The organism is Bradyrhizobium canariense, from assembly GCF_018130465.1.
In the GTDB taxonomy this organism is placed as follows: Bacteria; Pseudomonadota; Alphaproteobacteria; order Rhizobiales; family Xanthobacteraceae; genus Bradyrhizobium; species Bradyrhizobium canariense_C.
In genome coordinates this window covers 113066-207196 of sequence record NZ_JAFCKJ010000013.1, presented here as the reverse complement: position 1 = coordinate 207196, position 94131 = coordinate 113066, and the positions used below count along the sequence as shown (strand labels likewise).

Here is a 94131-nt window from a genome sequence, read left to right as displayed (position 1 = left end):
AGCGACAGCAGATATTCGGCGAGATAGGCGCCGTCCTGTCCCGTAATGCCGGTGATGAGAGCGATCCGCTCAGCCATGGGCCTGCGCCTGGTTCCCGGGAAAGAGATTCGAAGGACGGGATAACCACCGTTCGCGTCCGCTGACAAGGTCGGCGGCAACCAAAAGCGCAACAACCGGCGTTCCCGGGCGGCACGCAGGTGCCGCCGATCGCGGGGTCAGACGCCGTGATACTTTCGATACCATTCGACGAAGCGGGCGAGGCCATCAGCGATTGACGTCGAAGGCGAGAAACCGACGTCGCGCTGGAGCGCGGAAATGTCGGCGCGCGTCTCCAGGACGTCGCCGGCCTGCATCGGCAAGAGCTGGCGGATCGCCGGCTTGCCGATGATCTTCTCGAGCGTATCGACGAACTCGATCAAATTGACCGAGCGGTTATTGCCGATGTTGTAGACGCGATACGGCGCATAGCTCGACGAGTTTTCCGGTCGCTCCGCGTTCCACGCGGGATTCGGCATCGCGGGCCGATCGAGGGTGCGGATCACGCCCTCGACGATGTCGTCGACATAGGTGAAATCGCGCCACATATCGCCGTTGTTGAATATCTTGATCGGCTCGTTCGCGAAGATCGCACGCGTGAAGAGCCAGGCGGCCATATCGGGCCGGCCCCACGGACCATAGACGGTGAAGAAGCGAAGACCGGTCACCGGCAGCTTGTGAACATGCGCGAACGTGTGCGCCATCAGCTCGTTGGCCTTCTTGCTCGCGGCATAGAGGCTGACGGGATGGTTGACCGAATGCTCGGTCGAATACGGCAAGGTGCGGTTGGCGCCGTACACGGAGCTCGACGAGGCGTAGACGAGATGCGCCAGGCCGTGGCGCCGGCCGGCCTCGAGCACGGTGACAAAGCCGTCACAATTGGCGCGGATGCTGGTGATGGGATCGTCGATCGACGCGCGCACGCCGGGCTGCGCCGCAAGGTGCACCACACGATCGGGCGAAACCTCGTCGAACACACGCGTCACCGCGGCGAAGTCTGCGAGATCGATCTCGTAGAATTTGAACCCTGGACGGCGCTCGAGCGTTGCGAGGCGCGCACGCTTCAGCGCCGGATCGTAATATGGCGTGAGGGCATCGATGCCAACGACCTGTTCGCCACGCGCCAACAGCCGTTCACAAACGTGCATTCCGATAAAACCGGCAGCACCGGTGACGATCACTGGCCGTAAAGTTGTCATCTCGTTCATACCGCGAAGCAATGCCAGACCAAGACATGAGAGACAAGGTTTGGACGATCACGACAATCATCAAACCGAGCGCATCCATGTAAGCGCATCGAAATGTGTAGGAAACATGATGGTGTCATGCATCCTCGCATGCTATCCGCCCACGAGGACGTTCGAACGATAGCGCCACATGTGCTACACGTGATAGATCGTATATTCGGCGCGAATGCTTAGTCCTGAGGCAACAGTCGCGTAAGACACCCGCAGAATCCGCAAAGAAAAAGTTCGGCCTTGAAACTCTCCATCAACGGCAGGTTCCTGTCACAGTCGCTAACGGGCGTGCAACGCTACGCCGCCGAAATCGTCAAGGCGATGGACGGCTTGCTCGCGAGCGGAGAGGCTCCGCGGCAACTGCTGGATGCAGAGTGGCAAATCCTGGCGCCCCCAAATGCGCAAACGCTCGCCGGTCTTCGCCGCATCGACGTCAAGCAGGTCGGATCGTTGCAGGGGCACGCGTGGGACCAGGTCGACCTGGCCCGCGCGGCTGCCGGCACGCGCCTGGTCAGCCTCGCCAATTCCGGCCCCGTCCTCCACCGCGATCATTTGGTCGTGATCCATGACGCGCAGGTCTTCCGGCGGCCGGACTTCTTCAGCTGGCGTTACCTCGCCTTGCATCGGACGCTCGGCCATTTGCTGGCACGCACAGCAACGATCGCAACGGTTTCCGCGTTTTCGCGCAACGAACTTGCCGAGGCACTGTCGCTGGATCCGGCGTCGATCCCCGTTATCCCGAACAGCGCAGAACATTTCGCCACCGTCGCGCCCGATTTCTCGATCATCGACACCCTGCATCTTGCGCCTCACCAGTTCTTCCTCTTCGTCGGTTCGATGACGAAGAACAAGAATGTTGATACCGCCATTCGCGCCGCCGAGCGGCTTGGCCGCGCCGATTTTCCGCTGGTTGTGGTTGGCGGCGACAACAGCAAGGTGTTTGGAGGCGCAGCCACCGCATCGAAGGCTGGCGTCATCATCGCCGGGCGGCTGAGGGACGAGGAGATCGCGGCGCTGTTCTCCCGGGCCGCGGCGTTCGTGTTTCCGAGCCTCTACGAAGGGTTCGGAATACCGCCCCTCGAGGCGATGTACTTCGCCTGCCCGGTTATCGCGACGTCCGCCGATGCGGTGCGCGAGACCTGCGACGACGCCGCCGCCTATTTCGATCCGCTCAACGCAGACGAGTTGTCGGCGCGGATGCGCGAAAGAATTGAACTTGGCCGGATTTCGCCCGCGGAACAAGAGAAGCAGCGAAAGCGCCTTATGACCTATTCCTGGGCCAAGTCCGCCGCAGCGATGCTCGAATTCCTCGCCAAACCCGCATCCGGCCACCCGAAACAATGACGCGGCCCAAATATTGCTGCGTAGAGGCATTAGACGTGCGTCCGCGATATCTGGCGTCTGCAAGACAAGGAAGGAATGACCGTTGTCCAGCGGCCTGAAAGTTCTGCACATCGCCGAAACGGTCAGAGGCGGCATCGCGACCTACCTCAACGAGCTGCATCCGCATCAGAACGCGAGCTTCGGCCGCGGAAACGTCAACTATGTCGTTCCGTCCGACCATCGTGGCGATCTGGTGAACATCGAGGATGACGCCATCACCACGTTTCCGCGCGACGGTCGCAACGCGGTCGGCCTGTTTCGCATGCTGTCTGCAACCATGCGTGCGGTCAGGCAGCTTCGGCCGGACATCATCCATCTTCACTCGTCGTTCGCAGGCCTCGTGGTGCGTCCGGTCCTCTGGCTGACCTATCGGCGTTCGCGCATCGTCTATTGCCCGCACGGATGGGCCTTCGGCCGCGAGACCGGCCGTCTCAGCCGCGAGGTCACGAAGTTCACCGAACTCGTGCTGTCGAAACTCACCCACCGCATCGTCTGCATCTCGGAAAGCGAGCGGGCCGATGCCCTGCAGGTTGGAATCGCGGCGAATCGCCTGGTTCTTGTGCACAACGGGATTTCCAAGCAGCGTCCCGCGCTCGACAAGGGGGCAGCGCCGTGGCGGTCGGACAAGATCAAGGTCCTCTTCATCGGACGCCTCGATCGTCAAAAGGGGTACGATCTCCTGATCGAGGCGGCGCGCGCGCTCGGAGACAAGCTCGACGTGCGCCTCATCGGCGCGTCGGTCGTCAGCAAATTCCGCAGAAGCGACTTGCCGGCCAATGTCTCGTTTCTGGGCTGGATGAACCGCAACCAGATCGAGGCCGAGCTCGACCAAGCCGACATGATCGCGATTCCGTCGCGCTGGGAGGCGTTTGGCCTGGTCGCCATCGAGGCGATGCGGGCGGCCAAGCCGATCATCGCGTTCCGCGTCGGCGCCCTGCCGGAAATCGTCGAAGACAGTGCGACGGGCGTGCTGTGCGACGAGGTCTCGGCCGAACAGCTGATGGAAGGTTTTCAGCGCGCAACCCGGCTGGACCTGCCTGCGGTCGGCCGGGCCGGATACGAGCGCTTCACCCGCCTCTACGACATCGAGCAGACCCACCGCACCCTGAGCCAGGTCTATGCCGACGTCCTGCACGTGCGGACAAGCGAGTCCGGACAGCAGGCGGAGCTGCGATCCGATTTCCCGAACAATCTGCGATCGTAAGCGATCGGCCGATCAAGCCATCCGGTGCGCATCGTCCTGCGTGAGCTCACCGTCGGTCACGCGGTTGTCCGAGAATGACCACGCGACTGCAAACATGACGACCATCGCGCAGGTGAGAAAGCCCGCGGCGAACAGCAGTGATCCGGTGTGCAACATCGTCTTCGCCTTCCCCTTTGGTTGACCGACCACTAGCCGGATCAGGATTAGGAAGACCTTACGGACGCCAGCGTGACGCCAGCTTCCAAATCTAAGCGTTAATGGAGGTGGAATCCCATCGCAGAAATATCGCTCCGATGAACCGGAGTGACCTCCGCTCGGACGTCTTCCCCGCCGCAGCGACGACGAAAACACAACGCAGGGTAATTCAAGCTCGAATCCAATACTTGAAGTATACGACGACGTCATCCAGCGACGATGTCGTCGCATGTGCAGCTCCATCGCCGCAGGCTGCTCACAAGTGCGACGGCAGCCTCAATCGTGACATCGATCTGACACGTGTATGTTCAGTTTGCGAACTGCTTATTAAAGAGGACGCTCAGCACAAATTTTAAACAGCGATTTGCACGTGCATCACGGTTCACAAGTTGCAATAAGGTCACAGCCATAAGTGCTTTACCATAAAGTCGAAGACGCAGCAGTGACTCCGCAGCACGGGATTTGTACGGTGATTCCGATTTTAGGTGAGTATGAGGGATAGTGGTGGCTAGAACCGAACGTTTGAATTTTGATTTCGGGATTAGCCGAATCCTGGCTGTCGCTGCGATCAGCATGTCGCTGGCGGGTTGCGCGGGCTTTATTCCGCTGGATGCTCCGGACGCCGTTGCCACGCAGACGAATGCTGCGCTCGTCACCGAACCGACCGCGCCGCTTGCCTATGCGCTGATGCCGGTCAATCCGGCGATCCTTCAGGCGACCAACGCGTTCACGGATTCCTCCGGAATGGTGTTCTCCCGCCTCCCCGGCGGCAATTATCGCGACGTCACGATCGGCATCGGTGACATCGTCACCGTGACCGTCTACGAAGCGCAGGCAGGCGGCCTGTTCATTCCGCGCGAAGCGGGCGTGAGGCCGGGCAATTTCGTCGACATTCCGCGCCAGCAGGTCGACCAGTCCGGCAACATCAACATTCCCTACGCCGGGTCGATCAAGGTCGCCGGACTGACACCGCGCGCAGTTTCGAACATCATTCGCGAGCGTCTCAAGGACCGCGCCATCGACCCGCAGGCGGTCGTGAGCGTGGCCGAGCAGCGCGGCAACCAGATCAGCGTGCTGGGCGAAGTCAACTCGCCGCAGCGCTTTCCGGTCGATCCGGGCGGCATTCGTCTGATGGGCGCCATCGCGCGCGCCGGCGGCCCGAAATTTCCCTCCTACGAGAGCACGATCACGATCAAGCGCGAGGGCCGCACCTACAACGAGTCGATGTCGACGGTGGTGCACAAACCCAGCGAAGACGTTCTGTTGGCGCCGGGCGATGTCGTCTTCCTGACCCGCATTCCGCGCGTCTACATGGTCTTCGGTTCGACGCCGTCTCCGGGTTCGATCGGCGGCACCAACAACCGCCGCTTCTCGTTCGAGAACGATAACATGTCGCTGGCCGAAGCCATCGCCAAGGCCGGCGGCCTCGACGGCAATCGCGCGGACTCGAAGTCGATCTACATCTATCGTTTCGAGCCCAAGCCGCTGCTGGAGCGTATCGGCGTCGACGTGTCCCAGTTCCCAACCAAGTCGGTGCCCGCGGTCTACAAGTTCGACATGAGCAAGCCCGACGGCTGGTTCCAGGCCGATACGTTCAGGATGCGCGATCATGACGTGATCTCGGTGGCGGAATCGCCGTCGACCGAATTCGTCAAGCTCATGAACCCGCTGAACGCGGCGAGCGTGAACGCGGACAACATCAGCTCCGTGGTCGTGAACGCGAAGTGACCTGAACCAAGGATCTGCGACCAAGGATCTGCCGCCCACTCATATGTGGCGGCAGTCCGCCCAATTCGAACCATAAGGGGGAGGTAGTTCGTTCAGCCAATCGTTGGCGAATGGGGAGCTGCAGCGTGACCGAGCCTAACAGACGTGATCTGCGCAGTTTGCGATGGCAGCTCGCCACATTGACCCTGACGATCGGCTTGGCGTTATCTCCAGCCAACGCGCAGAATGCGCAGCCGCTTGGACAGCGGCTTCTGCTCGGTGTGGGCACGCATCAAGGCCTCGGCGGCTCGACCGGAGGTCGCGGCTATGTGCCCGCCATCGCCGTGAAGCAGATGAAGGATTTGGGCCTCACCTCGTTTCGCGACGATCTGCCATGGTCGGACTTCGAGCTGCCGGGCCGGCAGCTCGGGTTCAATCCGCTGCTCGGCCGCCTCGACGCACAGATCAAGTCCGACGTCGGTACCCCCGTCATCATCCTGGCTTTCGGCCATCATCTCGTCCCGAATTCGAATCCGCCGACGACCGACGATGCGCGCCAGCGCTTCGTCAGCTACGCCAGCGCCGCCGCGCAATCGCTGGCGACCCGGCGGCCCGTTTTCGAACTGTGGAACGAGTACAATCTCGAAGCGCGCAAAAATCCCGATTTCAGCGTCGAGAACTACGTCGCGCTCGCGCGGGTGGTGCAGCCGGCCGTGAAGCGCGCGGCCCCATCGTCTCCCTTCGTCGTCGGCGTCCTTGGCGACGACCCGGGCTGGAAGTGGACGGACGCGCTGTTGCAGACCGATCTGCTCAAGATCGCGGATGGCATATCGATTCACATCTACAATCACTGTATGAACCCGGCCAGACGAACTGCGGCCGAAGCGATCGAGCGACTCGAGGCCTTTCATCAGCGCGTCGCACAGGCCACCAACAATCCCAACTATCCGATCTATCTCACCGAGACAGGTTGGCCGAACGGCGATGCCAAATGCAGCGTGAGCGAACAACTGGCGGCCGACAACATGGCGCAAATGATCCTGTGGTCGTCGACGGCCGGCCCCTGGCTGAAGGGAGTGTGGGTCTACGAGCTCAAGGACAGCGGGACCAAACCCGCCGAACTCGAGCACAATTTCGGCGTCTACCATTACGACAATTCGCCGAAGCCCGCTGTATGCTCCATCCGGGAGAGCTGGGCGTTCATTCGCACCAGCCTGAAAGCCGAGAAGACCAGGCCCGCTCCCGGCGTCGTCCTCGTCCGAAGTCAGGAGGGGTCGGAAACGAAGGCGGCGTTATGGTCGGAGAATCCGACCAAGCGTTTTGAAATCCGTTTGAAAGGCGCAGAATCGAATGCCGAGGTCAGCCATCTATGTCAGCAAGGAGCCGGTCCCGCTCCCGGCGCCTGGACGGAGTTATCGACCACTCCGCTGCTCGTCACCGCGAGGGGACAGGCCGCGCTCGATTTCGATATCCGGCCGGTCAACTGACGCTCTTATGGCAACCGCAGGCACCCAGATCCGGGGCGATTCTTGAGAATTCTCATCGTCAACACGCTGTATCCGCCGGAAATCATCGGCGGCGCCGAAGTATCCGTGTCGCTGCTCGCGGAGGCGCTGGCTCAGCGGGGCCACCAGGTGTCGGTCGTCTGTCTTCAGAACGAGCAGGCGCAGTCGGTCGACGAGCGCAACGGCGTGCGCGTCTACCGCGTGCCGCTGGACAACGATTACTGGCCGTTTGGCCGCGACGCAAAGCCCTCCTCGATCCAGCGCCTGAAGTGGCACTTGCAGGACACCTGGAATCGCAAGGCCGCCGCGCGCGTTGCCGAGATTCTCGACATCGAAAAGCCCGATGTCGTCCACTCTAATAACCTAACGGGTTTTTCCGTCTCGCTGTGGTCGGAAGCCAAACGTCGCAACATAAGAATTGTGCACACCTTGCGTGACTATTCGTTGATCTGCAAACGGTCGACGCTGTTTCGGACGGGCTCGACATGCATGCGGCGCTGCACGGCCTGCGCCACGATGACTGCGCCATATCGCCGCGCTTCGCGCATGGTCGACGCGGTGACCTCCAACAGCCAGTTCGTGCTGGATCGCCACCTCGCGCCCGGCTATTTCACGGATATCCCCGGCCGCGTCATCTTCAATATCGCCGACACGACCAACCTGGCCACGACCCCGGGGCCTGCGAGCGAGGACCTCATCTTCGGCTTCATCGGGCGCCTGGAGCCCGAGAAAGGCATCGACGTCGTCCTCAAGGCCACGGAGCTGCTTCCCGATGCCGGCTGGCAGCTCAAGATCGCCGGCAGGGGCCTGGAAGCCTATGTGCGAGACATCAAGGCGGCCTGCCGAAATGATCGCGTGCAATGGCTCGGGTTCACCAAGTCCGCGGACTTCTACGCCGGCGTCGATGTCTGCCTGATCAGCTCGGTCTGGCCGGAGCCGCTGCCGCGGACGCTGATCGAGGGGATCGGAGCCGGCAAGGCCACAATTTGCTCCACAGCCGGTGGAATACCGGAGATATCGGAGTTTTCTAATCTTGTAGGGAAATATGAGCCGCACGACCATCGGCGGCTCGCCGAACTGATGCAGGAGGCCATTCGCCACACCGCTCGATGGAAGAAGACGTCACCTGCCCGACCGGATTTTGCGGAGAAATTTACCCCCGAGACGATCACAGGGCAGTACCTGGAGATGTACGCCGGCAAGCCTGGGACATCTTCACGAGAATAAAGGGCGAAAAGCTGCAAGCACTGATGCCACAATGGATACTGAGACACATTATTAATGAAGGTCCTCGTCACCTCATCGCTCTATCCGACGCCCGGGGCCCCGAAGGTCGTCGGCGGCGCCGAGATATTCGTCCGGCGACTGGTCGAGAGTCTGGTCGAACGCGGCGATAAGATCGAGGTGGTACGTGCCGCCTCGCTGCCGGACCAGAAGGCCGAGCGACACAACGGCGTCGACGTCTATTCCGCGCCGAGCCGAAACATTTATCTGCCGTTTACCGAACAGCGGAGCGCGCCCGCACGCGGCGTCTGGCACGCCATCGAGGACTGGCAGCGAACGGTTGACGTGGTGGGCGCGCGCATCGATGCCTTCAAGCCGGACCTGCTGCATTCCAACAACCTGTCGGGTCTGACGACGGCGGTCTGGAAGGCGGCGTTCGACCGGGGCGTTCCGATCGCCCACACGCTGCACGACTATTATCTGACCTGCCCCAGATGCTCGCGCTTCTCCGACGGCCGGGCATGCAAGCACACCTGTTTCAGCTGCAAGCTGTTGACCATCAACCGCCGCCGCGCGACCAGACAGCTGAGCGCCGTCGTCGGCGTGAGCCAGCGGATACTCGACATCCACACCGAGCTCGGACTGTTCGCCGACATCCAGACGCGGACGGTCATTCGGCATGCATCGGCGCTCCAGCCGGTTGCGCCCTCGCCCCTTCCTCCCTCGAACATTTTGAGGCTGGGCTTCATCGGACGACTGACCGAGGAAAAAGGCATCTACAACCTCGCAAGGGCGGTGGGGATGTTGCCACCCAGCTCGGTCAGCCTCGTCATCGCCGGACACGCCGGCGACGAGATGAAGCGCGAGCTCCGGGAACTGGCACCGCGCGCGACGATCGAGTTCCTCGGCTTTATCGCACCGGAAAAATTCTACGAGCAGATCGACATCGTCGTCATTCCACCGATCTGGGAGGAGCCAGGTCCCATCGTCGTCGCCGACGCGGGAGCCGCCGGCAAACCCTTTCTCGGGACGCGATTTGGCGGCATTCCGGAAGCCGTCGCACGGGGCGCGATGGGGTGGCTCACGGAACCGGATCCGCAGTCGCTTGCGGACAGCATCCGACAACTCTTGTCGAAGCCGGACGAAATCGTGGCGATGGTTAAGCAAATGTCACTGCAGACGAGCCCGTACACCTTCGCAAGTGTCGTCGACGAGTACCGTCATCTGTTCGAAGGACTGGTCGCGAGCCGTCAATCGGCATGACAATGGATTGACGGCCCGGTATCGGCCGTCATTTTCGTCCGATTGTGGGGCGCTGGTTTGCAACCCGCTAAGAAATTCGCGCAATCCCCGTGGAACTCCGGGACATTGCCCACGCAACGTGCAGCTTGCACAACAAACGTTGCGGCAAACAGCGTCGCGCCTCGCTGGTGACATCGTTCACGCACACGGCTGACATCGACAGCGGTTAATCACGCGCTCAAGCGAGTCGACGAATGCATCGCGAGCAGAGTCCGCGATGTGTCGACTTTTAGCTGAATAAAAAACCTGAAACACAAACGTCGAGGGTTACTGCTCGACGCAATTGAACTCACATGCAGAGCAGCAGATGGCCACGTCTTCAGTTGATCAGACCCTTCACTCGGCAAGTTCCTTCACGGGATCCATCGGCGTCAACACGCACGTCGCGTATTCGTGGGGGAACTACAACAACCTTGCCCTCATGGAGGATGATCTCAAATATCTCGGCGTGACCAAGCTGCGCGATGCGCTGGCGACTTCCCCCGGCAGCAGTCCGGTCATGAGCGGACTCGCGGCAGACGGGTACCAGTTCGACCTGATCGTCTCATCGAACCTGCCGGTGACCGGTTCCAGCGGCCTCGCAAACTATCTCTCGCAACTGGACAGTTTCGTGAAGGCTCATCCCGGCAGTCTGATCGCCGTGGAAGGCCTGAACGAAGCCAACACCCAGCCGTTCTCCTACAACGGAAGCTCCGACGTCTCCGCGGCTGCGCAATTTCAGATAGCGCTCTACACCGCCATCAAGGGCGACGCGACGCTGTCGGGTGTCTCGGTCTATAATCTTTCGCTCGGCTATACCGACACCAACGACTACGCCAAGCTCGGGAACCTGACCGCCTACTCCGATTACGCGAACTCCCACGCCTACGCCGCGACCACCACGACCCCGGCCACTGCCGTGGCGACGCACGTCGCCGACGCGGAATCAGTCGTCTCAGGCAAGCCGACCGTCATCACCGAGACCGGCTACAGCACGCTGAGCAGCTGGCAGTACCTCGGCGTCGACCAGGCCGTGCAGGCCAAGTCGATCCTCAATACGCTGGTGGACGCCTTCAAGGACGGCGTGTCGACCACTTATCTCTACGAGCTGCTCGATCATGGCACGGACGCCGGCTCCCAGATGGGCCTGTTCAACGCCGACGGCACCCCGAAACTCGCCGCGACCGCGATCCACAATTTGACGACCATCCTTGCGGATGACGGCACCGGCAGCAGCACCCCGACGTCGCAGCTCGGCTACAATCTCACCGGCCTCCCGGCGTCCGGCAACAGCATGGTGCTCACCAAGAGCAACGGCGCCTACGACCTCGTGGTATGGGCCGAACCGAAGATCTGGGACGACGCCACCGACAGCGAGGTCGCGGTTGCCACCACCCAGGTCACCGTGAATCTCGGCGGCGTCCATCATTCCGTCGTCGTCTACGATCCGATGAGCGGCACCTCGCCGATCGCGAGCTACACCGACGTCAGCCAGATCGTTCTCCCGCTCAGCGACCATCCGCTGATCATCGAGATCGATGCCCCGGCCCGAGCCGCGACACCTCCCGACAGTATGGTCAATGTCAGCGATACGGCAGCGGACATCGTCGCGCAGCTGTCGGATCTCAACGATTCGACGACGCTGAAGACGATCACGCTGACGGATACGCATGTCCTTCCCGTCGCGTCCGAGACGACGATGAACTACATCATCTCGCACTACGGCAAGGCGCTCGCGGCGATCCAGGGCGGCTATTCGTTCTCGGTGACGACCTCGAGCACGGCGTGGAGCCTGACCAAGGTCTTCAATGCCTCCGGCAGCCTGCTCTCGACCACCACCTCGAACTTCAGCAATGGCCTCATTTCGAGCAAGGTCACGGTCAACTCCGACGGATCGACCGACAGCTTCAGCTACACGGCCGGCGTTGCCACGAGAGAAGTCATCGTCAAGACCGACGGATCCAAGGAAACCAAGACCTTCGGCGCGGGCGGCGTGGTCAGCGATACCCTCGCGAAAACGGACGGTTCGTCCTCGACGACCCTCTACTCTGCCGGCGTCAAGACCAAGCTGTATGTCAACAACGCCGACGGGTCGCACGACACGACCACGTACAACGTCAAGGGCGCCTCTTACGTCACCGAAACCCAGCACAGCACGGCCAGTGGCGTCGTGACGTCGGTCACCCGCTATCATTCCGACGGCACCCTGGACTTCAGCCAGACCATCGCCGCCGACGGCAGCAGCAAGGTCACGACGCTGTATGACGCCGCGGGCCACAAGACGACCGTCATCAAGTGGACCCCGACGTCCGTCACCACCGACAAGTACAACACCTCGGGAACGCTGCTCCAGGAGATCGTGCAGAACAGCGCCATCGGCACGACCACGACGACCAACTACAACGGCGCCCTGCTCGCGTCGGTCTACATCGCCAATGCCGACGGCTCCAAGGAGTCGAAGCTGTATAACTCCAGCGGCGTTCTCACCAGCGACACAATCATCAAAGTCGACGGCTCCTCCTCGAACACCGTCTACTCATCCGGCGTGAAGACGAAATTGTACGTCACCAATGCCGACGGTTCCCACGACACGACCACCTACAACATCAAGGGCGCGTCCTACGTCACCGAGACACAGCACAGCACGGCGACGGGCGCCGTGACATCGGTCGCGCGATATCACACGGACGGCACGTTCGACTACAGCCAGGTGATCAATTCCGACGGAAGCAAGCTCACGACGCTCTACGATGCGACCGGTCACAAGACGACGACCATCAAGTGGTCGACTGCAGCGACCGTCACGGACAAATTCGACAGCTCGGGCAAGCTGCTGCAGGAGATCGTCCAGAACAGCAATGGTTCCGTGACCACGACCAACTACAACGGAGCGCTGCTGGCGTCCGTCTACATCCTCAATGCCGACGGCTCGAAAGAGACCAAGCTTTACGACTCGGCAGGTTCGCTTGCCAGCGACACGCTCATCAACACCAACGGCTCCTCGTCGAGCACCGTTTACACGTCGGGTGTAAAGTCGAAACTGTACGTCACCAATGCCGACGGCTCCCACGACACCACCACCTACAACATCAAGGGCGCGACCTACGTCACCGAGACCCAGCACAGCACGGCGGCAGGCGCGGTCACGTCGCTCACGCGATATCATACTGACGGCACGCTGGACTATTCCCAGGTGATCAATACCGACGGCAGCAAGCTGACGACCCTCTACGACGCGACCGGCCACAAGACGACGACCATCAAGTGGTCGACTGCCGCCACCGTCACGGACAAGTTCGACAGTTCGGGCAAGCTGTTGCAGGAGATCGTGCAGAACAGCGACGGCGCCGTGACCACGACCAACTACAACGGTACGCTGCTGGCCTCCGTCTCCATCCTCAACGCCGACGGATCGAAGGAGTCGAAACTGTACGATTCGGCTGGGCGGCTGGCCAGCGATGTGACCGTCGCGACCGACGGCTCTTCGTCCAACCTCGTCTACACCGCCGGCGTCAAGACGGCCCTGTACGTCACCAACGTGGACGGAAGCCACGACACGACGACCTACAACATCGCCGGCAAGAGCTATGTCTCGGAGTTCCAGCACGCCACCGCCAGCGGAGCCGTGACGGAAGTCATCCGCTACCACGCGGACGGATCGCTGGATTATCAGCAGAACATCGGCAGCGACGGCACCAAGGTCACCGACGTCTATGACAGCACCGGCCACAAGCTGAACGAGGTGCAGCTCCACACCGACGGGGCGAGCCTCACGCTGAACTACAACACGTCCGGTGCAACCACGCAGGCGATCCAGAAGGACGCCAACGGGGACACCACGACGACCAACTATTCCGGTGGCAACGCCACGTCCGTCTACGAGGTCCATACCGACGGCTGGAAGGAAACCAAGCTGTTCGACACCGGCGGAAACCTCACGAACGACACCGTCTACAACACGGACGGCTCCACCTCCTCGACCGTCTATTCGTCCGGCGTCAAGACGGCGAGCTACGTCACCAATGCCGACGGCACTCACGACAACTCCTTCTTCAACATCACGGGAAAGAGCTACGTCACCGAATATCAGCACACCGACGCGGCCGGCACCGTGCTTTCGGACACCCGTCTCCATGCCGACGGCTCGTTCGACTTCAAGCAGGTCATCAACAGCGACGGCAGCAAGGTAACGGACAACTACGACAGCGCCGGCACGAAGACACAGGAGACGATCAAGTACACCGACGGCAGCTCGGACGTGTTCATCTTCTCCGTGTCCGGCAAGCCCGGCGCGATTGAACACGACAGTCGCGACACCAGCGGAACGCTGGTCAAGATCGACATGCAGAACGCCGACGGGACTCACAATGTCACGGCAGTGACCGCCGGCCAGACGCTCCAGGGATCTGCGAACAACGACCAGTTCCAGATATCACCCGGATCGACCACGGTCGTCTTCGATCACGGCAATGACAAGATCATCGGCTTCCACGCCGGAACGGCGGCCAATCACGACGTCGTCGAGATCTCGAAGGCCCTGGTCGCAGACTACGCCCATCTCCAGGTGACGCAGAGCGGCTCGAACGCCGTGATCCAGATCTCCGCGACCGACCAGATCGTCCTTCAGGGGATCAACGTCGCCAATCTCGACCACGGCAACTTCCTGTTCGTGTAGCCGACCGAGCTCACGGACTGTCAGACGAGCAGAACGGGCTGCAACGCAGCCCGTTTTTCGTGCAACCGGATCATCGGCACGCCGTCTGCAAAAGGGTGGGAACGGCCGTCATTGCAAAATCGTTGCGTCCCCCTGTTGCGCATGTTCTAAGGTGGCTGGCCTGCCCGAGAGGCCGATATTCAGCGCTGCCCGTGTCGTGTCAGACCGCATCCGGGCATACCGGAAAAGGCCGGAAGCCACCAAGCCATGCTTCGTCTCCTTGCTCTCGGCAGCTATTTCTATCAAAGCCTGGTCGCGATCCTCCTCATTCTGGCGCTCAGCCATCTGCTTGAGCCGGCGTCTTACACGACATATTCCCTGACGGTTGCCGTGAGCCAGCTCGCCTCGGTGGTCGCCTTCGAATGGCTGCAGCTTTCAGGTCAGCGTTTCCTCTCATCCAGCCAGGGAGACGAGACGCCGCGACTGCAATCATCCCTGTTCAGTGCGCTCGCACTCAGCATCGCCACCCTGATCGCGGCCGCAGCGCTTGCCGCACTGTCCGGCCGGGTTCCGATGTCCCTGATCGGAATAGCGCTCGCCGTCACGATCGTGCAGGGGACCGTCGACCTCCATTACATGATGATCCGGGTCGCGGGCAGATTGTCCTCGGCATCGATCTTGATGATCTGCCGCGCCACCCTTCTTCTTGTGGGCGCGACCGTCGGCGCCAAGCTCCAAGGCACGGCGGAAGCGGCGCTTGTCGGCATGCTCGCCGGCCACGGCCTTGGCCTGGCTCTCGGCTCGCTGATCGACCGCACCTTGCTCAACTGGTCTCCCCGACTCACCCGGAAGTCGGACCTGTCCGCCTTTGCCCGCTACGGGATGCTGGCGTCAGGTGCGTCGGTGGTCCACCTGTCCGCCCCGATCCTCATCCGCTTCATGATCGTCGGTCGTTTCGGAATCACCTCGAGCGCGAGCGCCGGCTTCTCGATGGCGATCGACCTCCTCCAGAGGCCGTTCTCCGTGCTGCTCTCGGCCATTCACACCATCAGCTACCCCGATGTCGTGCTGCGTTACGACACCGGGACCAGGAAGGACGCGCAGCGAGCTGCGGCCGAGCTGTTCGAACTCGCGTTCTGCTCCACCGCGCTGATGTTGGGCGGATTGATCGCATTCATTCCGGACGCTGCAAGGCTCTTCGTTCCGCCGGCCCTGATCGCGAGCTTCCTCGCCGCGACGCCAAGCGTGGCGATCTTCTATTTCCTGCATACGCACCTTCAGGCCACATTGGCGCTTGTCCCGCACCTTCAGAAAGCGGCCCTGCGCCTCATTCTGATCGCCGCCGGTCAACTGGCCCTCATCTCCACTTTCGTCTTTGCCAGCAGTCTCGCAAGCGCGGCGCCGACAACCGCGCTTGCCAGCGCCGCGCTGGCCACCGCACTGGTGATTCTGGCAGCTTGCGGGCCGACGATCCGATTTGGCGCCTACCCGCGCCCGGGTCTCGTGCTGTTGACGGCGATCGGCTCGGCCGTCGTCGGTGGGCTTGCCGCATTGCCTTCCGAACCGCTGGCCTGGCTCCTCGGCAAGATCCTGGTGGCGGCGGCGGTCACATTGGCCATCGTGTGGTTCGGCGATTTCCTGCGTCACGACGAGGCCTGATAGCGATCGACCTGCCGGCTGCCCTTGCAGTGTCGATTGTGTGACAGCACGACGTCATCCATCGCCCGTAATCGCATTCATCCCACAAAAACGGCGACTTCTTCGCGGTGGTGCGCGGCCGGCAATCTTTGACTAGCTCTGGAAACGATGATTTTATGGCCCGCGATCCGCAGCGATCTGCTAGTTCTCGCGGTGGCTCATCTTGCCAGAGCCGATCACCATTGATGGAACTGCGAAGCAACGGATCCGACGTTGCTCAATACGAAGAGAGGCTGGTGTGATGCCCGGGGATATTTCGGTTGTTATTCCGTTCTATAACAACGCCGACAAACTGCAAACGACTCTGACCGCCGTTGCCAACCAGACGTTGCAGCCCCGCGAGATCATCATCGTCGACGACGGTTCCTCCGATGAAGCAAAGGACGAACTCGGGAAGCTGAAGGAAACTTTCGGCTTCACCCTGATCACCCAACCCAATCGCGGCCCGGCAGCGGCTCGCAATACCGCAATGGAGTCGGCCAACTGCTCATATGTTGCGCTGCTCGACGCAGACGATATCTGGCATCCAAGCAAACTGGAGCGCCAGCATGCGCTCATGTCTGAACCCGGCGGCAACGCGCGGGCCCTGGTCGTCTGCAATTCCAGAACGGTCGACGAGGACGGCGGCCTGATCTACGAGAACAGATTTGCGCAGTATTCCGGCGAGAAGAAGCAATTCGCAGTCGCCGTTCTCAACAACCGCATCCATTCGATCACCTCGACGCTGTTTTTCCGGCGCGACGCGGCCAGCCGCTTCAACTTCATGAACGAACACTTGCGGTATCGCGAGGATCACGCCTTCATTGTTCATCTGCTCGGTCAGGGTGACGTCGGATTTGTCGATGAATTTGATTCTTCTCGCGTCATTCATCGCGCAAGCTACTCACACTCCGAAGCGAGCGGATATATCCTGAACCAGGAACACTGGGACAACGCGTTCTTCGCCGATGTTGCCCAGCATTTCACTGCATCTGAAATGAAGATCGCACGCGCCATCGCGGCTGAACACAATGCGCGGAACGACGTGATCCTGGGCCGGCACGCGCGAGCCATGCGAACGATGGTGCAGTCGATGGCGAAGAGCGGCCGGTTTGCGAGGCCAACACTCATCATTGCGGCCGCAATGATCGGCACCATTGCGCCGGCGGCGTTCGACAAGTGGGACCGCGCGCTGGCAGCCCGACGCAAGGCCACGGCCAACAGCTAGTCATACGAACGACGCCCCGGGCCGGCGTGGCCGCATGCGGCCCGTCAGGCGGGCTGCGCTGCAGCTGCTTCGCTGGATTTCCGCCCGATGAGCGATTTCCGCATGGTCGTAAAGTGCAGGCCGATGATCTTTCTCCAGCCGAGATAGACGAGCAGGACGACGGCGGCATAAGTCGCGGTCGCCTTGAGCCAGCTCATGAACGTGCCCGGGTCAGCCCCGAACATCGACCAGACAACCGCAACGCCGAGGCAACTCGCGACAGTCGGCGGCAGGAACGCATTGACCAAGGACATCCCAGAAGCATCTATCTTGTAGAATACGACGACCAACGACAGCGCGGCCATCGCCAGGCCCGTAACGGCATAGCCAATCGCAAACACATGCAGCCCGTAAGGCAGCATGAAAACGAACGTTCCAAAGAAGACGAGACTGTTGATGACGCTCAGGCGAAAATTCAAGCTACCCTCGCCGCGCGCGAGAATGACGGAGCCGCTGTAGGCGGCGATCGACTGCACTGCTCCGATCGGCGCGAGCACCTTCATCAGCCAGATGGCTTCGTGCCACTTGGGATCGAGCAGATGATCCACCAGAAATCCGGTGCCGAAGACGAAGTAGAACATGCCGGGAAACGTCACCAGCGCCGTCATCGCCATGGTCGCCATGGTGAGCGATGACTTGCTCTCCGGCACCAGGCCGGCCTGCGGACCCAACGCCGACATCAGCACGTTGCTGGCCGGCCACGCCAGGACGACAAGCGGCATGATCATGAACTGGTTCGCGAAACCATAGAGACCCACGCTCGCCGCCCCCAGATAGATGCCGATCAGGATCGGGCCGGCGGTCCGCGCCAGAAAGTTAAGGGCATTGGTCAGCAGCACCCAGCCGCCAAAGGCCATCAACGGCTTCAGTCGAGACCATTCGAAATTGAACGTCATCTGCTTTCGCACGATCACGGTGAAGGCGATGGCCCTCACCAGATGCATGGCGATCTGATAAAGCACCAGCGCCATCACACCGACCCCGCACAGGAGCGCGACTAGATAGGTGAGGAATCCGATTGCGACCGCCGAGCCCTCGATCGCGGCAATCCTCTGGTAGTCGAGATGTCGCTCGAGCAAAGCGCGGGGCGCCACCGCAGCGACGGCAAACACGATCGAGAGCGCCAGGCCCGCCAGCACCGATGTCAGCCCCTCGAGATTGGAAACGCTCGACAGCGCAGGCGCGCCGAGGCAAATCGAAATGGCCAGCAACGCGCCGAACAGCGTGATCAGCGTCGCCGCCGCGCCCACCTGCCTGCGATCGAGATCCGGATGACGCACGATCGCGCTGGAGAGCCCGAGGTCGGTCAATAGCGCGATGAACAGGATGAACGACATCGAGAACGCGACCAGCCCGTAGTCGTGGGGCGTGATGAACCGGGCCGAGATGATGTTGATCGCAACCTGGGTTGAGGCCCGGCTGATGTTCACCACCGACATGAAGGATACGCTGCGGATCATCATGCTTGGACAACCTCGAATTCTTTGCTCGCCCGCCGGAATCGTGAAGCAGGACATGGTGATGCCGCGTTCGCAGGCAACAGGAGACAGATGCGGTCAGGCACGTTGCTGCAGCTCTTCGGCGCGAAGGGTCGGCGTTCCCCGCAGCATCCGGTCGAGCCTGCGGCGCAGCCCCACCTCGATCAATCTGTAACTCAATGCCGACGCGACCAAGGCGACCGGCAGGCCAATCGCGACGAATCCGGCCCATAGCAGCCATGGATTTGCGCCGCCCGCGACGAACTTGGCACCGAGCGCCTGAAGCGGATAGAGCGCGAACGGATGTACCAGATAGAGGCTGTAGCTGATCTTCCCGAGATATTGCAGCGAAGGCGCCTCCAGCAGCGTCACAACGCCGGACCCCGGACTGAGAACCATCGCGAACAGCAACAGGCCCGGAAGCAGCGCCGGCAGCGCATGCAGATACTCCAGGGAGCCGTACATCGCGATCACACAGAGCGTGCCAGCGAGCAAGCCGCGCCATCCAGCGACCATGAGTCGGAAGTTCACACGGCTCAGGAGCATGCCTACTCCGAAGAACGCCGCGTTCGGGCGATAGGCGACCGCCGCGACGGCGACGCCGACCAGTACCCAGGTTGCGAGCCAATGGCCGCGCCTGCGCGACACGAAGATCGCGGCGAACCAGATGTAGAAGGCCCATTCATAGCTCAAGGTCCAGGCATTCTGCTGTCCCAGCGGCAGGCCGAGCACATCGGGCAGAAACAACAGATTGGCGACGAACAATTCGATATAGGTGACGACGTCGATCCCCTTGAAGAATTTGTATCCGACGATCGGTCCGATCGTGAACAACGCGACATGCAGCACTCCGAACACCGGCAGGATGCGCATGCAGCGGTCATAGAAGAAGGCCGACACGTCGCCGTGGCGCACGAGGCTTGCCGGAATCAGATATCCGCTGATCATGAAGAACAGCTCGACACCATGGCCGCCCGTGTTGGCAATCGCGTGAAACCAGGGCGGCAGTTGCGGCAGAAATCCCGCCAGCAACGGCATGACGTACATGTGCACGAGCAGCACGCTCATTGCCGCGACACCCCGCAGCCCCTGGATCGCCGGCAAGAACGATGCCGGCGCAGCACTGCTGGATTTCGTCTGAGTGTCCACTTCGCTATTCCGCGGCCGGTAACGGCGCTTCGGTCATGGCCGCGCGGCGCGGCGCCGATCGATAACGGCGACCGAACGAGATGGTCGGCTTCTCGACGAGGACATAGGAAATCCAGCTCACCACGATGGACGCCGCTACCACGCCGACGACGAACACCAGCCACTGAGCCGGGCCACCGCCTGTCCCGACGAAATAGAGCGCGAGACTCATCACATAGGCATGCATCAGATAGATCGAGTAGCTGATCACGCCCACGAAGGCGAGCGCCCGCCAGGGCCTGCCCTCCCCGAACACGGCGAATGCCAGGAACACCAGCGCGGCCGCCACGTAGGAAAGCCCGATCGAATAGCCGTGGAAGAAGTTCTCGTGATAGTCGCCGCCATACAGCTTGAACGCGATGTTGATGGCGAAAGCGCAATAGAGCGTGACGCAGACGACCAGATACCAGGGCGACAGCCGGCGCTCCATCAGCACGTCGCGCGCGACCTTGCCCGTGAACATCGCCGTCAGATTCAACGCCAGCTCCAGCAGCCGCCAGAACAGCCAATAATGAACCAGCGCGGGACCGAGGATTCCCACGAGCGACACGGCGACGACGATACACACGGCCGTCAGCCTGCGATTGAGGAAGCCGGCGACGAACAGGGCGACGCAGGCGATGTAGAAGATCAGTTCGACGGCCAGCGACCAGTAGGCGATCCGGATGTTGGGCACCCCGACGAACATCTGGAACATCGTCAGATTGGCGGAGATCTGCCAGATCGGAAAAACCTTGTTCTCGATGATCGGCGTGAGGATCACCGCGATCAGGATCGACAGCCAATAGCTCGGATAAAGCCGAAAGAAGCGGCTGACTGCAAAGTCCTTCACCGGCGCGGAGCTCTTCGGAAAGCTGTAGGGAATGACGAAACCGCTGACAAAGAAGAACAGCACGACCCCGAAGCGGCCGAAGTTGAAATAGTGGCCGGAAATGTCGTGAAGCGGCCCGTAGAATGCGTCGGTGGTTCCGCTCAGAATAATCTGCTCGAGAAGATGCTGGAGGACCACGGCCAGCACCGCGATGCCGCGCAGAGCGTCCACAAATGCCAAGCGGTTATGCATTACTCTGCTCTCCAATCGATGTGTGGTCCCAGGGCATTGTGTCGATCGCCCCGATCATTCTGCGGTGAGCGGCTGCTGCGCGGGCGCCAGCCGCGGGCCTCCCTGCATGGCCCGGGAGGCGCGCTTCGAGAACACCTCGCTGAATCCGAACGAGATCATCAACAGACCGGTCGCGGGGCCATAACACAGCACCGTGATGGTAAACAGGTTCATCACGAATATCGTGGACAGCTTGTAGACGTCGGTGATCAGGAACGACGCGCGGATCACGACCGCCATGAACAGCACGAACGGCAAGCCGAACATCAGGTAGGTCCCGATGTAGAAATTGTCGACCGGCACCCAATACGACGCCAGCGGCGAGAACAGCTGCTGCGGGTAGTTGAAGCAGCCGACGCCGCAGCCGGTGAGAACTCCGACCGGCATCAGCTGCTGCAGATAGACGAATGGCAGCTGCCAGCTGTTGTTGATGCGGTCCTGCAGGCTGAAGAACGTGGAGGTCTTGGTCAGGCCGGTTCCCGACACGAAGAGCATCAACGCGATCGGCACCAGGATGGCGAGATAGGAGGACAACGATATCGCACGCAGTACGGGAAGGCGCCGGGCCTCCGGAAGCCAGCGAACCACCAGCAGGCAGCCAAGATAGAGCGCGAGAACGACCATGGTCGTCTTGCTGGTCGTGAGGCGTATCGCGTAGATCGAGGGGATGCCGAAGATCAGGCACCAAAACACGCTCTTGCGGATCGAGGTCAGCACGAACGTGATCAGGATGAAGTAGGCAGCCATCGTATTGTCGGCGGCAAAGCCCGAAATCCTTTGCTCTGCGAACGACCACCAGAGCCGGCCCGCCTCGCGGGTGGCGCCAAAGGATTCGTATTTGAAGCCCACCCAGGGGAACGTCCAGTGGGCGGCGACGAGCACGCCGGCAAGCGAGATATAGAACGTGGTCGCGATGACCCAGAGCAGCTTCTTGTGGTTTCCGAGATAGGCATCGCAGAAGCAAAAGCCTGCAAATACCGGGATCATCATCTTGAACGACGACAGCAGCGCATTGAAGGTGCCCAGGAAGAAATACCCCAGGATCAACGACAGGATGATCTGCACGAAGACGAGGAGAGCAACGACGTTGCGATTCTGCATGATGCAGCGCGTGACGAAGATGCCGACGCAAAGCACAGCGACGGCATCGGGGGTGAACCAAAGAGCCGAGACGTGAAAGATGCTGGTGTAGTACCTCATCGCGCCGCCGAAGGCGTCCCGGATGAAGTACAGCGCGAGCGCGACCGCCTCGATGTTGAGGGCCATCGGCGTGAGATTGTTTTCCTGTTGCGACGTCACCTTCGGCAGGTCTCCTAGCTCAAGCGGCGCGAAGTGCGGACGGTCTGAGCCGTCGAAAACGACGTCTCACGCTGCAACAGGCGACGAACGAATTTCCCGCCCGGGATCTCGACCAGCCGATAGGTGAAATCCGAAAGCAGGATGACGGCGGCAATGATGACGCCGTAGGTCAGCGTTGCCGCGAGCCCGGGGCTGATCGAATCAATCGCCACGATCGGCCGCGGCCCGACGATCCGTACCGCATATTCCGCCAGAAGAATGACGAACGCGTGCACCATGTAGATCGAGTACGATCGGGCGCCGAGCCAGACCAACGGCTTGCTCTCGAGCAGACGCGGCAGCAACGGCGCGCCCGGGTAAGCCATCAAGGTCGCAAGCAGGCTTGCGAAGACGAAGGGCGCGGCAAAGCTGGCCGCCGGGTAGTCGCTGACGAGCACGACAAGGCCGAAGCTCGCGACGAGCGAGCCGGCCTGAAGACCGAATTGATAGACGGGCGCCTTTATCTTCGACAGCGGCGTCACGACCCGGACCACCAGAACGCCGAGAAAGAAGCTCATGACGCAACGAAGAATGCCGAAATCGTACTGAAGGCCGAGATCCTTCTTTTGCAGCACGAAGACGATGACGAGCCAGTTTGCCACCACCAGAATGGCCGCGACCGCGTAGAGAAACGGCCGCGAGTTCAGGCGCTGCGCGAACAGCAGCAGCAGAGCGAACAGGATATAGGTGTAGAACTCCACGCTGATGCTCCAGCTCGGGCCGTTCCAGCTGAGGTAATCGACGAACCCGAGCGAATGAAGCAGGAAGACGTTCAGGACGAACGTGTAGGCGTTGTTGACCTCGAATTGCGGGGACGTGACTGCAAGCAGGCCCGCGGCCACCAGGCCAACCCTTGCAAACCGAAACACCAGGATTGCGAACAACATCACGATATGAAGCGGATAGATCCGCGCCAGGCGACGGACCATGAAATCGCGAAACGAGAATTTGCCGAAATCCGCATCGGTGTAGCTGATCGAGATCACGATTCCGCTCAACACGAAAAACAAATCGACGAACAGCCACGCATTGTGAAAGAAGGCGAAGTCGAACCACGCCTTGTTCGAAAAGGCGGCAAGGAAAACCTTCATCAGAATGACATGATGGATCGCGACTGAGAGCGCTGCGATTCCTCGAATACTGTCCAACGGAAGATAGTGAGGCTTGTGCTTATGCGTCGACTCCATCACTACCCCGTTGCTTAATTTGCTGCGTTGCAATATTCTTACTTTTGGGCTCAGTTTTCAATGAAAATCTGGGTTTGAGCATGCGCGATTTGTTGAACGGAAATGCAAGGGCCAGGATTAACGTTGATGCGAATGGGACCACAATCGGCACCAGTTCCGCACCAAAGACTGTTGATCGAAAACCAGCTGGCATGAGTTCTGAATGGCAAATCCAACACGATGCGAGGTCGATTCTGATCTGATGAGATTTCCATTGTCCTCGACCAACAACGAACGGTAGACCTCCGTATGATCGATCAGCCGCAAAATTGGGAGAATTCCTAGTGGCCTATTCTTCCATGACGATTGGGAACACGAGCTCCATCAAGCGTTGGAGCCACAATTCGCGATTTACCAAGGCATTGGGCGTGATGCCGCCGGCGCAAAACGATCGCATCCTCGATTTCGGAACGGGAGATGGACATCTCGTCGGCTTGATCAAGGAACGATGTGCCTCGGCCACCATCTGCGGGTTCGATCCGCATCTTGATGCAATGGCAAATGAGGTGAAACAACGTTTTCCCGATGTCCGATTTGTGCGCGAGCGCGATAGCATCGTGGGCGGCCCCTTCGACAAGGTTTATTGCCTTGAGACGCTCGAGCACTTTGTCGGCCCTCCTCTGATGGATATCGTCACCTTTCTCACGCAGCAGACGGCGCCAAACGGTCGCATCCTCGTCTCGGTGCCGATCGAGATCGGCCTCTCGTCGTTGATGAAGAACCTCTTCCGCATGGCTGCCGGCCAGCGCCATCGCGGCACCACCTGGAAGATCGTCTGGGATTCCTTCGTCGGCAATACGGCCGCAATCGCGCGGCCGCCAAGCGAGACGGGCTGGATCTCCTCTCACCTCGGATTCGATTTCCGGATCATTCCGGTCTTGTTCGCAAAATGCGGTTTCGAAGTGGAATCGATGGGCTATTCGCCGATTCCTCTGCCAACCCACGTGATCAACAGCCAGGTGTTCTTCCGCTTCGCGCGAAAGGCTTGAGCCGGTCACACGGCGGCCGCCGCCGCACCGACCCGCAGGCGTCGAAATCAGCGCTTCCTGAGGGCAGCGATTGATGCTTAATGCGCCACGTTGCGCGGACCAGAGTCCGCCAACGGGGTTGATTGCTGCTTGCGGGGGAGTGCCAGCTGAACACCGTGTCCAGGCTCATGGCGCTTGCAGTCGTCGTGCTGGCGCCCCTGCCACTCGGGTCCACCGGCCAGATCTGGATCTGCATCTGGTGTGCGCTGATGGCCGCCAGCCTCGTGACGGCCAATCTCGACGGCGTCGGCCGCGAGGATGTGCGGCTGTTGATGCCGTTGCTGGCCACGCTCGCAATAGTTGCGGCAGTGACCGTCGTTCAAGAATGGCGCGACCCGCCATTCGCACTCGGGAATCCGGTCTGGCAGACCCCATCAAAATGGCTCGAATTACAGGTGCCCGGCCGGGTTTCGACGACCGTCAGCGGCCCGTGGCTGGCGATCGGCTATCCGCTTCTGCTTGCGATGGTATTCATTCGCGCGTTCGCCTTCTCAACCGACGCGAGCAGTGCCCGCCGGCTCCTGCTGATTCTCGCCTGGGCCGGCTGCGCCTACGCAATCTATGGCATCCTCGCTGAAATCAGCGATCCCAACGGCCTCCTGTCGAGACGCAAGGAAGCCTATCTCGGCTACGCGACGGGGACTTTCGTCAACCGAAACACGGCCGCGATCTTCTGGGGCAGCAGCGCCGTGCTGTTTCTGGTCCCCTTGCTGCGCTTCGCACACCGCCGCGATCGTCCTGATGCGCCAGCCTCGCCCCGCCTCTCGGACCGAATCACATTTTATTCATCTGCACCGGCAGCGCTCGGCATCGGGTTTGCGATCTGCCTGATTGCGACAGCGATGACGGGCTCTCGCGCGGGCCTGCTGCTGTCGATTTGTGCATTCCTGCTCGCCTGCGCGCTTTATGTTGCGCCATTGCCGCTCGGCAAGCTGCGGAGATGGGGCCTTGCTGCGGGGACAGCGGCCGTGGCGCTATTGATCCTCCAGCTTGTCGGCGGCGCCGTTGCCGGTCGAATTGGCACTTACGGCCTGATTGATGAACAGCGGTTCAATGCCTACGAACGAAGCATTGCCATCATCCGCGGTTATCCGCTGCTCGGCATTGGCTGGGGCAATTTCGAGGCAACATTCCCCGCCTATCGGACCGCGGAGCTCGGCAGCCTTGGAATATGGGATCGCGCCCACTCGACCCCGCTCGAACTGGCCGCGGAGCTCGGCCTGCCCGCCGCCGGTCTCATCGTGGCGTGCAGCCTCTGGTATATTTACCTTTTGTTAAGAAGCAGCTTGCGGCGAAAGCGCGACCGCTACATACCCATTATTGGCATTAGCGTGGCGGTGCTCGGGCTGGTCCATAGCTGCATCGACTTTTCGCTGCAGATTCCGGGCTTCGGGATCTTTTTCGCTGCCATAGTTGGATGTGGGCTTGCGCAAGCGATTCCGTCCGAACTGCGGAAAGAACGTGGCAAGTTTGAATAAAATGAACTATAAGAACTGAAAAAGTCCGGTGGTGATTATGCAATTTCGAAAAGTCTTTTCCGTCGTCGTCGGCATTGCGGCATTGTCCGGCACAGTTGCGCCCTCATTCGCGGCCACTGGCAACAACGCAGCGTGCGGAGCGAACGCAAACCTGGTCTCGGCGGAAAGCGCCAACTCATTCCTCTCGAATCCCGCAGGATTGCTCGACCAGTTCAAGCAAGGCCAGGGCAGCTTGGCCTCGCAGGTTCGCGACTTTCTGACCTCACGGCCGGAAACCGTCGAAGGCATCGTGTCGCTGGCAAAGGCCAGCAACGAGGAACAGAGCCGCGCCATCGGTGCAGGTCTCGGAACGGCCGCTTCAGTTTGCGTGCTGTCGCAACCGGACGTGGCACAGCGCATTCAGGAAGCCGTGCTGAAGACCGACAATGCAGCCCTGATTCAGTCCTTCACCAGCATCACCGGCGACATCCCGACGGAAGCGACCAGCGGTGCGGATCCCACTGGCGAGACGTCCACCGGCGGTGGCGGCGGGACCAATGCGGCCGCGGCGGAACGGGGCGGCGCCGCAACGACGACCACTCCCGTCGTGCTCAACACAAGCGGACCCAGCGCTCAAGCGCAGACGCAGACCCTGTTCACCGCAGCGGCTACAACGACCACCTCGCTGACGTCCGTGAGCCCGTCGCGATAAGCTCCTGGTTGAAGAAATTTAACCAATGCAATGCTCCTGGAACCAGTCCCGCAAAGCCGATAAAATTGTAATTGTCGGCAAAACCGGAACCTAATGGGTTCGTTGTATCCCTAGCGTCAAGAACAATGGCGAAAAACGGGGATAACCATGAGCTGGATTTTCAAATCTTTCCTTGCGGCGGGGATCGCTTGCGCTGGCGCCGCTGCCAAAGCCGACACGATCGTCGATGCTCCGGCCGCGGCCGTGGCGGGCTCCTTCATCGGCGAGTATGACAACGCGCTTGCACCGCTGCAGGCTGTAAAATTCTGCATGAATTACGGCGCAGAGTGCGAGCCGGATGCTGTTGCGGACCAGCAGACGCTGCCATCGGGCGAGCGCGCGAAGGACATGCTTCGCGAGGTCAATCGCGCGGTCAATGATGCTATCACGCCGACGAAAAAGCCGACCAGCCCGCTGCTCGCGCACTGGACCGTGTCACCCGACGCCGGCGACTGCAACGACTATGCCGTGACCAAGAGGCATCGCCTGATCGAGATGGGCTGGCCGAAGTCGGCACTGCGACTTGCGGTTGTCCTCACCGCCAGCGGACAGGGCCATTTGGTTCTCGTCGTGCGGTTGAGCGAGGGCGACGTGGTGCTCGACAACCTTTCCTCGTCCGTCCGCTCCTGGAACACGGCCGGCTATCAGTGGATTTCGATGCAGTCCGCCAGCAATCCGCGCTTCTGGGTTGCTGTCGGTGAGCACGGCCAACATCTGCGCGCGAGCCGCCTCGCCTCGCTGCGGACCCCCTCCTGAAACATAAATACTGCAACAACGCTTGATCGGTCCCGATTCTCATCGGGGCCGATCAACGCGTTCGAGCACCGGCTGCAACCTGAACAAGGCATCTGGCGATGCATGCACGCTGAAAGGCGCTGCGAACGTTCGAAATCCTGTCATCTGCACGCGCTATGGCATGGCACCGGTTTTGGTGCCCTGCTAAGAGGCGCAACGCGAACCGGCGTCCCCCCGTAAGGGATTGCAACAAAATCGAAAAATGACTTGGCAGGACGCTTCGTTTCCCGCTAATTTTGCATCGCACAAAAATTTGACATACTTTATGCGCAACAAACGGTTCTTATAAGACTTCCAGCGTAGTCGGCGACCGTAAGCGAGATGGAAGACAATTTGCCCCAGTCGATGATTGAAGCTGGCCGCCGATCCATCATCGTGATGGGCGTGGCCGTCGCAATGCTGTGTGCGCTGGCCGATGTCGCCGGTGCGCAATGCGTCGATCGTTCGGAGCGGGCGGCCCAGATCGCGCTCGACGCCTTCGTGGCGGAGCCCAGCTCCCTCCTGGTCCAGCTGCGCAGCGAGAAAGACAAACTATCGGGCCGGCTTCAGGGCTACCTGGTCAGCGACATTTCCGTGCTCAAGGCGGTTCAAAATCTGACCCGCGCCGCGACCCAGGCTGACCGCGCCTCGATCGGGATCGCGCTTCACCGTGCTGAAATCCGCTGCCGCTCGAGCAAGCCTGCGTTTGCACAGAAAATCAGCGATTTCGTCGCCAAGCTGCACGACAGCTCGGTGCTTGCGGGATATTCCTCCGAGCCCGACGACGCATCGCCACTCCCTCCGCCGACGACAGCCAACCTGCCCGCCAAGTCCGGGGCTGGCCTGCTGTCAGGCGAATTCAAGACTGAGATTGCCGATCCTTTCGCCGCCATGCCGCTTCCCGAATAGCCATCGAGCGCCCTGACAGATGTTTCAACCTCGCGACCAATTCCAGCCCCGCCCCAAATACGCCATCGAGCTCGGCGGAGCGACTCTCAGCGCCGACCGGGTGTTCGACATCGTGCGCCGCCAATGGCCGTTGATCGCTTCGATCGTGGGAGCCGCGCTGGCACTCGTCATCCTCTATCTGCTGGCGGCGACGCCGATGTACACCGCGAACGCCCGCATCCTGATGGATACGAGGCAGACCCAGGTGCTCGACAAGGACAGCGGCATGGCGAATGCCCTGATCGATACCGGCTTTGTCGACAGCCAGGTGGAGATCATTCAGTCCGACGATCTCATCCTTTCCATCGTTCGCCGTCTGAAGCTCGCGGATGACCCCGAGTACAACGGCTCCGAGCCGGGAGTGCCCGCACTGGTCATCGGCAAGCTTCTCTCGTTGCTCGGATCGGATGGTCCGGCGTCGAAAGACAAGATCGAGCGTAACGCGGTCGAAACCATTCAGAGAAACCTCAAGGTCGAGCGGGTTCTGACCACCTACGTCCTTTCGGTTTCGTTCCGGTCGATGAAGCCGGACAAGGCCGCCGTCATCGCCAATGCGATCTCGGACGCCTATATCGTCGGGGCGCTCGAGGCGAAGTACCAGTCGACCAAGCGCGCCGGCGAATGGCTGCAGCAGCGCAGCGCAGAACTGCGCGAACAGGCGACTGCAAGCGACCGCGCGGTGCAGACGTTCAAGGCCCAGAACAATATCGTTGGAACCAGCCGCGGCCTGATGAGCGAGCAGCAGTTGACTGACGTCAACACGCAGCTCGTGACCGCCCGCGCCGCGACCGCTGAGGCCAAGGCTCGCCTCGACCGGATCGAGGCGCTGCTCGACAAGGATCTGGTCCAGCCGACGGTGACGGACGCCCTCAACAACACCGTGATCACGCGCCTGCGAGCGCAGTATCTCGACCTTGCGGCCCAATATGCCGATTGGTCGACCCGCTATGGCAAGACTCACCAGGCTGCGGTCAATCTGGCAAATCGCATGGAAGAGCTGCGCAAGGCGATCGCGGACGAAGTGCGCCGGATCGCGGACGCCTATCGCAGCGAGTACGAGATCGCCAAGAGCCGCGAGACGTCGCTGGACGAAAACCTCAAGAGCCTCGTCTCCCAGGCCGGCAGCACCAGCCAGGCGCAGGTCAAGCTGCGCGACCTCGAGAGCGCCGCCGATACCTATCGCAATCTCTACAACAACTTCCTCGAGAAGCTCCAGAACGCCACGCAGAACCAGAGCTTCCCGATCAGCGAGGCGCGCATGATCGGCACCGCCGTCAAGCCCGACAAGAAGAGCTCGCCCAAGACGTTGCTGGCGTTGATTGGCGGCCTGTTCGGCGGATTGTGCTTCGGCTTCGGCGCAGCCTTCGCCAAGGAACTGCTCAGCGACGTGCTGAGGTCACCGAACGATGTCGAAGACCTGCTCGGCGTGAAGTGCCTTGGCGTTCTTCCGGACATTCGCGCCGCGGGCCAGCTTGTGAAGGCTGCGGACGGCTCTGCGGCGGACGCAGCGATCTCAAGCTATGTCGTCGACCATCCGTTCTCGCGATTTGCCGAGACGCTGCGGAATATCAAGGTCTCGATCGACGTCGCGCGGCTACAACGTGACGTCAAGGTGATCGGCATCCTGTCGTCCCTTCCGAAGGAAGGAAAGACGACGGTCGCGGCCAATTTCGGTCACCTGACCGCGCTGACCGGGCACCGCACGCTGCTCATCGACGGCGACCTCCATACAAGGTCGCTCACGCGAGAGCTCGCCCCCCACGCCAAGAGCGGCCTGGTCGAAGCCCTGAAGGATCCTCGCTCGTTCGGTTACCATATCCAGCGCAGCAAGGAGAGCGGCTTGGACTTCCTGCCCTCCTTCGTCGCGTCACGAATGGTGAACTCTGCGGACGTCATCGCATCCAAGTCGATGGCGGACCTGCTTGCAGTGGTGCGCGAGGAGTACGAATACATCATCATCGACCTGGCGCCGGTGATGCCCGTCGCGGACGCCAAGGCCGTCAGCCACCTCGTCGACGCGATGGTCTATGTGATCGAGTGGGGCCGCACCAGCCGCAACGCGCTGCAGGAGTCGATGGCTAGCTCCGAGGGTATCCAGAAGAAGCTGCTGGGCGCCGTTCTCAACCGGGCCAATCCGAAGATGCTGAAGCGGATCGAAGCCTATAAGGGCTCGCATTACGGCAGCTACTATGTCGAAGGAGCCTAGCGCGCCGGTTGCGCGCCAGCGGTCGGAGCGGGGTTATCGCCGGCTTCTGCTCGGCACGAACGCCGCTCTTGCGGCCTGCGCAATGGCATGGGTCGCATACGTTGCGCCCAATCTGACATCTCCCGCTATTCCACAGATCGCCGGCCGGATTTCGCGCGGTGAGCAATACGATCTGGATCGGCTCAGGCAAATCGTGGCGGAGAACCTGCCGGCTGCACGGCTGCAATGCGGCGCCAAGACGATGCGGGAGCTTCTGTTGCTGCAGCTTGCCATCGCCGACGAGTCGATGCGCAGCGACAGCCTGAAGCAAGCTGACGCCGATACCGAGGCGGTTGCTTCCTCGAGCCGTGCGCTGCTGCTCTGCGCGCCCTCCGAAGGGCTTGGCTGGCTTGGCAGCTACTGGTCGGCAATACGTCGGGAGGGCTTCGGGCCGCGGGCGACGGCTCTTCTCGGCCTCTCCTACGCGTTCGCACCTCACGAAGCCTGGCTCCAGCTCATTCGTGCACCGCAGGCTCTTCGCGTCTACGGCGCGCTATCGCCGGAGCTGAAGAACAATGCGATCCAGGACTTCACCGACATCTTTGGAGCGCGGCTGTTCCCGAGCGCGGCCGCCGTCTATCAGGCAGCAGCGACGAGCGCCCGTGCTGATCTTCTCGACCGTACATGTAACGCGCCGGAAACCGACCGGGAGCTATTTCGGCGTTACGTCACGGACAAGGGCCTACAACTCCGACATCGCTGCTACCCGTCGGACGACCGACCTGCATACTTGCGGGACTAGCGTTTTCGAGCGAAGTGGAGACCGGTTCGCGGGAAGAAAACGCGTCAAGATATAAGCTGGACTTCGGTTCCGATTCAATCAGACCCGATATTGCTCCAGCAAGATCCCTGCGCCTTGCACGGAAAAATCCGGCGCGCTCCTGCCAATGAGCAGCGCGCGCCGGAGGACAATTGACGACGAGCGGCTTAGTAGGCTTCCTGATGGATCAGCGCCAGCGCGGTCTTCAGGATGATCCTGACGTCGAGCCAGATGCTCCAATTGCTGACGTACCAGACGTCGTACTCAACCCGCTTTTCCATCAGGTCGATGGTCGGCGTCTCGCCGCGGAAGCCGTTGACCTGGGCCCAACCGGTCAGGCCGGGCTTCATATGATGCCGGTAGACGTAATTGCTGATGAGCTGATCATAGTAATTGTCGTGCGCGAGCGCATGCGGGCGCGGTCCGACCAGCGACATCTCGCCGCGAAGGACGTTCCAGAGCTGCGGCAGCTCGTCGATGCTGGTCCGCCGCAACACGCGACCGACCCGCGTTACCCGCACGTCGCTCTTCGTCGCCTGCGTGACGACATGACCGTTTTCCGCCACCGTCATGGAGCGGAATTTCCAGATCTGGAATTGCTTGCCGTTGAACCCGCGACGGGACTGCCTGAAGATCACGCTGCCCTTCGAATCGAGCTTGATCATGATCGCGGCCGTCACCAGCAGCGGCGCCAGCAACAGCAGGGCGAACGAGGCGAGGCCGATATCGAGACAGCGCTTTTGCGCCTGTTCGAAGACGCTGAGCGGCGCACGCTGGATCTCGATCGCGACCGTGCCGCTGACCGGCTGGAACGGACGCGAGACCAGGTCGGCGATCGGGAAATCCGGCAGAAGGCGGATCGGCTGAGGGACCACGCGCAGATGCTGGCTCAGTTTCTGGAGAAGAGGCATTTCGTCCCAGTCAACGACCAGGAGATATTCTTCCACATCCGCAGTCCGCGCCTGACGGACGATATCGCGAATCTCGCGATCCCAGCCGGCGCCCTCTTCGGAAGGCTCGAGCACGAAATGCCGCACGACGTTGAAGCCGTGCTTGCGCAGATCCTTGAAGCGGCTCGATGTGAAATCGAGGGGCTTGAGGCTGAGCAGGACCACTTTCCGGTCGACCAGGCGCCCCTTGGCATAGCTCGACGTGAACGCCAGACGCCACAGCACGCGGAGACCGCCCAAGGCAACGCCACCGGTCGCAGCAAACAACAGGGTGGTTCCGCGCGATAGATCCGCGGACGATTTAAGCAGAAAAGCCTCGACCGCGAGAATGGTCAGCGAGATCAACCAGACCGCCAGAGCCTTGCGCAGCTGCCAGATCGTGCTCAAGAGGCGATGATGATCGTAGACACCCTGGAAGTACGCGATGGTCACGAACACCGCGCCGACGACGAGACCTGCTCCGACGGACGAATCCTGTTCGGTCACGAGAACGCGATAGAGACCGCTCGCCACGAAATAGCTAAGCAGCACCGCAACGAAGTCACCGGCGATCAAGGCTACCTGCAGGGGCCTCTGGAGGGCACCGCGTCGGTTCGATATACCCGAATAATAGTTTTCCGAACCGTAAGTTGCTACAGCCATCCGAACCTCGCTGCCTCGTCACGCATCGCAATGGAGAATTGCGAGTAAATCGATCCGATTTTTTTCTACGTGCGTCCGAAGTATATCTTAACTAAACAAAGCGACATTGCGGCAGTGCAACGAAAAAATCAAATCGATTTTCGTGCAACGCAGCGCCGCGACAATGGAATGCTCAAAGTCCTGTCACACACGTGACAATTATGCGGGCATGTCGCCGCGTTTGTTATCAAATCGCGGCATATTCGCGCAGAATTGCGCGCGCATTTGAACGGCTGTTCAACCATTCCGCTTAAGCGGGTATTAGGCCGCCGCCATTAACACTCGTGACCAATTCAAGGAGTTGTGTCGTGAGTACCGTTGCCGTTTTCAGCCTGTTGATCGGATCGTTGCTGGGAGGCCGATTCCGAGTCTTCATCCTGCCGCCCGCCATCGTTCTTGGTGGGGCCATCCTCGGTGCGGGCTCGGCCTGGCAGGGATATGATTCGGCTCACACCGTTGTTACGATTCTCGTCTTTGCGGTGGTGCTCCAGCTTGGTTATGTCTGCGGCGCGGCTCTGCTCCGCGTGCGGGCGGCCGCCTATCGCAGCAAGGCCGCCGCGCCGTCGTTCGACGGCCAAAGCTTCGGCTAATTCGGCGGGAGAGCGGCGGGATCGACGATTCGCGAGAACCCGCGGATGATCGATCAGGCGTACGAATGAGCATTCACGAGCAGAGGTAGAGAAAAAAGCGACCCGTGGCGGCCCGATTTCGTCGATAATGTATTGACATCTCGGGCGAAGGTCTCTGAAGAGTTGGACCCCATGCCCACGACCGCGCCTCCAAATTCGCCCCGGCCGAAGCTACCGAACGGCGTGCGCATCTATGCGATCAGCGACATCCACGGCTGCGCGCATCTGCTCGAACAGATGTTCGCCGTCATCGATGCGGACATGGCGAACAGCCGCCCTTATCGCGCGATCGAGGTGTTCCTCGGCGACTATATCGATCGCGGTCCGGACTCCCGCCACACCCTCGATCTCCTGATCAGGCGCAGCCGCCACCGCAACACCGTCTTTCTCAAGGGCAATCACGAGGCCTATGTCACCTCGGTGCTGGAGGACCCCTCGCGCGCCCCTGAATGGTTTCAGATCGGCGGACTCCAGACCTTGATGTCATATGGCGTGTCGGCCGCGCCGGGCCTCAGCAAGGACGAGCAGTCCGATCTCGTGCGCGAGCTCACATCCGCGATGCCGCCGGAGCACGTCACTTTCCTGCGTCAGTTGCGACCGACATTCACATGCGGCGACTTCTTCTTCGTCCATGCGGGGGTGCGTCCTGGAATTCCGCTCTCCGAACAACGCGAGGCGGACCTGCTGTGGATCAGGGACGAATTCCTCCAGAGCAAGCGGCGCTTCGGCAAATACGTCGTGCACGGTCACACGCCGGTGCGGCAGGCCGAGCTGCTCGAGAACCGCGCCAACATCGATACAGGGGCCTATGCCACGGGAAATCTGACGCTGCTGTCCATCCAGGGCAACAGCATGCTCGCGATCTAGCCGCAACGGCTCGCCGTGGCGCTATGCGCTGCGCCGACCTTAATTGGTGGAGCTTGCCGGAGGCCGGTACTCCGGAAAGCGGCTCAGCATCGCCGCCTTCAGGAACCTGAAATGAGCGATCGAGGCGCCGAGCTCCTTGAGCCGTCGCTGACCGTTCAAGATCTCCTTGTCGAACAGATCCTGGTGGTGATTGTCGAGCGCCTCACGCTCGAGATATTCGTCATCGCCATTGCCGAAGGTCACGGCGGCCCGCGCCAGCACGTCTTCCACCCGGCGGTTCAGGCCCGACTGTTCCCGCTCCGCCGCGTGCAGGGCGTCCTCGATCGCGATCATGATCGCTTCGATGCGCGAGTGATCGGTCTCGGCGTCACGCTCGGGCGAGCGCGCGCGGAACGTCTGCTCCCCCCCGAAACGGTCTTTCAGGAAGTTATGGGTGCGGGCCCGCAGGAAGAGTTGAAACATGCGTGCATTTTCCGGTTCGAGGCGCCAGACCAGAAAATGGGTCCGGGATAGTTAATAAAGGTTGAATCCTCCCCGGGTCTCCGCCCGGCTTTGCGCCATCCAGGCCTTCCAGGCGCCCTCGTGCTTCTCGTAGAGCTCGAGCCGGCGCCGCTCGCCGGCATCCGGCCACAAATCACGGCCGTGGGAGGCGGCGTGCACGCCTCCTTGGCCGGGCGCCTGCCCGCTGTCGAGCCGCTCGAACTCGAACGTCTCCTCGGGCGTCAGGCCGATCAGGACCCGCCGGCCTCCCGCATCGACGAAATATCGCCGGGGTGCGTTGTTCGTCGTCGGGCCAGTCATGGTCGGGCCAGTCATCGTCGAGCCAGTCATGGCGTCCCCCGCGATCTCATCATGATCCACGCACCTCCGCCGCGGCGCCCGCTGCAAGATGATTGTAAATCCTCAGTATGCACGCCACGCCTTTGCGACAGTCTCATCTTCGAGTTGTGTCGAGATCATGATGAGCGCCGCTGATTTTCTCGCCATGCCAGCGATTTTTTGGGCAGCATCGTGCATGCTAAGCGACCGGCCGCGCGCTTCAACCGAAAAACCAGAGGAACAATCTCACCAGCAACAGCGTGATGAAATACACCCAGCCCGCCATCGCGATCAGCGCAACGCTGAAAAACGCGCCCTCAAATGCCCGCTCTCTGATCTTGGAGAGAGGAAGTGCCGCTAGCGCTCTCTGAAGCATCTCGGTCTTCTGATTTGTTCGTGGTTGTTTGCGCGCGACCATAGCCGAACGAATTCGACGATCTCGTGACGAGCCGTCTGAGAGAAGCGCAATGCTGCTCATCGAGATCGTTATCGCATGCATGCGTCACGATTGGATCGATTCTCGATGCAAGCCATTGCGATCAACGCCATGCGATGATTCAATCCATCGTTGATTCCGCGACGAGCCGTCACGACGACGATTCCCGGTCGCGCGCAAGTGATCACGGCGAGATGATGTCTCCCGTTTGGCACGACGTCCGCCACCCGTGGGACCGGTTCGCCCCCACCGCGCCATCCATTGTCAAGTCGATGTGACCGGCACGGGCTTCGCGTACATATGAAGGGCATGGTCCTGGCCGGGCGAACCGGTTCCCGGCTCGACGCCGCCACCGCCATGGTTCTCGAAGCAGATCCCTTCTGTCTTCGATGAGCCGACGATCCATCGGCCGCTGTTCGCGGTATCGGGTATCCTCATCATCACGGCGCCACAGGACCGGCCGCCGCTCGGCGACCGCTCTCCGATCGGCGCGCACATCAGCAAAACTCCGTGGTTATACGGAACGTCAGCCGGCGAATTCATCGCGGTAAGGTTGAGCGGTTAGCTTAACCGGCGTTGTTTGTTGCGAACGCCGCGGGATCGCATATCCATCTTCGCACCGGGCTCCCCAGACCCGGCCCCACCCAGGCACAGCCGTCGAGCGCACGTGGGTCCGCTTGGCGGCTTTGTCGTTGTGTCGACGAGAGGATGATTTCAGTTATGGCGCGCAGGCCCTGGTCGTTCAAGGAAGACCGCCGGCTGATGGAGTTGGCCAAGTCTTCGACTTCGCTGGAAGAAGCAGCGAAACTTCTCGGGCGCTCGCCCGATGCGGTCAAGCGCATGGCCCTGCGCCTCGGCCTGTCGCTGAAGTCCAAGAGCTCCAAGAAGAGCTAGCCTCCTTCGCGCCGGCCGTGCGCGACGCATGATGGACGGGCGCGGCTGCCTCATCGACCGAGGAACGAAAGACGCCGATCGACGCAGCCCGAACGCCTTCAGCGCTCTCGATCTCTCGGCTTCTCGATGTTAAGCTATCCGGCGACCAAGATTGAATGTCGCCCCTTTCCGGCGGAAGATCGTCACGCGATTGGCTTCGATACCGCTCGGTCGTTATTGGAGGAATGCATCATGTTGTCCCGCGCACTCGCCGTAGCTTTGCTCCTGGCTCTGCCTTCAGTGGCGTCGGCGCAAGTCCCCGTGCGGTTCGGATTTCCGAATGGCGCGCCATGGTGCGCATTTGGTTTCGATTGCAGATTCCTGAATTACCGGGAATGCGCGGACTGGATCTATGATCCCGCGCGAAACTGCCTCAAGAATCCGTACTTCGCGGCCCACTACCCGACCAATGTCGACCAGGGCTGGTCCTACAATCGGCGTTGAACGTCGGTCCCTGCGGACGCTTCAGGTCGCCCGCGAACCTCGGTTCATGTCCTCGAAAGATTTTGAACCTTAACGATGTTCTTGGCTTTCGAGAGCGGCGAACCGGCCGAACGGCTATGCTGGCGGCATGCGCCGCAACCATCTCATCGCAGCCGCGGCAATCTGCCTCGTGCTGATCATCTATGCCACGCTCGCCAAGCTCGCGGGCAGGCCGGCGCTCGTGGGCCATGCGGAAGCCTATTGGGTCGTGGTGATCGAGCGCTTCAGCGCCTACGGCCTCTTGGGCTTCCTTCTGTCTTTCCTGCTGCCGGGACGGCTCAAACTGGCTTGCGCCTTCGTGGTCGCCGTCGCAATCGGGCTCGAGATATTGCAGGCGGTGACGCCGGATCGCGATCCCCGTTTGATCGACGTGTTGCAAAAGGCGGCAGGCGGCACCGTCGGCGTCCTTCTGGCTCAATCCATTCTGGCTTTTCTACCGAGACCGCCGTCCTGAAGCGCGATGGGATTCGAATGAATCGTCATCGCGCTTGAGCTTTTTGCTTCGAAAAAACTGTCGATTGCTGCCGGATCGGCGGGCTTACGCCACTCCGCGCCCGACGCTTGCCGGATCGGCTGCGACAACTCCCGACATCTGCCGATGCGCATCGCGCAACGCGGCGATCGCATCGTCGAGGTCGAAATCGGCTTCACGAATGGTCTCGAAAAACCGGGCCATCAATGCGGCGTTCAGCTTGACGCGGGTGTTCCCGTCGCGGCTCTTGCGGCGATCGAGCGACAGATGCAGCGCCTGCATCCTGGCCTCGGCGGCACTACAGCCGCTGAGTGTCCCTAGTTCGTCGTATGTCATCCAGATCTGAGGCATGTCCCTGTCCGTCTTTTTGTTGTGGGCCTCAACCTAGATTTCAGCTCTAAAAGCAGAGTTGACGCAGTGCGATCGCACCATGTTTTCGCGACAACAGCGTCAACGTAAAACTAAGACGCGGGCGCCTTAAGAGAGGGTCGCTTTGGGCGGCGTGAACGGATGGTGCGGCCGGGAACGGCTGTCGAGGCCCTTGGGCAATTTGCCATTGAGTTTCACGACCGCGCATCGGGCGTCGCTGGCCGGCGCATCTTCCTGGCTGTAGATCAGCGTCGCCTCGAACGTCACATCGGGTGCTTCCCTGGCCGTTCCCGAGCAGGTCGCCATCGCGCCGCTGCACACGCCCGCGAGCTTGAGCTCGACCTCGTCAGGGCCGAACACGGTCGGCGGTCCCTCGGCATGTCGCCGCGTGGTCAGAACCGCCGTGAAGCGTTGCTCGTCGATTCGATAAGAGCCGCCATACGTGAAGAAGCTGTCGCTGCCGGAGATTCGCCCCTCCGCCAGATGCACGACGCCCGTGCCCTGACCGCGCGGGGTCCTGAACCATGCAGCGTATTTGCCGTCTCTCAGCATGAAAACATCCGCCGTGAAATTCAAACGTATTTGCAACCAACTCTGGGGCGCGACAATGACCGACGCGGCAAGCATTCCGCCACGGTTAACGCCTTGCAAAACCAACCGGTCAAATTGCTGCCGACGCGCGATGCGATGCCGACAGCGAGTTAAAATAATTCTATGCCGTCATCGGCGGTCTCGACCGCCTCGACCCGGCGCGCGGCGGCGATCGACGCCAGCCCCAGCGCTTGAAGGAATTCCCGGTGGACGGCCCGCTCGCGCTCCATGGTGTAGTGCGCGAACAGATCGTCGAGCATCGCTTCGTCCTCTGCATGGGGCTTCGGCCGCAGTGCGCCCGCGCTCGCAGTCTCGAGGCGCGCGGCGACCGCGGGCAATGCCGCGGAGCTGTCGCCGAGCGTGGTCATCAGGCCTTGCGCCGAATTCATCAGACGCTCGAACTCCGCGCCCTCGTCGACGAGCCGGCTCATCAGCTTGCCGAGCCGTTCGTTGCCGGCCTCGACCTCGCGCAGCGCCTGGAGGATCTGCGGCTCGAGGTTGGTGAGCTGCGTGGGATCGCCCTGCACGCGGAGCTCCTTCAACTCCCTGGCCGACCGCTCGATGCCGTCGAGCACGGGCCGCAGGCGCCCTGCGCCCGCCGAGACCTGGTCGGCGGTCGCCTTGAGCTCGTTGGCGATGACGACGAAGGCACTGCCGCGGCTGCCGAGATGGCTTGCCTTGAGGCCGGCGTTCATTCCGATCAGCGTGATGTCGACGCTCGCCTCGGCGAGGCCGGCGATCGCGTGGCGAAATTTTGCCAGCGTGTCCTCGACGATCGCGAGCGCCTCGTCGACCGAGCGGCCGGCACCCTCGCAGGTCGCGATCAGGGTCGAGGCGTGCGCCAGCGTCTGCTTGATGCGCGCCAGGAACGACGACGAGCCACCATCCTCACCGCCGAACAGCGTGCGGCCGTGGCCGACGACGCTTCCCGCATCGTGCAGGATGGCCGTCAGCGCGCGAACGATCTGGCCGATGTCGCCGCCGAACTCGCGCTGGGCGTCCCTGAGCAGGGCCGCCTGCAACAGGCAGATCGCGCGCGCGCCGTCGTCGCTCGCAACCGGTTCGGGAACGAGGTTCGGGGCGGAGCCCGACACCAGGCCGAGGCCGTGAGAGACGTGCTCGAGACGCTGGCGTGTGCTGTCTCCCGCCTGCAGGGAAATGATGGCGCTGCCGACCGCCTCGGCGATCTTTTTGGTGCTGCTGCTGGCAAGAACGGCGAGCTGGCTGCTGTTGCGGCGCTGGTCGCGCAATCCCGAATAGGCTGCTCCGAGCTCGGCGCTCTCCGACACCAGTTGGTTCCCGTAACGGCTCTCGAACTCCTTCTGCCGGCCGGAGGCGGTGGCGACCGCTTCCGACAGGCGCTGCTGATCCCGCGCGCAGCCCTCGATCGAACGCTGCACCGCCTTGCCGAGATCGTAGGCCTCCTGCGTGAAGGCCAGAAAACCCTCCCGGTCGCCGTCGAGCGAAGCCGCCTCGATCCGCGCGCTGCGCGCGATGATGGTGATCATCTGGATGTGCTTGAACAGCGGCTTGAGCAGCGAAGACGCCTGCGCGGTGCTCGTGCCGATCGTCGCAAGCAGGGCGCTCTCGGCCGGGAGTGCCTGCGCAAGCTCGCTGAGCCGTGCGGCGATCTCCTGTAGCGCCGTCGCCGCCCCCTCGATCTCGGCGCCCGCGAGCTCCTCGGAGAGCGTCGCGAGGCCCTGGTTCAGCTCCTTGAAGATGAGGTGGCCGCGCCCAAGCTCGTGGCCGACCCGCGCAAAGACCTCCTCGATCCGCGACGAGACGTCATCGATCGCGGCGGTCGCCTCGGCGAGCGTATTGGCAGGAATGGCAGACATTGCGATCAACCTGTCAGCGCCGTATGCCCGGCCTGGTACCAGAGCATGATCTCGCGCGGGATATGATGCAGCGAGACGACCTTTTCGACACCGCCATGGGCAATGGCTTCCTTGGGCATGCCGAACACCACGCAGCTCTCCTCATCCTGCGCCCGTGTCGAGGCGCCGAGCTTGCGCATCTCCAGCATTCCGCGTGCGCCGTCGTCGCCCATGCCGGTCATGATCACACCAAGCGCGTTGGCGCCCGCATGCTGGGCCGCCGAGCGGAACAGCACGTCCACGGACGGGCGATGCCGCGACACCGGCGGGCCGTCCTTGATGGCGATCTGGTAGCGCAGGCCGATGCGCTGGAGCAGCATGTGACGGGCGCCCGGCGCGATATAGGCGCAGCCTGGCAGCACCGGCTCGCCGTCCTCGGCCTCCTTGACCCGGATCTGGCAGACGCTGTCGAGACGCCTGGCAAAGGCCGCGGTGAAGCCTGCCGGCATGTGCTGGACGATAACGATGGGCGGACAGTGCGGCGGTAGCATTTCGAGAACGTCGTTGAGCGCTTCGGTTCCGCCGGTCGAAGCACCGATGCACACGATGCGTTCGGTCGTCGGCCGGACCTTGCCCTGCACCGGGGGTGGAATGATGGCGTCCGCGGTGAGCTTCTTCTCGATCGTCCGCCGCTCCGAACGAGGGCGCACCCGCGCACGCGCTGCCGACTTCACGGCCTCGCGCAGCCGCGTGGAGCATTCGAGCAAAGCCTGCCGCGTGTCGATCTTCGGCTTCGGCACGATGTCGACGGCGCCCGCCTCGAACGCCTCGAACATCACGTCCGAGCCCTCCTCGGTCAGCGAGGAGCAGATGATCACGGGGATCGGACGCTGCGCCATGATCTTGCGCAGGAACGTCATGCCGTCCATGCGCGGCATTTCCAGGTCGAGGATCATGACATCGGGAATTTCGTTCTGGAGACGTCGCGCCGCCGCAAACGGATCCGACGCCGCTCCCATGACCTCGATGTCGGGATCGTCATTGAGGATCGTCTGCAGGATTTGGCGCACCGACGCCGAATCGTCCACGATCAGTACGCGAACTTTCTCCCTCGGCATTTTGGTTGCGCTCCGGCTAGACCTTGAAAATCGTCGGCTGAACTTGCTTCAGACCCGGCACTGCACTGTGAATCATCGATTCCGAATGCCCGACCAGCAGATAGCCGCCGGGCCGCAAATGGCTGCACAATTGCTCGATCACCTTGCGCTGCGTCTCGCGCTCGAAATAAATCAGGACGTTGCGGCAGAAGATGATGTCGACGTCGCGATCGACGGGATAGGACGCATCCATGAGGTTCATCCGCATGAAATGCACCATGCTCCGCAGTTCCGGCACCACCCGCACCTCGCCGCGCGACTTGTCCCGCGACGACAAGAAATACCGTTTCACGAAGGGTTCCGGCACCGGGGCTAGCACGTCGCGGGTGTAGATCGCGGCCTTGGCGAGGCGCAACACCGCGGTCGAGATGTCGGTCCCGAGGATACGGTACTGAAACCGCGAGCCGTTCCGCGTCATGTCGTCCAGCACCATGGCGGTGGTGTAGGCTTCCATGCCGGTGGAGCTCGCCGAGCTCCAGACCTTCAGGTTCGCGTTCTTCCGTCCATGCGATTTGAGCAAGGCTGGGATCGCGACCTCCCGCATAAAGGTGAAGTGCTGGGGCTCCCGGAAGAAGTCGGTCTTGTTGGTCGTCACCACGTCGATGAGATGGGTAAGCTCGGTGTCGAAATGATCCGCCTCGAACAGGTTATCAACATACTCGTTGAGATCGGAAAAGTTCAGCGCACGGACGCGTTTGTGCAGCCGCCCCTCCAGCATCAGCCGCTTGCCCTGCGGCAGCTTGATGCCGACCTGGCCCTCGATCAATTCGGCGATGGTCCGGAAGTGGCGGTCCGACAGATGGACGGCCGTATCCTGCACGGCGGGCATCATCGTTGCCTGCCCTCATCCGGGGTGGCCGCCTGCACTGAATGTCGGGCCGTACGGGCCATCTTGAATCCCACGCGTTTACACAATCAGTGGCGGCAGCTCGGCCCACCGGTAAGGATGGGCCGATCTCTTGACGGGTCTCAGCGCTGGAAATCGGCGTCCCGATCGTCCTCGCCGTCGTTCATGTCGAAGGCGAAGCCGCCGCCACCGGCCACCTTCATGGCGCGCGCCGGCTTGGCCTGCGGCTTCTTGGCCGGACGCTCGACGGCCGCCATCGTGACCGCCTTGGCGCGCAGCTGGTTGACGGCCCGGTCGATTGGCGCGGGCGCGTGACCCTTTCCGCCATGCTCGATGCGGAAGTAAGCGATGGTGGACTGAAGCTGCTCGGCCTGCGAGGCCAGCTCCTCGGAGGTCGAGGACACCTGCTCGGACGCGCTGGCGTTCTGCTGGCCGACCTTGTCGAGCTGCTGGATCGCCTGGTTGATCTGGGCTGAGCCAACGTCCTGCTCGCGGCAGGCCGCGGTGATTTCCTCGACGAGCTCGGCGGTCTTCTTGATGTCCGGAACGAGCTTGGCGAGCATATTGCCGGCTTCCTGCGCGACCTTGACGGTTTCGGTCGACAATGTGCCGATCTCGGCCGCCGCAGCCTGGCTGCGCTCGGCAAGCTTGCGCACTTCGGAGGCCACCACCGCAAAGCCCTTGCCGTGCTCGCCGGCGCGCGCAGCCTCGACCGCCGCATTGAGCGCGAGCAGGTCGGTCTGGCGTGCAATCTCCTGCACGATCGTGATCTTCTCGGCGATGGTCTGCATCGCATTGACGGCGCGCCCCACCGCGGCGCCGCTGGCCTCGGCGTCCTTGGCCGACTGCGCGGCGATTTTCTCGGTCTGGTTGGCGTTGTCGGCGTTCTGCTTCACGTTCGAAGCCATCTCCTCCATCGAGGAGGAAGCCTCTTCCGCTGACGAAGCCTGCTCGGTGGCGCCCTGCGACAACTGCTCGGCGCTGGCGGAGAGCTCCTGGCTGCCCGCGGAGACGTTCTGCGCCGCGGTCAAGGCCTCCGACACGATCTGACGGAGCTTTTCCACCATGCGCTCGAGTGCAAGGCCCAGCGTATCCTTCTCCGACAGCGGCTTGGCTTCGACCGTGAGATTGCCATGTGCGATCTCGTTGGCCACAGCCGCAGTCTGGTTCAGATTTACAGTCATCGCATTCAGCGACTTGATGAGATCCCCGATCTCGTCATTGCTAAAGGACTCGATCTTCTGGCTGAGATCGCCGATTGCCACCGCGTCCGCGAGGCTTACCGCATTGGAAAGCGACCGGCTGATGTTCAGCGCCATCCAGACGGCGGCACCTATAGCAATGACCAGCGATGCGAGGATCAGCGAGAGCAGAATGATGATGGCGCGGCCACCGTCGATTCTTGCCTGCTCGCTCTCGTCAGCCATCTGTTTCTTGACATAGGTGATGTAATCGCTCGCCGCGTTGAGTGCCGGCGTGGAGGCCTTCAGGCCCTCGGTCATGGACCGCTCGGTCGCCTTGGCCCTATCGTGCTTCGCCAACGCGAGCGTTTGATCCTGGACGTTGTTCGCATTTGCGTACGCGTTGGCGAACGTCTCGATCAGTTTCCTGCCGGTCTCGCTCGCACTGGCGTAGACCTCGTCCTTCACCTTCAAGGCGCGCTCGCGAAGCTGGGCGATCTGGCCGATAAACTTGTCCTGATCGGCATCGGCCGCCAGGATGGTGTTCTTTTCCGCTCGCACCTGAAGCAATACGGCTTCCTGAAGCTCGCCGACTTTCGCCAGCCGACCGGCCCTGGCCGACAGGTGCTCGGCGGTCGCGACCATGTCGTTCAACTTCATATAGGCGACGCCGCCGGCGACCATGGAGAGCAGGATGACGACGCCGAAGGCGCTGGCAAGCTTGGCTTTGACGGTGAATCTCATGTCGGTCTCGTTGGTTCGAATTGGGGTGCTACGCTTGGCCACGCTTCACTCTTGCAAACTCAGGCGGCGCGGGAGGCATCCGCGCTGCTGTCTTCCAGAATCTCATCGTTCGCCATCAACTTGGCGAGATCGAAGATGACGACAAATTTCTCGCCCTTGCGGCCGATGCCGGCTGCATAGTTTGACTGCCATTTGCCGCCGACCTCGGGGATTGGTTCGATCGCCTGCTCGTCGATGTCGGTGACCTCGAACACGCAGTCGGCGACGAAGCCGACGCCGACCAGACGATCCTTCATCGGCACGTCGAGGATGATGATGCGGGTCGCCTCGGTAGCCGCCACGCTCGGCAGGCCGAGCTTGGTTCGGAGATCGACGATCGGATAGCCGCTGCCGCGCACGTCGATCATGCCGAGCAGGAAATTCGGCGCATGCGGCAGGCGCGAGATCGGCCGCATGTCGAGGATTTCGCGGACGTTACGGATGCTGATGCCGAACGTTTCGCCGGCGAGCCCGAGCGTCAGATATTGCGAGGTTGCGGCCATGATTCAGTCCAGGGATCCCGGGTTTACGAATGAGCACGGTCCGGCACGAGCCGGACCGGTCGATCAGCGTTGGAAATCGGCGTCGCGGTCATCCTCGCCGTCATGCATATCGAAGGCGAAGCCGCCACCGCCAGCGACTTTCATCGCACGCGCCGGCTTGCGGACGGGCCCGGACTTCTTCGAGCCACGATCGGCCGCCGCCATGGTTGCGGCCTTGGCACGCAGCTGGCCAACTGCGCGGTCGATCGGCGCGGGTGCGGCTCTTTCATTGCGGGCGGCATGCTCGATCCGGAAGAAGGAGATCGTCGACTGAAGCTGCTCGGCCTGCGAGGCGAGCTCTTCCGATGTGGACGAGACCTGCTCCGAGGCGCTGGCGTTCTGCTGGCCCACCTTGTCGAGCTGTTGGATGGCCTGGTTGATCTGGGCCGAGCCGACGTCCTGCTCCCGGCAGGCCGCGGTGATCTCCTGAACCAGCTCGGCAGTCTTCTTGATGTCGGGGACGAGCTTCGACAGCATGCCGCCGGCTTCCTGGGCAACCTTCACGCTCTCCGTCGACAGCGTACCGATCTCCGCGGCCGCAGCCTGGCTGCGCTCGGCCAGCTTGCGCACTTCGGAGGCAACCACCGCAAAGCCCTTGCCGTGCTCGCCGGCGCGTGCGGCCTCGACCGCCGCGTTGAGGGCCAGCAGATCCGTCTGCCGCGCGATTTCCTGCACGATGGTGATCTTCTCGGCGATGGTCTGCATCGCGTTGACGGCGCGGCCCACCGCGACGCCGCTGGCTTCGGCATCCTTGGCCGACTGCGTGGCGATCTTCTCGGTCTGGTTGGCGTTGTCTGCGTTCTGCTTCACGTTCGAGGCCATCTCCTCCATCGAGGAAGAGGCTTCCTCGGCAGACGAAGCCTGCTCGGTCGCGCCCTGCGAGAGCTGCTCGGCGCTGGCGGAGAGCTCCTGGCTGCCGGCGGAGACGTTGTTTGCCGCGGTGAGGGCTTCCTCGACAACCTGCCGAAGCTTTTCGACCATCATGTTGAGCGATTTGACGAGATCGCCGATCTCGTCATTGCTGGAGACGTTGATCGTCTGGCTGAGGTCGCCGCCCGCCACCGCGCCGGCAAGGCCGACCGCACGATTGAGGCCACGGGCAATGCTGATGGAAATCCAGATCGCGGCGATCAGGCCGATGGCGAGCGATGCCAGCACGGCCGAGACCAGCAGGATATGGGCGCGGTTGCCGTCTTCGTGCGCCTGGGCCGACTGGTCGGCCATGTTCTTCTTGACGTTGGTGACATAGGCATTGGCGGCTTCCATCGCTTCGCCGACCGCCTTGCGAACCTCGGTCATCGAGCGCTCGGCGGCCTTCGCCTTGTCGCTCCGCGCGGTCTTGAGCGCGTCATCCTGGACTGCGTTCATCCGCGCATAAGCGGCGCCAAAATTCTCGATGAGCTTCTTGCCCTCGGGAGAGGCAACCGCGTGGATCTCTTCCTTCAGCTTCAGAAGCGTCTCGCGCTGCTTGGCGATGTCGCCGAGGAAGCGTTCGGCTTCACTTTCCGACGCGAGAATGAGGTTTTTCTCGGCGCGGACCTGGAACAGGATTCCCTTCTCGATTTCCGCCGCACGTTCCATCCGGCCGGCGCGCGAGACAAGGCTATCCGCAGTGTCGATCATCTCGCTCAGCTTCACATAAGCCAGGCCGCCCGCCGCCATCGAGAGCAACAGGACCACACCGAACGCGCTGGCAAGCTTTGCCTTGACCGTAAATCTCATTTCCAGCCCCTACCCAGTCTCGCCCCGAGACTTCATTTCAATTCAGAATGCGTTCCATGTTGGGAACGATGACGAACTCTTCACGCCATTTCGCAATGAAGCGGATGAACTCCGGCTTCCAGTGCATGCCGACGCGCGGCGTCTGCTGCACGTCGGTCTGCGATATTTCGGTGACCTCGTAGACCTTGTCGGCGGTCAGGCCGACCAGCACGGGCTCGCCGTCGAGCTCGAGCTCGATGACGACGATGCGCGTGTCGGCCGAATCGTCGAGCTGCGGCATGCCGAAGCGGATCCGCAAATCCGCGAGCGGAATGACGTTGCCGCGCACGTTGATGACGCTGGGAACGAAGGAACGTGCGCCTGCCACTTTGGTGACCGGCACGGGATCGATGATCTCGCGCACGAGGCCCGCGTCGAGCGCGAACTTCTCCTCACCGAGGCCGATCATCACGACCTGCATTGCGCCGGTCTGATGCTCGCCGGTCTGCATCTCGTTCATCACGCCGCCTCGCTGATGTGCTGCTTCTCGATCTTCGACTGCGCCAGCGCGACGAGCTGCGCGACGTCGAGGATCAGCGCCGCGGTGCCGTCGCCCAGAATGGTCGCACCGGAGAAGATCGTGACGTCCGAATGCAGCTTGGAGAGCGACTTGATCACGGTCTGGTGGTTGCCGATGATCTGGTCGACGACGAGTCCGACGCGGCTTTCGCCCGTCGAGATGATGATCGTCTTCTGATGGCGGTCGGGCGCCCCCGACGCGGTCATGATCTCGCGCAAGCGCAGGAACGGCACGAGGTTGCCGCGAACGTTGAGGAAGTTGCGGCCGCGGGAGCGCTCGTCATCGGCCGTCAGCTCGACGCATTCCTCCACCGCCGACAGCGGGATGATGTAGCGGCCTTCGCCGACGCGAATCAGCAGACCTTCGATGATCGCGAGCGTCAGCGGCAGGCGCAGCGTCACCGTGGTGCCCTGGCCCGGCCTGGTCGACAAATCGATCGTGCCGCGCATGTTCTCGATGGTGCGCTTGACCACGTCCATGCCGACGCCGCGGCCGGACAGCGCCGAGATGGTCTGCGCAGTCGAGAAGCCCGGGTGGAACAGGAACTGGTGAATTTCGTGATCGGTAAGCACCGCGCCGGCGGCGATCAGCCCCTGCTCCTCCGCTTTCGCACGGATGCGGGCGGTGTTGAGACCGCCGCCATTATCCTTCACGGTGACCAGCACCTGCGCGCCGGAATGAACCGCGGCGAGCTCGATCCGGCCCTGCTCGGTCTTGCCGTTGGCGGAGCGGGTAGCGGTATCCTCGATGCCGTGATCGATGGCGTTGCGGATCAAATGCACCAAGGGATCGGCGAGGCACTCGATCATGGTCTTGTCGAGCTCGGTATCCTCACCCGTGGTGACGAATTCGACCGGTTTTGACAGATCGCGCGACAGGTCATGGATCAGGCGGCGGAAGCGGCCGAACAGCGAGCCGATCGGCACCATGCGCGCGCCAATCGTGGTGTCGCGCAACGAGGAAGCGAGGCGCTCGATTTCCTCGGCGATCATCTTGATCGAGAGGTCGGAGCCGGAAGCGGCCAGCTGGGTCAGCCGCGCCTGGGCGATGACGAGTTCGCCAACCCGGTCCATCAGCTCGTCGAGACGCTCGGCCTGGACGCGAACGGTGGCGATGCCGCGATCGTCGCGCTTGGACTCAGGCTTCGGCTCCGGATTCGATTCAGATTTGGGTTCCGCCTTTGCGGCGGGCGGCGCGGCGACGGGCGCAGCAGCCTCGACCACCAGCGCACGCATTTCGGCCATCGGGACCGGCTCCTCGTCGAGCAGCTGGAATAGCGGCATCGGCGGAGGCGCTTCGATCTGCTCCAGCGGCGAAAGCGTCAGTTTCATCTCGTCCTGGACGAACATGAAGACGTCGTCGATCGCGTCCTTGTCGCAGGCCGCGTGCAGCTTGACGTCCCACTTCAGATAGCAGTCGTCCGGCTCGAGCTCGTCGAGGAACGGGATGCCGTCGGTAACGGGCACGACGAAGCAGGGGCCGAGCTTGCAGAGGTCTTCCAGCAGGTCGAGCGGGTTGGAGCCGTTGCGCAGGACGTGGGATTCGAATTCCAGATAGAGATGCCAGCCGGCCTGATTGCTCTCGCCGGGGGCCAGCGGCGGCGCCTCGGCGATCTCGGCGACCGGTGCAACAGGCTGGTCGGACGACACGAAGCGCCTGAGGTCGTCGAGGATGGCATCGCCGATGACGTCGTCGGTCGACTGGGGATCCTCGATCAGCGCGCGGATGTAGTCCTTGGCGGCGAGCGCGACCGAGATCAGCTCCTGCGTCGGCTTGATCTCGCCCTTGCGGACGCGGTCGAAGGCGGTCTCGAATTCGTGGGTGAAAGAGGCAACCTTGTCGAAGCCGAACATGGCGCCCGAGCCCTTGATCGTATGCAAGGCACGGAAGGCGGAATCGACCAGTTCACGGTCGTCGGGACGCAGGCCGAGATCGAGCAGAGCCCCTTCAAGAACTTCGAAGAGCTCGCTGGCTTCCTGACGAAAGATCTCGGTCGGGTCGATCGCGCTCATGCACGCACCAGCTTGCCGACGACGGCGAGCAGTTGCTCGGGCTTGAAGGGCTTGGTGATCCAGCCGGTGGCGCCGGCGCTCTTGGCTTCCTGCTTCACCGTGTCGTTGGATTCGGTGGTCAGGAACACGATGGGCATGCCGACCGCGCTCGGAAGCTTGCGGAGCGCCCGGATCAGCTCCAACCCGTTCATCACGGGCATATTGAGGTCGGTGATGACGAGGTCGAGCTTGCCGGCCTGGGCCTTGGCGAGCCCCTGCGCGCCGTCGCCGGCCTCGATCACGTTGTGACCGGCCGGCTCGAGCACGACCTTGATCATTTGCCGAATGCTGGGGGAATCGTCGACGGTCAGAATCGTGGCCATTAGACGCCATCTTTCTTTTGCGGGAAGTGCTGATCGATCATCGCCTCGCTGGCAAAGCCGGCGCGGCGAAGGGTGTTGCGCAGGGATTGAGAGAATGATGTGAGCACCACCGGGCGGCCCTGGGCCTCGCCCGTCCTGGCGGTCGACAGCAAAAGCTGGATCGAGGTCACGTCGGCCTTGTCGACGCTCGAACAGTCGATCTCGAGCCGCTCCTGGCGGCCGAACGCCTCGCGAATGAGCTCATAGACATTGCGAATGGCCGCGATGCTGCAATCGGCGGGCAATCGCAACGACCACTTCGGCTCCGTGGGATTGAGCGCCATCGCTGCCCGCCTTTGCTTGATTCCGATATTGTTTTTGACGTGAATCGAGTGAGCAAACCCCTAACGCAGTCCTCCGTACAACTACGGGTCACATTGCCGAGGACTTCGCGTAATTGCATGCGAACGGGCATAGCGTGCTGAAAGCTCATGCGATGAGCGCATATCCGTGGCACTGCATTCCGCGCGTGCGCATTTGCTCGGCGTTAAATTTCATCGGGTTATGGCTTGGCTTCGTGCCTTTGCCAGCGAAGAGAGCCCCGGCCGCCGATGCTGACCCAAGCGCTCCTGGTTGATGACAGCCGCTCCGTCCTCAACTTCCTGAAACGTCACATCGAGGCCGAAGGTCTGGTCGAGGCCACCACCTTCCTCGATCCCGTGGATGCGCTGGCCTGCGCACGCGAGCGCGTCTTCGACCTCGTGCTGGTCGACTACGAGATGCCGCATATGGACGGCATCAGCTTCATCCGCACCTTCCGCACCCTGCCCGGCTGCAGCGACATCCCGATCGCGATGATCACTTCGCGACAGACCGATGACGTCAAGATGGAAGCGCTGCAGGCCGGTGCAACCGATTTCCTGCCCAAGCAGCCGCAGAGCGTCGAAATGACGGTGCGCCTGCGGAATTTGATTCAGCTTGGTGCAGCCGTGCGCAAGCTCAACGATCGTGCGGCGCATCTGGCCAGCGAAGTCGCGGCAGCGACACGAAAGCTCGGCGAGCGCGAGGAGGAGATCATCCTGCGGCTCGCGCTTGCGGTCGAGTACCGCGACAACGACACCGGCGAGCACACGTTGCGGGTCGCCCGCTACAGCCGCGTCATCGCCGAGCAGCTCGGCCTGCCAGCCCGGCTCTGCCGCGACATTTATCTCGCCGCGCCGCTGCACGACGTCGGCAAGGTCGCCATTCCCGACAACATCCTGCTCAAGCCCGGCAAGCTGACCGACCAGGAGATGGCGGTGATCCGCACTCACGCGACGATCGGCGAGAAAATCCTGGCCGACTCCAGCTGCGAGCTGATCCAGCTCGGCGCGCAAATTGCCGCAGGACATCACGAGCGCTGGGACGGCGCGGGCTATCCGAACGGCCTCAGGGGGGACGAGATTCCCGTCGCCGCGCGCGTGGTCGCGGTCGCCGACGTCTTCGACGCCCTGACGACGCGACGGCCGTATAAAGAGCCGATGCCGCTGGACGTGGCGCGCAACTATCTGGTCGACAACCAGGGCCGGCAGTTCGACCCGGCCTGTGTCGAGGCCTTCCTGTCGCGCTGGGAGGCAGTGGTGGAGATCGCCGCCGGTCAGCAGACGACGCCATATCAGAAGACCGAGGCCACGCCCGCTCCCATGGCAGAGGCTGCCGCGGAGAGCCGTCCGGTCGAGGACCGTTTGCCTGAGGCGGTCCCGGCCGCCTGACATTATCCATCCGGCCAACAACTTGCGTCGGCTCTGTTTTCTCCGATCGCCGGTTTGAACCTCTTCCTGATAAGGTGCACCAATATCTAAGAGTGATTTTGGTCACACTTGACTGGACGCTGCGCTGCTAAGCATCAAACCAGGACGGGGACCGGTAATACGTCGGTCGAATAGGATGATTCCCATGAGAAGCCTGATCGGCGCCGTTGTCGGCGTGTTCTGTCTTGCGGTCCCCGCCTTGGCGGAGACCCCCGCCGCCATCGTCGAGGACGTGCAAGGCAAGGTCGACGGCATCGCGTTCATGGACTACGTGGCGCCGGGCAAGATCATCAAGCTCGGGCCAAAGGCGAGCATTACGCTTAGCTATCTCAAATCCTGCCAGCGCGAGATCATCAGCGAAGGCGTCGTCCTGGTCGGCGCCGAGCAGAGCACCGTGCAGCTCGGCGAGGTCAAGCGGGAAAAGGTGCCCTGCGATACCAATGCGGCCAAACTGTCGGAGCGCGAGGCGAACCAGAGTGCCGCAACGACCTTCCGCACCATGCGCTCGGACGCCAAGGGCGCGCCAGCCAAGCTGCCGACGCTCTACGGCGTCGCGCCACTGGTGCAGGCCAAGAGCGGCAGCACCCTGGTGATCGAACGCACCGATGGCAAGGAACCCACGATCAGCATCCCGCTGAAGAATGACATCATGATCGGCGGAAAATTCTACGACTTTGCCAAGGCCGGGAAGTCGCTGACCCCGGGCGGCAGCTATCTCGCCATTCTCGGCGCAAAGCGCTACGCCTTCCAGGTCGATGCCGGCGCCACGTCATCGCCGACGCCGATCGTCGGCCGCCTGCTGCGGCTCGAATAGGCGGCCTGCGTCGAGGCGATGCGGCGGATCGGCAGGCGGGACCTCGTTGCGGCGATCCTGATCGCGCTCGTTACGGGCGCGGTCTTCACGTCCCCGCCGCTTGGCACGCTGCAAGGTCTCTCGCTCGACCTCCTCACGGCGCTGCGCGGCAAGATCGTCGGCGACCGCCAGGATCCCGCGACATCGCCGGTCGTCGTCGTTGCCATCGACGGTGAGACCTACGACACGCCGCCGTTCAAGGGCTCGCCGACGCAGACCTGGACGCGCGAGATCGGCCGCGTGCTCGGGAGCATCACCGACGGCGGTGCCAAGGTGATCGGATTCGACGTGATCTTTCCAAGCTCGATCGAGCAATCGGAAATCCCGTTTGGCGACGCGCCGCTCGGCGCCCGCATGAAGGGATTTGACCGGGATTACCTGATCGCGCTGCGGCAACTCTCCGACACCGGCAAGCTGGTGCTCGGCGAGATCCTGAGCAACGAACACCAGGAGAGGCCCGATCGCGCGCAGCAACTGGCGGTGAGAAACAATATCCGCGCCCTGAACGTCCATACCGACACCGACGACGTGATCCGGCGGATGCCGCTGAGCTTTTCCATCGACGGCAAGCCGGTCCCCACGATGGCGGTCGAGCTCGCCGCGCGCGCGCTCGGCGGAAAGCCCGGGATTGCACCGTCCGGTGCGACCGAATTGTCCGGTTATGCAATTCCGAGCGCGGTGCCGAATACACTTACGCTCAATTTTCGAGGGCTGGGCCGCGACATTCCGACTTTCTCCTTCGCCGATCTGCGAGCCTGCGTCGAAAAAGGCGACCGCGATTTCTTCCGCCGCGCCTTCGAGGGCAAGGTCGTGCTGCTCGGCACCGCCCTGAATTTCGAGGACCGCAAGCTCACCTCGATGCGACTGTCCGGCGGACATGACGGAACGCCGGGGCCACGATGCGCCCAGCCCGCCCCGGCAAGCACCGCGCAAAAGGCCCGCAGCGACATCGCCGGTGTCTTCGTGCATGCCACCGTCGTCCGCAACCTGATCGAGCGCGATGCCGTGACCGAGATCGGCTTTCCGCTGCGGACCATTCTCACGATCGCCTTCGCAGGGATCATCGCCTGCGCGGCCTGCATGCTCGCACCAGGTGGCGCCGTGATCGCATGGATCGCTCTCACCGCCGCCTATGCGGCCGTGACCGTCGGTGCGTTCGTTCACGCACTGGCGCTGCCGCTGACGGAGCCGGCACTCGCAAGTCTTGCCGCGCTCGCGATGATGATCGGCTACCGTTTCGTGCTGGCCGATCGTGACGAGCGTTTCCTGCGCAAGAGCTTTGCGTTCTATCTCGCCCCCGAAGTGATCGACACCATGGTTGCCTCCGGCAAGATGCCGGCGCTCGGCGGCGAAATGCGCAACGTCACCATGTTCTTCTCCGACCTGAGCGGCTTCTCCTCCATCGCCGAGACGATGACGCCGGGCGAACTGGTGACGCTGATGAACGAATATCTGTCGGCCATGACCGACATCATCGAGAGCCATGGCGGCTATGTCGACAAATATATCGGCGATTCCATCGTCGCCATGTTCGGTGCGCCCGCCGACGATCCCGCGCATGCGCGCCACGCCGTCCATGCCGCGCTGAAATGTCACGAAAAGCTGGCGGAGCTCAACGCCGGCAGCGCCGCCTTCGCCGGCCGCGGCCTGTCGCACCGCATCGGGCTCAACAGCGGCGAGGCCGTGGTCGGCAATATCGGCTCCCGCCGCCGCTTCAACTACACCGTGATGAGCGACACCGTGAACGTCGCCTCACGGCTCGAAGGCGCCAACAAATACTATGGCACCGCAATCATGGCCTCGGAGTCGACGATGGCCCAGACCGGCGACAGCTTCGCCTGGCGTGAACTCGATGCGATCCGGGTGCTGGGGCGTGGCGAGGCGATCAGGGTGTTCGAGCCGCTCGCGGACATAGACGCGGAGAGCGCCGGGCAGAAAGAGGTGGCCGCGGCTTACGCGGAAGGGCTGGCCTGCTGGCGGGCACGGGAGTTCGCGAAGGCGGCTGACGCGTTCGAGGGCGTAGCGAAGACTGATCCACCATCGTCCAAGTTCGCGAACCGCGCGAGAGCGCTCACCGAAAATCCTCCCCTGCCAGACTGGACGCCGGTCAATACGCTGGAAGGGAAATAACGGTCTTCACTCAGCACGACGGCTTCCCTCACCCTCGTGGGAGAGGGGGCTTCCGCGCTCGCATCCTTAAAACGGCAGCCCCACATAATTCTCCGCGAGCAGGCGCTGCGCCGTCTCGGACGAGAGCAGGTACTCCAGTTCAGTCTGCTGGAGCCGGTCCTCGTATTCGAGCCGGTCGGGGAAGCGATGCAGCAGCATCGTCATCCACCACGAGAAGCGTTGCGCCTTCCAGATCCGCGCCAGCGCCTTGGCGGAATAGCCCTGGAGCCCGGAATCATCGTCGTTCTGATAGTGCGCGAGCATGGCGTGGTAGAGATAATAGATGTCGGAGGCGGCGCTGTTCAGCCCGCGCGCGCCGGTCGGCGGCACGATGTGGGCGGCATCGCCGGCGAGAAACAGGCGGCCGTAGCTCATCGGCTCGGCGACGAAGCTGCGCAACGGCGCGATGCTCTTTTCGATGGACGGTCCCATGATCAGGCGGCCGCCGACCTCGTCCGGCAAACGGCGCTTCAGCTCGGCCCAGAACGCGTCGTCGCTCCAGTCCTCCACCTTGTCGGTGAGCGGCACCTGGACGTAGTAGCGGCTCAGGACTTGCGACCGCAAGGAACACAGCGCAAAGCCGCGCTCGTGCTTCGCATAGATCAGCTCCGGCGACACCGGTTTCGTACGCGACAGCACGCCGAGCCAGCCGAACGGATAGATCTTCTCATATTCCCGCAGCACATCCTTCGGGATCGACTTGCGGCTGACGCCGTGAAAGCCGTCGGCGCCGACGATATAGTCGCAATCGACCCGGACGGTCTCGCCATTCGAACGATAGGTCACGTAAGGCCGGTCCGAGGTCAGGTCATGCGGCGTCACGTCCTCGGCATTGTGCACGACGTTGCCGCCGAGGCGGTCACGCGCCTCGTAGAGATCGCGCGTCAGCTCGGTCTGGCCGTAGACCAGCACCGAATTGCCGCCGGAGTGCTTGTAGAGGTCGATCTGGGAGAGCACCCCGTCATGGGCGATCTCGAATCCCTTGTGGATCTCGCCCTCGCGGTCCATCCGCTCGCCGCACTGTGCCTCGCGCATCAGCCTGGCGAAGCCGTGCTCGAGCACGCCGGCACGGATGCGGGCAAGCACGTGGTCGCGGCTGTATTTCTCCAGCACGACCGTGTCGATGCCCTTCAGGTGCAGGAGTTGGGACAACAGCAGCCCGGACGGCCCGCCGCCGATGATACAGACCTGAACTTTCATTTTCGCGTCCTCCTCGGCACTTTTTTGCAGATTCAGCGCCGCTGACCGATGGAGGGTTTCGTCTTTGTCTTGTACTATTCGAACATGAGAAGCGCAGCCCCCGCCCCGGCCATCCGGGTCTACAATTTGTTCGGCGAGTCCGGCGACCTGCCCGATGTCGTGCATTGCGAGACGATTGCATCGCGCTCGGTGCTGCACGACTGGACGTTGGCCGTGCACCGCCATGCCCGGCTGCACCAGGTGCTGCTGATCGAGCGCGGCGGCGGCGAAGCGACGCTCGACGGGCGCGTGGTGCAGCTGAAGCCGATGCAAATCGTCAACGTGCCTGTCGGCCACGTCCACGGCTTCCGTTTCGTGCCTGATACTCAGGGCTGGGTGCTGACCATCGCCGCGGAAATATTGGACGAAGCGCTGCTCGCCTCCGAAGGACTGCGCGGTGCCTTGTCGCGCTCCGCCGTAATACGCGGTACGCCGCAGATCCGCACCACCATGAAGCAGATCTTTGCCGAACACGCCGCGCGCGATTTCGGCCGAGCGCATGTGCTGCGTGCACTGTCGGCGGCCATGATCGGGCTGGTGGCCCGCGCGCTCACCGGCGAGAGCGGTGGCAACGGCACGGCTGAAAGCGGACTATTCCGCCGCTTCGAGGCGCTGCTGGAACAGCATCATCTGGAACGCTGGAGCGTTGCGGACTTTGCGGGCGCGCTGTCGATCACGCCGACCCATCTCAACCGGGTGACGCGGGCAGCAACCGGCGACACCGCCTCGCACCTGATCCTCAACCGGCTGATCCGCGAAGCGCGGCGCAACCTCGTCTACACCAATTTACCGGTCTCGACGATCGCCTATGCGCTCGGCTTCGAGGACCCCGCCTATTTCAGCCGGGTCTACGCCGCCGCGACGGGCGTGTCACCGCGCGCCTTTCGCGCGCAGCTCCATGGTGAGGAAAGCTGACGCATCGGACCAAAGATCGTGCGCACCTGTGGTCGGAGGCCACGCTGCGAGCCGCCATCGCCTCTGCTGCCGGCACGGATACTTACCTTCGTATATCAGCTCCTATCCTTTGGGTAGAAGCCCTTAACCTCAGTACAATTGAGAGGGGAAAGCGCGCGCGTTAGCGTGGCTGCATTCGGCGCCCTGGCGCTTATGGCATGGAACCTCCCTGACCTTGGCGCGAGACGGCCCCCCTGTCCGGTCGTCTGCGCCGCTTTTTCAGCAAGGTGTTTCGGGCCGGCATACGGCGCCCCCCGGCGGCGAACCCGGCCGGCTTTCGTGCGGAACTGGAGATTTGTGCATAATGTCTTCGATCGAGAAGATCGCACTCTTTATCGATGGCTCCAATCTCCACGCCACCTCCAAGGCACTCGGTTTCGACATCGATTACAGGCGTCTGCTCGGCGAATTCCGAAGCCGAGGTACGCTCTTGCGGGCCTTCTACTACACGACCATCGTCGAGGATCAGGAGTATTCGTCGATCCGTCCCTTGATCGATTGGCTCGACTACAATGGATACACGGTCGTCACCAAGCCCAGCAAGGAGTTCATCGACGCCACCAACGGCCGCCGCAAGGTGAAGGGCAGAATGGATGTCGACCTCGCCGTCAGCGCGATGGAGATCGCCATGCATGTCGATCAGATCGTGTTGTTCTCGGGCGACGGGGATTTTCGTTCGCTGGTGGAAGCCGTGCAACGCCGCGGTGTCCGCGTCACGGTTGTCTCCACACTCTCCACCCAGCCTCCCATGGTCGCCGACGACCTCCGCCGGCAGGCGGATGTGTTCATTGACCTGGCCGCACTGAAACCAAAAGTGGGGCGCGATCCGGCCGACCGGCCGGGATCGCGCGAGACGCGTCAGTTGCCGCAGTTCGTCTCGCGCGGAGCGATCAATCGCGGCGACCAGGTGGAGTGATCCTGCGGGACGGCCGCCGTCCCTCACACGTCGAAGAACACCGTCTCGTCCGGCCCCTGCAAATTGATCGTGAAGGCGTACACGGCCTTGCCGGCACGTTCGCTGCGCTTTGCGATCAGCGTCGAGCGCCGGACCGGCTGTTCGATCAGGTTGAGCACGGGGTCGGCGGCATTGGCGGCCTCTTCGTCCGAGAAATAGAGACGCGTGTTGAGACCGATGTTGATACCGCGCGCGACGATCCAGACATTGATGTGCGGCGCGCCCTTGCGGCCCGTCTTGTCGATGATCGCGCCCGGCTTGATGGTCTCGAAGGTAACGAGACCACTCTCGAAGTCGGAGCCGGCGCGGCCCCAGCCGCGAAACTCCTCGTCCAGCACGCCGGTCGACCGATCCGCCGGATGGTTGTAGCGGCCGGCCGCGTTGGCCTGCCAGATCTCCAGCAGCACGTCGCGCAGCGGCGTGCCGCTGCCGTCGATCACCTTGCCCTCCAGCGTGATGCGTTCGCCGCGCGTGTTCGGCGTCACCAGCACGTTGGAAAAGTTCTTCTCGAAAATGTCGAAGCCGGCCATGGCCGGGATCAACCCGATATGGACGTAGGGCCCGGCCGTCTGCGAGGCGGTTTCCTTGAGGTAGTTGAGCGGCTGCGGCATGGACTCAGTTCCCTGCGGTGCGATTTTCAAAGTAAGTGGAGCGCTGGCCGCGCAAGACGATGTCGAAGCGGTAGGCGAGCGAGTCGAACGGAGCCGATGCGTTGAGGTCGAGCGGCGCGACGAGGCGCTCCAGCGCATCCTGGTCCGGGATCGTCGTCAGGATCGGGCAGACTGGGATCAGGGGATCGCCCTCAAAGTACATCTGGGTGATCAGACGTTGCGCGAAGCCCGAGCCGAACACCGAGAAGTGGATGTGAGCGGGACGCCAGCTGTTGACGTAGTTGCGCCAGGGATAGGGCCCCGGTTTCACCGTGCGGAAATAATAATAGCCGGTGTCGTCGGTCAGCGCGCGGCCGCAACCGCCGAAATTCGGATCGATCGGCGCCAGATACGTGTCCTTCTTGTGCCGGTAGCGGCCGCCGGCATTGGCTTGCCAGAACTCGACCAGCGTGTTCGGCACGCCGCGGCCGGTCTCGTCCAGCACGCGGCCGTGGACGATGATACGCTCGCCGACGGGATCGCCGTCCTTGGCGTAGTTGCGGATCAAATCATTGTCGAGCGGGCCGAGGTCGTTGTGGCCGAACACCGGCCCCGAGATCTCCGAGACCGAATTCTCCAGCGAGAGCAACGCCTGGCGCGGCGAGCGCAGCACGGAGGACTTATAGCCGGGCGCATGCGCTGGCGGGTGAATCGCGCGGTCGCGCTGGAAGAAGCCACCGTCGCCGAGCGGCGGCGTAAAGGGCTCGGGCCGGTTGAGGCGGGGATCCCGCAAGGCTGGCGCCTGGGCATTCATCGGCGTTGTCTCTCCCTCTGGCACGCCCGGTTCCGGCGCGCGATTTATCGAGGGATCATGGGCCGATCTATTCTCAAGATAAATAGATCGATTATAATGAATTACATGAAAGAAATCGATCATTTGGCCCTCGACGGCCACGCCCTCGAACTGTTCCTGGCCGTGCTGGAGGAAGGCTCGGTGACGGCGGCGGCAACGCGGCTCGGCCTGACGCAATCGGCGGTCAGTCACGGCCTCAACAAGCTGCGGCGGATCGCCGGCGATCCGCTATTCGCCAAATCCGGCCGCGGCATCGTCGCCACCGCCCATGCGCAGGCATTGGCCGCGAAAGCGCGCGCGCTGATCGACGAGATGCGCAGCTTCGCCGGCGGCGTCAGCTTCGAGCCGGCACAGGCCCAGCTGTCACTGACGATTGCCGCCAACGACTTCCAGCGCGACCTGCTGCTGCCGCGGTTCTTCGGCCACGTCGCCGAACAGGTGAAGAGCCTGAACTTGCGCGTGATCCCCTCGCAATCGCCCTCGCCTGCGATGCTGCGCGAGAACCGCTGCGATCTCCTGATCACGCCGCTGCCGCCGTCCGGCGTCGACATCGTGCAGAAGCGGCTGCTCAGCGACCATTACGTCTGCTACTTCGATCCCAGGACGCGCAGTGCTCCGTCTGGCCGCAGCGCCTATCTCGCTGCGCGCCATATCACCGTGGTCTATACCGACAATGAACGGCTCGACTTCGACCGCCGGCTGGCCGCAAACGGATTTCATCGCGACATCGCGATCTCCGTACCGAGCTTCTCCGGCGTGCCGTCCTTCCTGCGTGGCTCGCAGATGCTGGCGAGCATGCCGAGCCTGCTGGCGCCCGGCGTGATGCACGGCTTCGCGCATGTGCGGATTCCGCTGGCATCGCGCACGCGAACCCTGGCCGAGCTGCCGATGTTCATGGTCTGGCACCAGCGCTACCAGAAAGACCCGGCCCATCGCTGGATCCGGAACCAGCTCGAGACCGTGGCCACGACGACCGCAGGCGGCTGAACAAGAATTCAGCATCAGCTGCGGCCCATCGGCCACACCGCATTCCGGAAATGATCCATCGCGTGCGATCGCCGGCCGAGTTCAACCGTACGGTTGATGCATGGCCGGTAACTCCACGTCACCGTCGCGCAACTGGTGCGGGACGAGGTGCATATCATGAAGATGGTTCTTGCGGTCATGTTCGGAGCGGCAGTGGCAGCCAGCAGCGCCGCTGCCGGGGAACTCGAAGACGTCAATGCACGCCTCGAATTGCTTGAAAGACAGAACGCCGCGATCCGCAAGGAAAACGCCGCATTGCGCGAAAGCCAACGGCTGCTTGGAGAGAATACGCGGCTGAAATCGCAAGGCGCACGCGCAGCGGTCGAGCCTGCCAGGATCGGAGCCCGATCGCACCAGGAAAACTCCGCATTCCCAGCCGTGTCAGCGATCTCGCAGCAGACCAGAAATCCGTTGCAGGCCTATGCCGCCGACTTCCCGGTCAAGGCGCCACCGCTCGCCGGTCCAGCGCTGTTCAGGGCCTGGATCGAAGGCGGCGCAATCTTCAGCGGCGGGGATCCGATCTCCAGCTTCTACGGCCTCACCGGCCAGTTCGACCTGACACCCAAGGTCGGATGGGAATCGGCCATCGGCTTCGACTATCGATTCGCGGGCTCTCCCTGGCACGTCAGCGGCCAGTTCCGTTATGGCGAGGGCGGCAAGACCAACGGTCTGGACTCGGCCACGGAAACCATCGCCTTTGGCGGTGCCAGCTCGACAGCAACGAGCACCTATGGCGCGGCCTACAAGGAAACGCACTGGCTCGCCGATCTCGCTGTCGGACGCGACATCGCCGGCAGCGGGCCAAGCGTACTTCAGTTGAAGGGCGGCGTTCGCATTGCCGAATTCGTCACCCGGAGTTCGAACTCGAACGTTGCGGTCCTCACACTCAGCGGCCTCGCTCCAATCGTGGTGCCCGGATTTCCGACGGTCACCGGCTACTCCGGCACGATCTCGAATTTGTACGATACGCGCGCGAGCTTTCTTGGCGCGGGGCCCCTCATCGGCGTCGAAGGCTCGGTTCCATTCGCCGGCAAATGGTCGTTCGACTATGCAGGCGACGTCGCCTTGCTGCTCGGCCGGCAACAGTCGGTCAGCAGCGCGAGGAGCCAGTCTTCGGTCACGCCGTCATATCTCTCCGGCGTCTTCCCAGTCACGGACACGCTCAATGCGGGCAGCGATCGGCTGTTTGCCGGCGTGCTGAGCGCCGACATCCAGGTCGGCGTGTCCTATTGGCTGACGCAGAATTTGAAGCTCGGCGCGGGCTATCGGCTCGATGCGTTCATCAACGTGTTCAACGAGGCCGGCTTGTCCAGATACAATCTGACGCCGGACCGCTACACGCACGGCCCGCGCGTCACGCTCACCGGGCAATTCGACGCAATGTAGCGGGCACGAGATCGCACGATCCTCCGGAGACTTTTCATGCGGCCGAGCGTGTGCCTTCTGACTGCCTACGACTCCGTTCAGCAGCCGCTCGCCGCCCTCACCGTTCCCCGCATGCAGGCATTCGCCGAGGCGCATGGCTATGAAAAGCGCGTCATTCATGGAGACGATTGGAAACGTCCGCGCGGATGGCTGAAGATCGAAGTGATCCGGGCCGCGCTTGAAGACAATTTCGACTTCGTGCTCTGGATGGACGTCGATGCCATCGTGCTTCGCAACGACGTCGACGTCAGGACGGCGGCAGTCAACGACGCTCATCTGCATATGGCCTGGCACGGTCCGGATACATCCGAGATCCTGGCCGCGGATTTCGTTCCGCATTACAATTCGGGCGTCATGCTGATCCGTGTGCACGACTGGTCACGCGAATTTTTCAGGCAGCTCTGGGAGGCCGACGAATTCCCGCATCCCTGGTTCGAGCAGGCCACCATACTCCAACTTCTCGGTTACGATGAATGCGTGGGGCTCGGACCCGATCGTCCCGACGAGCCGAACCGATCCGGTATCGCGCGTCTCGACACTGCCTGGAATTCGATTCCCGGCCTCGCCACCGTGCCCGACCCGATCGTTCACCACTATGCCGGGATCAGCAATCCATCGACACGGCTCAGGATGGTCGAGGCGGATGCCATGACCGCGCCGTTGCGGGAAAGGCTGGACGCGCCCTTGCGCCAGGCGTTCGCCCGACAGTTCAGCCTGTGGCGGGAGGACGCGGCGATGCGCGACTGGGTCACGGCGGAGCGAGATTCGGCCCTGGCGGAGCTCCAGTCGGTTGCGGCCGAGCGGCACGGATTTTTGGCGGAGAGGGACGATGCGCGGGTACAACTGGCGGCGGTCCGAAACTCCACCTCCTGGAAGCTGACGGCACCGCTGCGCTGGACCAGGGAATTATTTCACCGCGGCTGACCTGCCTGGCCCGGGGGCGCAGCCTCGCCGGGTGCGGCGCGGTGGCCAGCCCTTCGCCAAACCCACTGGTTGCGCCACGGCTGCCGCGCTAGAATTCGGCCATGACAGTGACCGATATTGCGAGCCGGACCTACAATCACAGCTGGCGGCTGGATCCCATCATCCGCAGCCTGCTTGATACCGACTTCTACAAGCTATTGATGTTGCAGATGATTCGGGAGGACTACCCGAATCAACAGGTGACGTTCTCGGTCATCAACCGGTCGCGCCATGTGCGGCTCGCCGAAATCATCGACGAGGGCGAGCTGCGCGCCCAGCTCGACCACGCCCGCACCATCCGCTTCACCAAGAAAGAGCTGATCTGGCTTGCCGGTAACACCTTCTACGGCAAGACCCACATGTTCTCGGCGGACTTCATCCGCTGGCTCGCCGAATTCCGGCTGCCCGAATACGAGCTGCGCAAGGTCGAAGGCCAGTACGAGCTGCACTTCCACGGGCCGTGGAGCCATACCACGATGTGGGAGATTCCTGCGCTCGCCATCCTCAACGAATTGCGCTCGCGCGCGGCGATGAAGGGCCGCGGCCGCTTCGAGCTCGACGTGCTCTATGCCCGCGCCAAGGCCAAGCTGTGGACCAAGGTGGAGCGGTTGCGCAAGCTGGAGAACCTCCGGCTATCCGATTTCGGCACCCGTCGCCGCCATGGTTTCCTCTGGCAGCGCTGGTGCGTGGAGGCCGTGAAGGAAGGCCTCGGCCCGTCCTTCATCGGCACCTCCAACGTGCTGCTCGCGATGGACAATGATCTCGAAGCCATCGGCACCAACGCCCATGAACTGCCGATGGTCGCGGCCGCGCTCGCCAAGGACGACGAGGAATTGCGCTGGGCGCCCTATCGCATCCTCGACCAGTGGCGCCAGACCTATGGCGGCAACCTCCTGATCGCGCTGCCCGACGCTTTCGGCACCAAGGCCTTCCTGCGCGATGCGCCGGAATGGGTCGCCGACTGGACCGGCTTCCGTCCCGACAGCGCGCCGCCGATCCAGGCCGGCGAGGAGATCATGAGATGGTGGGAGTCAAAGGGCCGCAATCCCAGGGACAAGCTGCTCGTGTTCTCCGACGCCATGGACGTCGGCTCGATCGAGGAGACCTATCATCATTTCGGCGGCCGCGTGCGGCTCTCGTTCGGCTGGGGCACCAACCTCACCAATGATTTCGTCGGCTGTCCGCCCGATGCTTCGATCAATCTCGATCCGATCTCGATCGTCTGCAAGGTGTCGTCGGTCGATGGCCGCCCGGCGGTCAAGCTCTCGGACAACCCCGAGAAGGCGACCGGCATGCCCTCGGAGATCGAGCGTTACCTGCGCGTGTTCGGCGACGCCGGTCGGGTGCGCAAGCCGGTGCTGGTCTAGAGCATTTTGTCTTCACGCGAACCGGCGTCCACTTCGCTCGAAAATCGCTCTAGGACCAAGCCAATTCTTCTCGATCGAGTAAACCGCGCAAGACGAATGCGAGACATCGGCTCGCCGATGCCGCGTCAGTTCCGGTTCGGCGGCATTTGCAGCGATCTGCAAGCATCCGCTTCACAGCACCTTCACCCTGCGACGCAGTCTTCCGGCATTTTCAACTCGAGTTAAGCACCCTTGGCGCGTGATCCGCGTTATGAGCGGATCGCTCCGCTGGGGTCGTTGAGCGACTTGGGGAACGCAAAGTGTTTCGCAGAACAGCGCCGTCGACGAAGGGACGCAGTTTCCTTCACGTCATCAAGCTCGTCTCGCCTTTCGTCACGGTCGTCCTGCTGCAGGCTGCGATCGCCGGATTCAGCCTGGAGGTGATGTCCTCGGTCCGCGCCTATGTCGCGGGCGAAGCGCTGTGGTCGCGATCACAGAAGAACGCCGTCTATTTCCTCAATCTCTATCTGCATTCGGGCGACGCCAGCCAGTTTGCGCAATACCAGACCTCGCTGGCCGTTCCCATCGGCGACGAGTTCGCGCGCTGGGCGCTTGAGCGCGATCCGGTCGACGTCGAGGCCGCCCGCATCGGCTTCCTGCAAGGCGGCAACCATCCCGATGACGTGCCGGGATTGATCTGGCTGTTCCGATACTTCAATCGCGTCAGCTTCCTCCAGGAGGCCATCCGCGAGTGGACCGCCACCGACCCCATGCTGCTGGAGCTGAGCGTGTTCGGCGAGGTCATCCGGTCAGAGCTGGAGAACGGGCCCGTTCAGGACAGCAAGCGCCTGCAATTATTGTCGTCGCGGCTGTCGGAGCTCAACACTGAGTTCACTGTGCACGCCAACCGGTTCTCCACCGTCCTCGGCGAAGGCTCGCGCGCCATCAAGTTGACGCTGACTTGCGTCAATATCGTTACAGCCGTGACGCTGATCCTGCTCCTGATCTGGCGCACGCGGCGATTGGTGCTGCAACGACAGGCGTTCGAGGATGCCCTGCATGCCGAGAAGGAGCGCCTGGCCTGGCAGGCGTCGCACGATTGGCTGACGGGCCTATCCAACCGTCGCGCGTTCGAGGCGCGCCTGCAAAGCGAGCTGGATGGCACCGCGGCGGGTTCGCTGGGCCTGATCCTGCTCGATCTCGACCAGTTCAAGGACGTCAACGATAGTTGCGGCCACCTCGCCGGCGACCGCCTGCTCTGCCAGATCTCGCACCTCCTGCAACAGGACCGGCGGCCGCATGACCTGGTGGCGCGGCTCGGCGGTGACGAATTCGGCTTCATCCTGCCGCAGTGCCCGCTCTCGAACGCCGTCGACATCGCCGAACGATTGCGGCGATCACTCGAATTGTTCAGTTTCGCCTGGGACGATCGCTGCTTTGCGGTGACCGCCAGCATCGGCGTTGCCTGCATCACAGACCGCAACACCACGCTCGAGGACGCGATGCGGCGTACGGATGCAGCCTGCTATCGCGCCAAGGACAAGGGCCGCAACCGGGTTCAGGTCGACAGCGCGAGAGAGGATGTCGTCGTTGTTGCGGCCCGGCCGCGAGAGGCTGCGCGCGCCTGACGCTGCGCGCCCCTGTCACCGCAAAGGCAGAATCCCGAGACCGGCGAGATGTGCGTCGAGGAACTGATCGACCTGCTGGCGCAGCAACTGCGGCGGCACGGCCACCATGCGCTCTTCGAGGCCGAGCGAGATGATCCCGTGCACGGCGGAAAACAGGGTGCGTGACAGCAGCGCGATCTGCACGTCGTCTGCATTCGGAAGCAGGCGCACCAGGGGTGGATGCATCAGCGCGAAGGCGTCCATCACCATCTGCAGGATGTCATCGGGGTAAGGGCGGTCGTCCTCCATCCGATGCTCGAACAGCGAGCGCAGCAGATTCGCATTCTCGGCGAAGAATTCGAGATAGGTCGCGGCAAGCCCGTAGAGCTGACGAACGGGATCCTCGGCCGGAACCTGGCCCAACCGCATTGTCAGCGCCTGAACGGTCTCCCGATTCACGGTCAGGATCACCCCGTCGAAGTCGCCGAACTCGTTATAGACGCTGCCAACCGAGCAGCCGGCGGCGTCCGCGACGTCTCGAACTTTCAATGATTTCAGGCCTTTAGTCGCAATAATGCTGCGGGCGATCTCCACGATTTGCAGCCGCCGGCGAGATTTTTTTCGGTCTCGCAGCGATTCGTCTTGAACATTGTTCATTTTCAGGATACTCATTTGAACAATGTTCAAGTTAACCCGGAGACCTGCAAAATGCAAACCCTCGCTGTTGATATCGCTTCCACCTTCGTCGACGACGCCACCGCTCTCGTGACCGGACTTGGCCGCGCCCTCCTGCGCTTCGCGATGCGGCCGATCGATCGCATCGCAAATGCCTGCGACATTGCGGGCGTCCTGACTGAGCGCCGCGCGACCTTCCGGATGTGGCGGGCCAACCGCGACCGTGCCCGTCATGAGGGCCGCCGCTTCAGCCTGCTCGGCCGCTTCTCGCCCTTTCGCCGCCTCGCCCACCTCACCTGAGGCGAGCGCAGCCGCCACGTCGGTGGTCGCCTCGAATGCAATATCAGGTTGCAATGAAGGACTTACCATGTCCCGCCATTCGAGGCCCATGCCGCGACCTTCGACGATGCGGTTCAGCATTTCCTCACCGCCCGGCGCGATATCCCGGTCAACGCGGCCTCCCTGCCGAAGTTTGACAGGGCCGCGAGCAAACCATTTGCGAACCAAACGACACCAAGCGGAGACCAACAGGATCGGAAGGTAAAGGCGCAGAGCGGGCCGGTCGTCGTCACCCGCAATTGCCCGTCGCATATCGTCTGGTCCCGACGTCCAACCGACAATGTATCAACCTCAGGCAGCCTTTCCAAAACAGGACTAGTCATGATCAGGGATTTGATGTCGTCACGCCGCTTCGCGCCGCTGTTCTGGGCGCAATTCTTCTCGGCGCTGAACGACAACGTGCTCAAGAACGCGCTCGTCATCATCCTGCTTTACAGTGCCGCGACCGGCCACGGAGATGCGCTGGTGACGGTCGCAGGCGCCGTCTTCATCTTCCCCTATTTCATCCTGTCCGGCCTCGGCGGCCAGCTCGCCGACAAGTACGTCAAATCCGTCGTCGCGAGGCGGCTCAAATTCGCCGAGATCTTCGCCGCGGGCTTTGCCGCGGCCGGCTTCTTCCTGCACTCGGTGCCGCTGCTGTTCGCAGCGCTCGCACTGTTCGGCGTCATCGCCGCGCTGTTCGGTCCCGTGAAATACGCGATGCTGCCGGACCAGCTCGAGCTCGGCGAGCTCGCGACCGGCAACGCGCTGGTCGAAGGCGCGACCTTCATGGCCATCCTGCTCGGCACCGTCGCCGGCGGCCAGTTCGTGGCCGGCTCCGCGCATATGGGCTGGGTCGCATCGGCCGTGGTCGTGCTGGCCCTGCTGTCCTGGGCCTTCGCCTCGCGCATTCCCGCCACCACGCCGTCTGCACCCGATCTGCCGGTCAACGCCAATCCCTGGACATCGACGCTCGGCCTGTTGAAGACGCTGCACGCCGACCACCGGCTATGGGACGGCACCGTGATCGTCTCCTGGTTCTGGCTGGTTGGCGCCATCGTGCTCTCGCTGCTGCCGGCGCTGGTCAAGGACGTTATCGGTGGCACTGAGGGCGTGGTGACGTTGTGTCTCGCGATCTTCGCGATCGGCATTGCCATCGGCTCGCTGTTCGCAGCGAATCTGAGCCACGTTCGCCCGAACCTCGCGCTGGTGCCGATCGGCGCCATCATGATGGGGTTTGCCGGCATCGACCTCGCCTGGGCGATCGGCGTGACCGCCAAGGGCCAGGAGATCACCCCCGCCGACTTCGCGACCTCGTTCGCGGGCCTGCGCATGCTGGTCGACTTCGTCGCCTTCGCATTCGGCGGCGGACTGTTCGTCGTTCCGTCCTTCGCCGCCGTCCAGGCCTGGTCCGCCCCCTCCGAGCGCGCCCGCATCATCGCCGCCGGAAACGTGCTGCAGGCCGCCTTCATGGTGGCCGGCTCGCTGTTCGTCGCGCTGCTGCAGGCCGGCGGGCTGCACGTCGGCTGGATCTTCCTCGGCCTCGGCGTCGCCAGCTTCGGCGCAGTCTGGTTCGTGCTGACGAAGTGGGGCAAGGAAGGCGTGCGCGACTTTGGCGGGCTGCTGTTCCGCGCGCTGTTCCGCACCGAGGTCCGCGGGCTGGAGAACCTGCCGCCTGCCGGCACGCGCATGCTGATCGCGCCCAACCATGTCAGCCTGATCGACGGCCCGCTGCTGCACGCCGTGCTGCCGATCGACGCGAGCTTCGCGGTCGATACCGGCATCGCCAAGGCCTGGTGGGCCAAGCCGTTCCTGCGGGTGGTCAAGCACTACACCATGGACCCCACCAAGCCGCTGGCCGCGCGCGACCTGATCAAACTCGTCGCCGCCGGAGAGCCGGTGGTGATCTTCCCGGAGGGACGCATCACCGTCTCCGGCTCGCTGATGAAGGTCTATGACGGCACCGCGATGATCGCGGACAAGGCCGACGCCGTGGTCGTACCCGTTCGCATCGAGGGCGCCCAGCGCTCGCATCTCAGCTATCTCAACAGCAGCCAGGTCAAGCGCTCGTGGTTTCCGCGGGTGACGGTCACCATCCTGCCGCCGGTCAAGCTTCCGGTCGATCCGTCGCTGAAGGGCAAGACGCGCCGCAACGCCGCGGGCGCAGCACTTCAGGACGTGATGATTGACGCCATGGTGAAGAACGCCATGCTCGATCACACCCTCTTCGAGGCGCTCGGACACGCCTATCGCGACCGCGACACCGGCAAGGTCATCGTCGAGGACGCGCTCGGCACCAAGCTGACCTATCGCAAGCTGATCCTGGGCGCGCAGGTCTTGAGCCGGAAGCTGGAGAACGGCATCGCCGTCGGTGAGAATGTCGGCGTGCTGCTGCCGAATTCCGCAGGCGTCGCCGTCGTCTTCATGGCGTTGCAAAACATCGGCCGGGTGCCGGCGATGCTCAACTTCTCGGCCGGCCCGGTCAACGTCCTCGCCGCCATGAAGGCTGCGCAGGTCAAGACCGTGCTGACGTCGAAGGCCTTCATCGAAAAGGGCAAGCTCGACAAGCTGATGGCGGCGATCTCCGCGGAGGCCCGGGTGGTCTATCTCGAGGACGTCCGTGCTTCGATCGGCACGGCCGACAAGATCAAGGGCCTGCTCGCCGGCACCACGCCGCGTGTCGCCCGCCAGGCCAACGATCCGGCCGTCGTGCTGTTCACGTCGGGGTCGGAAGGCACGCCCAAGGGCGTCGTGCTGTCCCACCGCAATATCCTTGCGAACGCTGCACAGGCGCTGGCGCGGGTCGATGCCAACGCCAATGACAAGGTGTTCAACGTGCTGCCGGTGTTCCACTCCTTCGGGTTGACCGGCGGAATGATGATGCCGCTGCTCGCGGGCATTCCGATCTACATGTACCCCTCGCCGCTGCACTACCGGATCGTGCCTGAGCTGATCTACCAGACCGGCGCCACGATCCTGTTCGGCACCGACACGTTCCTCTCCGGCTACGCGCGCTCGGCGCATGCCTACGACTTCCGTACGCTGCGCCTGGTGATCGCCGGCGCCGAGGCGGTCAAGGATCGCACCCGGCAGGTCTTCATGGAGCGTTACGGCATCCGCATCCTCGAGGGCTATGGCGTCACCGAGACCGCGCCGGTGCTGGCGATGAACACGCCGATGGCCAATCGTCCCGGCACGGTCGGCCGCCTCTCGCCGCTGATGGAAAGCCGCCTCGACCCGGTCCCCGGCATCGAGGAAGGCGGACGCCTCTCGGTGCGCGGACCGAACGTCATGCTCGGCTATCTCAGGGCCGAGAATCCCGGCGTGCTCGAACTGCTCGCCGAAGGCTGGCACGACACCGGCGACATCGTCGCGATCGACGCGGCCGGCTTCATCACCATCAAGGGCCGCGCCAAGCGCTTTGCCAAGATCGCCGGCGAGATGGTCTCGCTGTCGGCGGTCGAGAACATTGCGACGACCCTGTGGCCACAGGCCGCATCGGTCGCCGTGTCGATCCCGGACCCGCGCAAGGGCGAGCGCATCGTGCTGCTGACGACGGAGAAGGGTGCCGAGCGCAGTGCGATGCAGGGCCAGGCAAAGGCGATCGGCGCGTCCGAGCTGACCGTTCCCGCGGCGATCATGGTGGTGGACAAGGTGCCACTGCTCGGCACCGGCAAGACCGACTACGTCACCGCAACGACGATGGCCCGCGAGCAGGCGTCCGCGCCGGAGCGCGAGGTGGCATAAGAGAGATGCACGAGCCGCCCCTAAAAAGCGACGCGCGATGCCCGGGAGTGGTTCTGCTTCACGGCATCGCGCGCACCTCGGCATCCCTGACCAGGCTGCAACGGGCGCTTCAGACTAGCGGTTTCGCGACCCTCAACGTCGATTATGCCAGCCGCAGCAAGCCGATCGTAGCGCTCGCGGACGATATCCACCCGGCGATCGGCCGCTTCGCCGAGCGTGACGCGCCGCTCCACTTCGTCGCCCATTCGATGGGTGGTCTTGTGACGCGCGCCTATATCGCAAGGTACCGGCCGGCCCGGCTTGGCCGCATCGTGATGTTGGGCACGCCGAACAGCGGCAGCGAGGTCGCCGATCTCCTGAGCGGATCCCGGCTCTACCGCGCATTCTACGGGCCCGCCGGGCTCGAGCTCACGACTGCGACCCGACCGAACGCCCTGCCCACCGTCGACTATCCCGTCGGCGTGATCGCAGGAAATCGCTTCATCGATCCCGTCGCCGGCCTCTTCTTTCTGCCAAAGCCGAATGACGGACGGGTCTCGGTGCAAAGCGCGATGCTGGCCGGCATGGCCGACCATATTGTCGTGAAGGCGTCCCATACCGGACTTCCCCGCCACGCCGTAGCGATCGAGCAGACGATCGCTTTCCTGCGCGACGGCCGCTTCCGACTGTCTGAATCTCAAGAGCCGGCTTCGCTGCGGCGCTCCTGCGCATAGCGCACCAGCGACGCAAAGCGATAGATACCGTGCACGAACTTGCCGTAGGGCATGGTCATGAACAGCGCGAACACTGCACCCAAATGCAGTGCCAGCAGCGGCCCCATGACTGCAGTCTCGCGCAGAATCAGAAGCAGCATGCCGGTGAAGCCGGTGAGGAACAACATGGCGATGAAGCCAACATCCATGCCGTAGCGCTGCTCGTCGAGCAACGCCGGATCGCGCCGCATCTTGGCCGCGAACAGGCCGACCGGCCCAACAATGAGACCGACGCCGCCAAGCGTCCCGAGCACCACGGGCAAATCCCACCACGGATACGGCGCCTCGCGGCCAAGCAAATAGTGATAAAGCGTGGCCACCGACGTCGCGGCGAAGCAGAGCAGGAAGCCGTAGAAAGTCAGGTGATGGAAAAGCTTGCGCCGGTCGGTCGGCTTGTCATCCTCATTGTAGCAGCCGACGCCGCCCCCGTGGAGATAGCGCAGCTCGCCGGCGTCGCGCATCGCCTGAAAGATGGAGCCTCCGTCCGCACGGCCGCCGATCGGCGGGCCGATATCCCGCCAGAAGGCACGCACGCTCATGACCAGCGCGAGGATCGCATAGAGGAACGCCGCGCTGAATAATGCGGCCATCGCATTGTGCGGCATCAATCTGTAGAACGCGCCGGGGCCGGTGTGCACGCCGAACAGCACGCTGCGGTCGTTCAGGGCGGCAAAGCCGAGGATGAAGGCGGCCATGCTGAGCGCGGCGACGATGCTGATGACGAGACCGTTGCGCGCAAAGGCGCCGGACAGCGCCTGCGGCCAGGCATAGGCCGCGTAGGATTCCGCGCGCACGATCGCCAGCGTCTGCGGGACGTTGACGTTGAATTCGTGCGGCGGCGAGAACTGACAGTCGACGTAGCAGGCACCGCAGCCATGGCAGAGATTGGCGAGATAATTGAGGTCGCCGTCGGAGAAGGCGCGGCGCATCTCCATGGCGGGAAATACCGCGCAAAGACCCTCGCAGTAGCGGCAGGAATTGCAGACCGTCATCAGCCGATCGGCCTCATCGAGAATCCTAGTTCCGTGCATGTTTCGCCGCTTCCCGTCCTGCGATCCGCCCGAACACGCTGCCGATGGTCATGCCCATTCCGGCGGCATAGCCCTTGCCGAGCACGTTGCCGGCCATGATCTCGCCGGCCGCGAACATGTTGGCCGACAGCTTGCCGTCAGCCATCAGCATCCGCGCTTCCCTGGTCACGCGCGTGCCGAGATAGGTGAAGGTGATGCCGGGCCGCACCGGATAGGCGAGATAGGGCGGCGTCTCGATCCGCCGCGCCCAATGCGTCTTCTGCGGCGTGATGCCTTCGGTGCGGCAGTCGTCCAGAATGGTGTGGTCGAAGGTGCCGGGCTGCACGGCAGCGTTGAACTCGGTGATGGTCTTTTCCAGTGCGGCCGGATCGAGCTCGAGCTTGCCGGCGAGCTCAGCCACGGTCTGCCCGGCAATCGGTTGAAACAGCGTCGGCATGAAGCTGGTGACCACGGTCGAGTCAAAGATGATGTAGGCGATCTGGTCGGGCTGCGCGGCAACCAGCCGGCCCCAGATCGCGTAGCGCTTCGGCCAGATGTCCTCGCCCTCGTCATAGAAGCGCTTCGCGTTCTTGTTGACGACGATGCCGAACACAACGGAGTCGTGGCGCGTGATAATGCCGCCGTCGAATTTCGGCGCGCGGGCGTCGATCGCGACCGCATGGCACTGCGTGGGGTCGCCGACCTCCTGCACGCCCCCGGCGAGCAGCATCTTCAGGATCGAACCGCGGTTATAGGGCGTGCCGCGGATCAGGAAATTGTCGGCGGCCTCGCCCCAATATTGCTTCAGCCATTCGATGTTGGCCTCGAATCCGCCGGCCGCGGCGACCAGCGATGTCGCGCGAATCTCGTTTTCGCCCTTGATCGGCCGCTTGAGGCGGGCGGCGAGAAACATGCCGTCCTCGATCACGAGGTCGGTGACCTCGGCGTCATATTCGACTTCGACGCCGAGCTTCTCAGCGGTGAGATAAAGTGCGTTCAGCATCGCGCGGCCGCCGCCGAGAAAGAAGGAGTTGGTGCGACCGAGGCTCAGCGTGCCGCCGAGCGAGGGTTGCCAGCGCACGCCCTGCTCCACGATCCAGTTCAGAATATCCTTGGATTCGCGGATCATGTGCCGGGCAAGCACCTCGTCGGTCTGCCCGCCGGTGACACGCAGGAGGTCCTCCCAAAACTCCTCCTCGGTGTAGGGGCCGGTCAGGATTTCGGTCGCCTCGTCATGGGCACAGCGCATGTTGCGTGTGTGGCGCGTGTTGCCGCCACGATAGAATTTTGGCGCGCCTTCGAGCACCAGCACCGACGCCCCACCGCGTCGCGCGCTGATCGCCGCACACAGCGCCGCGTTGCCACCGCCGATCACCAGCACATCGTATTTGCTGCTCATGCCGTCTGCCCGATGCGACGAAGTTGGAGACATTCTGCCCGCCGGCGGCCCCGGTCAATCCGGTTGGCCATTGCGCACCTTTGTATACAAAGATATACAGAACTCCGGCAAGCGCCATCGCTGCATGGGCAGGATGCGCCTGGCGAGCCCACGAGGATGCATGGCAAGGCGCCCGACAAAGGCAGGCGGCTCGATCGCGCGCGGCGGCGTGGCGCTCGGCGAAGCCGTGTTCCGCTCCCTCTGCGAGGCGCTGCAGGCCGGCAGCTACCGCGCCGGCGACCGCCTGCGCGAGGAAGAGGTCGCCCAGCGGCTGAAGGTCAGCCGCACGCCGGTTCGCGAAGCCTTCGGCCGCCTCGCGGCGCGTGGCTTCGTCGAGCCTGCCGGCGGCCGCGGCCTGATCGTGCGCAACCTCGACATATCAGAGGTGCTCGAGCTCTACGCCATGCGCGAGATCATGGAAGGCGCCGCCGCCCGGCTCGCCGCCGAGCACGCCTCGGCGCCCGAGATCGATGCACTCAGGGATATCGAGCAGGCTTTTGTCGAAGCGTCCGAGACCGACGCGGCCGAGATGGCAGGAGAAATGGCAAGGCTGAATCGCGCGTTTCACGAGGCGATCGGCCGCGCCGCGCGCAACCGCTATCTCGACAACGCATCAGGCGAATTGCAGGACTGGATCGCCCTGCTCGGTCCAACCACGTTCACCGTATCGGGCCGCCCCTCGACCAGCCACGGCGAGCACCGGGCCATCATCGACGCCATCGCGGCTCGTGACGGCGGCAAAGCAGAGCACCTCGCGCGCGCGCACATCCGCGAAGCGCTGCGCTGCCGGCTGAAGCTGTTGCAAAAGCAATAGCAGAGCGTGGCGCTCAGGCGACCAGTTCTGCGGCAATCGCCTTCAACACGTCCCGCACATCGCCTGGACTGAGCCGCACCTGCAGTCCGCGCTGACCGCCATTGACGTACACATAGTCATGCGCGAGCGCGCTCTGCTCGATCACGGTGCGCACGGGCTTCCGCTGCCCGAACGGGCTGATACCGCCGACCTTGAAGCCGGTAACCCGCTCGGCCTCGAGCGGCTTCATCATCTGCGCCGACTTGCCGCTTGCTGCGGCGGCGAGCTTCTTCATCGAGACTTCCTGGTCGGATGGGACGATCACGCAGACCGGCTTGCCGTCGACCAGCGCCATCAGCGTCTTCAACACACGCGCCGGATCTTCGCCGAGCGCAGCGGCCGCCTGAAGGCCGATACTTTCGGCGTCGGGATCGTAGTCGTAGGTATGGACGGTGAAGGCAACACCGGCGGCTTCAAGCGCGCGCGTGGCTGGGGTGGCTTTTGACATGAGTCACGTTTAGCACCGCTGCTGCGAGGAGCGAAGTGACGGAGCAAGGACGCCGTGCGGATGTTCATCCGCCCCCGCCCCTCCGGGGTCGTCCTGGCGAAAGCCAGGACCCATTACCCCAAGGAGGCGTTTGGCGAAATTTCGTAGCCCGTTACCGAGACCATCCGCAATTGATGAATTCCGCGGTATGGGTCCTGGCTTTCGCCAGGACGACACCGAGTGCTTGGCAGCGCCGCTGCCAAATCACCAACCCGCCAAACGTAGCCGGAACCCCTACTCCGCCGCGTCCCGCATCTCGGCGCGCTCGGCCCTGGCCGCGCAGAACTTGAACTCGGGGATCTTGCCGAACGGATCGAGCGCCGGGTTGGTCAACAAATTCGCTGCCGCTTCCGCATAGCAGAACGGCATGAACACCATGTTCTCCGGCACGTCGCGGTCGGAACGCACCTTGACCTCGACCGCGCCGCGGCGGGTCTCGAGCCGAATGAAGTCGCCGGGCGCAAGCTTCTTCCTGTGCATGTCCTTCGGCGACATGAAGGCGACCGCCTCCGGCTCGATCTGATCGAGCACCAGCGCGCGGCGGGTCATTGAGCCGGTGTGCCAATGCTCCAGCACGCGGCCGGTCGAGAGCACCATCGGATATTCGGCGTCGGGAATCTCGTCCGGCGGGATGACGTGGGCCGGCACGATCTTGCCGCGGCCGCTCGCGGTCGGGAATCCCGTGGTGAAGATGATCTCGTTGCCGGGCACGTCGGGACCGTCGACCGGATAGGTCACCGCGCCCTCGCGCACCAGCCGCTCCCAGGTGATGTTCTTCAGCGACGGCATCAGCTCGGCCATCTCGGTGAAGACCTCACCGGGGCCGGCATAATTCCAGGGCAGCCCCATGCGCTTGCCGATCTCCTGGATGATCCAGAGATCCTGCCGCGCATCGCCGGGCGGCTTGATCACCTGGCGCGCGAGCTGCACGCGGCGATCGGTGTTGGTGAACGAGCCTTCCTTCTCCGCGAACGCCGAGGCCGGCAAAATGACATCGGCGTGGAACGCGGTCTCGGTGACAAAGAGATCCTGCACCACGAGATGGTCGAGCATGGCCAGCGCCTGGCGCGCATGCTGGAGATCCGGGTCGGACATCGCGGGGTTCTCGCCCTCGATATACATACCCTTGATCTCGCCGGCGTGGATCGCGTTCATGATCTCGACCACGGTCAGGCCGCGCACGGGATCGAGATCCTGGTCCCACATCTTTTCGAAAGCCCCGCGCAGATCGTCACGGCCGACCGGCTGATAATCCGGCAGGAACATCGGGATCAGACCGGCATCGGAGGCGCCCTGCACGTTGTTCTGGCCGCGCAGCGGATGCAGGCCGGTGCCGGGACGACCGACCTGGCCGGTGATCAGCGCCAGCGCAATCAGGCAGCGCGCATTGTCGGTGCCGTGGACATGCTGGCTGATGCCCATGCCCCAGAAGATGATCGACGACTTTGCCCGCGCGTAGGTTCGCGCGACCTCGCGCAGCGTCTGCGCCGGGATGCCGCAGATCGCCTCCATCTTCTCCGGCGTGAACTCCTTGATCTTCTCCTTGAGGTCCTCAAAACCCTCGGTGTAGCCGGCGATGTACTGATCGTCGGTCAGCCCTTCGGTGATGATCGTGTGGATCATCGCGTTCAGCATGGCGACGTCGGAGCCCGGCTTGAACTGCAGGTGCTTGGTCGCATGGCGCGACAGCGACTGCCGGCGCGGGTCCATCACGAACAGCTTGGCGCCGTTCTGCTTGACCGCATTCTTGATGAAGGTCGCGGCGACTGGATGATTCACGGTCGGGTTGGCGCCGATCACGATGATGACCTCGGCGTCCATCGCGGCCGAGAACGGCGCCGACACCGCGCCCGAGCTCAGGCCTTCGAACAGCGCCGCGACCGACGAGGCGTGGCACAGGCGGGTACAATGGTCGACATTGTTCGAACCGAAGCCGGTGCGCACCAGCTTCTGGAATAGATAGGCCTCCTCGTTCGACCCCTTGGCCGAACCGAAGCCCGCCAGCGCCTTCACGCCGTTGGTGTCGCGGATCTTGACAAGGCCCTTGGCCGCGATCTCGAGCGCCTCTTCCCACGACGCTTCGCGGAAATGCGTGAAGGGATTGGCCGGATCGACCTGGTCGTTGGAATCCTTCTTCGCATTCGGCAGCCGCACCAACGGCTTGGTCAGGCGATGCGGATGGTGGATGTAGTCGAAGCCGAAGCGGCCCTTGACGCAGAGGCGATTGTGGTTGGCCGGGCCATCACGCCCTTCCGCATAGATCACCTTCTCGTCCTTGACCTCATAGGTCACCTGGCAGCCGACGCCGCAGAACGGGCAGAGCGAATCCACCTTCTTGTCGGCATAGGTGACGCGCGTCTGCTTCTCGTCCAGCATCACGGCCGGCATCAGAGCCCCGGTCGGACAGGCCTGCACGCATTCGCCGCAGGCGACGCAGGTGGACTCGCCCATGGGATCGTCGAAATCGAACACGATTTTCGAGCCATGACTGCGATAGGCCATGCCGATGACGTCGTTGACCTGGACCTCGCGGCAGGCGCGCACGCACAGGCCGCACTGGATGCAGGCGTCGAGATTGACGCGCATCGCCGGATGGCTGGCGTCGGTCGCCCAACGCTCGGCAGCGGGAAAGCGGCTCTCGGTGACGCCGGTGGCTTCGGCCCAGTGCCAGAATTTGGATTCCGGATCGTGCGAGGTCTCGCGCGCCGGCTGATCGGCGACCAGCAGCTCCATGACCATCTTTTGCGCGGAAACCGCGCGCGCGCTCTCGGTCTTCACCTTCATGCCGACCGATGGCGTGCGCTTGCAGGACGCCGCGAGCACGCGCTCGCCCTCGATCTCGACCATGCAGGCGCGGCAATTGCCGTCGGGGCGATAGTCCGGCGCCGGCGTATAGCACAGATGCGGAATCTCGCGGCCCTGGCGTTTCGCGACTTGCCAGATCGTCTCGCCTGCATTGGCCTCGACCTGCTTGCCGTCGAGCTCGAACTTAATCTTCGTCATTCGGCCGCTTCCTTGAACTCGTCAGGGAAATATTTGATCACGGTGGCGAGCGGATTCGATGCCGCCTGTCCAAGCCCGCAGATCGAGGCATCGCGCATCGCCTGGCTCAATTCGTCCAGGAGAGCGCGGTTCCAGACCGGCTGCTGCATCAGCAGCGCGGCCTTCTGGGTTCCGACGCGACACGGCGTGCACTGGCCGCAGCTCTCGTCCTCGAAGAACTTCATCAGGTTCAACGCTGCCGCGCGCACGCTGTCCTTTTGCGACAGGATAACGATCGCTGCCGAGCCGATGAAACAGCCGTATTTTTCAAGCGTGCCGAAATCGAGCGGGATGTCGTCCATCGACGCCGGCAGGATGCCGCCGGATGCACCACCCGGCAGGTACGCGTAGAACTGATGGCCGTCGGCCATGCCGCCGCAATATTCGTCGATCAGCTCGCGCACGGTGATGCCAGCAGGCGCGAGCTTCATGCCGGGATTCTTCACGCGGCCCGAGACCGAGAAGCTGCGCAGGCCGTGCCGCTCATGGCGGCCGTGGCCCTTCCACCAGTCGGCGCCCTTCTCGACGATGTCGCGCACCCACCACAAGGTCTCGATGTTGTTGATCAGCGTCGGCAGGCCGAACAGGCCGACCTGGAATGGGTAAGGCGGCTTGTGCCTGGGCAGGCCGCGCTTGCCCTCGATGCTTTCCAGCAGCGAGGATTCCTCGCCGCAGATATAGGCGCCGGCGCCGCGGCGCATGTGCAGCGTCGGACTGCCCGGCGGGAGCTTCGCGATCTCGCGTTCGAGGATCTCGCGCGATGCCGGATATTCGTCGCGCAGGTAGATGTAGATATCCGAGGCCTGCACCACATGCGCGCCGATCAGCATGCCCTCGAGGAAGCGGTGCGGATCGCTTTCGAGATAGACGCGATCCTTGAACGTGCCGGGCTCGCCCTCGTCGCCGTTGATCGCCATCAGCCGCGGGCCGGGTTCACCAAGCACCGCGCGCCATTTGCGTCCCGTCGGGAAGCCGGCGCCGCCGAGGCCGCGCAGCGAGGCGTCGTCGAGCGCCTTCAGCAGGTCGTCCGTCGGCAGCTCGCCCGAGCGCAGGCGATTGAGCAGCTTGTAGCCGCCGCCGGCGACATAGGCGTCATAGCCGATATATGTCGGCAGATGCGCGTGGGTGTCACCAGCTTTCGCCGCCGCCATGACATTGGCCACCGTGGCGTGGTCAACGAAGTTGTGTCCGACTTCCGCGGCAGGCGCCGTGTCGCAGCGGCCGACGCAGGGCGCGCGCACGACGCGAATGCCGGGACCGGACGCGCTCTGCAAATCGGCGAGCAGCTTCTCTCCGCCGAGCATCGCGCAGGTCAGCGAATCGCAGACGCGAATCGTCAACGGCGCGATATCGGGCTCGCCTTCCTTCACCACGTCGAAATGCGCGTAGAAGGTAACGGTCTCGAATACCTCGGCGAACGCGAGCTTCATCTCGTCGGCGAGCGCGGCGAGATGCGCGGCCGAGATCTGGCGGTACTTGTCCTGGATCAGATGCAGATATTCGATCAACAGGTCGCGCCGCCGCGGCCTGTCGCCGAGCAGCTGCTCGATCTCGTGCGCGGCGGTGGGATCGACCTGCCGCCCCTTGGGCGTGGACTTGGCGCGCCGGCGCCCTTCGCCCGGATGCTCGAATTCTCTGACCTTGTGAACGTCGTCGTTGCTGCTCATGGAGACGTCGCGTTCTCTTCAAATGCGTGATGAGTCTAGGCCGGATCGCCAAAGCGATCAGCCTTCATTTCCCGTCTCGATCAGCGGAACCACGGTTCCCCGCGTCCGCCGACCAAGCCTAATTCGACGCAACTCTAGTCTCTGGCATGCCAGATGCAAGAGAATTTAGAACGTCTCTATAATGATTTAGGAAGCAGGCGGTCGCCCGCCATGTCCCTTACACAGACGCCGGGCAGAACCCGATCTCAGCCCTTGTTCATGCACTCTTCGATGTAGAACCAGCGGTCGTCGCCGGCGAGGCCCTTGGCTTTCACGTCGGCGCGGCAGGCCTTGAGCTTCGGCTTGTTGGCCGCCCACTTCGCCTTCATGTCCTTCAGCTTCTGCATGGTGAGCTTGATCTTGCCAGGCTTGGCTTCGGTCGTTGCAGCAGGCGCCGCCGGTGTCGTTGTCGTCTGCGCGGATGCGGTATGAAGACCAGCGACGAGCAACACGGCCGCAAGGCAAATTCGAAGGCAAGTTCGGGTGCGAATCATTTCAATCCCCCTAAGTCTCATTCTTGGTGATGTCTAAAAGGCGAACGCCACGGGACGCTGACGATCAGCGTCCCGTGGCTATCTCGACTGCGATCAGAATATCTTGACCGCGCTCTCCAGTGTCTTCCAGACACCCCAAAGCAGGGGAACGCCGACAAAGGCCCAGAACATCGCCGCCCTGGCGTCAAGCCCGCCAAATCCGATGCCGTAGGAGCCGTGCGGCCCCGCGGCGGCGGCGCTGGCGCTTGCCGCCTGCAACTTGGCGACATCGGCGTCCTTCATGTGCCACTTCGAATCGACCGGCTTGATCAGGTAGTTGCAGATCAGGCCCGCGATCAGCATCGCACAGAGGATGTACATGGTGGTGTTGTAGAGCTGGTCGCGCGGCACGCCCGCCGCGAGCTGGAACTCGCGGATGTAGTTGACCACGACGGGGCCGATGATGCCCGCGGTGGACCACGCCGTCAGCAGCCGGCCATGGATGGCGCCGACGAACTGGGTTCCGAACATGTCGGCAAGGTAGGCCGGCACGGTGGCGAAGCCGCCGCCATACATCGACAGGATGATGCCGAAGCCGAGCACGAACAGGAGCTTCGAACCCATCGCCGCAAAGGTCGGCGCCAGCGCGTAGAGCACGATGCCGAGGATGAAGAACGTATAGTAGGTGTTCTTGCGTCCGATCTTGTCCGACAGCGACGCCCAGAAGAAGCGGCCACCGATGTTGAACAGCGACAGCAATCCGGCGAAGCCCGCGGCGATCGCGGCGATCTGCGCCTTCTGCCCCGCATCGAGCGCGTTGAAGCCCACCTCCGGCAGGCCGATCAGCTTGCCGGCGAAGATCTCCTGGAGCATGGGCGAGGCCATGCCGATCACGCCGATGCCCGCCGACACGTTCAGGCAGAGCACCCACCAGATCAGCCAGAACTGGGGCGTCTTGTGCGCGTCGTTGAGATGGACGTTGGCCTTCGAGATCATCGCGTTCGCCTTGGACGGCGGGGTCCAGCCCTCGGGCTGCCAGCCGGGCGGCGGCAAGCGATAGCGGAACGCGCCGATCATCATGAACACGAAGTAGATGATGCCCATCGTGACGAAGGTCTCCCAGACGCCGACCGAGGTCGGGGTCTTGAAGTAGTTCATCAAGAGGTTAGCCAGCGGCGCGCCGATCATGGCACCGCCGCCGAAACCCATGATGGCCATGCCGGTCGCCATGCCGCGGCGGTCCGGGAACCATTTCACCAGCGTCGACACCGGCGAGATATAGCCAAGGCCGAGACCGATGCCGCCGATCACGCCCGAGCCCAGCCACAACAGCCAGAGCTGATGGGTGTAGACCCCGATCGCACCGAGGAAGAGGCCGCCGCACCAGCACAGCGCCGAGACGAAGCCGGCCTTGCGCGGCCCTACGCGCTCCAGCCAGCCGCCCCAGACCGCAGCCGCGATACCGAGCAGCACGAAAAAGAGCGTGTACATCCATCCCATGCTGGCGACCTTCCAGTCGCAGCTGGTCGTGAACAGCTCCTGAAACAGCGACATGTCTGCGCACGCCTTCGGGGCGGTCACTCCGATCGCACGCGACAGCGGCAGCCAGAACACCGAGAAGCCGTAGGCCATGCCGATGCAGAGATGGATGCACAGCGCAGCCGGCGGCACCAGCCAGCGATTGAACCCGGCGGTCGCGATGGTCCGCTCGCGATCCAGAAAACCTGCGCCGGCACCCGAAAGTGTTCCAGCGCTCTCGATGGTAGACATGCATTCCTCCCCTAAAGCCGCCCTTCTGAACGGCCGGCCACGACGATCCTGTTCCCTCAGCCGATGCAGCGCAGCCTTTGTCCCTGCTGCTCCGCACAATGATCGACACGCGCCAGGATCATCACGCGCATCCGAGACGTTAACCCCTATCCTTGGGGACTATGCCCGACGCCACGCCCGGGCTTCTTTCGATGGCCCATTTGCTCCGCATATCGCAGGCAAGACTCGACCTCCGCGTCTCGGCGGAGAAAGTCAATTGGGGCAGAAGTGAGGATCGATGTCGATAGACAAAAGGTAGGTATCAACCGAGTGACCGCCGGCTAAGTGGGCGGCGCACCATTGATATTTTCTATCGACCGATCGGCCTTCGCTATCAAGAACACGATGCGCGCGTCGTTGCGCTCGGTGATCTCCACCGTGTCGCCGGTCTCACGGATCAGGTTCGGAATGTCAATCACCGACAGCGGATCGGTGCAGTACACTTCGAGCTGATCGCCCGGCTGCAACGGCTTCAGCGCTTTGCGCGTCTTCAGGGCGGGCAGCGGGCATTTCAGCCCGGTGAGATCGAGGGTCGTTCTGGTCATCGGCGCAACATGGCGGGAGGGGTCGATGGCGTCAACGCCAGGACACAACGCCCAGACTCAGAGCAAATCGGCATAGGACAAGAAACCCACGCTCTGCCCCGGCTCGACACGCGTGACCTCCTCATCGAGCTCGATGAGGCCGTCGGTGTCGACCAGTGAGGACAACAGCCCAGCCCCCTCGCGTGGAAACTTGACTGCCTCGAGTGCGCCGTCCTGGGTGCGTCGCAAGGAGGCGCGAACATATTCGCGTCGGCCCGCCTTCTTCTTGTAGGTGAATGCCGCGCGCACCGGGATCGGCAGCAGCGGCTCCGGCAGGCTGCCCGCAAGCGCCAGCACCGTCGGCCGCACCACATGCACGAAGGTGACGAAACTCGCAACGGGATTGCCCGGCAATCCGATCAGCGGCGTGCCCTCGATGATGCCCATCGCCACGGGACGGCCGGGCTTGATCGCCATCCGCCACAACACCAGCGAGCCGATGCTCTCGACTGCCGCCTTGACGTGGTCCTCCTCCCCGGTCGAGACGCCGCCGGTGGTGAGGATCAGATCGTGCGTGCCTGCGACTTGCTTCAAGCCATTCGCGAGCGACGTCCGCTCGTCGCGCAAGATGCCGAGATCGCTGACCTCGCAGCCGAGCCGGCGCAGCATCGCCATCAGCATGAAGCGATTGGAATCGAACAGCTGCGAGGCCGCGCGCGGCTCACCGGGCGAGGACAGTTCGTCACCGGTCGAGAACACCGCGACGCGGATGCGCCTGACGACGTCGAGCCTGACCAGGCCGAACGCCGCCGCGAGCGCGACATGTTGCGGCCGCAAGCGCTGGCCTGCGCGCAGCGCGATGTGGCCCTGGGGGATGTCCTCTCCCGCAGGGCGGACATTCGCGCCCGGCTTCAGCCCCGGCGGCAGCACAATTCGGCCGGCATCATCGACGCGGACATCTTCCTGCATGAAGACCGTTTCGGCATCCGGCGGCATCGGCGCGCCGGTGAAGATGCGCGCGGTGTGGCCGGCCTTGATCGGCGCCAGGGCCAGACCGCCGGCCTGGATGCGGCCGTCGAGCGGGAGTGCCCGCTCGGCGCTGTCCGGAAGATCCGCGTTGCGCACGGCGTAGCCGTCAACAGCGGAATTGGTGAAGGGCGGCAGCGGCAGCGGCGCCGCGATATCGCGGGCCAGCACGCGCCCATCAGCATCGATGAGCGCCACCGTTTCGAGATCGACAATCGCGTTGACGCGCGTCGTGATCAGGCCAACGGCCTCGTCGACCGACATCATCGGTCCACCGAAGGCAAAACAATCGTCCGACAGTTGCGCCATGGTGCCTCGTCAGCGCGTCGCAGCGCTTTTCGCGATCGCTTCCTCGACCGGCATCGCCGCGCGCAGCAGCAACGCCGCTACGGCCGGTATGTCGTCGAGATGGACGGTCGGCAGCCGGGTTTCAATGGCGACGTCGGCCGCGATCCCGAAAATTCCGGGATCGTCGGGAAACAGCAACGGCTTGTCGTTGGCGGCGCGATGCACCTCGATCTTGCGATGCGGCTCGCGCTTGAAACCCTCGACCACGACGAGATCGACCGCCGACAATTTGCTCAACAGTTCCGGCAGAAGCGGCTCCGCCGCCCCGCGCAATTCGTGCATCAGGGCCCAGCGATTTGACGAAGCAACCAGCACCTCGGCCGCGCCGGCCTCGCGATGGCGCCAGGAATCCTTGCCGGGCACGTCGACGTCGAACTGGTGATGCGCATGCTTGATGACCGAGACGCGCAAGCCCAGCGCATTGAAATGCGGGATCAGCCGGGTCAACAGCGTGGTCTTGCCCGCACCGCTCCAGCCTGCAAGGCCGATGAGTTTCATAACCGTCCGATCTCCGCCACCGGCTCGCCAGCCGATGGAACCTCCGGCCTCTCCCCGTCATTGCGAGCGCAGCGAAGCAATCCAGTCTGTCGACGCGGAAACACTCTGGATTGCTTCGCTGCGCTCGCAATGATGACGAGGCGGCATTTCGTTCTCTCGCCAGCATGCTTATATCGGCTTGACCCGAATGTCATGCTAACCTCGCGGCCATGATGAAGATCGACAAAGCCCCGGTGCCCCTGATCGTCCCCAACCCCGCCGACCCGCGCCTGACCGAGAGCGTGACCGGGACCGACCAGTCCGGCGCCAGGATCGAGATCAAGGTGCCGGTGGAACGCCCGCTGACGCTCTACCTGAATTCGCAGGAGATCGTCACCATGATGACGATCGGCGACTATCCGGAATATCTGGCGCTGGGCTATTTGCTCAACCAGAACATGCTGAAATATAACGACGCGGTCACCGAGGTCGAATACGACGACGACCTCCAGGTGGTGGTGGTGCGCACCGAACACCACACCAATTTCGAAGCCAAGCTGAAGAAACGCACGCAGACCTCGGGCTGCGCGCAGGGCACCGCCTTCGGAGATCTGCTCGAAGCCGTCGAGAGCGTCGCCCTGCCGAAGGCCGAGCTGCGTACCTCCTGGCTCTACCAGATGACGCAGACCATCAACACCATGCCCTCGCTTTATCTGGAGGCTGGTGCGATCCACGGCTGCGTGCTGTGCAGGGAGGGCGAGCCGCTCTGCTACACCGAGGATGTCGGCCGTCACAACGCCGTCGACAAGATCGCGGGCTGGATGTACCGCCACGGCGTCGATGCATCCGACAAGATCCTCTACACCACGGGACGGCTCACCTCGGAGATGGTGATCAAGACGGTCCGCATGGGAATTCCGATTTTGGTGTCGCGCTCCGGCTTCACCGCCTGGGGCGTCGATCTCGCCCGGCAGGTAGGCTTGACGCTGGTCGGACGCGCGCGCGGAAAGCGGTTCATCGCGTTGTCGGGGGAAGAGCGCATCGTCTATGACCAGAACCTCGCTTACATCGAGGAAGAGTCGGCGAAGCACAAGCGCAAGGGTGAAGGTGGTGACGATTAGCTTTCCGACCACGCAAGGCGTGCTGCTCGCCGGCGGCCTCGCGCGGCGCATGGGCGGCGGCGACAAGCCGATGCGCACCATCGGCGGCCGCACCATCCTGGAGCGTGTGATCGCACGCCTGAAGCCGCAATGCAGCGGGCTGATCCTCAATGCCAACGGCGATCCCGCCCGCTTCGCCGTGTTCGGCTTGCAGGTCGTCGCGGACGACGTGCCCGGCTTTCCCGGTCCGCTCGCCGGCATCCTTGCCGCGCTCGACTGGACCGCGGCGAACCGGCCTGAGGTGGAGTGGGTGCTCAGTGCCGCCGGCGACTGCCCGTTCCTGCCGCGCGATCTGGTCGCGCGCTTGCATGAAGAACGCATCGCGTCGGATGCCGAGCTCGCCGTTGCGGCATCAGACGGCCAGTCGCATCCGGTAATTGGCTTGTGGCGCGTCGGCTTGCGCGACGACCTACGTCACGCGCTGGTGGTCGAAGACCTCCGCAAGATCGATCGCTGGACCGCGCGCTACCCGCTCGCGACAGTGACGTGGCCGATCGAGCCGCTCGATCCGTTCTTCAATGCCAACACGGTCGAGGATATCGCGGAAGCCGAGCGGCTGGCCGCACTGGACGCGGCGTTTTAACCAAGCTCAGGCCGCCAGCGGCACCGACCAGGCGTCGTAGCCGTAAACCCAGCTCGTATCGGTCCTCTCCCTCAGCCAGATGTTCGCGCGCGACGTCTCCTGCACCCGTGTCGTCCGCCCTCTACGCGTCGCCTCGAAGCGGCGGAATGCGTCGGCCACACCGTCGCGGTCGATGCCGTCGAGGCAACGCGACAGCACGGCGGCGTCCTCGATCGCCATGGCGGCGCCTTGCGCCATGTAGGGCGTCTTCGGATGGCAGGCATCGCCGAGCAGCGTCACCCTGCCCTCGGCCCAGCGCTCCACCGCGTCGCGGTCCATGATCACCCATTTGTGCACGTCGGGGCACGCCGCGAGCACTTGGCCCACTTGCGGGTGGAAGCCCTCGAACGATGCGCGAAGATCGCGCACGTCGCCCTTCGCCGACCAGGACTCGATGCGAAAATCCGGCTCGGGCTGCTGGTGACGAGATAGACCTCGCTACGATCAGGCTTGACGTAGTAGATCACGATGTGGCGGTCCTCGCCCCACCATTTGGTGCAGTCGTCAATCTTCTCGCCGCAGAGCAGCGTGGCGGGATAGGTGGTGCGATAGGCGATGCGGCCGGTGAATTTGACTGGCGCGGTGTCGAACAGGATGTCGCGCACCGCTGAGTGCACGCCGTCAGCTCCGACCACAGCATCAGCAACAGCGCGGGTGCCATTGGCGAACGCGAGCCGGACACCATCGCCAGTCCGGTCGAGACCGACCAGCTTGTGATTGAGCCTCACGCACGCATCCGGCACCGCACTAGCCAGTGCCGCGTGCAGATCGCCGCGATGGGCGAGCAGATAGGGCGCGCCGAACTTCTGTTCCGCGCACTCGCCAAAAATCATGTCGAACTTGATGTCGCCGCTCTTCCAGTCGCGGTTGTTCCAGGAGCGCGGATAGAACGACTGGCTGCGCATCCGCTCTTCCAGCCCGAGAGCCCGCAATACCTTCATGGCGTTTCAGCCGATCTGGATGCCGGCGCCGATGCGGGCGAACTGCGAGGCCTGCTCGTAGACCATGACATCGATGCCGACGCGCAGAAGCGCCGCGGCAGTCGCGAGCCCGCCCATGCCGGCACCGACGATCGCAACCGAAAGCGGCCTCGTCATCGCCTCCCCCACCCCGTCGCGCGGCTGGACCGCCGCATCGTCGATCTACGCCGGCCGGAATCCCGCCCGCTCCAGCGCCGCGCGAGCCTCGTCCGAGCCGAGCGCATCGAGAAAGGCCTGCACTGCCGGCCGCTGCTTGCGCGCTGTGACCAGCGCGAAGTCATAATGCTCCTCCGCGAGCGGAATGAAACCGAGGCCGACCGCATGGGCGACCGGCGCAATGGTCATGCCCCAGTCGGCGCGGTGCTGTGCGACGGCCGCGGCCACCGCGTTGTGCGAGCGTGGCTGGTTCCAATATCCTTCCGGGCGCGCACCACCGAGCAACCGGTCGATCAGGATGCGCGTGCCGGCACCCTGGTTGCGGTTGACCATGATGCAGGAGGGATCAGCGAGCGCCGCGACGACGGCGTCCTTCGCGCTGTGGCCTTCGAAACGCTTGTCGCCCTTGCGGAACACGATGCCCTGCATCCGTCGCCAGCCCGGCACGAGTTCGAGTCCTTCGACGAGGTAAGGCGTATTGTAGGTCTCGCTCTTGTCGTCGAACAGATGGATCGGCGCCAGATCGCATTCGCCGCGCCGTGCCGCCGCAAGCCCGCCGAGACTGCCGACGGCGATCGAACGCACGGTCAGGCCGGCATGCGCGAGTTGCGCCGTGACGAGATCGAGGCCGGTGCAATGGCTGCCGACGATGACGAGATCGGGCACTCGCACATGCGGCGTGAACAGCGTCACCTCGGCTTCGGTCCCGGCTGGCATCTGGTCGGCGAGCGCGTCGATACGCAGGAAGCCGTCGGCCTGCGCGAACGACGTGATCGCACCGGACCCCTTGCCGGAGGGATAGGCGATCAAGCCGTCCTTGCCCTCGACCAGCGAGACCATGACGAATTCGGTGCGGCCAAGCTCGGAAGCAATGCGCACCGGCACGGTCGCGCTCACCTTGGCATCGGAACGTGGCGGCAGCCCCGCGATCTTGCGCAGCACCGGCACGATCATGTCGTGGAAGGTGAACATCGCCGAGGTCGGAAAACCCGGCAGGATCACCACCGGCTTGCCGTCACATACAGCAAGGCACAGCGGCTTGCCGGGCTTGAGCGCAATACCATGCGCGATGATGCCGGGTTGGCCGAGCCGGCCGATAATGCGATGAGAGAGATCGCCCGCGCCTTTCGAGGTGCCGCCCGAGAGCACCAGCATGTCCGCGTCCGCCAGCGCACGCCGCATCGCGGCTTCGAGCTTGGCTTCATCGTCCGGAATCGCGCCGAGGAAAACCGCCTCACCGCCGTTCTCGTTGATCGCAGCAGTGACGATCGCGCCGTTGGTGTCGTAGATCGCAGCAGGCGCGAGCACCTCGCCGGGCTGAACCAGTTCGTCGCCGGTGGAGATCACGGCTACACGCGGTTTGCGCACGACGCTCACCTCGGCAAAACCGCAAGCCGCCAGCATGCCGACCTCGCGCGAGCCGATGATCGTGCCGGCGCGCAGCAGCGCCTCGCCGCGCGCGATATCGGATCCTGCGTAGGATACGAATTGCCCGGGCGAGGCCGCGCGACGGACCTCGATCGCATCCGATTCCGCCGGCTGGGTATGCTCGACCATGACCACGGCATCGGCACCGCGCGGCAGCGGACCACCGGTGGCAATCGGCGTTGCGGTTCCCGACGCCACTTGCAGCGCCGGTGTGGTGCCGCAGTGAATGGTCTCGCCATTGAGCCCGAGGCGAACCGGAGCGCCTTCGCCGGCCGCCGCAAGGTCCGCCGAGCGCACCGCAAAGCCGTCGACATTGGAACGGTCGAACGGCGGCACGTCGATCGGCGCAGTGATGTCTTCAGCGAGCGACGCACCGAGCGCAGCACCGAGCTTGCGCGTTTCACTCAGAAGCGCGCGCGGGAACAGCACGGCCTCGAAGCGAGCCAAGGCCTCCTCGCGGGAAAGGATCTTGAGGAACTGCTCCTGTTCGAGCGCGCTGCGGACCGGCGATTGCGGGATCATCGTCATGCCAAAACCCATATCATTCCCGCATCAGATAGGCATCGACCGGCGCGCCCGCTGCAAATCCCTCGTGGCTGGCGGGAACAAGCAGCCATGCATCCGTACGGGCAATCGCCTGGAGCGGCCATTCGCCTACCGCAAGCGGCACCCACGCATGATGTTCCTCGGCCAGCAGGACCATTTCGGCGATGCCGACGCTGGATGCAATTTTTCGCGCGAGCGGCAAGGTTATCCGTCGCCGCGGCAGCCGCGCCGACAGCCCGTCGACGAGTGGCAGAACCAGCGCGAGCCAGGCCGCAAGCGCGTGATCCGGCGATCCGGGCAAGGCGACGACAGGAACCGTTCCGAGCCGCCCGACCGCGGCGGTGCGTCCGGGCTGGAGCGCAAGACCATGGGCGATCACATCACCACGCTGGGCCAGCGCCGTGACCGCTGCATCCTTGCGACCGACGCCGCTGCCGCCGATCGTCAGCAGGAGATCGCAGGCGGACGCCCCGAACGCCTCCGCGATCGATCCCGCGTCTCGCGCGCCGGTCTCGCTTGTGTGCACATCCAGCCCTGCGGCGCGTGCGATGTCCGCAATCAAATGCAGGGTCACCGTTGCACCTGATACATTGACAACGCGCAGCCGCGGACGGCGCACGCTCAGCCGATCCAGCCCGGCGGCGCGCGCGAGCAACAGAGCGGCAGGACCGACCGGATACCCCTCTGCCACGGCGGGCGTTCGTCCGTCGATGTCGCTTCCAGCGCGCCTGACGCCCTGCCCCGGCACGCCCTCCGCCAGCACCTGGGCGAGCGGACCGGACACATCGACTGCGTCGGCATCGAGCACACAGTCGCATCCCGCCGGCATCGCGTCGCCGGCGTCGACCCAGGCGGGCGCAGTTGCGAGAGGCAGCGGTGAATAGGAAGACGCGCCGACCAGATCATTGGCGCATAACGCCCAGCCGTCCGCGGCAGCGACGTCGCGCGGCGGTTGGGCCGCAAGCAGCGGATTGCCCGCCGCGATGCAGCCGGCCGCTTCAGTCAGCGGCAACTCCACCGGCGCCAGCGGATCAAGCCCCTTCAGCAACGCGGCGAGCGCGGCGTCGAGCGGCGTCAGCGATGGCGGCAGGCGCTGGGTCATGCGCCATGATGGACCATGCATCGCCTGGTTTGGCAACCGCTGGCGATACGAACGTCAGCCGCCGGACTTGTCCGCATTGGGGAAGAACAGCTGTTGTCCATCGACCTTGTATCCGGCGATCGCCGCCTGCCCGTCGGGCGAGATCAGCCAGTCGACGAAGTCTTGCCCCAGCTCCTTCTTCACGTTCGGAAACTTCGCGGGGTTCACCAGCATCACGCCATACTGATTGAGCAGGCGCTTGTCGCCTTCGACCACGACGTCGAGATCGCCACGATCCCTGAAGGCGATCCAGCTGCCGCGGTCGGACAGTACGTAGGCGTTCGCCGTGCGCGCTGCATCGAGGGCGGAAGCCATGCCCTGCTTGGCCTCGCGATACCAGCCGCCTTTGGTGCTCGCGATGTCGATGCCGGCGACGATCCAGAGCGCGAGCTCCGCGGCATGGGTGCCCGAGCGGTCGCCGCGCGTCACGAACGGCGCACCCTTGGCCTCGATCGCCTTCAGCGCGGTCGCGATGTCCTTGCCCTTCACGCCGGCGGGATCGCTCTTCGGCCCGATCAGCACATAGTCGTTGTACATCACGTCAAAGCGCTTCGCGGCAAAGCCGTCGGCGACGAATTTCTCCTCCTGCGGCCGCGCATGCATCAGCACGACGTCGACCTCGCCCCTTCGCGCCCCGTCGAGCACCTCATCGGCGCGCCGCGCGATCACCGTCACGTCGATACCGGTCTTTTCACGGAAGATCGGCAGCAGATGATCGAGAAGGCCGGACTCCTGCGTCGCGGTGGTCGAGGCCAGGACGATCGCGCGGTCCTCCGCGGATGACGCCGCAACGCCTGCGGCGAGGCCGCAGAGAAGCGCGAGTGCAACGGACAGGCGGCGGACGGCCATGATCGGGTTCCCATTGGCTACAACGCGATCATGATGATGATCGATTGCGCCGCACTCGTGACGCGTTTGCTCGTTGCGGCGCCAGATGCGGACAACAACAGATAGAGCGCGGGTCGAGTCACTACCGGCGGCAGGCTTCCCCCCGCGCCGCGCGCCGACAATTCGGGAAATTCCGGCAACGCGCGGAGCGGCATGCCATTGCTGTTGCGCGCGCGACAGCCGCAAGGTCCGCACCACGCCAGCGATTCAGGATCGTTCACCAAAGCAGAGATCGCGCGTGAGGATGTGTTGCAAAGCAACGAGATGATCGGGCATGGTCGTGGCGGACAGAACTTGAAATGCAGAATTCCACCTGCGTCGAACGTCAAAAAGAAGCAAGAATTTGCATAGGAATGCAGGATGGAATTCCTGACGACCAGCGAAGCCGCCGACTATCTTCGGCTCGGCGAACGCAAGCTTTACGAACTCGTCACCACCGGCGCGATCCCCTGCACCAAGGTGACCGGAAAGTGGCTCTTCCCGCGGCACGAGCTCGACCTCTGGGTGCTGTCCGGACTGGCGCGTCCGGCCGGCATGCTGATCGCGGAGCCCCCGCCGGTCGTCGGCGGCAGCCAGGACGAGCTTCTGGATTGGAGCCTGCGCGAATCCGGCTCGGGCCTGGGATCGATGAGCGAGGGCAGCGCGCGCGGGCTCGAGCGCTTGCAGCGCGACGAGGTGATGGCAGTGGCAATGCACTTCCACAGCCTCGATGCCGACGGCAATCTTGCCGCCGACGCAAGTGCGACCGTGCTGCGTGACGCTCCGGACCTGCATGATGCATTGCTGGTCGCGTTCGTGCGTCGCGAGCAAGGTATCGTGCTGCCGCCGGGCAATCCCAAGCGGCTGCGCGGCCTTTCCGACGTGCTCGCGCTCGGTGCCAGGATGGCGATGCGACAACAGGGCACAGGCGCGCAGATGCTGCTCGATGTGCTGCTGAAGCGCGCAGGCGCCTCGACGCGCGATTTGCGCCGGATCGAGACGCCGGCCCTGACCGGGCCGGATCTCGCCGAGATCGTCCGCGCGGGACAAGCCGATTGCGGAATCGCGACGCGTGCGGCCGCGCGCTCGGCCGGCCTCGATTTCGTGCCGCTGGTCTGGGAGAATTTCGACCTCGCGATGCGGCAGCGCAGCTATTTCCGCCCCGCCATGCAGGGCCTGATCCGGTTCCTCAGCGAAAAGCGGTTGCGGCAGCGCGCCGAGGAGCTGACCGGCTACGATCCGTCGCCGGCCGGGCAAATCCGCTTCGCCGCCTGACGTTGACGCCCGCCCCCAAATAGTTGCAAAGAAACCAATTCAGCCGGGCCATACCCGGGGCAACACCGGCCAACGCGCCGGGTCAGGGGAGGACAAGCGTGAATCCAATCAGATTTGGACTGCCGGTCGCGGCCGGCTTTGCAGCGACGTTCCTGGCGGCAACGCTGCTGCCGGGCGCCGCAATGGCGCAGGTGTCCGACGACGTCGTCAAGATCGGCGTGCTCACCGACATGAACGGTCCGGCCTCGGCGCCGACCGGCCAGGGCTCGGTGACGGCGGCGCAGATGGCGATCGACGATTTCGGCGGCATCGTGCTCGGCAAGCCGATCAGCATCGTGATCGGCGACCATCAGCTCAAGGCCGACATCGGCGGCGCCATCGCGCGGCGCTGGTTCGACGTCGACCAGGTCGATCTGATCGTCGACGTGCCGGTCTCGGCGGTCGGGCTCGCGGTGCAGAACATCGCGAATGAGAAGAAGCGGCTGTTCATCACCCACTCCACCGGCACCGCGGATTTCCACGGCAAGTTCTGCTCGCCCTATGCGATCCAGTGGGTGTTCGACACCCGCGCGCTCGCGGTCGGTACCGCGGACGCCGTGGTCAAGCGCGGCGGCGACAGCTGGTTCTTCATCACCGACGACTATGCCTTCGGCCATTCGCTGGAGCGCGACGCCTCGGCGGTGGTGACCGCCAGTGGCGGCAAGGTGCTGGGCTCGGTGCGGCCGCCCTTAGCAACGCCCGACCTCTCGTCGTTCGTGCTGCAGGCGCAGGCCTCCAAGGCCAAGATCATCGGCATTGCCGCGGGTCCCCCCAACAACATGAACGAGATCAAGACCGGCTCCGAGTTCGGCGTGTTCAAGGGCGGCCAGCAGATGGCGGCACTGCTGGCGCTGATCACCGACATCCATGGCCTGGGCCTGCAGGCCGCGCAGGGACTGTTGCTGACGACGTCGTTCTATTGGGACATGGACGACAAGACCCGCGAATGGTCGAAGCGCTACTTCGCCAAGATGAACAAGATGCCGTCGATGTGGCAGGCCGGCGTCTATTCGAGCGTGATGCACTATCTCAACGCCATCAAGGAAACCGGCACCGACGATCCGCTCAAAGTGGCGGCGAAGATGCGGGAAAAGCCGATCGAGGATTTCTTCGCCCGCAACGGCAAACTGCGCGAGGACAATCTGATGGTGCACGACCTCTGGCTGGTGCAGGTGAAGACGCCGGAGGAGAGCAAATATCCGTGGGACTATTACAAGATCCTCACGACGATCTCGGGCGACAAGGCGTTCGGCCCGCCGGACCCGGCATGCGCGATGGTGAAGAAGTGACCGGCGACGCAAGCTAGCCGCAGCGGCGGTGCACCCTCCCCCCTTGCGGGAGAGGGTGGATTCGCGAAGCGAAGCCGGGTGAGGGGTTGTCTCCGCGAGTCCAACTCGGTGTTAGGTTCGCGGAGAGATACCCCTCATCCGGCGCTTCGCGCCACCTTCTCCCGCAAGGGGAGAAGGAAGTAAGCGCCCTATTTCACCACCCCGATCTCGCGAAAATACTTCATCACACCGGGATGAATCAGCTCCGGCTTCGGCGCGGCCGCGACCGTGTTCGCGGCCGTGGTCTCGCAGGCTTGCGCGAGCTGCTTGCAGAATG

82 protein-coding genes and 1 pseudogene (1 of these 83 running past the window's edge) are annotated in these 94131 nt (G+C 63.3%); 38 read left to right on the top strand and 45 right to left on the bottom strand.

Features of this window, described 5'->3' with window-relative positions; translation table 11 throughout:
- Together JQ591_RS35475 and JQ591_RS28395 are read right to left on the bottom strand one after the other, a co-directional pair.
- Positions 1 to 77: GDP-mannose 4,6-dehydratase (locus JQ591_RS35475; protein WP_211400538.1), on the bottom strand; the 77-nt coding region annotated here is incomplete at its 3' end.
- A gap of 138 nt (positions 78 to 215) precedes the next feature.
- A complete protein-coding gene (locus JQ591_RS28395; RefSeq protein ID WP_211399299.1) occupies positions 216 to 1235 on the bottom strand; it encodes an NAD-dependent epimerase in 1020 nt (339 codons plus the stop codon).
- A 279-nt stretch (positions 1236 to 1514) separates the two neighbouring features.
- On the opposite strand from JQ591_RS28395, the gene JQ591_RS28390 reads away from it, so the two are divergent.
- Both JQ591_RS28390 and JQ591_RS28385 read left to right on the top strand, forming a co-directional pair.
- Complete coding sequence (locus tag JQ591_RS28390) at positions 1515 to 2618, top strand: glycosyltransferase family 4 protein (RefSeq protein WP_249137803.1); 1104 nt, start codon at positions 1515 to 1517, stop codon at positions 2616 to 2618.
- A gap of 82 nt (positions 2619 to 2700) precedes the next feature.
- Positions 2701 to 3861 carry a glycosyltransferase gene (locus JQ591_RS28385; RefSeq protein WP_211399298.1) on the top strand — a complete coding sequence of 387 codons (1161 nt, stop codon included), beginning with the start codon at positions 2701 to 2703 and terminating at the stop codon, positions 3859 to 3861.
- Between the two features lie 12 nt (positions 3862 to 3873).
- Here JQ591_RS28385 and JQ591_RS28380 read toward each other — a convergent pair whose 3' ends face one another.
- Positions 3874 to 4017, bottom strand: coding sequence for a hypothetical protein (locus JQ591_RS28380; RefSeq protein WP_211399297.1), 144 nt, complete (start codon positions 4015 to 4017; stop codon positions 3874 to 3876).
- A gap of 612 nt (positions 4018 to 4629) precedes the next feature.
- On the opposite strand from JQ591_RS28380, the gene JQ591_RS28375 reads away from it, so the two are divergent.
- From JQ591_RS28375 to JQ591_RS28345, 7 genes are all read left to right on the top strand, one after another.
- Entirely contained in the window at positions 4630 to 5784 is a 1155-nt protein-coding gene (locus JQ591_RS28375) for a polysaccharide biosynthesis/export family protein (RefSeq protein WP_249137801.1), read from the top strand.
- A gap of 125 nt (positions 5785 to 5909) precedes the next feature.
- The gene (locus JQ591_RS28370) at positions 5910 to 7250 is read left to right on the top strand and encodes a hypothetical protein (RefSeq protein WP_349630416.1); all 1341 of its coding nucleotides are present in this window, start codon (positions 5910 to 5912) and stop codon (positions 7248 to 7250) included.
- 42 nt (positions 7251 to 7292) lie between these two features.
- A complete protein-coding gene (locus JQ591_RS28365; protein WP_211399296.1) occupies positions 7293 to 8495 on the top strand; it encodes a glycosyltransferase family 4 protein in 1203 nt (400 codons plus the stop codon).
- 54 nt (positions 8496 to 8549) lie between these two features.
- On the top strand, positions 8550 to 9755 hold the full coding sequence (locus tag JQ591_RS28360; protein ID WP_211399295.1) for a glycosyltransferase family 4 protein: 1206 nt from the start codon (positions 8550 to 8552) through the stop codon (positions 9753 to 9755).
- 346 nt (positions 9756 to 10101) lie between these two features.
- Positions 10102 to 14448, top strand: coding sequence for a beta strand repeat-containing protein (locus JQ591_RS28355; RefSeq protein ID WP_211399294.1), 4347 nt, complete (start codon positions 10102 to 10104; stop codon positions 14446 to 14448).
- A gap of 246 nt (positions 14449 to 14694) precedes the next feature.
- Positions 14695 to 16086, top strand: coding sequence for a hypothetical protein (locus tag JQ591_RS28350; RefSeq protein ID WP_211399293.1), 1392 nt, complete (start codon positions 14695 to 14697; stop codon positions 16084 to 16086).
- Positions 16087 to 16366: 280 nt separating this feature from the next.
- Positions 16367 to 17332 (top strand): glycosyltransferase family 2 protein, encoded by a 966-nt coding sequence (locus JQ591_RS28345; RefSeq protein WP_211399292.1) that lies wholly within the window; start codon positions 16367 to 16369, stop codon positions 17330 to 17332.
- A 44-nt stretch (positions 17333 to 17376) separates the two neighbouring features.
- Here the strand turns inward: JQ591_RS28345 and JQ591_RS28340 are convergent, their stop codons facing one another.
- The 5 genes from JQ591_RS28340 to JQ591_RS28320 form a co-directional block, all read right to left on the bottom strand.
- The gene (locus JQ591_RS28340; protein ID WP_211399291.1) at positions 17377 to 18834 is read right to left on the bottom strand and encodes a lipopolysaccharide biosynthesis protein; all 1458 of its coding nucleotides are present in this window, start codon (positions 18832 to 18834) and stop codon (positions 17377 to 17379) included.
- 93 nt (positions 18835 to 18927) lie between these two features.
- Entirely contained in the window at positions 18928 to 19998 is a 1071-nt protein-coding gene (locus tag JQ591_RS28335; RefSeq protein WP_349630415.1) for an acyltransferase family protein, read from the bottom strand.
- A 4-nt stretch (positions 19999 to 20002) separates the two neighbouring features.
- Positions 20003 to 21100 carry an acyltransferase family protein gene (locus tag JQ591_RS28330; RefSeq protein ID WP_211399290.1) on the bottom strand — a complete coding sequence of 366 codons (1098 nt, stop codon included), beginning with the start codon at positions 21098 to 21100 and terminating at the stop codon, positions 20003 to 20005.
- A 54-nt stretch (positions 21101 to 21154) separates the two neighbouring features.
- Positions 21155 to 22438, bottom strand: a complete 1284-nt coding sequence (locus tag JQ591_RS28325) for a hypothetical protein (RefSeq protein ID WP_211399289.1) — start codon at positions 22436 to 22438, stop codon at positions 21155 to 21157.
- Positions 22439 to 22452: 14 nt separating this feature from the next.
- The gene (locus tag JQ591_RS28320) at positions 22453 to 23664 is read right to left on the bottom strand and encodes an acyltransferase family protein (protein ID WP_211399288.1); all 1212 of its coding nucleotides are present in this window, start codon (positions 23662 to 23664) and stop codon (positions 22453 to 22455) included.
- Positions 23665 to 23987: 323 nt separating this feature from the next.
- Here JQ591_RS28320 and JQ591_RS28315 point away from each other — a divergent pair, with 323 nt between their 5' ends.
- The 7 genes from JQ591_RS28315 (at position 23988) to JQ591_RS28285 (ending at position 31648) form a co-directional block, all read left to right on the top strand.
- Positions 23988 to 24692, top strand: coding sequence for a class I SAM-dependent methyltransferase (locus JQ591_RS28315; RefSeq protein WP_211399287.1), 705 nt, complete (start codon positions 23988 to 23990; stop codon positions 24690 to 24692).
- A 155-nt stretch (positions 24693 to 24847) separates the two neighbouring features.
- The gene (locus JQ591_RS28310; protein WP_349630414.1) at positions 24848 to 26209 is read left to right on the top strand and encodes an O-antigen ligase family protein; all 1362 of its coding nucleotides are present in this window, start codon (positions 24848 to 24850) and stop codon (positions 26207 to 26209) included.
- Positions 26210 to 26246: 37 nt separating this feature from the next.
- Entirely contained in the window at positions 26247 to 26900 is a 654-nt protein-coding gene (locus tag JQ591_RS28305; protein ID WP_211399286.1) for a hypothetical protein, read from the top strand.
- A gap of 147 nt (positions 26901 to 27047) precedes the next feature.
- Positions 27048 to 27695 (top strand): transglutaminase-like cysteine peptidase, encoded by a 648-nt coding sequence (locus JQ591_RS28300; protein WP_211399285.1) that lies wholly within the window; start codon positions 27048 to 27050, stop codon positions 27693 to 27695.
- 360 nt (positions 27696 to 28055) lie between these two features.
- Entirely contained in the window at positions 28056 to 28622 is a 567-nt protein-coding gene (locus tag JQ591_RS28295; protein ID WP_249137796.1) for a hypothetical protein, read from the top strand.
- A 19-nt stretch (positions 28623 to 28641) separates the two neighbouring features.
- Positions 28642 to 30867, top strand: a complete 2226-nt coding sequence (locus tag JQ591_RS28290) for a GNVR domain-containing protein (RefSeq protein ID WP_211399284.1) — start codon at positions 28642 to 28644, stop codon at positions 30865 to 30867.
- Positions 30851 to 31648, top strand: coding sequence for a hypothetical protein (locus JQ591_RS28285; protein WP_211399283.1), 798 nt, complete (start codon positions 30851 to 30853; stop codon positions 31646 to 31648). Before JQ591_RS28290 ends, JQ591_RS28285 begins: the two co-directional genes overlap by 17 nt.
- 185 nt (positions 31649 to 31833) lie before the next feature.
- On the opposite strand, the gene JQ591_RS28280 is transcribed toward JQ591_RS28285, so the two are convergent.
- Complete coding sequence (locus tag JQ591_RS28280) at positions 31834 to 33258, bottom strand: undecaprenyl-phosphate glucose phosphotransferase (RefSeq protein WP_349630413.1); 1425 nt, start codon at positions 33256 to 33258, stop codon at positions 31834 to 31836.
- 347 nt (positions 33259 to 33605) lie between these two features.
- On the opposite strand from JQ591_RS28280, the gene JQ591_RS28275 reads away from it, so the two are divergent.
- Together JQ591_RS28275 and JQ591_RS28270 are read left to right on the top strand one after the other, a co-directional pair.
- Entirely contained in the window at positions 33606 to 33887 is a 282-nt protein-coding gene (locus tag JQ591_RS28275; protein ID WP_349630412.1) for a hypothetical protein, read from the top strand.
- A gap of 171 nt (positions 33888 to 34058) precedes the next feature.
- The gene (locus JQ591_RS28270) at positions 34059 to 34793 is read left to right on the top strand and encodes a metallophosphoesterase family protein (RefSeq protein WP_211399280.1); all 735 of its coding nucleotides are present in this window, start codon (positions 34059 to 34061) and stop codon (positions 34791 to 34793) included.
- Positions 34794 to 34832: 39 nt separating this feature from the next.
- Here the strand turns inward: JQ591_RS28270 and JQ591_RS28265 are convergent, their stop codons facing one another.
- From JQ591_RS28265 to JQ591_RS28255, 3 genes are all read right to left on the bottom strand, one after another.
- Positions 34833 to 35255 (bottom strand): hypothetical protein, encoded by a 423-nt coding sequence (locus tag JQ591_RS28265; protein ID WP_211399279.1) that lies wholly within the window; start codon positions 35253 to 35255, stop codon positions 34833 to 34835.
- A 51-nt stretch (positions 35256 to 35306) separates the two neighbouring features.
- A complete protein-coding gene (locus JQ591_RS28260) occupies positions 35307 to 35624 on the bottom strand; it encodes a hypothetical protein (protein WP_211399278.1) in 318 nt (105 codons plus the stop codon).
- A gap of 208 nt (positions 35625 to 35832) precedes the next feature.
- Positions 35833 to 36090, bottom strand: coding sequence for a hypothetical protein (locus tag JQ591_RS28255; RefSeq protein ID WP_211399313.1), 258 nt, complete (start codon positions 36088 to 36090; stop codon positions 35833 to 35835).
- Positions 36091 to 36768: 678 nt separating this feature from the next.
- Here JQ591_RS28255 and JQ591_RS28250 point away from each other — a divergent pair.
- On the top strand, positions 36769 to 36942 hold the full coding sequence (locus JQ591_RS28250; RefSeq protein WP_197031142.1) for a hypothetical protein: 174 nt from the start codon (positions 36769 to 36771) through the stop codon (positions 36940 to 36942).
- 610 nt (positions 36943 to 37552) lie between these two features.
- Positions 37553 to 37918 carry a VanZ family protein gene (locus JQ591_RS28245; protein ID WP_211399277.1) on the top strand — a complete coding sequence of 122 codons (366 nt, stop codon included), beginning with the start codon at positions 37553 to 37555 and terminating at the stop codon, positions 37916 to 37918.
- Between the two features lie 84 nt (positions 37919 to 38002).
- Here JQ591_RS28245 and JQ591_RS28240 read toward each other — a convergent pair whose 3' ends face one another.
- The 12 genes from JQ591_RS28240 to JQ591_RS28185 all read right to left on the bottom strand — a co-directional run bounded on the left by JQ591_RS28240 (position 38003) and on the right by JQ591_RS28185 (position 50201).
- Entirely contained in the window at positions 38003 to 38218 is a 216-nt protein-coding gene (locus JQ591_RS28240; protein ID WP_249137794.1) for a hypothetical protein, read from the bottom strand.
- 195 nt (positions 38219 to 38413) lie between these two features.
- Positions 38414 to 38857 carry a hypothetical protein gene (locus JQ591_RS28235; RefSeq protein ID WP_211399305.1) on the bottom strand — a complete coding sequence of 148 codons (444 nt, stop codon included), beginning with the start codon at positions 38855 to 38857 and terminating at the stop codon, positions 38414 to 38416.
- A gap of 149 nt (positions 38858 to 39006) precedes the next feature.
- Positions 39007 to 40734: a chemotaxis protein gene (locus JQ591_RS28230; protein WP_211399275.1), complete on the bottom strand. Its 1728-nt coding sequence runs from the start codon at positions 40732 to 40734 to the stop codon at positions 39007 to 39009.
- A 5-nt stretch (positions 40735 to 40739) separates the two neighbouring features.
- Complete coding sequence (locus JQ591_RS28225; RefSeq protein WP_211399274.1) at positions 40740 to 41831, bottom strand: protein-glutamate methylesterase/protein-glutamine glutaminase; 1092 nt, start codon at positions 41829 to 41831, stop codon at positions 40740 to 40742.
- Between the two features lie 16 nt (positions 41832 to 41847).
- A complete protein-coding gene (locus JQ591_RS28220) occupies positions 41848 to 42702 on the bottom strand; it encodes a CheR family methyltransferase (protein WP_211399273.1) in 855 nt (284 codons plus the stop codon).
- Positions 42703 to 42839: 137 nt separating this feature from the next.
- A complete protein-coding gene (locus JQ591_RS28215) occupies positions 42840 to 44642 on the bottom strand; it encodes a methyl-accepting chemotaxis protein (protein ID WP_211399272.1) in 1803 nt (600 codons plus the stop codon).
- 59 nt (positions 44643 to 44701) lie between these two features.
- Positions 44702 to 45184: a chemotaxis protein CheW gene (locus JQ591_RS28210; protein WP_211399271.1), complete on the bottom strand. Its 483-nt coding sequence runs from the start codon at positions 45182 to 45184 to the stop codon at positions 44702 to 44704.
- Between the two features lie 63 nt (positions 45185 to 45247).
- On the bottom strand, positions 45248 to 46945 hold the full coding sequence (locus JQ591_RS28205; protein WP_211399270.1) for a methyl-accepting chemotaxis protein: 1698 nt from the start codon (positions 46943 to 46945) through the stop codon (positions 45248 to 45250).
- Positions 46946 to 46982: 37 nt separating this feature from the next.
- Complete coding sequence (locus JQ591_RS28200) at positions 46983 to 47444, bottom strand: chemotaxis protein CheW (RefSeq protein ID WP_211399269.1); 462 nt, start codon at positions 47442 to 47444, stop codon at positions 46983 to 46985.
- On the bottom strand, positions 47444 to 49516 hold the full coding sequence (locus JQ591_RS28195; protein ID WP_211399268.1) for a chemotaxis protein CheA: 2073 nt from the start codon (positions 49514 to 49516) through the stop codon (positions 47444 to 47446). Before JQ591_RS28195 ends, JQ591_RS28200 begins: the two co-directional genes overlap by 1 nt.
- Positions 49513 to 49878 carry a response regulator gene (locus JQ591_RS28190; RefSeq protein ID WP_008142319.1) on the bottom strand — a complete coding sequence of 122 codons (366 nt, stop codon included), beginning with the start codon at positions 49876 to 49878 and terminating at the stop codon, positions 49513 to 49515. The genes JQ591_RS28195 and JQ591_RS28190 overlap by 4 nt, the downstream gene beginning before the upstream one ends.
- A complete protein-coding gene (locus JQ591_RS28185) occupies positions 49878 to 50201 on the bottom strand; it encodes an STAS domain-containing protein (RefSeq protein ID WP_211399267.1) in 324 nt (107 codons plus the stop codon). Before JQ591_RS28185 ends, JQ591_RS28190 begins: the two co-directional genes overlap by 1 nt.
- Before the next feature lie 267 nt (positions 50202 to 50468).
- Between JQ591_RS28185 and JQ591_RS28180 the strand changes: the two genes are divergently transcribed.
- The 3 genes from JQ591_RS28180 to JQ591_RS28170 all read left to right on the top strand — a co-directional run bounded on the left by JQ591_RS28180 (position 50469) and on the right by JQ591_RS28170 (position 54630).
- A complete protein-coding gene (locus JQ591_RS28180) occupies positions 50469 to 51608 on the top strand; it encodes an HD domain-containing phosphohydrolase (protein ID WP_211399266.1) in 1140 nt (379 codons plus the stop codon).
- 184 nt (positions 51609 to 51792) lie between these two features.
- Entirely contained in the window at positions 51793 to 52461 is a 669-nt protein-coding gene (locus tag JQ591_RS28175) for a hypothetical protein (protein WP_211399265.1), read from the top strand.
- An 18-nt stretch (positions 52462 to 52479) separates the two neighbouring features.
- Positions 52480 to 54630: an adenylate/guanylate cyclase domain-containing protein gene (locus JQ591_RS28170; protein WP_211399264.1), complete on the top strand. Its 2151-nt coding sequence runs from the start codon at positions 52480 to 52482 to the stop codon at positions 54628 to 54630.
- A 66-nt stretch (positions 54631 to 54696) separates the two neighbouring features.
- On the opposite strand, the gene pobA is transcribed toward JQ591_RS28170, so the two are convergent.
- On the bottom strand, positions 54697 to 55869 hold the full coding sequence (gene pobA / locus JQ591_RS28165) for a 4-hydroxybenzoate 3-monooxygenase (protein ID WP_211399263.1): 1173 nt from the start codon (positions 55867 to 55869) through the stop codon (positions 54697 to 54699).
- A 48-nt stretch (positions 55870 to 55917) separates the two neighbouring features.
- Between pobA and JQ591_RS28160 the strand changes: the two genes are divergently transcribed.
- Positions 55918 to 56823: a helix-turn-helix domain-containing protein gene (locus tag JQ591_RS28160; RefSeq protein WP_211399262.1), complete on the top strand. Its 906-nt coding sequence runs from the start codon at positions 55918 to 55920 to the stop codon at positions 56821 to 56823.
- Between the two features lie 343 nt (positions 56824 to 57166).
- Positions 57167 to 57778, top strand: a complete 612-nt coding sequence (locus tag JQ591_RS28155; RefSeq protein WP_211399261.1) for an NYN domain-containing protein — start codon at positions 57167 to 57169, stop codon at positions 57776 to 57778.
- A 23-nt stretch (positions 57779 to 57801) separates the two neighbouring features.
- Here JQ591_RS28155 and pcaG read toward each other — a convergent pair whose 3' ends face one another.
- The gene (pcaG, locus tag JQ591_RS28150) at positions 57802 to 58428 is read right to left on the bottom strand and encodes a protocatechuate 3,4-dioxygenase subunit alpha (RefSeq protein ID WP_211399260.1); all 627 of its coding nucleotides are present in this window, start codon (positions 58426 to 58428) and stop codon (positions 57802 to 57804) included.
- A 4-nt stretch (positions 58429 to 58432) separates the two neighbouring features.
- The gene (pcaH, locus tag JQ591_RS28145) at positions 58433 to 59221 is read right to left on the bottom strand and encodes a protocatechuate 3,4-dioxygenase subunit beta (protein ID WP_211399259.1); all 789 of its coding nucleotides are present in this window, start codon (positions 59219 to 59221) and stop codon (positions 58433 to 58435) included.
- Between the two features lie 96 nt (positions 59222 to 59317).
- On the opposite strand from pcaH, the gene JQ591_RS28140 reads away from it, so the two are divergent.
- From JQ591_RS28140 to JQ591_RS28120, 5 genes are all read left to right on the top strand, one after another.
- Positions 59318 to 60247: a LysR family transcriptional regulator gene (locus tag JQ591_RS28140; RefSeq protein ID WP_211399258.1), complete on the top strand. Its 930-nt coding sequence runs from the start codon at positions 59318 to 59320 to the stop codon at positions 60245 to 60247.
- Between the two features lie 156 nt (positions 60248 to 60403).
- The gene (locus tag JQ591_RS28135) at positions 60404 to 61672 is read left to right on the top strand and encodes an Lpg1974 family pore-forming outer membrane protein (RefSeq protein WP_211399257.1); all 1269 of its coding nucleotides are present in this window, start codon (positions 60404 to 60406) and stop codon (positions 61670 to 61672) included.
- Positions 61673 to 61708: 36 nt separating this feature from the next.
- Positions 61709 to 62635 (top strand): putative nucleotide-diphospho-sugar transferase, encoded by a 927-nt coding sequence (locus tag JQ591_RS28130; protein ID WP_211399256.1) that lies wholly within the window; start codon positions 61709 to 61711, stop codon positions 62633 to 62635.
- A gap of 101 nt (positions 62636 to 62736) precedes the next feature.
- Positions 62737 to 64041 (top strand): nicotinate phosphoribosyltransferase, encoded by a 1305-nt coding sequence (pncB, locus tag JQ591_RS28125; protein WP_211399255.1) that lies wholly within the window; start codon positions 62737 to 62739, stop codon positions 64039 to 64041.
- 299 nt (positions 64042 to 64340) lie between these two features.
- Complete coding sequence (locus tag JQ591_RS28120; RefSeq protein WP_211399254.1) at positions 64341 to 65648, top strand: GGDEF domain-containing protein; 1308 nt, start codon at positions 64341 to 64343, stop codon at positions 65646 to 65648.
- Between the two features lie 15 nt (positions 65649 to 65663).
- Here the strand turns inward: JQ591_RS28120 and JQ591_RS28115 are convergent, their stop codons facing one another.
- Entirely contained in the window at positions 65664 to 66284 is a 621-nt protein-coding gene (locus tag JQ591_RS28115) for a TetR/AcrR family transcriptional regulator (protein ID WP_211399304.1), read from the bottom strand.
- Between the two features lie 678 nt (positions 66285 to 66962).
- Between JQ591_RS28115 and JQ591_RS28110 the strand changes: the two genes are divergently transcribed.
- Positions 66963 to 70367, top strand: a complete 3405-nt coding sequence (locus tag JQ591_RS28110) for an acyl-[ACP]--phospholipid O-acyltransferase (RefSeq protein ID WP_211399253.1) — start codon at positions 66963 to 66965, stop codon at positions 70365 to 70367.
- Positions 70368 to 70372: 5 nt separating this feature from the next.
- Entirely contained in the window at positions 70373 to 71080 is a 708-nt protein-coding gene (locus tag JQ591_RS28105; RefSeq protein ID WP_211399252.1) for an esterase/lipase family protein, read from the top strand.
- Here the strand turns inward: JQ591_RS28105 and tcuB are convergent.
- Positions 71044 to 72150 (bottom strand): tricarballylate utilization 4Fe-4S protein TcuB, encoded by a 1107-nt coding sequence (gene tcuB / locus JQ591_RS28100; RefSeq protein ID WP_211399251.1) that lies wholly within the window; start codon positions 72148 to 72150, stop codon positions 71044 to 71046. The genes JQ591_RS28105 and tcuB overlap by 37 nt on opposite strands.
- Positions 72137 to 73528 (bottom strand): FAD-dependent tricarballylate dehydrogenase TcuA, encoded by a 1392-nt coding sequence (gene tcuA, locus JQ591_RS28095; protein WP_211399250.1) that lies wholly within the window; start codon positions 73526 to 73528, stop codon positions 72137 to 72139. Before tcuA ends, tcuB begins: the two co-directional genes overlap by 14 nt.
- 160 nt (positions 73529 to 73688) lie before the next feature.
- Between tcuA and JQ591_RS28090 the strand changes: the two genes are divergently transcribed.
- The gene (locus tag JQ591_RS28090) at positions 73689 to 74381 is read left to right on the top strand and encodes a GntR family transcriptional regulator (RefSeq protein ID WP_211399249.1); all 693 of its coding nucleotides are present in this window, start codon (positions 73689 to 73691) and stop codon (positions 74379 to 74381) included.
- A gap of 13 nt (positions 74382 to 74394) precedes the next feature.
- On the opposite strand, the gene ybaK is transcribed toward JQ591_RS28090, so the two are convergent.
- The 8 genes from ybaK to mobB all read right to left on the bottom strand — a co-directional run bounded on the left by ybaK (position 74395) and on the right by mobB (position 84333).
- Positions 74395 to 74868 carry a Cys-tRNA(Pro) deacylase gene (ybaK, locus tag JQ591_RS28085; protein ID WP_211399248.1) on the bottom strand — a complete coding sequence of 158 codons (474 nt, stop codon included), beginning with the start codon at positions 74866 to 74868 and terminating at the stop codon, positions 74395 to 74397.
- A 273-nt stretch (positions 74869 to 75141) separates the two neighbouring features.
- The gene (gene fdhF / locus JQ591_RS28080; RefSeq protein WP_211399247.1) at positions 75142 to 77910 is read right to left on the bottom strand and encodes a formate dehydrogenase subunit alpha; all 2769 of its coding nucleotides are present in this window, start codon (positions 77908 to 77910) and stop codon (positions 75142 to 75144) included.
- Positions 77907 to 79616, bottom strand: a complete 1710-nt coding sequence (locus tag JQ591_RS28075) for an NADH-ubiquinone oxidoreductase-F iron-sulfur binding region domain-containing protein (RefSeq protein WP_211399246.1) — start codon at positions 79614 to 79616, stop codon at positions 77907 to 77909. The genes fdhF and JQ591_RS28075 overlap by 4 nt, the downstream gene beginning before the upstream one ends.
- A gap of 245 nt (positions 79617 to 79861) precedes the next feature.
- Positions 79862 to 80149, bottom strand: a complete 288-nt coding sequence (locus tag JQ591_RS28070) for a hypothetical protein (protein WP_211399245.1) — start codon at positions 80147 to 80149, stop codon at positions 79862 to 79864.
- 93 nt (positions 80150 to 80242) lie between these two features.
- The gene (locus tag JQ591_RS28065; RefSeq protein ID WP_211399244.1) at positions 80243 to 81898 is read right to left on the bottom strand and encodes an OFA family MFS transporter; all 1656 of its coding nucleotides are present in this window, start codon (positions 81896 to 81898) and stop codon (positions 80243 to 80245) included.
- A gap of 320 nt (positions 81899 to 82218) precedes the next feature.
- Positions 82219 to 82482 carry a sulfurtransferase TusA family protein gene (locus JQ591_RS28060; protein WP_211399243.1) on the bottom strand — a complete coding sequence of 88 codons (264 nt, stop codon included), beginning with the start codon at positions 82480 to 82482 and terminating at the stop codon, positions 82219 to 82221.
- Positions 82483 to 82539: 57 nt separating this feature from the next.
- The gene (locus tag JQ591_RS28055; protein ID WP_211399242.1) at positions 82540 to 83796 is read right to left on the bottom strand and encodes a molybdopterin molybdotransferase MoeA; all 1257 of its coding nucleotides are present in this window, start codon (positions 83794 to 83796) and stop codon (positions 82540 to 82542) included.
- A gap of 9 nt (positions 83797 to 83805) precedes the next feature.
- Positions 83806 to 84333, bottom strand: a complete 528-nt coding sequence (mobB, locus tag JQ591_RS28050; protein WP_211399241.1) for a molybdopterin-guanine dinucleotide biosynthesis protein B — start codon at positions 84331 to 84333, stop codon at positions 83806 to 83808.
- A gap of 209 nt (positions 84334 to 84542) precedes the next feature.
- Here mobB and fdhD point away from each other — a divergent pair, with 209 nt between their 5' ends.
- Complete coding sequence (fdhD, locus tag JQ591_RS28045; RefSeq protein ID WP_211399240.1) at positions 84543 to 85433, top strand: formate dehydrogenase accessory sulfurtransferase FdhD; 891 nt, start codon at positions 84543 to 84545, stop codon at positions 85431 to 85433.
- Positions 85420 to 86055: a molybdenum cofactor guanylyltransferase MobA gene (gene mobA, locus JQ591_RS28040; protein WP_211399239.1), complete on the top strand. Its 636-nt coding sequence runs from the start codon at positions 85420 to 85422 to the stop codon at positions 86053 to 86055. Before fdhD ends, mobA begins: the two co-directional genes overlap by 14 nt.
- 6 nt (positions 86056 to 86061) lie before the next feature.
- On the opposite strand, the gene JQ591_RS35605 is transcribed toward mobA, so the two are convergent.
- The 6 genes and pseudogenes from JQ591_RS35605 to JQ591_RS28015 form a co-directional block, all read right to left on the bottom strand.
- Complete coding sequence (locus JQ591_RS35605; RefSeq protein WP_349630410.1) at positions 86062 to 86391, bottom strand: FAD-dependent monooxygenase; 330 nt, start codon at positions 86389 to 86391, stop codon at positions 86062 to 86064.
- Positions 86376 to 87152, bottom strand: a pseudogene (locus tag JQ591_RS28035) (FAD-dependent monooxygenase). The gene JQ591_RS35605 and the pseudogene JQ591_RS28035 overlap by 16 nt, the downstream one beginning before the upstream one ends.
- Before the next feature lie 84 nt (positions 87153 to 87236).
- The gene (locus JQ591_RS28030; protein WP_211399238.1) at positions 87237 to 89186 is read right to left on the bottom strand and encodes a molybdopterin biosynthesis protein; all 1950 of its coding nucleotides are present in this window, start codon (positions 89184 to 89186) and stop codon (positions 87237 to 87239) included.
- 13 nt (positions 89187 to 89199) lie between these two features.
- A complete protein-coding gene (locus JQ591_RS28025) occupies positions 89200 to 90306 on the bottom strand; it encodes a molybdopterin-binding protein (protein WP_211399237.1) in 1107 nt (368 codons plus the stop codon).
- 54 nt (positions 90307 to 90360) lie between these two features.
- Positions 90361 to 91194: a substrate-binding domain-containing protein gene (locus JQ591_RS28020; protein ID WP_211399236.1), complete on the bottom strand. Its 834-nt coding sequence runs from the start codon at positions 91192 to 91194 to the stop codon at positions 90361 to 90363.
- A gap of 17 nt (positions 91195 to 91211) precedes the next feature.
- Complete coding sequence (locus JQ591_RS28015; protein ID WP_211399235.1) at positions 91212 to 91388, bottom strand: hypothetical protein; 177 nt, start codon at positions 91386 to 91388, stop codon at positions 91212 to 91214.
- Here JQ591_RS28015 and JQ591_RS28010 point away from each other — a divergent pair.
- The 3 genes from JQ591_RS28010 to JQ591_RS28000 all read left to right on the top strand — a co-directional run bounded on the left by JQ591_RS28010 (position 91387) and on the right by JQ591_RS28000 (position 93815).
- Positions 91387 to 91584 (top strand): hypothetical protein, encoded by a 198-nt coding sequence (locus JQ591_RS28010; RefSeq protein ID WP_211399234.1) that lies wholly within the window; start codon positions 91387 to 91389, stop codon positions 91582 to 91584. The two genes, JQ591_RS28015 and JQ591_RS28010, sit on opposite strands and share 2 nt — an antisense overlap.
- 9 nt (positions 91585 to 91593) lie before the next feature.
- Complete coding sequence (locus JQ591_RS28005; RefSeq protein WP_211399233.1) at positions 91594 to 92487, top strand: helix-turn-helix transcriptional regulator; 894 nt, start codon at positions 91594 to 91596, stop codon at positions 92485 to 92487.
- Positions 92488 to 92585: 98 nt separating this feature from the next.
- Positions 92586 to 93815 (top strand): ABC transporter substrate-binding protein, encoded by a 1230-nt coding sequence (locus JQ591_RS28000; protein ID WP_211399232.1) that lies wholly within the window; start codon positions 92586 to 92588, stop codon positions 93813 to 93815.
- 188 nt (positions 93816 to 94003) lie between these two features.
- Here the strand turns inward: JQ591_RS28000 and JQ591_RS27995 are convergent, their stop codons facing one another.
- A protein-coding gene (locus tag JQ591_RS27995; RefSeq protein ID WP_211399231.1) for a TAXI family TRAP transporter solute-binding subunit crosses the window boundary here: on the bottom strand, positions 94004 to 94131 show its 3' portion. It continues 850 nt past the right edge of the window; the window shows 128 of its 978 coding nt (coding positions 851-978); its start codon lies beyond the right edge, outside the window — the gene reads right to left on this strand; the stop codon is at positions 94004 to 94006.

Excerpts from the sequence above, each read along its gene's own strand:
- JQ591_RS28115 (WP_211399304.1), bottom strand. The coding sequence starts at position 66,284 with ATGAACAATGTTCAAGACGAATCGCTGCGAGACCGAAAAAAATCTCGC.
- JQ591_RS28015 (WP_211399235.1), bottom strand. The coding sequence starts at position 91,388 with ATGCCGCTCCGCGCGTTGCCGGAATTTCCCGAATTGTCGGCGCGCGGC.
- JQ591_RS28105 (WP_211399252.1), top strand. The coding sequence starts at position 70,373 with ATGCACGAGCCGCCCCTAAAAAGCGACGCGCGATGCCCGGGAGTGGTT.
- JQ591_RS28025 (WP_211399237.1), bottom strand. The coding sequence starts at position 90,306 with ATGACCCAGCGCCTGCCGCCATCGCTGACGCCGCTCGACGCCGCGCTC.
- JQ591_RS28170 (WP_211399264.1), top strand. The coding sequence starts at position 52,480 with ATGCGGCGGATCGGCAGGCGGGACCTCGTTGCGGCGATCCTGATCGCG.
- JQ591_RS28265 (WP_211399279.1), bottom strand. The coding sequence starts at position 35,255 with ATGTTTCAACTCTTCCTGCGGGCCCGCACCCATAACTTCCTGAAAGAC.
- JQ591_RS28195 (WP_211399268.1), bottom strand. The coding sequence starts at position 49,516 with ATGAGCGCGATCGACCCGACCGAGATCTTTCGTCAGGAAGCCAGCGAG.
- JQ591_RS28020 (WP_211399236.1), bottom strand. The coding sequence starts at position 91,194 with ATGGCCGTCCGCCGCCTGTCCGTTGCACTCGCGCTTCTCTGCGGCCTC.
- JQ591_RS28305 (WP_211399286.1), top strand. The coding sequence starts at position 26,247 with ATGCAATTTCGAAAAGTCTTTTCCGTCGTCGTCGGCATTGCGGCATTG.
- tcuB (WP_211399251.1), bottom strand. The coding sequence starts at position 72,150 with ATGCACGGAACTAGGATTCTCGATGAGGCCGATCGGCTGATGACGGTC.
- JQ591_RS28065 (WP_211399244.1), bottom strand. The coding sequence starts at position 81,898 with ATGTCTACCATCGAGAGCGCTGGAACACTTTCGGGTGCCGGCGCAGGT.
- JQ591_RS28140 (WP_211399258.1), top strand. The coding sequence starts at position 59,318 with ATGAATTACATGAAAGAAATCGATCATTTGGCCCTCGACGGCCACGCC.
- JQ591_RS28135 (WP_211399257.1), top strand. The coding sequence starts at position 60,404 with ATGAAGATGGTTCTTGCGGTCATGTTCGGAGCGGCAGTGGCAGCCAGC.
- JQ591_RS28005 (WP_211399233.1), top strand. The coding sequence starts at position 91,594 with ATGGAATTCCTGACGACCAGCGAAGCCGCCGACTATCTTCGGCTCGGC.
- JQ591_RS28295 (WP_249137796.1), top strand. The coding sequence starts at position 28,056 with ATGGAAGACAATTTGCCCCAGTCGATGATTGAAGCTGGCCGCCGATCC.
- JQ591_RS28290 (WP_211399284.1), top strand. The coding sequence starts at position 28,642 with ATGTTTCAACCTCGCGACCAATTCCAGCCCCGCCCCAAATACGCCATC.
- pobA (WP_211399263.1), bottom strand. The coding sequence starts at position 55,869 with ATGAAAGTTCAGGTCTGTATCATCGGCGGCGGGCCGTCCGGGCTGCTG.
- JQ591_RS28200 (WP_211399269.1), bottom strand. The coding sequence starts at position 47,444 with ATGAACGAGATGCAGACCGGCGAGCATCAGACCGGCGCAATGCAGGTC.
- JQ591_RS28360 (WP_211399295.1), top strand. The coding sequence starts at position 8,550 with ATGAAGGTCCTCGTCACCTCATCGCTCTATCCGACGCCCGGGGCCCCG.
- JQ591_RS28130 (WP_211399256.1), top strand. The coding sequence starts at position 61,709 with ATGCGGCCGAGCGTGTGCCTTCTGACTGCCTACGACTCCGTTCAGCAG.
- JQ591_RS28075 (WP_211399246.1), bottom strand. The coding sequence starts at position 79,616 with ATGAGCAGCAACGACGACGTTCACAAGGTCAGAGAATTCGAGCATCCG.
- mobB (WP_211399241.1), bottom strand. The coding sequence starts at position 84,333 with ATGAAACTCATCGGCCTTGCAGGCTGGAGCGGTGCGGGCAAGACCACG.
- JQ591_RS28030 (WP_211399238.1), bottom strand. The coding sequence starts at position 89,186 with ATGACGATGATCCCGCAATCGCCGGTCCGCAGCGCGCTCGAACAGGAG.
- JQ591_RS28055 (WP_211399242.1), bottom strand. The coding sequence starts at position 83,796 with ATGGCGCAACTGTCGGACGATTGTTTTGCCTTCGGTGGACCGATGATG.
- JQ591_RS28350 (WP_211399293.1), top strand. The coding sequence starts at position 14,695 with ATGCTTCGTCTCCTTGCTCTCGGCAGCTATTTCTATCAAAGCCTGGTC.
- JQ591_RS28090 (WP_211399249.1), top strand. The coding sequence starts at position 73,689 with ATGGCAAGGCGCCCGACAAAGGCAGGCGGCTCGATCGCGCGCGGCGGC.
- JQ591_RS28225 (WP_211399274.1), bottom strand. The coding sequence starts at position 41,831 with ATGCCGAGGGAGAAAGTTCGCGTACTGATCGTGGACGATTCGGCGTCG.
- JQ591_RS28175 (WP_211399265.1), top strand. The coding sequence starts at position 51,793 with ATGAGAAGCCTGATCGGCGCCGTTGTCGGCGTGTTCTGTCTTGCGGTC.
- JQ591_RS28235 (WP_211399305.1), bottom strand. The coding sequence starts at position 38,857 with ATGCTGAGAGACGGCAAATACGCTGCATGGTTCAGGACCCCGCGCGGT.
- JQ591_RS28345 (WP_211399292.1), top strand. The coding sequence starts at position 16,367 with ATGCCCGGGGATATTTCGGTTGTTATTCCGTTCTATAACAACGCCGAC.
- JQ591_RS28185 (WP_211399267.1), bottom strand. The coding sequence starts at position 50,201 with ATGGCGCTCAATCCCACGGAGCCGAAGTGGTCGTTGCGATTGCCCGCC.
- JQ591_RS28180 (WP_211399266.1), top strand. The coding sequence starts at position 50,469 with ATGCTGACCCAAGCGCTCCTGGTTGATGACAGCCGCTCCGTCCTCAAC.
- pncB (WP_211399255.1), top strand. The coding sequence starts at position 62,737 with ATGACAGTGACCGATATTGCGAGCCGGACCTACAATCACAGCTGGCGG.
- JQ591_RS28190 (WP_008142319.1), bottom strand. The coding sequence starts at position 49,878 with ATGGCCACGATTCTGACCGTCGACGATTCCCCCAGCATTCGGCAAATG.
- JQ591_RS28375 (WP_249137801.1), top strand. The coding sequence starts at position 4,630 with ATGTCGCTGGCGGGTTGCGCGGGCTTTATTCCGCTGGATGCTCCGGAC.
- JQ591_RS28330 (WP_211399290.1), bottom strand. The coding sequence starts at position 21,100 with ATGCATAACCGCTTGGCATTTGTGGACGCTCTGCGCGGCATCGCGGTG.
- JQ591_RS28395 (WP_211399299.1), bottom strand. The coding sequence starts at position 1,235 with ATGACAACTTTACGGCCAGTGATCGTCACCGGTGCTGCCGGTTTTATC.
- JQ591_RS28260 (WP_211399278.1), bottom strand. The coding sequence starts at position 35,624 with ATGACTGGCTCGACGATGACTGGCCCGACCATGACTGGCCCGACGACG.
- JQ591_RS28355 (WP_211399294.1), top strand. The coding sequence starts at position 10,102 with ATGGCCACGTCTTCAGTTGATCAGACCCTTCACTCGGCAAGTTCCTTC.
- fdhD (WP_211399240.1), top strand. The coding sequence starts at position 84,543 with ATGATGAAGATCGACAAAGCCCCGGTGCCCCTGATCGTCCCCAACCCC.
- JQ591_RS28270 (WP_211399280.1), top strand. The coding sequence starts at position 34,059 with ATGCCCACGACCGCGCCTCCAAATTCGCCCCGGCCGAAGCTACCGAAC.
- JQ591_RS28250 (WP_197031142.1), top strand. The coding sequence starts at position 36,769 with ATGGCGCGCAGGCCCTGGTCGTTCAAGGAAGACCGCCGGCTGATGGAG.
- JQ591_RS28285 (WP_211399283.1), top strand. The coding sequence starts at position 30,851 with ATGTCGAAGGAGCCTAGCGCGCCGGTTGCGCGCCAGCGGTCGGAGCGG.
- JQ591_RS28210 (WP_211399271.1), bottom strand. The coding sequence starts at position 45,184 with ATGGCCGCAACCTCGCAATATCTGACGCTCGGGCTCGCCGGCGAAACG.
- JQ591_RS28245 (WP_211399277.1), top strand. The coding sequence starts at position 37,553 with ATGCGCCGCAACCATCTCATCGCAGCCGCGGCAATCTGCCTCGTGCTG.
- JQ591_RS28060 (WP_211399243.1), bottom strand. The coding sequence starts at position 82,482 with ATGACCAGAACGACCCTCGATCTCACCGGGCTGAAATGCCCGCTGCCC.
- JQ591_RS28320 (WP_211399288.1), bottom strand. The coding sequence starts at position 23,664 with ATGGAGTCGACGCATAAGCACAAGCCTCACTATCTTCCGTTGGACAGT.
- JQ591_RS28155 (WP_211399261.1), top strand. The coding sequence starts at position 57,167 with ATGTCTTCGATCGAGAAGATCGCACTCTTTATCGATGGCTCCAATCTC.
- JQ591_RS28300 (WP_211399285.1), top strand. The coding sequence starts at position 27,048 with ATGAGCTGGATTTTCAAATCTTTCCTTGCGGCGGGGATCGCTTGCGCT.
- fdhF (WP_211399247.1), bottom strand. The coding sequence starts at position 77,910 with ATGACGAAGATTAAGTTCGAGCTCGACGGCAAGCAGGTCGAGGCCAAT.
- JQ591_RS28230 (WP_211399275.1), bottom strand. The coding sequence starts at position 40,734 with ATGTCTGCCATTCCTGCCAATACGCTCGCCGAGGCGACCGCCGCGATC.
- JQ591_RS28205 (WP_211399270.1), bottom strand. The coding sequence starts at position 46,945 with ATGAGATTTACGGTCAAGGCAAAGCTTGCCAGCGCGTTCGGTGTGGTC.
- JQ591_RS28380 (WP_211399297.1), bottom strand. The coding sequence starts at position 4,017 with ATGTTGCACACCGGATCACTGCTGTTCGCCGCGGGCTTTCTCACCTGC.
- ybaK (WP_211399248.1), bottom strand. The coding sequence starts at position 74,868 with ATGTCAAAAGCCACCCCAGCCACGCGCGCGCTTGAAGCCGCCGGTGTT.
- JQ591_RS28160 (WP_211399262.1), top strand. The coding sequence starts at position 55,918 with ATGGAGGGTTTCGTCTTTGTCTTGTACTATTCGAACATGAGAAGCGCA.
- pcaH (WP_211399259.1), bottom strand. The coding sequence starts at position 59,221 with ATGAATGCCCAGGCGCCAGCCTTGCGGGATCCCCGCCTCAACCGGCCC.
- JQ591_RS28280 (WP_349630413.1), bottom strand. The coding sequence starts at position 33,258 with ATGGCTGTAGCAACTTACGGTTCGGAAAACTATTATTCGGGTATATCG.
- tcuA (WP_211399250.1), bottom strand. The coding sequence starts at position 73,528 with ATGAGCAGCAAATACGATGTGCTGGTGATCGGCGGTGGCAACGCGGCG.
- JQ591_RS28010 (WP_211399234.1), top strand. The coding sequence starts at position 91,387 with ATGCCATTGCTGTTGCGCGCGCGACAGCCGCAAGGTCCGCACCACGCC.
- pcaG (WP_211399260.1), bottom strand. The coding sequence starts at position 58,428 with ATGCCGCAGCCGCTCAACTACCTCAAGGAAACCGCCTCGCAGACGGCC.
- JQ591_RS28240 (WP_249137794.1), bottom strand. The coding sequence starts at position 38,218 with ATGCAGGCGCTGCATCTGTCGCTCGATCGCCGCAAGAGCCGCGACGGG.
- JQ591_RS28215 (WP_211399272.1), bottom strand. The coding sequence starts at position 44,642 with ATGAGATTCACCGTCAAAGCCAAGCTTGCCAGCGCCTTCGGCGTCGTC.
- JQ591_RS28255 (WP_211399313.1), bottom strand. The coding sequence starts at position 36,090 with ATGAGCAGCATTGCGCTTCTCTCAGACGGCTCGTCACGAGATCGTCGA.
- JQ591_RS28110 (WP_211399253.1), top strand. The coding sequence starts at position 66,963 with ATGATCAGGGATTTGATGTCGTCACGCCGCTTCGCGCCGCTGTTCTGG.
- JQ591_RS28220 (WP_211399273.1), bottom strand. The coding sequence starts at position 42,702 with ATGATGCCCGCCGTGCAGGATACGGCCGTCCATCTGTCGGACCGCCAC.
- JQ591_RS28070 (WP_211399245.1), bottom strand. The coding sequence starts at position 80,149 with ATGATTCGCACCCGAACTTGCCTTCGAATTTGCCTTGCGGCCGTGTTG.
- JQ591_RS28340 (WP_211399291.1), bottom strand. The coding sequence starts at position 18,834 with ATGATGATCCGCAGCGTATCCTTCATGTCGGTGGTGAACATCAGCCGG.